General features: G+C 72.6%; 101 protein-coding genes, 3 rRNA genes and 3 pseudogenes (2 of these 107 only partly in view). 35 read left to right on the top strand and 72 right to left on the bottom strand.

The window, feature by feature from the left end:
• From GR130_RS11170 to GR130_RS41320, 3 genes and pseudogenes are all read right to left on the bottom strand, one after another.
• A protein-coding gene (locus GR130_RS11170) for a hypothetical protein (protein ID WP_236572972.1) crosses the window boundary here: on the bottom strand, positions 1 to 893 show its 5' portion. Its footprint begins 73 nt before the window's first position; the window shows 893 of its 966 coding nt (coding positions 1–893); it begins with the start codon at positions 891 to 893; its stop codon lies beyond the left edge, outside the window.
• Positions 890 to 2161, bottom strand: coding sequence for a glycosyltransferase (locus GR130_RS11165; RefSeq protein ID WP_159504577.1), 1272 nt, complete (start codon positions 2159 to 2161; stop codon positions 890 to 892). Before GR130_RS11165 ends, GR130_RS11170 begins: the two co-directional genes overlap by 4 nt.
• A 562-nt stretch (positions 2162 to 2723) precedes the next feature.
• Positions 2724 to 3299 (bottom strand): annotated as a pseudogene (locus GR130_RS41320) (transglycosylase family protein); the annotation flags it as partial.
• Between the two features lie 292 nt (positions 3300 to 3591).
• Here GR130_RS41320 and GR130_RS11155 point away from each other — a divergent pair.
• The gene (locus GR130_RS11155) at positions 3592 to 4392 is read left to right on the top strand and encodes a hypothetical protein (protein ID WP_236573947.1); all 801 of its coding nucleotides are present in this window, start codon (positions 3592 to 3594) and stop codon (positions 4390 to 4392) included.
• 171 nt (positions 4393 to 4563) lie between these two features.
• Positions 4564 to 4857: a hypothetical protein gene (locus GR130_RS11150; protein WP_328707549.1), complete on the top strand. Its 294-nt coding sequence runs from the start codon at positions 4564 to 4566 to the stop codon at positions 4855 to 4857.
• A gap of 67 nt (positions 4858 to 4924) precedes the next feature.
• Here GR130_RS11150 and der read toward each other — a convergent pair whose 3' ends face one another.
• The 5 genes from der to aroH all read right to left on the bottom strand — a co-directional run bounded on the left by der (position 4925) and on the right by aroH (position 9387).
• The gene (gene der / locus GR130_RS11145) at positions 4925 to 6388 is read right to left on the bottom strand and encodes a ribosome biogenesis GTPase Der (RefSeq protein ID WP_159504574.1); all 1464 of its coding nucleotides are present in this window, start codon (positions 6386 to 6388) and stop codon (positions 4925 to 4927) included.
• Between the two features lie 71 nt (positions 6389 to 6459).
• On the bottom strand, positions 6460 to 7116 hold the full coding sequence (locus GR130_RS11140) for a lysophospholipid acyltransferase family protein (RefSeq protein ID WP_159504573.1): 657 nt from the start codon (positions 7114 to 7116) through the stop codon (positions 6460 to 6462).
• Positions 7113 to 7856, bottom strand: coding sequence for a (d)CMP kinase (gene cmk / locus GR130_RS11135; protein WP_159504572.1), 744 nt, complete (start codon positions 7854 to 7856; stop codon positions 7113 to 7115). Before cmk ends, GR130_RS11140 begins: the two co-directional genes overlap by 4 nt.
• 86 nt (positions 7857 to 7942) lie before the next feature.
• A complete protein-coding gene (locus tag GR130_RS11130; protein WP_159504571.1) occupies positions 7943 to 9028 on the bottom strand; it encodes a prephenate dehydrogenase in 1086 nt (361 codons plus the stop codon).
• The gene (aroH, locus tag GR130_RS11125; protein ID WP_159504570.1) at positions 9025 to 9387 is read right to left on the bottom strand and encodes a chorismate mutase; all 363 of its coding nucleotides are present in this window, start codon (positions 9385 to 9387) and stop codon (positions 9025 to 9027) included. The genes GR130_RS11130 and aroH overlap by 4 nt, the downstream gene beginning before the upstream one ends.
• A gap of 197 nt (positions 9388 to 9584) precedes the next feature.
• On the opposite strand from aroH, the gene GR130_RS11120 reads away from it, so the two are divergent.
• Complete coding sequence (locus GR130_RS11120; protein WP_159504569.1) at positions 9585 to 10286, top strand: nucleotidyltransferase domain-containing protein; 702 nt, start codon at positions 9585 to 9587, stop codon at positions 10284 to 10286.
• A 4-nt stretch (positions 10287 to 10290) separates the two neighbouring features.
• Here GR130_RS11120 and GR130_RS11115 read toward each other — a convergent pair whose 3' ends face one another.
• From GR130_RS11115 to GR130_RS11065, 11 genes are all read right to left on the bottom strand, one after another.
• Positions 10291 to 11124, bottom strand: coding sequence for a nucleotidyltransferase domain-containing protein (locus tag GR130_RS11115; RefSeq protein WP_159504568.1), 834 nt, complete (start codon positions 11122 to 11124; stop codon positions 10291 to 10293).
• Positions 11117 to 12136: an ADP-ribosylglycohydrolase family protein gene (locus GR130_RS11110; RefSeq protein WP_159504567.1), complete on the bottom strand. Its 1020-nt coding sequence runs from the start codon at positions 12134 to 12136 to the stop codon at positions 11117 to 11119. Before GR130_RS11110 ends, GR130_RS11115 begins: the two co-directional genes overlap by 8 nt.
• A gap of 68 nt (positions 12137 to 12204) precedes the next feature.
• On the bottom strand, positions 12205 to 13335 hold the full coding sequence (locus GR130_RS11105) for a pseudouridine synthase (protein ID WP_159509892.1): 1131 nt from the start codon (positions 13333 to 13335) through the stop codon (positions 12205 to 12207).
• Positions 13298 to 14017 (bottom strand): SMC-Scp complex subunit ScpB, encoded by a 720-nt coding sequence (gene scpB, locus GR130_RS11100; RefSeq protein ID WP_201304858.1) that lies wholly within the window; start codon positions 14015 to 14017, stop codon positions 13298 to 13300. The genes GR130_RS11105 and scpB overlap by 38 nt, the downstream gene beginning before the upstream one ends.
• Positions 14018 to 14090: 73 nt before the next feature.
• Entirely contained in the window at positions 14091 to 15260 is a 1170-nt protein-coding gene (locus GR130_RS11095; RefSeq protein WP_159504566.1) for a segregation and condensation protein A, read from the bottom strand.
• Positions 15261 to 15352: 92 nt separating this feature from the next.
• Positions 15353 to 15991, bottom strand: coding sequence for a hypothetical protein (locus GR130_RS11090; RefSeq protein ID WP_159504565.1), 639 nt, complete (start codon positions 15989 to 15991; stop codon positions 15353 to 15355).
• Positions 15976 to 16992, bottom strand: a complete 1017-nt coding sequence (locus GR130_RS11085; protein ID WP_018087947.1) for a ParA family protein — start codon at positions 16990 to 16992, stop codon at positions 15976 to 15978. Before GR130_RS11085 ends, GR130_RS11090 begins: the two co-directional genes overlap by 16 nt.
• 488 nt (positions 16993 to 17480) lie before the next feature.
• Positions 17481 to 18596: an alanine dehydrogenase gene (ald, locus tag GR130_RS11080; protein WP_159509891.1), complete on the bottom strand. Its 1116-nt coding sequence runs from the start codon at positions 18594 to 18596 to the stop codon at positions 17481 to 17483.
• 167 nt (positions 18597 to 18763) lie between these two features.
• Positions 18764 to 20875 (bottom strand): tetratricopeptide repeat protein, encoded by a 2112-nt coding sequence (locus GR130_RS11075; protein WP_159504563.1) that lies wholly within the window; start codon positions 20873 to 20875, stop codon positions 18764 to 18766.
• A 174-nt stretch (positions 20876 to 21049) separates the two neighbouring features.
• Positions 21050 to 21676: an NUDIX domain-containing protein gene (locus tag GR130_RS11070; RefSeq protein WP_159504562.1), complete on the bottom strand. Its 627-nt coding sequence runs from the start codon at positions 21674 to 21676 to the stop codon at positions 21050 to 21052.
• A 96-nt stretch (positions 21677 to 21772) separates the two neighbouring features.
• Positions 21773 to 23443 (bottom strand): CTP synthase, encoded by a 1671-nt coding sequence (locus tag GR130_RS11065; RefSeq protein ID WP_159504561.1) that lies wholly within the window; start codon positions 23441 to 23443, stop codon positions 21773 to 21775.
• A gap of 415 nt (positions 23444 to 23858) precedes the next feature.
• On the opposite strand from GR130_RS11065, the gene GR130_RS11060 reads away from it, so the two are divergent.
• The gene (locus GR130_RS11060; RefSeq protein ID WP_159509890.1) at positions 23859 to 25661 is read left to right on the top strand and encodes a glycoside hydrolase family 15 protein; all 1803 of its coding nucleotides are present in this window, start codon (positions 23859 to 23861) and stop codon (positions 25659 to 25661) included.
• 99 nt (positions 25662 to 25760) lie between these two features.
• On the opposite strand, the gene GR130_RS11055 is transcribed toward GR130_RS11060, so the two are convergent.
• A complete protein-coding gene (locus GR130_RS11055) occupies positions 25761 to 26930 on the bottom strand; it encodes a beta-1,3-glucanase family protein (RefSeq protein WP_159504560.1) in 1170 nt (389 codons plus the stop codon).
• 229 nt (positions 26931 to 27159) lie between these two features.
• Between GR130_RS11055 and GR130_RS11050 the strand changes: the two genes are divergently transcribed.
• On the top strand, positions 27160 to 28788 hold the full coding sequence (locus GR130_RS11050) for a PucR family transcriptional regulator (protein WP_159504559.1): 1629 nt from the start codon (positions 27160 to 27162) through the stop codon (positions 28786 to 28788).
• 15 nt (positions 28789 to 28803) lie between these two features.
• Here GR130_RS11050 and GR130_RS11045 read toward each other — a convergent pair whose 3' ends face one another.
• From GR130_RS11045 to recN, 3 genes are all read right to left on the bottom strand, one after another.
• On the bottom strand, positions 28804 to 29973 hold the full coding sequence (locus GR130_RS11045; RefSeq protein WP_159504558.1) for a glycosyltransferase family 4 protein: 1170 nt from the start codon (positions 29971 to 29973) through the stop codon (positions 28804 to 28806).
• A 411-nt stretch (positions 29974 to 30384) separates the two neighbouring features.
• On the bottom strand, positions 30385 to 31176 hold the full coding sequence (locus tag GR130_RS11040) for a hypothetical protein (RefSeq protein ID WP_159504557.1): 792 nt from the start codon (positions 31174 to 31176) through the stop codon (positions 30385 to 30387).
• 75 nt (positions 31177 to 31251) lie between these two features.
• Complete coding sequence (gene recN / locus GR130_RS11035) at positions 31252 to 33006, bottom strand: DNA repair protein RecN (RefSeq protein WP_159509889.1); 1755 nt, start codon at positions 33004 to 33006, stop codon at positions 31252 to 31254.
• A gap of 256 nt (positions 33007 to 33262) precedes the next feature.
• On the opposite strand from recN, the gene GR130_RS11030 reads away from it, so the two are divergent.
• On the top strand, positions 33263 to 34612 hold the full coding sequence (locus GR130_RS11030) for an ABC transporter permease (protein WP_159504556.1): 1350 nt from the start codon (positions 33263 to 33265) through the stop codon (positions 34610 to 34612).
• A 93-nt stretch (positions 34613 to 34705) separates the two neighbouring features.
• Positions 34706 to 36202, top strand: a complete 1497-nt coding sequence (locus GR130_RS11025) for a S41 family peptidase (protein WP_159504555.1) — start codon at positions 34706 to 34708, stop codon at positions 36200 to 36202.
• A 32-nt stretch (positions 36203 to 36234) separates the two neighbouring features.
• Here the strand turns inward: GR130_RS11025 and GR130_RS11020 are convergent, their stop codons facing one another.
• The 3 genes from GR130_RS11020 to GR130_RS11010 are packed head-to-tail and all read right to left on the bottom strand — an operon-like array spanning position 36235 to position 38307.
• The gene (locus GR130_RS11020) at positions 36235 to 37176 is read right to left on the bottom strand and encodes an NAD kinase (protein WP_236572971.1); all 942 of its coding nucleotides are present in this window, start codon (positions 37174 to 37176) and stop codon (positions 36235 to 36237) included.
• Complete coding sequence (locus GR130_RS11015; protein WP_159504554.1) at positions 37173 to 37988, bottom strand: TlyA family RNA methyltransferase; 816 nt, start codon at positions 37986 to 37988, stop codon at positions 37173 to 37175. The genes GR130_RS11020 and GR130_RS11015 overlap by 4 nt, the downstream gene beginning before the upstream one ends.
• Positions 37989 to 37995: 7 nt before the next feature.
• A complete protein-coding gene (locus GR130_RS11010; RefSeq protein WP_159504553.1) occupies positions 37996 to 38307 on the bottom strand; it encodes a hypothetical protein in 312 nt (103 codons plus the stop codon).
• Positions 38308 to 38357: 50 nt separating this feature from the next.
• Between GR130_RS11010 and GR130_RS11005 the strand changes: the two genes are divergently transcribed.
• Positions 38358 to 38705 carry a sterol-binding protein gene (locus tag GR130_RS11005; protein WP_159504552.1) on the top strand — a complete coding sequence of 116 codons (348 nt, stop codon included), beginning with the start codon at positions 38358 to 38360 and terminating at the stop codon, positions 38703 to 38705.
• Here the strand turns inward: GR130_RS11005 and GR130_RS11000 are convergent.
• The 3 genes from GR130_RS11000 to GR130_RS10990 all read right to left on the bottom strand — a co-directional run bounded on the left by GR130_RS11000 (position 38689) and on the right by GR130_RS10990 (position 41746).
• Positions 38689 to 39513: an ABC transporter ATP-binding protein gene (locus GR130_RS11000; RefSeq protein ID WP_159504551.1), complete on the bottom strand. Its 825-nt coding sequence runs from the start codon at positions 39511 to 39513 to the stop codon at positions 38689 to 38691. The two genes, GR130_RS11005 and GR130_RS11000, sit on opposite strands and share 17 nt — an antisense overlap.
• A 101-nt stretch (positions 39514 to 39614) precedes the next feature.
• A complete protein-coding gene (locus GR130_RS10995; RefSeq protein ID WP_159504550.1) occupies positions 39615 to 40700 on the bottom strand; it encodes a FecCD family ABC transporter permease in 1086 nt (361 codons plus the stop codon).
• Positions 40697 to 41746, bottom strand: a complete 1050-nt coding sequence (locus tag GR130_RS10990) for a FecCD family ABC transporter permease (protein ID WP_159504549.1) — start codon at positions 41744 to 41746, stop codon at positions 40697 to 40699. The genes GR130_RS10995 and GR130_RS10990 overlap by 4 nt, the downstream gene beginning before the upstream one ends.
• Positions 41747 to 41855: 109 nt before the next feature.
• Between GR130_RS10990 and GR130_RS10985 the strand changes: the two genes are divergently transcribed.
• Together GR130_RS10985 and GR130_RS10980 are read left to right on the top strand one after the other, a co-directional pair.
• Entirely contained in the window at positions 41856 to 42884 is a 1029-nt protein-coding gene (locus GR130_RS10985; RefSeq protein ID WP_159504548.1) for an ABC transporter substrate-binding protein, read from the top strand.
• Positions 42885 to 42963: 79 nt separating this feature from the next.
• A complete protein-coding gene (locus tag GR130_RS10980; RefSeq protein ID WP_159504547.1) occupies positions 42964 to 43860 on the top strand; it encodes a siderophore-interacting protein in 897 nt (298 codons plus the stop codon).
• Between the two features lie 51 nt (positions 43861 to 43911).
• On the opposite strand, the gene GR130_RS10975 is transcribed toward GR130_RS10980, so the two are convergent.
• Positions 43912 to 44997, bottom strand: coding sequence for an HAD-IIA family hydrolase (locus GR130_RS10975; protein WP_159504546.1), 1086 nt, complete (start codon positions 44995 to 44997; stop codon positions 43912 to 43914).
• A 175-nt stretch (positions 44998 to 45172) separates the two neighbouring features.
• On the opposite strand from GR130_RS10975, the gene GR130_RS10970 reads away from it, so the two are divergent.
• From GR130_RS10970 to GR130_RS10950, 5 genes are all read left to right on the top strand, one after another.
• Positions 45173 to 46438, top strand: a complete 1266-nt coding sequence (locus GR130_RS10970; RefSeq protein ID WP_159504545.1) for a DUF1015 family protein — start codon at positions 45173 to 45175, stop codon at positions 46436 to 46438.
• Positions 46439 to 46594: 156 nt separating this feature from the next.
• Positions 46595 to 48127 (top strand): pyridoxal phosphate-dependent decarboxylase family protein, encoded by a 1533-nt coding sequence (locus tag GR130_RS10965; protein ID WP_159504544.1) that lies wholly within the window; start codon positions 46595 to 46597, stop codon positions 48125 to 48127.
• 41 nt (positions 48128 to 48168) lie between these two features.
• Positions 48169 to 49494 (top strand): lysine N(6)-hydroxylase/L-ornithine N(5)-oxygenase family protein, encoded by a 1326-nt coding sequence (locus GR130_RS10960; RefSeq protein WP_159504543.1) that lies wholly within the window; start codon positions 48169 to 48171, stop codon positions 49492 to 49494.
• Entirely contained in the window at positions 49491 to 50066 is a 576-nt protein-coding gene (locus GR130_RS10955; protein ID WP_159504542.1) for a GNAT family N-acetyltransferase, read from the top strand. Before GR130_RS10960 ends, GR130_RS10955 begins: the two co-directional genes overlap by 4 nt.
• Positions 50066 to 51901 carry an IucA/IucC family protein gene (locus GR130_RS10950; RefSeq protein ID WP_159504541.1) on the top strand — a complete coding sequence of 612 codons (1836 nt, stop codon included), beginning with the start codon at positions 50066 to 50068 and terminating at the stop codon, positions 51899 to 51901. The genes GR130_RS10955 and GR130_RS10950 overlap by 1 nt, the downstream gene beginning before the upstream one ends.
• Before the next feature lie 84 nt (positions 51902 to 51985).
• Here GR130_RS10950 and GR130_RS39760 read toward each other — a convergent pair whose 3' ends face one another.
• From GR130_RS39760 to GR130_RS10925, 6 genes and pseudogenes are all read right to left on the bottom strand, one after another.
• On the bottom strand, positions 51986 to 52717 hold the full coding sequence (locus tag GR130_RS39760; RefSeq protein WP_201305163.1) for a tetratricopeptide repeat protein: 732 nt from the start codon (positions 52715 to 52717) through the stop codon (positions 51986 to 51988).
• Between the two features lie 24 nt (positions 52718 to 52741).
• A pseudogene (locus GR130_RS41790) lies at positions 52742 to 53566 on the bottom strand (hypothetical protein); the annotation flags it as partial.
• Positions 53567 to 53895: 329 nt separating this feature from the next.
• Positions 53896 to 54012, bottom strand: a 5S ribosomal RNA gene (gene rrf, locus GR130_RS10940).
• Positions 54013 to 54125: 113 nt separating this feature from the next.
• Positions 54126 to 57248: ribosomal RNA gene (locus GR130_RS10935) — 23S ribosomal RNA — on the bottom strand.
• A 300-nt stretch (positions 57249 to 57548) separates the two neighbouring features.
• Positions 57549 to 59077, bottom strand: a 16S ribosomal RNA gene (locus GR130_RS10930).
• Together the 16S, 23S and 5S rRNA genes form the textbook arrangement of a ribosomal RNA operon.
• Before the next feature lie 611 nt (positions 59078 to 59688).
• Positions 59689 to 60339 (bottom strand): DNA-3-methyladenine glycosylase, encoded by a 651-nt coding sequence (locus GR130_RS10925; protein WP_159504539.1) that lies wholly within the window; start codon positions 60337 to 60339, stop codon positions 59689 to 59691.
• A gap of 366 nt (positions 60340 to 60705) precedes the next feature.
• Between GR130_RS10925 and GR130_RS10920 the strand changes: the two genes are divergently transcribed.
• Together GR130_RS10920 and GR130_RS10915 are read left to right on the top strand one after the other, a co-directional pair.
• Positions 60706 to 61239 (top strand): YbhB/YbcL family Raf kinase inhibitor-like protein, encoded by a 534-nt coding sequence (locus GR130_RS10920; protein ID WP_159504538.1) that lies wholly within the window; start codon positions 60706 to 60708, stop codon positions 61237 to 61239.
• A 445-nt stretch (positions 61240 to 61684) separates the two neighbouring features.
• Positions 61685 to 62191 (top strand): HNH endonuclease, encoded by a 507-nt coding sequence (locus tag GR130_RS10915; RefSeq protein WP_159504537.1) that lies wholly within the window; start codon positions 61685 to 61687, stop codon positions 62189 to 62191.
• 56 nt (positions 62192 to 62247) lie between these two features.
• Here GR130_RS10915 and GR130_RS10910 read toward each other — a convergent pair whose 3' ends face one another.
• The 4 genes from GR130_RS10910 to GR130_RS10895 form a co-directional block, all read right to left on the bottom strand.
• Positions 62248 to 63015 (bottom strand): sulfite exporter TauE/SafE family protein, encoded by a 768-nt coding sequence (locus GR130_RS10910; protein WP_159504536.1) that lies wholly within the window; start codon positions 63013 to 63015, stop codon positions 62248 to 62250.
• An 82-nt stretch (positions 63016 to 63097) separates the two neighbouring features.
• Positions 63098 to 64036, bottom strand: a complete 939-nt coding sequence (locus tag GR130_RS10905) for an SPFH domain-containing protein (RefSeq protein WP_159504535.1) — start codon at positions 64034 to 64036, stop codon at positions 63098 to 63100.
• Positions 64037 to 64137: 101 nt separating this feature from the next.
• Positions 64138 to 64551, bottom strand: coding sequence for an NfeD family protein (locus GR130_RS10900; protein WP_159509887.1), 414 nt, complete (start codon positions 64549 to 64551; stop codon positions 64138 to 64140).
• 104 nt (positions 64552 to 64655) lie between these two features.
• Entirely contained in the window at positions 64656 to 65468 is an 813-nt protein-coding gene (locus GR130_RS10895) for an ABC transporter ATP-binding protein (protein WP_159504534.1), read from the bottom strand.
• A 90-nt stretch (positions 65469 to 65558) separates the two neighbouring features.
• Here GR130_RS10895 and GR130_RS10890 point away from each other — a divergent pair, with 90 nt between their 5' ends.
• Complete coding sequence (locus GR130_RS10890) at positions 65559 to 66374, top strand: hypothetical protein (protein WP_159504533.1); 816 nt, start codon at positions 65559 to 65561, stop codon at positions 66372 to 66374.
• A 104-nt stretch (positions 66375 to 66478) separates the two neighbouring features.
• On the opposite strand, the gene GR130_RS10885 is transcribed toward GR130_RS10890, so the two are convergent.
• The 4 genes from GR130_RS10885 to GR130_RS10870 form a co-directional block, all read right to left on the bottom strand.
• Complete coding sequence (locus GR130_RS10885; RefSeq protein ID WP_159504532.1) at positions 66479 to 66721, bottom strand: chaplin; 243 nt, start codon at positions 66719 to 66721, stop codon at positions 66479 to 66481.
• A 158-nt stretch (positions 66722 to 66879) separates the two neighbouring features.
• Positions 66880 to 67122, bottom strand: a complete 243-nt coding sequence (locus GR130_RS10880) for a chaplin (protein ID WP_159504531.1) — start codon at positions 67120 to 67122, stop codon at positions 66880 to 66882.
• A 184-nt stretch (positions 67123 to 67306) separates the two neighbouring features.
• Positions 67307 to 67969, bottom strand: coding sequence for a response regulator (locus GR130_RS10875; RefSeq protein ID WP_159504530.1), 663 nt, complete (start codon positions 67967 to 67969; stop codon positions 67307 to 67309).
• Positions 67962 to 69119: a GAF domain-containing sensor histidine kinase gene (locus GR130_RS10870; RefSeq protein ID WP_159504529.1), complete on the bottom strand. Its 1158-nt coding sequence runs from the start codon at positions 69117 to 69119 to the stop codon at positions 67962 to 67964. Before GR130_RS10870 ends, GR130_RS10875 begins: the two co-directional genes overlap by 8 nt.
• Before the next feature lie 712 nt (positions 69120 to 69831).
• Here GR130_RS10870 and GR130_RS10865 point away from each other — a divergent pair.
• Positions 69832 to 70542 carry a nitroreductase family protein gene (locus GR130_RS10865; protein ID WP_201304857.1) on the top strand — a complete coding sequence of 237 codons (711 nt, stop codon included), beginning with the start codon at positions 69832 to 69834 and terminating at the stop codon, positions 70540 to 70542.
• Positions 70543 to 70868: 326 nt separating this feature from the next.
• Positions 70869 to 71621, top strand: a complete 753-nt coding sequence (locus GR130_RS10860; RefSeq protein WP_159504528.1) for a transglycosylase SLT domain-containing protein — start codon at positions 70869 to 70871, stop codon at positions 71619 to 71621.
• 101 nt (positions 71622 to 71722) lie between these two features.
• Here the strand turns inward: GR130_RS10860 and GR130_RS10855 are convergent, their stop codons facing one another.
• Positions 71723 to 74284 carry an ABC transporter ATP-binding protein/permease gene (locus GR130_RS10855; protein WP_159504527.1) on the bottom strand — a complete coding sequence of 854 codons (2562 nt, stop codon included), beginning with the start codon at positions 74282 to 74284 and terminating at the stop codon, positions 71723 to 71725.
• Between the two features lie 448 nt (positions 74285 to 74732).
• Between GR130_RS10855 and serB the strand changes: the two genes are divergently transcribed.
• A complete protein-coding gene (gene serB, locus GR130_RS10850) occupies positions 74733 to 75980 on the top strand; it encodes a phosphoserine phosphatase SerB (RefSeq protein WP_159504526.1) in 1248 nt (415 codons plus the stop codon).
• Between the two features lie 158 nt (positions 75981 to 76138).
• Here serB and GR130_RS10845 read toward each other — a convergent pair whose 3' ends face one another.
• The 4 genes from GR130_RS10845 to GR130_RS10835 all read right to left on the bottom strand — a co-directional run bounded on the left by GR130_RS10845 (position 76139) and on the right by GR130_RS10835 (position 78707).
• Entirely contained in the window at positions 76139 to 76657 is a 519-nt protein-coding gene (locus GR130_RS10845) for a SixA phosphatase family protein (protein WP_159504525.1), read from the bottom strand.
• 112 nt (positions 76658 to 76769) lie between these two features.
• Entirely contained in the window at positions 76770 to 76988 is a 219-nt protein-coding gene (locus GR130_RS10840) for a hypothetical protein (protein ID WP_159504524.1), read from the bottom strand.
• A 209-nt stretch (positions 76989 to 77197) separates the two neighbouring features.
• The gene (locus GR130_RS41315) at positions 77198 to 77314 is read right to left on the bottom strand and encodes an SGM_5486 family transporter-associated protein (RefSeq protein ID WP_258017738.1); all 117 of its coding nucleotides are present in this window, start codon (positions 77312 to 77314) and stop codon (positions 77198 to 77200) included.
• Positions 77315 to 77372: 58 nt separating this feature from the next.
• Positions 77373 to 78707 (bottom strand): CynX/NimT family MFS transporter, encoded by a 1335-nt coding sequence (locus GR130_RS10835; RefSeq protein WP_159504523.1) that lies wholly within the window; start codon positions 78705 to 78707, stop codon positions 77373 to 77375.
• A 148-nt stretch (positions 78708 to 78855) separates the two neighbouring features.
• Here GR130_RS10835 and GR130_RS10830 point away from each other — a divergent pair, with 148 nt between their 5' ends.
• Entirely contained in the window at positions 78856 to 79539 is a 684-nt protein-coding gene (locus GR130_RS10830; RefSeq protein WP_159504522.1) for a FadR/GntR family transcriptional regulator, read from the top strand.
• Positions 79540 to 79618: 79 nt separating this feature from the next.
• Here the strand turns inward: GR130_RS10830 and fabI are convergent, their stop codons facing one another.
• Complete coding sequence (gene fabI / locus GR130_RS10825) at positions 79619 to 80398, bottom strand: enoyl-ACP reductase FabI (RefSeq protein WP_159504521.1); 780 nt, start codon at positions 80396 to 80398, stop codon at positions 79619 to 79621.
• 5 nt (positions 80399 to 80403) lie between these two features.
• Positions 80404 to 81108, bottom strand: coding sequence for a 3-oxoacyl-[acyl-carrier-protein] reductase (gene fabG / locus GR130_RS10820; protein ID WP_159504520.1), 705 nt, complete (start codon positions 81106 to 81108; stop codon positions 80404 to 80406).
• 160 nt (positions 81109 to 81268) lie between these two features.
• On the opposite strand from fabG, the gene GR130_RS10815 reads away from it, so the two are divergent.
• From GR130_RS10815 to GR130_RS10795, 5 genes and pseudogenes are all read left to right on the top strand, one after another.
• On the top strand, positions 81269 to 82801 hold the full coding sequence (locus GR130_RS10815) for a TldD/PmbA family protein (RefSeq protein ID WP_159504519.1): 1533 nt from the start codon (positions 81269 to 81271) through the stop codon (positions 82799 to 82801).
• Positions 82802 to 82886: 85 nt separating this feature from the next.
• Positions 82887 to 84308 (top strand): annotated as a pseudogene (locus GR130_RS10810) (metallopeptidase TldD-related protein); the annotation flags it as partial.
• A gap of 121 nt (positions 84309 to 84429) precedes the next feature.
• The gene (tyrS, locus tag GR130_RS10805) at positions 84430 to 85833 is read left to right on the top strand and encodes a tyrosine--tRNA ligase (RefSeq protein WP_159504517.1); all 1404 of its coding nucleotides are present in this window, start codon (positions 84430 to 84432) and stop codon (positions 85831 to 85833) included.
• A 323-nt stretch (positions 85834 to 86156) separates the two neighbouring features.
• A complete protein-coding gene (locus GR130_RS10800) occupies positions 86157 to 86516 on the top strand; it encodes a DUF3099 domain-containing protein (protein ID WP_159504516.1) in 360 nt (119 codons plus the stop codon).
• Between the two features lie 209 nt (positions 86517 to 86725).
• Entirely contained in the window at positions 86726 to 86962 is a 237-nt protein-coding gene (locus tag GR130_RS10795) for a hypothetical protein (RefSeq protein WP_159504515.1), read from the top strand.
• On the opposite strand, the gene moaA is transcribed toward GR130_RS10795, so the two are convergent.
• From moaA to GR130_RS10780, 3 genes are all read right to left on the bottom strand, one after another.
• Positions 86945 to 87934: a GTP 3',8-cyclase MoaA gene (moaA, locus tag GR130_RS10790; protein WP_159504514.1), complete on the bottom strand. Its 990-nt coding sequence runs from the start codon at positions 87932 to 87934 to the stop codon at positions 86945 to 86947. The genes GR130_RS10795 and moaA overlap by 18 nt on opposite strands.
• A 159-nt stretch (positions 87935 to 88093) precedes the next feature.
• Complete coding sequence (locus GR130_RS10785; protein WP_159504513.1) at positions 88094 to 89725, bottom strand: solute symporter family protein; 1632 nt, start codon at positions 89723 to 89725, stop codon at positions 88094 to 88096.
• Positions 89722 to 90102, bottom strand: a complete 381-nt coding sequence (locus GR130_RS10780) for a DUF485 domain-containing protein (protein ID WP_159504512.1) — start codon at positions 90100 to 90102, stop codon at positions 89722 to 89724. The genes GR130_RS10785 and GR130_RS10780 overlap by 4 nt, the downstream gene beginning before the upstream one ends.
• A 187-nt stretch (positions 90103 to 90289) precedes the next feature.
• On the opposite strand from GR130_RS10780, the gene GR130_RS10775 reads away from it, so the two are divergent.
• Positions 90290 to 90481, top strand: a complete 192-nt coding sequence (locus GR130_RS10775) for a hypothetical protein (protein WP_159504511.1) — start codon at positions 90290 to 90292, stop codon at positions 90479 to 90481.
• A 331-nt stretch (positions 90482 to 90812) separates the two neighbouring features.
• Here GR130_RS10775 and GR130_RS10770 read toward each other — a convergent pair whose 3' ends face one another.
• From GR130_RS10770 to GR130_RS10740, 7 genes are all read right to left on the bottom strand, one after another.
• Complete coding sequence (locus GR130_RS10770; RefSeq protein WP_159509885.1) at positions 90813 to 92429, bottom strand: TIGR03086 family metal-binding protein; 1617 nt, start codon at positions 92427 to 92429, stop codon at positions 90813 to 90815.
• A gap of 61 nt (positions 92430 to 92490) precedes the next feature.
• Positions 92491 to 93246: a lysoplasmalogenase family protein gene (locus GR130_RS10765; protein WP_159504510.1), complete on the bottom strand. Its 756-nt coding sequence runs from the start codon at positions 93244 to 93246 to the stop codon at positions 92491 to 92493.
• Positions 93243 to 94190 carry a sterol desaturase family protein gene (locus GR130_RS10760; RefSeq protein WP_236572970.1) on the bottom strand — a complete coding sequence of 316 codons (948 nt, stop codon included), beginning with the start codon at positions 94188 to 94190 and terminating at the stop codon, positions 93243 to 93245. The genes GR130_RS10765 and GR130_RS10760 overlap by 4 nt, the downstream gene beginning before the upstream one ends.
• A gap of 126 nt (positions 94191 to 94316) precedes the next feature.
• Positions 94317 to 95606, bottom strand: a complete 1290-nt coding sequence (locus tag GR130_RS10755; protein WP_159504509.1) for an amidohydrolase family protein — start codon at positions 95604 to 95606, stop codon at positions 94317 to 94319.
• Positions 95603 to 96919, bottom strand: coding sequence for an amidohydrolase family protein (locus tag GR130_RS10750; protein ID WP_159504508.1), 1317 nt, complete (start codon positions 96917 to 96919; stop codon positions 95603 to 95605). Before GR130_RS10750 ends, GR130_RS10755 begins: the two co-directional genes overlap by 4 nt.
• A gap of 115 nt (positions 96920 to 97034) precedes the next feature.
• Positions 97035 to 97928, bottom strand: coding sequence for an SDR family NAD(P)-dependent oxidoreductase (locus GR130_RS10745; RefSeq protein WP_159504507.1), 894 nt, complete (start codon positions 97926 to 97928; stop codon positions 97035 to 97037).
• A gap of 13 nt (positions 97929 to 97941) precedes the next feature.
• Complete coding sequence (locus GR130_RS10740) at positions 97942 to 98742, bottom strand: acetoacetate decarboxylase family protein (protein WP_159504506.1); 801 nt, start codon at positions 98740 to 98742, stop codon at positions 97942 to 97944.
• Between the two features lie 126 nt (positions 98743 to 98868).
• Between GR130_RS10740 and GR130_RS10735 the strand changes: the two genes are divergently transcribed.
• The 6 genes from GR130_RS10735 (at position 98869) to GR130_RS10710 (ending at position 104505) form a co-directional block, all read left to right on the top strand.
• Positions 98869 to 99489 carry a TetR/AcrR family transcriptional regulator gene (locus tag GR130_RS10735; protein ID WP_159504505.1) on the top strand — a complete coding sequence of 207 codons (621 nt, stop codon included), beginning with the start codon at positions 98869 to 98871 and terminating at the stop codon, positions 99487 to 99489.
• An 83-nt stretch (positions 99490 to 99572) separates the two neighbouring features.
• Positions 99573 to 100610 carry a DEDDh family exonuclease gene (locus tag GR130_RS10730; protein ID WP_236572969.1) on the top strand — a complete coding sequence of 346 codons (1038 nt, stop codon included), beginning with the start codon at positions 99573 to 99575 and terminating at the stop codon, positions 100608 to 100610.
• 63 nt (positions 100611 to 100673) lie between these two features.
• Positions 100674 to 100907, top strand: coding sequence for a hypothetical protein (locus tag GR130_RS10725; protein WP_159504504.1), 234 nt, complete (start codon positions 100674 to 100676; stop codon positions 100905 to 100907).
• 84 nt (positions 100908 to 100991) lie between these two features.
• Positions 100992 to 101930, top strand: coding sequence for an SURF1 family cytochrome oxidase biogenesis protein (locus tag GR130_RS10720; protein WP_159504503.1), 939 nt, complete (start codon positions 100992 to 100994; stop codon positions 101928 to 101930).
• 30 nt (positions 101931 to 101960) lie between these two features.
• Positions 101961 to 103745, top strand: a complete 1785-nt coding sequence (locus tag GR130_RS10715; RefSeq protein WP_159504502.1) for a glycoside hydrolase family 15 protein — start codon at positions 101961 to 101963, stop codon at positions 103743 to 103745.
• 4 nt (positions 103746 to 103749) lie between these two features.
• Positions 103750 to 104505, top strand: coding sequence for an SDR family oxidoreductase (locus tag GR130_RS10710; protein ID WP_159504501.1), 756 nt, complete (start codon positions 103750 to 103752; stop codon positions 104503 to 104505).
• Between the two features lie 206 nt (positions 104506 to 104711).
• On the opposite strand, the gene amaP is transcribed toward GR130_RS10710, so the two are convergent.
• The 8 genes from amaP to abc-f form a co-directional block, all read right to left on the bottom strand.
• Entirely contained in the window at positions 104712 to 105317 is a 606-nt protein-coding gene (gene amaP, locus GR130_RS10705) for an alkaline shock response membrane anchor protein AmaP (protein WP_159504500.1), read from the bottom strand.
• A gap of 7 nt (positions 105318 to 105324) precedes the next feature.
• Positions 105325 to 106017: a DUF6286 domain-containing protein gene (locus tag GR130_RS10700; protein WP_159504499.1), complete on the bottom strand. Its 693-nt coding sequence runs from the start codon at positions 106015 to 106017 to the stop codon at positions 105325 to 105327.
• Complete coding sequence (locus GR130_RS10695; RefSeq protein ID WP_201304856.1) at positions 106014 to 106400, bottom strand: hypothetical protein; 387 nt, start codon at positions 106398 to 106400, stop codon at positions 106014 to 106016. The genes GR130_RS10700 and GR130_RS10695 overlap by 4 nt, the downstream gene beginning before the upstream one ends.
• Before the next feature lie 6 nt (positions 106401 to 106406).
• Complete coding sequence (locus GR130_RS10690) at positions 106407 to 106607, bottom strand: hypothetical protein (RefSeq protein ID WP_159504497.1); 201 nt, start codon at positions 106605 to 106607, stop codon at positions 106407 to 106409.
• A 36-nt stretch (positions 106608 to 106643) separates the two neighbouring features.
• A complete protein-coding gene (locus GR130_RS10685) occupies positions 106644 to 107123 on the bottom strand; it encodes an Asp23/Gls24 family envelope stress response protein (protein ID WP_159504496.1) in 480 nt (159 codons plus the stop codon).
• 241 nt (positions 107124 to 107364) lie between these two features.
• Complete coding sequence (locus GR130_RS10680) at positions 107365 to 108144, bottom strand: enoyl-CoA hydratase/isomerase family protein (protein ID WP_159504495.1); 780 nt, start codon at positions 108142 to 108144, stop codon at positions 107365 to 107367.
• A 115-nt stretch (positions 108145 to 108259) separates the two neighbouring features.
• Entirely contained in the window at positions 108260 to 108481 is a 222-nt protein-coding gene (locus tag GR130_RS10675) for a helix-turn-helix domain-containing protein (RefSeq protein WP_016573902.1), read from the bottom strand.
• A 350-nt stretch (positions 108482 to 108831) separates the two neighbouring features.
• On the bottom strand, positions 108832 to 110430 hold the full coding sequence (gene abc-f, locus GR130_RS10670; protein ID WP_159504494.1) for a ribosomal protection-like ABC-F family protein: 1599 nt from the start codon (positions 110428 to 110430) through the stop codon (positions 108832 to 108834).
• Between the two features lie 222 nt (positions 110431 to 110652).
• Here abc-f and GR130_RS10665 point away from each other — a divergent pair, with 222 nt between their 5' ends.
• Complete coding sequence (locus GR130_RS10665) at positions 110653 to 111057, top strand: VOC family protein (RefSeq protein WP_159504493.1); 405 nt, start codon at positions 110653 to 110655, stop codon at positions 111055 to 111057.
• 69 nt (positions 111058 to 111126) lie between these two features.
• Here GR130_RS10665 and GR130_RS10660 read toward each other — a convergent pair whose 3' ends face one another.
• From GR130_RS10660 to GR130_RS10650, 3 genes are all read right to left on the bottom strand, one after another.
• Positions 111127 to 112569, bottom strand: coding sequence for a hypothetical protein (locus GR130_RS10660; protein ID WP_159504492.1), 1443 nt, complete (start codon positions 112567 to 112569; stop codon positions 111127 to 111129).
• Between the two features lie 201 nt (positions 112570 to 112770).
• Entirely contained in the window at positions 112771 to 113898 is a 1128-nt protein-coding gene (locus tag GR130_RS10655) for an alpha/beta hydrolase (protein WP_159504491.1), read from the bottom strand.
• Positions 113899 to 113996: 98 nt separating this feature from the next.
• Positions 113997 to 114267, bottom strand: partial view of a class II aldolase/adducin family protein gene (locus GR130_RS10650; RefSeq protein ID WP_159504490.1) — the final stretch only. Its footprint extends 398 nt past the window's final position; only the last 271 of its 669 coding nucleotides appear in the window; the start codon falls outside the window, past its right edge — the gene reads right to left on this strand; it ends in the stop codon at positions 113997 to 113999.

Raw genomic sequence — 114267 nt, 5'->3', positions numbered from 1 at the left:
AGCTCCCCGGCCGCGGCCCGCACCGTGAGCGCCGGGTAGCTGAACACCTGCTTCTTGTCCGCGACATCGTCCAGGAGGCGGGCGATGCGGACCGGCCGGGCGCCCTCGGCGGGGCGCAGCCACAGGTCCCACGGCCCGCTGCCGCGCCGCCATCCGGCGGCCAGCTCGGCGTAGGGGACGGTGAAGGTGAAGTCCGGGCCGTCGACGGCCAACGGGACGGTGACGGCGGCCGGTTCCGCGTCGTCCGCGCCGCGCACCCGGGCCTCGGCGCGGGCGCCGTCCGCCGGACTCGCCCCGTAGAGGCGGCCGGTGACCGTCATGCCCTCGGGCGCCACGAGGATGTCGCCGGCCTCGGCGTGCGGTCCGCGCAGCCAGCTGCGCAGCGCGAGGTTGCCGAGCTTGGTCGCGTACGGGATCCGTACGCCGAGCCGGCCGATGCCCGCCAGCGGCCGGCGGTCCACCAGCGAGCGCAGGTCGTTGACGCCGGGCAGCAGCCGGCGCGGGTCGCGCCCGTCGCCGAGGTCGGCATAGGCGTTCCAGCGGCCCTCGGCGAGCGCGACGGTGCTGGGCAGTACGGCGCGCAGCCGCCCGGCGCCGTTCGGCCCGAGCGGGAGCCGCACCTCGTCGTCGGTGCCGTCGGTCCGCGCACCGCCGCGCAGCCGCAGCACCAGGGCCGCGCTCCAGGAAGTGCCGGTGCCCTGTGGGACGTTCAGATCGAAGGTGAGGCCGCCCGCGGAGTCCGCGATGCAGTCGGCCCTCAGGTCCACCGGCACCGGCGGTTCCCCTCCCGTTGCCGTGGTCCGCCGCTCCCCCGGCCGGCCGCTGTCGGGTCTGTGGGCCGGGCGCCCGGCCGCGCCGGATCCGGTGACGGTCGGCCGCGTCGAGGCGTTCATGCCGTGCGTACCCCTCTCACCGCGGCGCGGGCCGTGTGCTCGGCGGCGTACTTGGCGGCGTAGGCACCGCCCACCAGGGCCCCCCTGGCACGGTGCAGGGAGCCGCGCAGGCTGCTGCCGCGCCGCACCGCGAGCAGTTCGTCGAAGAGCGCGGCATGGCGCGCGGCGACCGCTGCCGGGTCGAAGCGGGCGGACGAGGCGAGCGCGGCGGCGCCCATCCGCCTGCGGGCGGCGTCGTCGCCGATCAGTGCGAGCAGCGCACCGGTCAGCGCCGCCGGGTTCCCGGCCGGCACCAGCCTCCCGTCCACCCCGTCCGCGACGATCTCGCCCGGCCCGCCGGGGCAGTCGGTGGCGACGACGGGCAGCCCGCAGCGCATCGCCTCGGCGGCGGTCGTCGCGGACGGCTCCCGGCCGGCGGTGACCGCGGCGATGGAGCCCTTGGCCCACTCGGACTCCAGCGGACCGGCCGGGCCCATCAGGAACACGTGGTTGTACAGACCGAGTTCGTCGATCAGGGCGCGCAGCGCGGCCTTCTCGGCGCCGCCGCCGTAGATCCGCAGCCGCCAGTCGGGGCGCGCGGCGACGACCCCGGCGAAGGCCCGGACCAGGATGTCGAAGCGGGTGGCCCGGGTGAGCCGGCCGGCCGCCACCACCCACTTGCCGCTGCCGTCGGCGGGCGCCAGGCGCGGCGCGGGCACCCCGCTGGGCAGCGCCTCGACGCGGACGCCGGGCAGCCGCAGCCCGCGGCGCCAGGCGCGGGCGTCGGCCTCGCCGGCGGTGAGGACGGCGTCCAGTCGCGGATAGGCCCCGCGCAGCGCCGACTTGAGCGCCCGGCCGTGGCCGTCCAGGCCGATCCACTCCTGGCCCACCCGGAGCGGGCCGCGGCGGGTCTGCCGGGCGACGTGCACGTTCAGTCCGGGCCGGGTGCCGACCACCACGTCCGCCGCGGTCCGGCGCAGGTACTGCGCGATCCGGCGGTCGGTGAGTTCGCTGTACTGGCCGGAGCTGCTGTCGGCGGCCGGGAAGACCCGGGCGGGGCGGGTGTGCGCCGGGTCGGCACGGTCGCGGGCGGGGCCGTGCGCCCGGAGGTCCACGAGATGCCGCAGCGCGACGCCGGGGGCGAGCGCCACGGCCGGGGCGTCGCGGTACCGCAGCGCGGAGACGATCTCGACGTCATGCCGCTCGGCGAGGGCGCCGGCCAGGCCGAACGTCGTACGAACCGCCTCCCCGGTGCCATAGGCATGGTGAATGAGGAATGAGATGTGCATCCGTCCCCGCGTCCCCTGGTCTCCGCTCGTCCCGGTCCCCCCGCGGACCACGTCGCCCGCCCCCGACGGCCTGCTGTGTCCGGCTGTTGGAGAGTAAGACGGCCGAACGGCCTTCACGGTTGGGGGTGTTCGCCAACTCGTGCCGCAAAGGTTAGGGCATCGGTACCGGGATCCGGGAACTCTGGCGAAAACGGTGCGCTCAGCCGGAGCTTCCGACGCGCGTCACCGGAAGCCCCGGCCGGGCCCCGACCGTCGACTGCTCCGGACGCTCCCCGACGGCCGCGTGGGCGGAGCTTGGGACATGTGTCACCGGAACCTTCGGCCGGGTCCCGACCGTCAACCGCTCCGGACGCTTCCCAACGGCCTCGCGGGCGGAGCTTGGGACATGTGTCACCGGAACCTTCGGCCGGGCCCCGACCGTCAACCGCTCCGGACGCTTCCCAACGGCCTCGCGGGCGGAGCTCGGCACATGTGTCACCGGAACCTTCGGCCGGGCCCCGACCGTCAACCGCTCCGGACGCTTCCCAACGGCCGCGTGGGCGGAGCTTGGGACGCGCGCCACCGGAAGCTCCAGCCGGGTCCCGACCGTCAACCGCTCCGGACGCTCCCCGACGGCCTCGCGGTTGGCCTTGTACAGCTCCCGCCAGCCGCCCTTGACGTGGTACCGGTGCGCGATCCGGGAGAGGGTGTCGCCGTGCCGTACGACATGGATGCGGTCCTTGATCAGCCCGTAGCGCCGGGCGCACACCGGCCAGGCGCCCCAACCCTGGACGGCCTGCACTCTCTTGGCCACTTCGATCTGCTGGTCCCGGGTCGCGAGATCGGCGCGCTCGGCGTACCGGAGACCGCCGAAATCCTCCCAGGTGGGCTGCCAGAACTGGAGGCCGCCGTAGAAGTCGTTGCCGGTGTTGACGTGCCAGTCGCCGCTGCTCTCGCACTCGGCGAGGCAGCCCCACGGCCACTCGTCGTCGGCGCAGGCGTACGGGGGCCGGCCGCCGCCCCCGCCCCCTCCCCGGCCGCCCGGCTCGCCGTCGGCGACGGCGCCGCTGGGGAAGCACAGGACCAGGGCAGCGGCTGCCGCGGTGAGCAGCCCGACGGATTCCGCGATGCGCCGCGGCGCCGAAGAATTGTCCGACATAGCCGGTGACGGTAAGCAGCGGGCCGCCGGGCGCCACCGCGCCGCGCCCTCCGCACCGCGAACCCACCCGGTCCGGTGTACGGATCGCCGCCACCTGGGCCACGTTCTGCACGGGAATTGGCGGTGTGTGACCGGTTCCCGAACCCCTTTCCGCCGATTCCCGCTGTGCGTCGATTGGTTCGATTCTGTTCCCGTCCGCGCGTGACTCTCCCGATGGTCGCCCGTTGTCCTTGTACGAGCCGGGAGACCGCCCGGCAGCCGCTCAGAGATCGAGGAGCCACCCGTGCCGCGCATGCTCGACGTCAGCGACGACGTTCGCGCCGAGATCGGCGACGAAGAAGCCGACCGCCTGCTGGCCGGTGACGATGCCCCCGGCAGCTACGACTGCACCTCCTGCCGGACCCCCGGCGACAGCGAGCAGGAGCGGACCAGCACCGTACTCTTCGTCGGCGAGGAGACCGCGGTCCTCGCGTTCGCCCACGCCACCTGCATCCCCTCGCAGGTCGTCCCGGTGTCCGAGGAGCAGCTCCGGGGGGCCGTGCGCTCGATCACCGGTGAGGACGCCGCGCCCCGCACCCCCGGCTCGGAGCCCGCGCCGCCCGCCCCGATCCCCACCAACGACCGCCAGGCGACCCTCGGCATCACCTGCGGCCTGGTCCTGGTCAAGGAGGAGCTGCACCCCGCCCTGGTGGTGGAGCCCAACGGCCCGATCGCCCGCCCCGGATCGGCCGGCCTGGAGGACGACTTCCTGCCGCTGCTCATCGAGCACGGCTTCGCCCCCGTGACGGACGTGAACGCGCTGCCCGACCCGATCGCCGGCTGGTCCGCGCTGCTGGCGATGGGCAAGCTGCACGCCGTCCTCCAGCCCGGCACCGCCGGCAGCCAGTCCGCCTGGTGGCAGGCCCATCAGCCACTGGCGGTCTCGGACGGCTGGCGCACCGCGGCCAACAAGGCGCAGACCGTGCTGATGTACGCCGCACCCTCCGGCACCATCGGCCACCAGCCGCGCGAGGACCTCATGCGCCAGGCGCTGGAGAAGGCCGCCCGGGAAGGCAAGCTGGTCGCCGCGTCGATGCCGCTGGCCGGGACCTGACCGCACGTTCCCCCGATCGCGGGAGTGTGACCGCCCGATGTGGCGGGATTGCTCCTGCGATCAGCCATTTCCGACCGAAAGCCGCATCCCGGGGCCATCGGGGTCGTTGGCACCTACGTGCACGCATACGACCCCTCCCCCCGCGCCCCGTACCCCCACTCGATCCCCGCGATGCGGCCGTCCCGCGAACACCGGACGCCGCACCCCACCGACCGCGGCTCCGCCACGCCGATCTACGACGCGTTGTACGCCGAGTACCGCCGCTCCTTCCGGGCGCTGCCCGGGGACCGTACGGACGAGGTGGAGGTTCCGGAATCGCTGCGCGGCAGTGCGAGTTGGCGCCGTACCACGGCGTCGACGGGCCACTGGGAGGCCGTCGGCCGGCAGCCGTTCCAGCCCGGGGGCCAGATGCAGGCGCTGCCGCCGGGGCAGCGGGACTCCTCCCGGCCCCCCGGCGGTCACTGACACCTGCCGAACCGCCGCGGGGGGGAGAGCCGCTTCCGCTCCTTCGCCTCCGCCGCTTCTTCTCCTTCTACTTCTTCTTGCTGTTGCGCTTCTCGCGCACCCGCACGGAGATGTGGATCGGCGTCCCCTCGAAGCCGAACTCCTCGCGGAGCCGCCGCTCGATGAACCGGCGGTAGCCGGCCTCCAGGAAGCCCGAAGCGAAGAGCACGAAGCGCGGCGGCTTGGTGCCGGCCTGGGTGCCGAAGAGGATGCGGGGCTGCTTGCCGCCACGGATCGGGTGCGGGTGGGAGGCCACGATCTCACCGAGGAAGGCGTTCAGCCGGCCGGTGGGGATCCGGGTCTCCCAGCCGGCCAGCGCGGTCTCGATCGCCGGGACCAGCTTCTCCATGTGGCGGCCGGTGCGCGCGGAGACGTTGACCCGCATCGCCCACGGGATCTGCACGAGGTCCCGCTCGATCTCGCGCTCCAGGTAGAAGCGGCGCTCCTCGTCGAGGGTGTCCCACTTGTTGTAGGCGATGACCAGGGCGCGGCCGGCCTCCACGGCCATGGTGATGATCCGCTGGTCCTGGACGCTGATGGAATCGCCGGCGTCGATCAGGACGACCGCGACCTCGGCCTTCTCCACGGCCGCCGCGGTGCGCAGCGAGGCGTAGTAGTCGGCGCCCTCCTGGAGGTGCACCCGGCGGCGGATACCGGCGGTGTCCACGAACTTCCAGGTCTTGCCGCCCAGTTCGATCATCTCGTCGACCGGGTCGCGGGTGGTGCCGGCCATCTCGTTGACCACCACCCGCTCCTCGCCGGCGACCTTGTTGAGCAGTGACGACTTGCCGACGTTCGGGCGGCCGATCAGCGCGATCCGGCGGGGGCCGCCGACGGTGGCGCCGAAGGTCTGCGCGGGCGCCTCGGGCAGCGCCTCCAGCGCGGCGTCGAGCATGTCGCCGGTGCCGCGGCCGTGCAGCGCGGAGACCGGGTGCGGCTCGCCCAGGCCCAGCGACCACAGCATGGCGGCGTCCGCTTCGCCGGACGGGCCGTCGACCTTGTTGGCGACCAGGACCACCGGCTTGCCGGCGCGGCGCAGCAGCTTGACGACGGCCTCGTCGGTGTCGGTCGCGCCGACCTTGGCATCCACGACGAAGACCACCGCGTCGGCGGCCTCGATGGCGAACTCGGCCTGCATCGCCACGGACGCGTCGATGCCGAGCACGTCCTGCTCCCAGCCGCCGGTGTCGACGACCTTGAAGCGGCGGCCGTTCCAGTCGGCCTCGTAGGTGACGCGGTCGCGGGTGACGCCCGGCCGGTCCTCGACGACCGCCTCGCGGCGGCCGATGATCCGGTTCACCAGTGTCGACTTGCCGACGTTCGGGCGGCCGATGACGGCGAGGACGGGCAGCGGGCCGTGCCCGGCCGCGGCGATGTCGCCCTCGACGTCTGCCAGGTCGAAGCCCTCTTCCGCGGCGAGCTCCATGAACTCCGCGTACTCGGCGTCGCCAAGCGCACCGTGCTCGTCGCCGGTGTGGATCTGCTCGTTCATGAAGTCCGTTCCTCGTTCATCCATGTGGTCGGTGGGCCGCGCTCGTGGCCGGCCCACTACTCAAGTGTCGGTCAGCGCCCGGTAAGGCGCCGGGCCTGTGCCAGGTGGGCGGTCAGCCGCTCCTGGATCCGTACGGTCGCCTCGTCCAGCGCCTTACGGGTGCGCCGCCCGCTGCCGTCGCCCGCGTCGAAGGCGTCCCCGAAGACGACGTCGATGCGACCGCGCAGCCGCGGCAGGGCCGGGTTGAGCCGGCTGGGGCGGTCGGTGCTGCCGAGCACCGCCACCGGGACGACCGGGGCGCCGGAGCGCACCGCGAAGTACGCGAGCCCGGCCCGCAGGGAGGCGAAGTCCCCCTCGCCGCGGGTGCCTTCCGGGAAGATCCCCAGCACCCCGCCGGCGGCCAGCACCCCGAGCGCGTCGGTGATCGCCTTGCGGTCGGCGGACTGGCGGTCCACCTTCAGCTGCCCGATGCCCCGCAGGAACGGGTCCAGCGGGCCGACGAAGGCTTCCTTCTTGATCAGGAAGTGCACCGGTCGCGGGGCGGTGCCCATCAGCATCGGGCCGTCGATGCCGTGGGAGTGGTTGACGGCGAGGATCACCGGCCCGCCGGCCGGCACCCGCCAGGCGCCCAGCACCCGCGGCTGCCACAGGCCGTACATCAGCCCGATGCCGATCCGCCTGCCGACCGCGGCGCCTCGCGGGCTCGGCGGCTTGCCGGAGTCGGTCACCGGGCGACCCGCCCCGCTTTTTCGGCGCTGACGCCCTCGACGAGGGTGACTACGCACTCGATGACCTGATCCAGCGTCAGGTCGGTGGTGTCGACCTCGACCGCGTCGTCCGCCTTGGCCAGCGGGGAGGTCTTCCGGGAGGAGTCGGCGGCGTCCCGCTTGACCAGCGCCTCGCGGGTGGCGGCCAGATCGGCGGCCAGCTCGGGGTTCTTGCCCCTGAGCTCACCGTTGCGCCGGGCCGCCCGCGCCTCCGGGGAGGCGGTGAGGAAGACCTTGAGGTCGGCGTCCGGCAGGACGGTTATGCCGATGTCCCGGCCCTCGACGACGATGCCGTGCGGCGCCCCGGCGGCGATGCTGCGCTGGAGGTCGGTGATCAGGGCCCGTACCTCGGGGACGGCGCTGACCGCGCTGACCGCGGCGGTGACCTCTTGGCTGCGGATCGGGCCCGCGGCGTCGAGGCCGTCGACGGTGATGGTCGGGGCGGCCGGGTCCGTACCGGAGACGATCACCGGCTTGGCGCTGGCGTCGGCCACCGCGACCGCGTCGTCGACGTCGATGCCGTTGGTCAGCATCCACCACGTGATCGCGCGGTACTGCGCGCCGGTGTCGAGGTAGCCGAGTCCCAGCTTGGCGGCGACGGCCTTGGACGTGCTGGACTTGCCCGTGCCTGCGGGGCCGTCGATGGCGACAATCACTGCAGCCGGGGCGGTCCGAGCGGCGGTTTCCACGGTGACGAACACCTTTCTTGTTGCACGGGGCGGCGGTCCAAGGCACTGAGGGCCTCGGACAAGGTTACTGGCTGAGCCGGAGAGCGCCGTCCACGGAGTCACTGCCGGATCGACCACCCCCGCTCCCGCAGCTCCGCGGTCAGCACCGGCACCGCCGACGGCTCGACCGTCAGCTGGATGAAGCCGGCCTGCTGGCCCGTGGCGTGCTCGATGCGGACGTCCTCGATGTTGACCCCGGCGCGGCCGGCGTCGGCGAAGATCCGGGCCAGCTCGCCCGGCTGGTCGCCGATGTAGACCGCGACGGTCTCGTACACGGCCGGGGCGGCGCCGTGCTTGCCGGGCACCCGCTCGCGGCCGGCGTTGCCGCGGCGGAGCACGTCGGCGATACCGGTGGCCCCGCCTCCGCGCTTCTCCTCGTCGGTGGACTCCAGGGCGCGCAGCGACCGTACGGTCTCGTCCAGATCGGCGGCGACCTCGGCCAGCACGTCGGCGACCGGGCCCGGGTTGGCGGACAGGATGTCGATCCACATCGCCGGATCCGAGGCCGCGATCCGGGTCACGTCGCGGATGCCCTGGCCGCAGAGCCGCACCGCGGTCTCGTCGGCGCCCTTGAGGCGGGCCGCGACGAGACTGGAGAGCAGCTGCGGGGTGTGCGACACCAGGGCGACGGCGCGGTCGTGCGCGTCCGCGTCCATCACCACCGGGACAGCCCGGCACAGCGCGACCAGCTCCAGCGCGAGATTGAGCACCTCGGTGTCGCCGCCGGGGACCGGGGTGAGCACCCAGGGGCGGCCCTCGAAGAGATCGGCGGTGGCGGCCAGCGGCCCGGAGCGCTCCCGGCCGGCCATCGGGTGCGTGCCCAGATAGCCGGACAGGTCGCAGCCCAGGGCCTCCAGCTCACGGCGCGGGCCGCCCTTGACGCTGGCGACGTCGATGTACGCCCGCGCCGCGCCGCGCCGTATCGCGCCGGCCAGCGCCGTCGCGACGCGGGCCGGCGGCACGGCGACGACGGCCAGGTCGACCGGGCCGGGCGGCGGCTCGGCCGTACCGGCGCCGAGCGCGGCGGCCGTCAGTGCCTGCGCCTGGTCGTGGTCCTCCAGGAACACCTGGACGCCCCGGGCGTTCAGCGCCAGCGCGGCGGAGGTGCCGATCAGGCCCGTTCCGATGACGAGTGCGGTCCTCACTGGGCGATGTCCTTCCGCAGCGCTCCGGCTGCCCCCAGGTAGACATGGGCGATCCCGGCCTTGGACAGCCCGGTCTCCACATGGGCCAGCACCCGCACCACACGCTCCATGGCACCGGTGACGTCCAGCTCCTGGGCGCAGATCAGCGGGACGTCCGTGATGCCCAGGCCGCGCGCGGCGGCGGCCGGGAAGTCGCTGCGCAGATCGGGGGTGGCGGTGAACCACACGCTGATCAGGTCGTCGGGCAGCAGGTCGTTACGCTCCAGGATGGCGGTGAGCAGCTCGCCGACCTGCTCCTTCATGTGCTCCGCGTCGTCCCGCTCCAGCTGGACCGCCCCGCGGACGGCTCGTACCGCCACGTCACTGCTCCCCTGCGTCGTGTGCCGTGTCGCGCACCCTCGGCGCGCCCCGTGCCGTGCGAAATGCACGCACGATCAGCGTAGACGGCCGCACCGACATCCGTCCGCGGCGGCCGGTCGGCGAGATGGCCGACCGGCCACCCCCACCGCCGTCAACCCGGTGACAGCGGCCCTCCCCACCAGCGACAATCGCCGCCATGCCGGAAGCCGCCACCGCTCATTCCCTGGTCACCGAGCACACCGTGTACGCGTGTGTGATGGGCTCGCGCGCCTTCGGGCTCGCCATCGAGACCAGCGACACCGACCGCCGCGGGGTCTACCTCGCACCCACCTCGCTCTTCTGGAGGTTCGAGAAGCCGCCGACGCATGTGGAAGGGCCGCGCGAGGAGGAGTTCTCCTGGGAGCTGGAACGGTTCTGCCAGCTCGCGCTGCGCGCCAACCCCAACATCCTGGAGTGCCTGCACTCGCCCTTCGTGGAGCACGCCGACGCCACCGGCCGGGAACTGCTCGCGCTGCGCGGGGCGTTCCTCTCCCGGCAGGCGCACCGCACCTTCGCCGGCTACGCCACGGGCCAGCTCAGGCAGCTGCGCGCCGACGTGCGGCGCTACGGCGCGCCCCGCTGGAAGCACGCCGTGCACCTGCTGCGGCTGCTGGCCTCCTCCCGCGACCTGCTGCGTACGGGCGTCCTGACGCTGGACGTCGGCCCGGCCCGCGAGGAGCTGCTGGCGGTCCGGCGCGGCGAGGTGGCCTGGGAGGCGGTGCAGCGCCGGATGGCGGCGCTGTCCGAGGAGGCCGACGCGGCGGTGTCCGGCTCGCCGCTGCCCGCCGAGCCGGACCGGGCCCGGGTGGCGGACTTCCTCTACCGGACCCGCCGCGACTCGGCGCTGGGCCGGGTCTGACCGGTCAGCCCCACCCCGCGCCGCCGAGCCGGGCCCGGACGACCAGATCGTGCAGCGCGTCCCGGGCACCCGGCACGTCCGGCAGCGCGGTGGCGGCCTGCGCGGCGTCCAGCCGGGCGTGCAGCGCCTCGATGTCGGCGCGCAGCCGGGCCGGGTCCACCACCGCGCCGGCCGGGCCGTGTTCCGCCGCCTCCTTGGCCGCGATCAGCTCGGGTACGTAGGCGGGCGCCGCCAACTCGCCCACCAGGGTGGGCAGATGGGGCTCCAGGCGGCCGCCGGCCATCAGGTGGATGCCGGTCAGCAGCACCCGCAGGGTGTACAGCAGCGGCTTCAGCTCGCCGGTCTTCTCGAACAGCCGCCACTGGGTGCCCGCGAAGCCGCGGTAGTGGTGCGCGTGACGGGCGGTGAGCAGCTCCGGCGCGAGGGCCGCCAGCTCCTCGTGGACCGGCGTGGTGTGCACGACCAGCGGGGACAGCAGCTGCTCCAGGACGTAGCCGTTGGGGCGCAACAGGAGGCGGGCGAACTTCCGCAGGTCGTGCGAGACCAGGTCCGTCTCGACGCCGTCCCGGTCCCCCATCCGCGTCCGGGTCTCCTCGGGCTCGCGCAGCCCCACGAGGTCGGCCACCGGCAGCAGATGGGCGCCGCGCAGGTCCACGTCGGAGTCGCGGGACGGGAAGCCGTAGAGGTGCGCGCCGGAGACCGTGGCGAAGACCAGCGGGTCGCGCTGCTCCCCGACGATCGCTTCCAGGTCGACGGCGGGCAGCCCGGCCGCCCGCAGTACCGTGTCCCGCCCGGCGGGCGCCGCGGTGCCGCCGGCGGCGGTCGGGTGCTCAGGCATCCCAGGCCGCCCCCAGCGCCAGCAGCTCCTCGCGGTACTCGATCCGCCCGGCCCACTCCTCGGGCCACGCCCCGGGCCCCAGCCAGGCGCCCGCGAAGGCGCCCGCGAGGCAGGCGATGGAGTCGGAGTCGCCGGACGTGCAGGCCGCCCGGCGCAGCGCGGTGAGCGGCTCCTCCGGGAAGAGCAGGAAGCACAGCAGCCCGGTGGCCAGCGCCTCCTCGGCGATCCAGCCGGCCCCGGTGGCCAGGCACGGATCGGCCTCCCGGTCCGGCGCGGCGAGCGCCGCGTCCAGCCGGTCCAGCACGCCCAGGCACTCGTCCCAGCCGCGCGCGATGAAGGACACCGCCGACGGGTCCTGGGACCGGCGCCAGAGGTCGCCGAGCCAGTCCTCCCGGTAGACGGTGCGCTGGGCGTGCGCGTACGCCCGCAGCAGGCCGGGCAGTTCGGCCGGGCGGGCGCCGTCGGCGAGCGCCCGTACGGCATACGCGGTCAGGTCGCTGGCGGCGAGCCCGGTGGGGTGCCCGTGGGTCAGCGCGGACTGCAGCTGCGCCGCGCCGGAGCGCTGCGCCGCGGTCAGGCCCGGCACCAGCCCGATGGGCGCCACCCGCATGTTGGCGCCGCAGCCCTTCGACCCGATCTGGCTGGCGTCGGCCCAGGCCCGCGCCGGGGTGCTGAGCAGTTCGCAGGCGCGCAGGCAGGTGCCGCCCGGGGCCCGGTTGTTGTCGGGCGAGCGCCACCAGGCCACGTACTCGTCCCGTACGGGCTTCTCCAGCCCGGCCGCGGTCAGTTCGCCGCGTGCCATGGCCGTCCGCAGGCCGCGCCCCAGCGCGAGCGTCATCTGCGTGTCGTCGGTGACGAACGCGGGCGTCGGCAGGTCCATCCCGCGCCACGGCCCGCACTTCGCCAGGATCCCCGGCACATCGCTGAACTCGGTCGGAAAGCCCAGTGCGTCGCCGAGCGCCAGCCCGATCAGCGACCCCGTGGCCGCACGCCCCCCGTGGAGCTGCCCCATGGAAAACCACCCCTTAATCGTCATGATGACATTAAGGGGTGGTCCGGCACTGCCGCAAGCGGCTCCGCCTACAGGTCGACCTCGCGCATCAGCATGCCGACCTCGGTGTTGGTCATCCGGCGCAGCCAGCCCGACTTCTGGTCGCCCAGGGCGATCGGGCCGAAGTGCGTCCGGACGAGCTTGTCCACGGGGAAGCCGGCCTCGGCCAGCATCCGGCGCACGATGTGCTTGCGGCCTTCGTGGAGGCTCACCTCGACGAGGTAGTTCTTGCCGGTGTTCTCCACGACCCGGAAGTGGTCGGCACGCGCGTAGCCGTCCTCCAGCTGGATGCCGTCCTTGAGCTGCTTGCCCAGGTCGCGCGGGAGGGGCCCCTGGATGGCGGCGAGGTAGGTCTTGCGGACGCCGTAGCGCGGGTGGGTCAGCCGGTGGGCCAGCTCACCGTGGTTGGTGAGCAGGATGATGCCCTCGGTCTCGGTGTCCAGACGGCCGACGTGGAAGAGCCGGGTCTCCCGGTTGGTGACGTAGTCGCCCAGGCACTGGCGCCCGTCCGGGTCCTCCATCGTGGAGACCACACCTGCCGGCTTGTTCAGCGCGAAGAAGAGGTACGACTGGGTGGCGACCGTCAGGCCGTCGACCTTGATCTCGTCCTTCTCCGGGTCTACCCGGAGGCCCTGTTCCATGACGACCTGGCCGTTGACCTCGACGCGCGCCTGCTCGATCAGCTCCTCGCAGGCCCGCCGGGAGCCCATACCGGCCCGGGCCAGCACCTTCTGGAGCCGCTCGCCCTCCTGCTCGCCGAAGGTCTTGGGGGTCTTGACCTGCGGCTTGTCGTAGCGGGCGCGGTTGCGCTCCTCGATCTTGGCGTCGTACTCACGGGACCGCGCGGGCGCCGGGCCGCGGCCGCGCTGCTGACCGTCCTTGCCGCCCGGCCGGCCGCCCTGGGACGCGCCCGTACGGGGACCGCCCTTGGCGCCGCCGCGGGCCGCCGCGCCGCGGGCGCCGCCCTTGCCGCCGCCCCGGCGCTCGTCGCTCCCGGAGGATCCGCCCACGTCGTAGCGGCGCTCCTCGGGACGGGGGCGGCCCGAGCGCTGCTGCTTGTCGTCCCGCTTTCCCCCAGCCTTCGGCCGGGAGGTGCCGCCATCCGCTCCGCGGTGGTTGCCCCTACCGCTGCCGCTGCTGTTCCTGCCGCTGCTTCGCATCATGATCCGTCTGAGAGTCGCCGCTGTCGTCTACGTCGAACGACGGCATACCTTCCGCGGAGTCGCCCTCGACCGCGTCCGCCTCCGGGAGGAACGGTGCCAGCTCAGGAAGCTCGTCCAGGCCGCGCAGGCCCGTCCGCTCCAGAAAGTAGTTCGTCGTCCTGTACAGGATCGCACCTGTTTCAGGTTCCGTCCCCGCCTCCTCCACCAGGCCGCGCTGGAGGAGCGTGCGCATCACGCCGTCACAGTTGACTCCGCGTACGGCCGAGACGCGGGAACGGCTGACCGGCTGACGGTACGCGACCACGGCCAGAGTCTCCAATGCGGCCTGCGTGAGCCGGGCCTGCTGGCCGTCCAGAACGAAGCTCTCCACCGCGTCCGCGTACGCGGCCCGGGAGTAGAACCGCCAGCCCCCGGCCACCACCCGCAGGTCGAAGCCGCGCCCCTCACGGGTGTAGTCGTCGGACAGCTCGCGCAGCGCCAGCGCGACCGCCCGGCGGGGCCGCTCCAGCACCCTGGCCAGGTGCTCCTCGGTCGCGGGCTCGTCGACGACCATGAGGACGGCCTCCAGCGCGGGCTTCAGCTCCAGTCCTTCGAGGCCCAGCGCCCCGGTGGGCGCGTCCGCGGTCTCCGGGAGCTCCCCGGGGCCCCGCTCCGTGATGTCGTACGCCGCGCCGCTCATGCCGGAACCTCGCTCCGCTCGGCCCCGCATTCGCGGGGCGCGCACCTCCCAATGGCTCGCTCGCAACGCTCGCTCACGCCCGCGCCTCCTCTTCCTCGTCCGCCGTGTCCGCCGTGTCCGTCGTTCCCGCCGGCCCCGCTGTGTCGGCTGTGTCCGCTGCTTCCGCCGCGTCGGGTGTGCCCGCCGGCTCGTCCGGCTCCCGCTCGCCCGGCTCCCGGTCGAACTCGTCGGTGACCACGGGCGCGGCCCCCTCCGCGCCCGTCCAGCGCACCGTCAGCGCCCCCAGGGCCTCCTCCTGGTCCAGGGCCACCACCCGCTCCCGGTAGAGCTCCAGCAGGGCCAGGAAGCGGGCCACGACGGTGAGGGTGTCCGGTGCGTCCGCGACCAGCTCCTGGAAGCCGGCCTCGCCCACCTCCCGCAGCCGCGCCATCACCACCCCGGCCTGCTCCCGCACGCTCACCAGGGGCGCGTGGATGTGATCGACGTAGACCTGCGGCCTGGCCTTGGGCTGCATCGCCTTCACGGCCAGCTTGGCGAACCCCTCCGCCCCGATACCGATGACGACCTCGGGCAGCAGCTCGGCGTACTGCGGCTCCAGCCCGACCGTACGGGGGTAGCGGCGGGCCTCGTCGGCCAGCCGGTCGCTGAAGATGTCCGCGATCCGCTTGTACGCGCGGTACTGGAGCAGCCTGGCGAAGAGCAGGTCCCGGGCCTCCAGGAGGGCCAGGTCCGCCTCGTCCTCCACCTCGGCGGCGGGCAGCAGCCGGGCCGCCTTGAGGTCCAGCAGCGTGGCCGCGACGACCAGGAACTCCGTGGTCTGGTCGAGGTCCCAGTCCGGCCCCATCGCCCGGATGTGCGCCATGAACTCGTCGGTCACCTTGGACAGCGCGACCTCGGTGACATCCAGCTTGTGCTTGGAGATCAGCTGGAGCAGCAGATCGAAGGGGCCCTCGAAGTTGTCCAGCCGGAGGGTGAAGCGGCCGTCGCCGCCCTCCCGAGGAGCCTCGCCGGCCGGAGCGGCGGCCTCACCAGCCACGGGCTCCCCGCCCGCCGCCTCCCGCGGCGCGGCCTCGCCCGGTACGGCCTCGGGTGGCACGGTGTCCGCCGGCGCGGCCTCGTGCCGCTCCCCGGGAGCCGGCGTTTCCCGGGCGGCTTCCGGTGCGGCCTGCGGGACCGCCCCCGGCCCCCGGCCCAGGGCTCGTCGGGCGCGGGGGGCGGGGGCGTCGTCGTCGGTCGTGGGCATCGCGGTCCAGGGTGCTGCGGTCCCGCGCCTCTGGGCGGCGGGCTGGTCACGGCGGGGTGTCCCGCCGAAGAAGGAGGCTATCCGGCGGACGGCTAGCGACCGCGCAGCCGCCGCACCAGAATGCTGGCGTCGCCGCGCGACTCCAGGTCGGCGAGGACCACGGCCACCGCCTCGCGGACGATCCGGCCGCGGTCGACGGCGAGGCCGTGCTCGCCGCGCAGGACCAGGCGGGCGTGTTCCAGGTCCATGAGCTCCTCGGCGGAGACATAGACGGTGATCTTCTCGTCGTGCCGTTCCCGGCCACTGGGGCGGCGGTTGGCGCCGCGCCCGCCCCGGCGGCGGCCCGGCCCGGCGCCCTGCGCGCTCTCCGCCTCGCCCCGGCCCGCCCGGCCCGCCGGCGTCCGGTGCCCCTTGGGACTCTCCGGCTCCGGCTCCCGGCCGCTGTGCTCGGCCGGCGCCCCGGCGGGCGCCGTACGCCCCGCTGAAGCGCCGTCAGCGGCCGGTGCTCCCTCGGCGTCCGTGCCGCTCTCCGGCCGCCGCTGCCGGGCGGCGGTGGCCGCCTCGGGCGCGTCCGCGGCGGAGTCCGACTCGCCCGCCGGCGCAGGCACGCGGGGTGCCTCGCCGGCCGGGGCGCCGTTCGTCGTGCGACGGGGAGCGGACGGCTGCAGGCCCACGCCCCCGGTGGTACGGAACAGTTCGTCGGCTCCGGGCAGACTCACTCGGCGTGACACCGGGCGAGCACCTCCCTGGCGAGCTGGCGATAGGCGGCGGCACCCACGGAGTTGGACGCGTACGTGGTGATCGGCTCGCCCGCGACGGTGGTCTCGGGGAAGCGGACCGTACGGCCGATGACGGTGTGGTAGACGTGGTCGTCGAACGCCTCGACGACGCGCGCCAGGACCTCGCGGCTGTGCACCGTACGGGAGTCGTACATGGTCGCCAGGATGCCGTCCAGCTCCAGTTCGGGGTTGAGCCGCTCCTGGACCTTCTCGATCGTCTCGGTCAGCAGCGCGACACCGCGCAGCGCGAAGAACTCGCACTCCAGCGGCACGATGACCTTGTGAGCGGCCGTCAGTGCGTTGACGGTCAGCAGGCCGAGCGAGGGCTGACAGTCGATGACGATGTAGTCGTAGTCGGCCAGCAGCGGCTTGAGCGCCCGCTGGAGGGTCGACTCGCGGGCGACCTCGCTGACCAACTGCACCTCCGCCGCTGACAAATCGATATTGCTGGGCAGCAGGTCCATGTTGGGGACCGCGGTCTTGAGCAGGACCTCGTCGGCCGACATGCCCCGCTCCATGAGCAGGTTGTAGACCGTCAGGTCGAGCTCCATCGGGTTGACGCCGAGTCCGACCGACAGGGCTCCCTGCGGGTCGAAGTCGACGAGCAGCACCCGTCGTCCGTATTCGGCGAGTGCGGCGCCCAGGTTGATGGTCGAGGTGGTCTTGCCGACCCCGCCCTTCTGGTTGCACATCGCGATGATTTTGGCGGGGCCGTGATCCGACAGCGGCCCCGGAATGGGGAAGTACGGGAGCGGTCGCCCGGTCGGGCCGACGCGCTCGCGGCGCTGGCGCGCGGCGTCTGGCGCGAGCGTCGCCGCGTATTCGGGGTCCGGTTCGTACTCCGCGTCCGGATCGTAGAAGTGCCCCTCGGGCAGGTCGTCGTAGTCGGCGAGACGGGCGGGTTCTCCACTGCCCCGGTCGCCGGCCATGGCGTTCACGTGATGGCCGTCCATGCTCTGGTGGGCTGTCGTGGAAATGCTCTGGTGGGCTGCGAAGGTGTGGACCGCTACGGAGCCGACAGCCTCGCGCCCCGAGGGACCCTGGCCCCATGCAACCGCTCCTGGCCGACCACCTCCGGGAGTAAATGTCGACTCATTCACAAGTCGTCTTACCTCCTTGGATGTGACCAGGAAACTTATCGATAGGTCAGCGTGGCACCATGCCGACGGTTGGCGACTCTATGGCGTGTCGGGCGTCCGCAGCAACACAATCCGCGTGACCCGGCCCGATGTGTCGGTAACGGAACCCCTCGATGTCAAGGGTGCACAGCGCACAACCGCGATGTTTCGGGGGTACGCGAATCGGTTAAAGGGTTACGTTCGCGGCGAGTTGAGAGCCGGCCGCCGAAAACCGCCTCCGGGGCGTGTCGCACATGCGACCGGCCGGACCCTGTCGACAAGGCCCGGCCGGTTGTGCGGCATTGACGCGTGCGGTTGACGCCTCAGCCCAGGAGCGTGCGCAGCTCGGTGCACTCGAGGCCGTGCGCCTCGGCGACCTCGGGGTAGACCACCTTGCCGTCGTGCGTGTTCAGGCCCTTGGCCAGCGCCGGGTCACGGCGCAGCGCCTCGACCCAGCCGCGGTTCGCCAGCTCCACGATGTAGGGCAGCGTGGCGTTGGTGAGGGCGTAGGTGGAGGTGTTGGGCACCGCGCCGGGCATGTTGGCGACGCAGTAGAAGACCGAGTTGTGGACCTGGAAGGTCGGCTCGGCGTGCGTGGTCGGCTTGGAGTCCTCGAAGCAACCGCCCTGGTCGATGGCGATGTCGACAAGAACACTTCCGGGCTTCATCTTGGCGACGAGCTCGTTGGTGACCAGCTTCGGGGCCTTGGCGCCGGGGATCAGGACCGCACCGACGACCAGGTCGGCCTCGACGACGGCCTTCTCCAGCTCGTAGGCGTTGGAGACGATCGTCTGCACCTTGGTGCCGAAGATCTTGTCGGCCTCGCGGAGCTTGTTGATGTCCCGGTCGAGCAGGGTGACGTGGAAGCCGAGGCCCACGGCGATCTGCACGGCGTTCCAGCCGGAGACGCCACCGCCGATGACGACGGCCTTGCCCGCCTGGACGCCGGGGACGCCGCCCGGCAGCACGCCGCGGCCACCGGCCTGACGCATCAGGTGGTACGCGCCGACCTGCGGGGCGATCCGGCCCGCGACCTCGGACATCGGGGCGAGCAGCGGCAGCTGGCGGCCGGCGGTCTCGACGGTCTCGTAGGCGATGGCGGTGGTGCCGGACGCCAGGAGGGCGTCGGTGCACTCCTTGGAGGCGGCCAGGTGCAGGTAGGTGAAGAGCGTCTGGTCCTTGCGGAGGCGGTGGTACTCCTCGGCGATCGGCTCCTTGACCTTCAGCAGCAGGTCGGCGGTGCCCCAGACCTCGTCGGCGGTGTCGAGGATGGTCGCGCCCGCGGAGACGTACTCCTCGTTCGTGATGGACGAGCCGAGGCCGGCGTCCTTCTCGATGAAGACCTGGTGGCCGTTGCGGACGAGCTCGTTGACTCCGGCGGGCGTGATAGCCACCCGGAACTCGTTGTTCTTGACTTCGCGGGGGATGCCGACCTTCACGTCGATCACGGTCCTTGAATGAGAGCTTGCAGAGGAATTATCCCCTCATGCGTTGCATGACGGAACTGACCGCGCCGTACGCGGCTCGCCCAGTCTATTGAAGGACCTCATGTTGTCTAGCCTTGCAAAGCATTAATTTTTTGGAATGCCACTACCGATTTCGTAGGTCAGTCGGGGTGCTCTTCCCGAAGGCGTTCCGCGGCGGCCCGGTGGAGCCGTGCCGCCGCCGGGTCACCGAGGCCGTCGAGGGTGTCCGCAATCCGCAGCTGGAACGCCGTTTCGGCCCGCACATCGGACGCCTCACGGGCGGTGCCGAGGGCTTCCAGAAGGCTCCGCAGCGCCTCCTCCGGCCGCCCGGCGTGCTCGTGGACCCGGGCCGTCTCCGCCGTCACCCGTGCCTGGCCCGCGAGATCACCGAGCCTGCGGTAGGCCCGGGCGGCGGCCCGGCACTCCTTCAGCGCCTGCTCGTACCGGCCGGTGAAGCCGAGTGCGGTGCCGATCCGGCCGTGCAGCCGCGCCGCGTCGGGCCGCTCGCCACGGGCGAGCCGCAGCTCCAGCGCCCGCCCGTACCAGTCGGCGGCCCGGGTCCAGTCGCCCAGCTCGGCGTAGCTGTCCCCCAGTGACTCCAGCGCCCGGCCGGTGGCCGCCGGGTCCCGCACCGCGCGCGCCGCCTCCAGCGCGCCCCGGTAGCGGGCCAGCGCCTGCTCGCCGCGGCCCGCCTGGGCGTCGAGGTCGCCGAGGTTCAGCAGCGCGGCGGCCTGCTCGCGCGGCAGCCCGCGCCGCGTGGCGGCCTCCAGGACGAGCCGGTGCAGGATGTAGAGGTCGGGCGCGGCGGCCTCGGGGCCGTGGTGGGCGAGCAGCGCCCGGGTCAGAGCGGCCAGCAACCGCCGGTCCAGGGTGTCGAGTTGGCCGTCCGCGACGGCGATCCGCGCGGCGTCCAGGAGCGCGCCGCGGCGGGTGCGCAGCCAGTGCGCGGCGGCTGCCCGGGAGGGGAAGCGCAGCGCGCGCGGCAGCCCCGCGGCCTTCCGGCGCGCGGGCGAGTCGGCCGGTTCGGCCGCCGCCCGGCAGGACTGGAGCAGCCGTACGGTCCGCTCCAGCATCCGGGCGCGGGCCAGCTGCACATCGGCCGGCCGCTCGTGCTGCCCGAGCAGCTCGCGGGCGAGCGGGGCGAGGCAGCCGGGAAGCCGGTAGCGGGGGTAGGGCCCGTCGTCGGCGGGCGGGGTCCCGGGGGCGTCCTCGGCGGGCACCGGCCGCAGCAGGCCGAGCGCGGCGAAGTCCTGCAGCACGGTGGCCGCCGCGTCCACCGCGCAGCCGCCCAGCGCGGCGGCGACATGGGCGTCGACCAGGCCGTCCGGAGCGAGGGTGGCCAGCCGCAGTATCCGGGCCGCGGGCTGCGGCAGCGCCGCGTAGGTGAGGTGGAAGGCGCGGTAGAGGGGGAGGTCGCCGGTGGGCAGGGCCGACGGCACCGGGACGGCCTGCAGTGCCTGGCGCAGGTCTGCGACGGAGGACTTGGGACGGGCGGCGAGCCAGGCGCCCGCCAGTATCAGCGCGGCGGGCTGGCCGCCGCACTCCTCCGCGACGGCGTCCGCGGTCCGCGGGTCGACGGTGATCCTGGTCGGTCCCGCGTAGCGGCACAGCACCTCCACGGCCGCGGCGGCGTCCAGCCCGCCGAGGGCGCACGGCCGGACGTCCGGGATGCCGGTCAGCGGCCCCTGGGAGACCACCACGACCAGGCAGTCCGGGGCGTCCGGGATCAGCGGCTCGACCTCTTCGGCGCCCGGTGCGTCGTCCAGCAGGAGCAGCGCCCGGCGCCCGGCGAGCGCGCCGCGCAGCGCCTCGGTCAGCTCGTCGTCGGGGGCGCCGGGCGGGGCGCCGGCGCCCAGCGCGCCGAGCAGGTCGCGGGCCGTGCGGTCGGTGGCCACGGGTTCGCCGCCGCGTCCGGTCAGTACGGCGCGCAGCACCCCGTCGGGATAGTCCTGCGCCAGCTCGCGCAGCAGCTCCTCGGCCAGGGCCGTACGGCCGGACCCGGGACGGCCGGCGATCAGCAGCACCCGGCTGCGGGCACCCCGGCGGCCGGAGAGGGTGTCCAGGCCGGCCCGCCGGATGTCGGCGCGCAGGGCCTTGATCTCACGGCGGCGGCCGGCGAACCCGGCGGTGACGGGGCGGGGTGCGGCACTGTCCTGGCGGGGCCCCGGCGTCCGCCGCTGCCGTGCCGCCGTGCCGGGCCCGCGCACCGCCTCCGGCGCGAGGTGCCCACCGCCCACCGCCTGGTCCGTCACCGGTCACGCTCCCGTCCACCTGCGCGTACGTGCCCGCCGCGAGCGCGTACGGGCACGCTGCCGAGCGTAGTTCACGAACCGTCACGTCCCGTGCGGAGCAGGGCGGTTGGGTCACTCGATCGGATCGGACGATCATCCGACCGGTGCGGGGAGGAGGCCCCGTGCGGCCCCTGGTCAGACCTCGAAGGGGCGGGCCGGCCAGGGCGCGTCGGCCGGCCGCAGCGCGTCCACGCCCGCGCCCGCGCGGGCCGCGCTGAGCGCCAGCGCACCGACGACCAGGCAGTTGTTGTGCAGCTCACCGGCGAGCACCCCGCGGACCAGGTCGGCCAGCGGCACCCGCGCCAGCTCCATGTCGGCCTCCTCCTCGGAGACCTCGAACCGCTCCCCCTCGGCCTCGGACAGATCGCGGGCGAGGAAGATCCGTACGGCCTCGTCGCAGCCGCCGGGTGTGGTGTAGACGTCGGTCAGCACCCGCCAGTCCCCGGCCTTGACGTGCGCCTCCTCGTACAGCTCGCGCTGCGCGGCGTGCAGCGGATTCTCGCCGGGGACGTCGAGCAGTCCGGCGGGGATCTCCCACAGCCGCTGGCGCACGGGATGGCGGTACTGGCGCAGCACGAGCACCCGGTCCGCGTCGTCGAGGGCGAGCACCGCCACCGAGCCGGGGTGGACCTGGTAGTCGCGCCGGGCGGTGGCGCCGTCCGGCATGACGACCTCGTCGGTGCGCACGCTGGTCTTGTTGCCGGTGAACGGCGTGGTGGTCGCGGTGACCGTCCACTCCTCCGGGGTGTCCTTGATCGCCATGCGCGTCCTCTCGTGCGACGGTGCCAACGCGGAAACCGGGGTACGGCCCCGGTGAAGGCGGCCGTACCCCGGCAACGGTATCCGTCGTGCCGCGGGCTACTTCGCGGCGCCCGGCTTCCGCGCGGACTGCTGCCGCTGCACGGCCGCCTTCACCAGGCCGGCGAAGAGCGGGTGCGGGCGGGTCGGGCGGGACCGCAGCTCCGGGTGCGCCTGGGTGGCGACCAGGTAGGGGTGGACCTCGCGCGGGTACTCGACGTACTCGACCAGCTTGTTGTCCGGGGAGGTGCCGGAGAAGACCAGGCCGGCCTTCTTCTCCAGCTCGCCGCGGTAGGCGTTGTTGACCTCGTAGCGGTGGCGGTGCCGCTCCTCGACGTAGGGCTGGTCGTCGTAGGTCTCGCGCACGATCGAACCCTCGGCGAGCTTGGCCGGGTACATGCCCAGCCGCATGGTGCCGCCCATGTCGCCCTCGCCCGCGACGATGTCCATCTGCTCGGCCATCGTGGAGATCACCGGGTGGGCCGCGGCCGGGTCGAACTCGGTGGAGTTGGCGCCCTCGATGCCGGCCAGGTTGCGGGCCGCCTCGATGACCACGCACTGCAGGCCCAGGCAGAGGCCGAGCAGCGGGAGCTTGTTCTCCCGGGCGTAGGTGATCGCGCCGACCTTGCCGTCCACACCGCGGTCGCCGAAGCCGCCGGGGATGCAGACCGCGTCGCAGTCGGCGAGCTGCTCGGCGGCGCCGGCCGGGGTCTTGCAGTCGTCGGAGGTGACCCACTTCACCTTCACGCGGGCACGGTTGGCGAAGCCGCCGGCGCGCAGCGCCTCGGTGACCGAGAGGTAGGCGTCCGGCAGGTCGATGTACTTGCCGACCAGCGCGACCCTGACCTCGTGGTCGGGGTTGTGGACGCGGTCGAGCAGGTCCGCCCACTGGGTCCAGTCCACGTCGCGGAACGGCAGGTCCAGCTTGCGGACCACGTACGCGTCCAGGCCCTCGGCGTGCACGACCTTGGGGATGTCGTAGATCGACGGGGCGTCCGGGCAGGCGATGACCGCGGCCTCGTCGACGTCGCACATCAGCGAGATCTTGCGCTTGATGGCGGTGGGGACCTCGCGGTCGGCGCGCAGCACGATCGCGTCGGGCTGGATGCCGATGTTGCGCAGCGCGGCGACCGAGTGCTGGGTCGGCTTGGTCTTCAGCTCGCCGGACGGGCCGATGTACGGGAGCAGCGAGATGTGCACGACGAAGACGTTGTCCCGGCCGACCTCGTGGCGGACCTGGCGGACGGTCTCCAGGAACGGCAGCGACTCGATGTCGCCGACCGTGCCACCGACCTCGGTGATCACGACGTCGACGTCGTCGGTCGCCATCCGCCGGATGCGGTGCTTGATCTCGTTGGTGATGTGCGGGATGACCTGCACGGTGTCGCCGAGGTACTCGCCGCGCCGCTCCTTGGCGATCACGGTGTTGTAGACCTGGCCGGTGGTGACGTTCGCGGAGCCGTCGAGGTCGACGTCCAGGAAGCGCTCGTAGTGGCCGATGTCCAGGTCGGTCTCGGCACCGTCGTTGGTGACGAAGACCTCGCCGTGCTGGAACGGGTTCATCGTCCCGGGGTCGACGTTCAGGTACGGGTCGAGCTTCTGCATCGTGACCCGCAGGCCGCGCGCCTTCAGGAGTGCACCCAGGCTGGAGGCCGTGAGCCCCTTGCCGAGCGAGGAGGCGACGCCCCCCGTGACGAAGAGGTGCTTGGTCGTCGTGGATTTGGGCGGCATGGCCAAGAGGGAACTCCCGTGGTCGCGAGGTGGAGAGGTGCGAGGTGGCGCCGGTCCTGGGATTCAGGGGTGCCGTCGCTGCGGTTCGGGGGTGCCGTACTTCTGCCGTGACATCTCAGGGCGTCCCACCGGTCCACGGGGTACCAGGCTATCAGCGACCGGGCATGGTCGCTCCCGGCGACTCCGGCGAGCGGCCACATCACCCGGGCCACTCGTTCGGAGCCCTTCGTGCCGTGAGCACCGCGCGCCGCACCCGACCGCGTCGTATCCTGCTCGGACACTCGCTACGAGCCGACCGGAACAGGCACCACCCCCGCCCCGAAATTTCCGGTCCAGCTGCTCGGCGACGTTGTTTCATGGGCAGGACGGACAGCACATAACGTCCCATGGGGGCGTGACTCCAGTTCGACGGGAGATGCACGTGGCCGGGCGCATCGAGGACTACGCACTTATCGGCGATATGCAGACCGCCGCTCTCGTGTGCCGGGACGGCACGGTCGACTGGCTGTGCCTGCCCCGCTTCGACTCGCCGGCGGTCTTCGCGGGGCTGCTGGGCACCGAGGAGCACGGCTTCTGGCGGATGGGCCCGGTCAACGGCAAGGGCCCGAAGCAGGCCGACCGTCGCCGCTACCGAGGGGATTCACTCGTTCTGGAATCCGAGTGGGACACCCCCCGCGGTACCGTCCGGGTGATCGACTTCATGCCGCCGCGGGACGGTGCGCCGCAGGTGATCCGCATCGTGGAGGGCGTCAGCGGCCGGGTCCCGATGCGCTCGGAGCTGCGGATGCGGTTCGCGTACGGCTGGGTGGTGCCGTGGGTGCACAAGGTCGAAGGCCGGACGGTGGCGGTCGCCGGACCCGACTCGGTGTGGCTGGACACGTCCGTGGACACGTACGGCAAGGATCTGACGACGTACTCCGACTTCACCGTGTCGCCCGGGGAGCGGATCGCGTTCACGCTCAGCTGGGAGCCCTCGCACAAGCAGCCGCCGGCCGTGGCGGATCCGGAGGGGTCGCTGGAGGCGACCGAGGATTTCTGGCGCGAATGGGTCGAGCACTGCACCTATCACGGGCCGTACCGGGACGCGGTGGTGCGCTCGCTGATCACGCTGAAGGCGCTCACGTACGCGCCGACCGGCGGGATCGTGGCGGCGCCGACCACGTCGCTGCCGGAGTGCATCGGCGGGATCCGCAACTGGGACTACCGCTTCACCTGGCTGCGGGACGCGGCGATCACCCTGTCGTCGCTGCTGCGCACCGGCTACCGCGAGGAGGCGCGGGCCTGGCGGGAGTGGCTGCTGCGCGCGGTGGCCGGCGACCCGGAGAACCTCCAGATCATGTACGGCATCGCCGGTGAGCGGGAGCTGGGCGAGAACGAGCTCAACTGGCTTCCCGGATACGAGAATTCGCGTCCCGTACGGGTCGGCAACGGCGCCGCGGGGCAGCTCCAGCTGGACGTCTACGGCGAGGTCACCGAGGCACTGCACCTGGCGCACATGACCGGCCTGTCCCGCAACGACTACGCCTCGCTGCTCCAGATCAAGCTGATCCAGTGGGTGGAGAAGCACTGGGACGAGCCGGACGAGGGCATCTGGGAGGTCCGCGGTCCGCGCCGGCACTTCGTGCACTCCAAGGTGATGACCTGGGTCGCGGTCGACCGCACGGTCAAGCTGATCGAGTCCGGGGACGTGGACGGGCCGCTGGAGCGGTGGAAGGACCTGCGCGAGACCATCCACCGGGACGTCTGCGAGAAGGGCTACGACAAGGAGCGCAACACCTTCACCCAGTCCTACGGCTCCCAGGAGCTGGACGCGTCGCTGCTGCTGATCCCGCAGATGGGCTTCCTGCCGCCGGACGACAAGCGCGTCATCGGCACCATCGAGGCCATCCAGCGGGAGCTGGGCACCGAGGACGGCTTCGTCCTGCGCTATCCGACGGCCGGTGAGGGGCTGGGCGTGGACGGCCTCGAAGGGGACGAAGGGGCCTTCCTGGCCTGCTCGTTCTGGCTGGCGGACGATCTGGCGATGATCGGCCGGGTGGAGGAGGCCCGCAAGCTCTTCGAGAAGCTGCTCTCGCTCCGCAACGACCTGGGGCTGCTGGCGGAGGAGTGGGACCCCCGGCTCAAGCGGCAGGTGGGGAACTTCCCGCAGGCGTTCAGCCACGTTCCGCTGATCGACACCGCGCTGCGGCTGACGGCGAGCGGGGCGTACGGGGGGTAGCGCGTACCCCGGTGCTCGTCCGGCGTTCCCGTGTTCCGGGGTGCCGCCCGGTGGTCCGGGCGGCACCTTTCGCATACCGGGGGCCGCGGGCGGCCGGGCTCAGAACGCGGTCAGGGTGAGGGTCAGCTCCTTCGGGGCGGGGTCCTCGATGTACGAGGCGAAGCCGGCGACGTCGTCGAAGGCGAAGCCGTACGCCTTGCCGTCCCGGGTCGCGGCGTGCATGGCGGCGGCGTAGTGGTTGGTGAGCCGCTCCCGGTAGAAGGCGGCCGGGTCGGTGGTGGGCTGGGCGGGGTGGGTCGTGAGGGTGGAGCGGTTGAGGGCGGCGCCGAGGACGGCGGCGACCGGGCCGAGGGTGCCGTCGTTGGGGGCGGCGAGGGTGCCGTCGCAGAAGAGCACGTCGCGGGTGGAGGGCTTGGCGAAGGAGACCGCCTTGGGGCCCGTGAAGCCGAGCCGGTCGCCGCTGACCCGGCCGGTGAAGGTGCCGGCGTCGGTGGTGACGGTCAGGTCCTTGGAGGCGTAGGCGGTCCACGCCTCGTCGATGGCGGGGGCGAGGTAGTCCTTGCCGAACAGGCCGCTGTCCAGGCCGTGACCGGGTGCGATGACGCGTTTGTCGCCGATGACCAGGCGGTCGAAGCCCTCGGCGCCCTTGACGTCGGAGAAGATCCGGGCGCGGGCGCCGTCCTTGAGCGTGCCGGTGGTCTGGTCCCTGGCGCCGGTGAGCCGCAGGGCCAGCGGCACGCTGAACATGTCGACCATGGTGGTGTTGCAGTACATCCCGCCGGCGGTGTGGGTGAACTCCGCGCAGTCGTGCAGGACGTCGTAGTTGGGGTCGCCGGCGACCCAGCCCGCGGGGTAGGCCAGCGCGGGCTTCCCGTTGCCGTCGGCGACCGCCTTGATCCTGAGCCTGCCGCCGAGGGCGGTGTAGATCCGGCCGGACATCAGGGGGAGTTGGAGGGTGGTGGTGCCGTTGGCGGCGAGGGGTATGGCGTAGTCGGTGAAGCCGTCCGGGCCGTTGTCGGCGAGGGCGACGGGCTTGAGCTGCCCGTCGGCGGTGACGCGGACCTGCTGGGTGCCGTCGTTGCCGAGGATGTAGATCCGGATCGAGGAGTTGGCGTAGGCGCCGGAGGCGTTGACGATGTGCAGCGGCAGGCCGGCGGCGGACGGGCCGGCCGGGGCGGGGGCACCGAGGGCGCGGGCGGCGGTGGCCAGGCCGGCGGTGGCGGCGGCGCCGGCGGCCAGGCCGCCGAGGAGGCTGCGACGGGTGATCACGGGCTGCTCCTAGTGGGGGGTGTGTGGCGGGAGTGCTCTCGCCACGGAGGTACCGGGAACCCTGCCGAGCCGGTGGGGCACCGTCAACGGGGCGGAGCCGAAAAGGAGTTGGAGCGGGCAGTGCGGTGCCCGTACGGGCGGGACGGGTGCCCCGGGGCCCGGGTGCCCGGCGGCGGCCATCCGGACCGCGGCCTTCCGGACGGCCGTACTGCGGGTAGCGTTCGTCGCCATGGGGCCGCAAGGGAAGATCGAAGCCGAGATCACGGTACGCAGGGCGCTGGAGCTGCCCGCGCTGCGGCGCGGTCTGCCGGAGGTGCTGGCCGGCGAGGACCGGCTGGACCGGGCGGTGCGCTGGGTGCACGCCGGCGAGGTCCCGCACATCGCCTCGCTGCTCAAGGGCGGCGAGCTGCTGCTGACCACCGGCCTCGGAGTGGGCGCCCGGCCGTCCGAGCAGCGCGCCTTCATCCGCCGGCTCGCCGAGCGCGACATCGCCGCGCTGGTGGTGGAGCTGGGCTCGCGGTTCGACGCGCTGCCCGCGGCGCTGGTCGACGCCGCGCGGGACTGCGGGCTGCCGCTGGTCCAGCTGCACCGCGAGGTCCCGTACGTCACGGTCACCGAGGAGATCCACACCGAGATCATCAACAGCCACTACTCCCTGCTGCGGCGGGCCGACGAGCTGCTGCGGCGCTGTACGGACGTACTGCTGCGCGGCGGCGGGGCCCCGGAGGTGCTGCGGCTGCTCGCCGTCTTCACCGGCAATCCGCTGTGCCTGGAGGCCCCCGACGGCAGCCCGCTGTACGCGGCGGGCCCGGAGGGCGACGACGGGCCCGCGGACGCCGATCCGCTGCTGGCCTGGGAGGGCCTGCGGGAGACCGGGGTGCGGATCGACGTGCCCGGCGGCGGGCACGGGCCCGAATCGGTCCGCGCCCGACTGGTGCTGCTGCCGGTCAACACCCCGCTCGCGCCGGTCCACCGGATCGCCGCGGAGCGGGCCGCCGACCTGCTCGCCGTCGTCATGCTCCAGTCCCGCCAGGAGGAGGTGCTCGCCGCGCGCGGGCGCGGGGACTTCCTCGCCGAGCTGGCGGAGGGCCGCATCTCCGCGGCCGAGGCCCCCGCCCAGGCCCGGCTCCTTGGGTTCCGCCCAGGTGCCGACCCGGTGCTCCCGGTGGTGATGCGGCTGCCCGCCGCGCTGCCCTCCCCCGGCAGCTGGGCGCTGCTCGCCCAGGCGCTGCGCGAGGAGCTGGCGGCGCCCGGCGTGCCCGTACTGCTCGGCGTCCGCCCCGTGGAGGGCCGGGTCCCGCTGCTGGTGGCGCTGCGGGCGGGCCAGGACCGGGCCGCGCTCGCCGGCCGGATCGCCGAGGCGCTGCGCGCCGGGGTCGTCCGCGCGGGCCTGGACCGGCCGTCCGCGCAGCGCCCGGTGGTCGTCGTCGGGACGGCGGGCGACTGGGCGGCCGCCGGCCCCGGGCTGCGGCACGCCGGGGAGGCCGCGGCAGCCGCCCAGGGGCTGCCGGAGCAACCCTGGTACGACGCCCGCCGCCTGGACATCGAGCTGCTGCTGTGGCGGATGCGGGAGCACGGCGAGCAGGGGGTGCTCACCGACTTCGTGGAGCGCGCCATCGGGCCGCTGCTCGCCCATGACCGCGGTGCCCGCCAGCCGCTGCTGCCGACCCTGGAGGCGTATCTGGCCAGCGCGGGCCGCAAGGCGGAGACCGCCCGCGATCTGAACGTGAACCGGCAGACGCTCTACGACCGGCTGGCGCGCATCGCCCAGCTGCTGGGCACGGACCTGGACGATCCGCAGACGGTGCTCGGGCTGCGGCTGGCGCTGCGGGCACGGCGGCACACGGACCGGCCGTAGGGTCCGTCCGACGGGTCAGACCGGCTGGACCGTCCCGACCGGCTGGGTCAACTCGTCGTAGACGCTGAGCACTTGGGCCACCGTGTCGTTCTCGCTGGGCCAGCCGGCGGCCTGGGCGCGACCCGCCTCGGCGAGGGCGTCGCGGCGCACCGGGTCGGCGAGCAGGTCGAGCACCGTACGGGCGAGGGCGGTGGCGTCCCCGTAGCGGACCAGTTCCGCGGCCCGGCCGACCAGTTCGCGGGTGCCGCCGGTGTCGGTCGCCACCAGCGGCACCCCGGCGCGCAGCGCCTCCTGGGCGATCAGCGAGCGGGCCTCCCACCGGCTGGGCAGCACCACCAGGTCGGCGGCGGCGAGGAGTTCGGGCACGTCGTCGCGGCGGCCGAGCAGCTGGACGGGCAGCCGCTCGCTGTCGATGCGCCGCTGGAGCGCGGCCCGCTGCTCGCCCTCGCCCGCGATGGCGAGCAGCGGCTGGGGGTCCAGCGCGCACCAGGCGTGCGCCGCGTCCAGCAGCAGGTCGTGGCCCTGGTAGGGGTCGAGGCGGCCGACGGCGAGCAGCAGCGGCCGGTCCACCGCGCCCAGTTCGGCCCGCTCCTTGTCGCGGGCCGGGTCGTCGTCCGCGGGTCCGCCGGGGGCGCCGCCGGGCCGCGGGCACGGGATGGCGACCGGGGCCAGCCGGGCGTCGCGGGCGCCCCGCTCGCGTGCCCGGTCGACGAGGTCGGAGCAGACGCCCAGGACGACGGCGGCGGCGCGGGCCACCCGCCGCTCCATCAGATGCACGACCCGGGCCCGCGCGCCCTCGGTGTGCGCCTTGGTGTGCCAGGTGATGACCAGGGGCACCCGTCCGCCCCGGGGGCCGCGCAGTCCACGCAGCGCGACGGAGGCGCGCAGCCCGGCCCGCAGGCCGTGGGCGTGCACCAGGTCGGCGTCCCAGCAGGCGCTGCGCAGGGCGGCCATGCCGGCCGGGTCCATCCGCGGGGTGACCTGCACGAACCGGGCGCCGGCCGCGCTGAAGCCGTACGCCTCCTCGGCCTCGGGGGTGGCGCAGACGGTGACCCGCACCCCGCGCGCGACCAGCCCTTCGGCCAGCGAACGGACGTGCGCCGCGCTGCCGCCGCTGCCGTGGCCGAGCACCTGGACCGTGCGCAGCGGCGACAGGCCGTGCGCCGGGGACGGGGTGCTGGTCACGTGGTCGGGCTCCTGGTTCGGCGCCGGCACGTACCGTACCGGCGGGGCGGTTTCCTGCTGCGAAGTGCTGCGATGCGCCGAGGCCCGCGGGCGGTGCCCGTCCTCGGGAAGGACGGGGCGGGCCGGCCGCGGCACTGCGCACCGCGCCCAGGATGCCAGCCCGGAGACGTCAATTCGGCACCGTGCGGACGCCGTTCCGGTGGGAAGTCTCACCCCCGGATCCCGGGATTCACCCACATGGGCGACAAGCCGACCACGCGGATTGCCTTCCGGGCGAGGTGAACCGCTCCGTCCGGTCCCCGTCCGCCGCTGTCCGGAACCCGTCCTTCACTGTCCGGATCCGCTCGCCATCGGTTCGGGCGCGACCGCGGACCGGGGCGGTCCGCCCGGACGAGGCGCCCGCGGCCCGGATCAGAGGGCGCCGGCAGCCCGGCTGACGCGGTCGCCGGCTACCGCGGCGGCGACCAGCCCGGCGGCGTGCGCGGCCAGCCCGGTGCGCCGGTTGCCGGCGGCGATGGCCAGTCCGAGGGCCGCGCCCAGGGCGTGTGCCCCGGCGTCGCCCAGCATGGTGCGCTCCCCGAGGTCGTCCGCGAGCACCGCCGCCGCGGCCCCCATGGGCGCGGCGGACAGCGGGCCCGCGGGCCCCCGGCGCAGCAGGCCCGGCGCGCCGACAGCCAGGACGGCGCAGGCCGCCCGGCCCGGCTTGACGTCGAGGAGGTTGACCAGATGGGCCGAGCCCGCGATCACCACGCCCGCCAGCAACTTGTCGGCCGGGCGCTCCTTGAGGAGGGCGCCCGCGGCGAGCCCGGCGGCGCCGATCCCGAAGAGCTTCACCGCCCCGCTGGTGACCTCGCCGTGCCGCAGCGCGGAGAGGTGCGCGCGGAACCCGCGCCGGGGGTCGCCGGCGCCGGCCACGTCGTCGTACCCGCCGCAGGCCCCGGCGGCCAGGACGGCGAGCGCGGTCGCGCCGCGGGTCCGCGCGGACAGGCCGGGGGCGCCGGCGGCGGCGAGCGCGGTGCCCAGGGCGGTCGCCGGTCCCGCGTGCAGGGTGACGGTCCGGCCCGCGTGGTTCTTCCGCTCCCACCGGGCCGCGCCGCCCGGCGGCCGCCGGCGCAGCGCCGCGTACCCGGCCCGGGTCGCACCGGCCGCCGCGATCAGCGCCGCCATCCGCGCCGGGGTCGGTCCGACTGCCCTCGCCACCATGCCACTCCCCTCAACCGGCCCCCGCCGGGCTCGACTCCCCGGCCCCGGGGCCCTCTCCGTACGTGTCCGGCTCGGCTATGTCCCCGTGCGCGCCGTCTCCAGCAGTTCCTCCGCGTGGGCGCGGGCCGTCTCGGAGTCCTCCTGGCCGGCGAGCATGCGGGACAGTTCGCGGACCCGCTCCTCACCCTCCAGGACCGTGACGCCGCTGCGGGTGACCGAGCCGTCGTTGGTCTTCTCCACCAGGAGCTGGCGGTCCGCGAAGGCCGCGACCTGCGGGAGGTGGGTGACCACCACGACCTGCGCCGACCGGGCGAGCCTGGCCAGCCGCCGGCCGACCTCGACGGCCGCCTTGCCGCCGACGCCCGCGTCGACCTCGTCGAAGAGGTAGGTGGGCACCGGGTCGGTGCCGGCGAAGACGACCTCCACGGCGAGCATCACCCGGGACAGCTCACCGCCGGACGCGCCCTTGGCGATCGGCCGGGGCGGGGCGCCCGGGTGCGGGGCGAGGAGGAGTTCGACCTCGTCGGCGCCGGCCGGCCCGTAGACCACGGTGCGGCCGTTCACCTCGATGCCGTCGGCGTCCTCGCCATCCCCGCTCACCTCGGTCTGGCGGACCGCGACGCTCACCCGGGCGTGCGGCATGGCGAGTTCGCCGAGCTCGGTGGTGACCGCGTCCGCGAAGCGCTTCGCCGACGCGGTCCGGGCGTCGGTCAACTCCTGTGCCAGCTCGCCCAGTTCGGTGCGGAGGGCGTCGCGTTCCGCGGTCAGCTCGCCGATCCGGTCGTCGTCGCCGTCCAGTTCGGCGAGCCGGGCGGCGCTCTGCTCGGACCAGGCCAGCACCGCCGCGATGTCCTTGCCGTACTCGCCGTACTCGCCGTACTTGCGGACCAGGTGGTTCAGGGCGGCGCGGCGCTCCTCGACGGCCGCCAGCCGCAGCGGGTCGGCGTCCAGGCCGTCCGCGTAACCCGCCAGTTCGCCCGCGACGTCCGCCATCAGGATGCCGATCTCGCCGAGCCGCTCGGCGAGCGCGGCGAGCGCCGGGTCGTGGCTGCGGACGGCCTCCAGCGCGCGGTGCGCGCCGGCGACCAGGGTGGTGGCGTCGACGCCCTCGGGGTCCTCGGGGTTGCCGGCCAGCGCGGCGTGCGCGGCGGACGCGGCGGAGGCCAGCGCCTCGGCGTGCCCGAGCCGCTCGGCCTCGGCGGCGAGTTCGGTGTCCTCGCCGGGCTGCGGCTCGGCGGCGGCGATCTCGTCGAGGCCGAAGCGCAGCAGGTCGGCTTCCTGGGAGCGTTCCCTGGCCCGGGTGGTCAGCTCGGCCAGCTCGGCGGCGACGGCGCGCAGCCGGCGGTGGGCGGCGGTGTACTTGGCGAGCGGGACGGCGACCGCGTCCCCGGCGTAGCGGTCCAGGGACTCGCGCTGGCGGGCCGGCCGCAGCAGACCCTGCTGGTCGGTCTGGCCGTGGACGGCGACCAGGTCGTCGGCCAGTTCGCCGAGCAGGCCGACCGGTACGGACCGGCCGCCCACATGCGCGCGCGAACGGCCCTCGGCGGAGACCGTGCGGCTGATCAGCAGCGCGCCGTCGTCCAGCTCCGCACCGGCCTCCTCGGCCCGTACGGCCGCGGGGGCCGTGGCGGCGAGGGTGATCCTGCCTTCCACCACCGCCGACTTGGCGCCGATCCGCACGAGGGCGGGGTCCGCGCGCCCGCCCAGCAGCAGGCCGAGGCTGGTGACGACCATGGTCTTGCCGGCGCCGGTCTCGCCGGTCACCGCCGTGAAGCCCGGGGACAGCTCGACAACGGCGTCGTCAATGACGCCCAGGGACCGGATCCGCATCTCCTCCAACACGGATACGACCTTACGAGGTCCGGGGGCCGCCCCGCGACGGCCTCCCCCTCACTCCCGCCCCGGCACCGCCCGGCCGCGACCCCCTCCCTGCGGTTCTCCGCCCCGCGGACCTGCGGAAAACCCCACCAGGGAAGGGGTGAGGGCCGCATGGTGGCGGACCGCTCCCGGCCGTCACGCTGGTCTGGAGACGGAACCGGGCGGTGCGCACGGTCAGAACCGTGCGAACGGTGGAAGAGGGGGACACATGTCCAGCGGATTGGCGCGGGCCGCGCTGCGCGGCCACCGGCCCGCGTTCGCGGGGACGGCGGTGGCGACGCTGTTCGCCGCGACCGTGGTCGGGGCGTCGACGACGATGCTCGCCGCCACCGGCGCCGACCGCGTCCCCGCGTCCGCACGGCGCGCCATGGCGGCCCACCACGTAGGGGACATGGCGGTCGTCCTGCTCCTCGGCTCGGTCTATCTGTCGGTGTTCGTGGTCGCCTCGACGATGGGCACCGCCGTCACCCAGCAGCACCGCGAGTTCGCGATGCTGCGCGCGATCGGCGCCCGCCCCTGGCAGATCCGGCGGGCGACCGCCGCGCAGGCCGTGGCGGCCTCGGTCCCCTCGGCGCTGGCCGGGTGCGTACTGGGGGCGGTGCTGGCCCGCGCGTGGTTCGGGGGCATGGTCGGCCACGGCCTCGTACCGCCCGGAGTGCCGTTCCGCTTCAGCTGGGTCGCGCTGCCGGTGTGCCTGGGGGTGGCGGTGGTCACCTCGGCGGTGGCGGGGCTGCTGGCGGCGAGCCGGTTCGCGGCGCTGCGCCCGGCGCGGGCACTGGACGAGGCGGCGGCCGGCCGCCGGGAACTGGGGCTGCTGCGGCTGCCGCTGGGGCTGGCCGCGCTGGCCGGCGGGGTGCTCGTCTCCCGGCTGCTCGCCGGGCAGGGCGCCGACCGGGCGAGCCAGGGCGCGTTCCTGGTCCTGCTGCTCTTCTGCGTCGGGACCGGGCTGCTGGGACCGCGGCTGGTCGGCCCGGCCGCCTGGCTGGTGTCCCGGCTGATCGGCCGGTTCGGCAGCGCGGCCGAGCTGGCGATGCGGAACGTCACGTCCCAGTCGCGCCGGTTCTCCGCCGCCGTCGTACCGCTGGTGCTGGTGGTCGCGTTCGGCACCACCAAGATCGCGCTGCACACCACCGCCGCCCACCGGACCGGGTCCGCGGGCCCGGCCGGCGCGGTCTGGCTGGACTACGTCGGCACCGGCCTGTACGCGGGCTTCGCCGCCATCGCCGCCGGCAACACCCTGGCCATGATCACCGCCGAGCGGCGCCGCGATCTGGCGCTGCTGCGGCTGGTCGGCTCACGGCCCCGCCAGGTACGGGCGATGGCCGCCTGGGAAGCGGCCGTGGTCGCCGGCACCGCGCTGGTCCTCGGTACCGCGATCGCGCTGTGCACCCTCGCCCCGATGCTGCGGCAGGCGTTCGGCGACCCGCTGCCCTACGTCCCGGGGCCGACGGCCGCCGCGATCGCCGGCGGCACCCTGCTGCTCGCGCTGCTCGCCACCGGCCTGCCCGTCCACCTCGGCCTGCGCCGCCGCGCCACGGAGACCCTGGCCGCGGCCTGACGGCCTCCGCCCCGCCCCCGTATTCCTCCGCCCTCCCACGAGGCACATCTCATGCCCCCACACACATCCCACGACCCCCACGAGGTACCCGCCATGAGCGCCCCGGCACCGCACCGCCCGGAACCCGGCCCCCACCGCCCCCAACGTCCCCGCACCACGGCCCTGTTGCACTCCGCACTGGCCGCCGTGGCCGCCCTCGCCGCGCTCACCGCCACCGGCTGCGCGCCCCCGGCCGCCGCCGCCCGCGCCGCCGCCCGTGCTCCGTCCCTGGACGGCGTCTGGCGGACGGAGGGCTACGGCACCCTCGTCGCCATCAAGGGCCGCACCCTGCGGACGTACGAGACCACCGCCGTCAGCTGCCTGCCCGGTTCCGTCACCGGCACCCGGTCCGGCGCCCCCGACGCGCACGGCGCGAGCCGCTTCACGGTCCCGGACCAGGCGCCGCTGACCGTCTCCCCGGCGGGCGCCGGCCGCGCCCGGCTGGCCTTCGACGACAACGTGGGCGGCCGCACCCTGCACCGCGTCGGCGCGCTGCCCGAGCGGTGCGGCCGGCGCCCGTCCCGGGACCCCCGGGCGGTCTTCGACGTCTTCTGGCGGACCTACGCGGAGAACTACCCCTTCTTCCGCGCGAAGGGGATCGACTGGACCGCGGTCCGCGACCGCTACCGGCCGCGGATCACCGCACACACCACCGACGCCCAACTCTTCGCGGTGCTGCGCGAGATGATCGAGCCGCTGCACGACGCGCACACCCGCGTCGTGGCCGGTCCCGACCGGCGGTTCGCCGGCAGACGCCCCGGCACCGAGCTGCCCACCCCGGAAACCGCCGCCCGTATCGACGGGGCGATCGCCACGAACCTCGGGGCCGGCACCGTGCAGCAGCACTGGGCCCAGGGCAAGCTCTCCTACGCCGATCTCCCGGGCCGGATCGGCTACTTCCGGGTCACCCAGTTCGCCGACTACACCGAGAAGGGCGACTACGCCGGCGATGTCGCCGAGCTGGACCGCGCGCTGGACGCGGTGTTCACCAGGGCCCGTACGCAGGGGCCCACCGCGCTGCGCGGCCTCGTCATCGACCTGCGGCTCAACGGCGGCGGCGCGGACCCCCTCGGCCTGCGGATCGCCTCGCGGCTCACCGGCCACCCGTACCTCGCGTACCGCAAGCGGGCCCGCAACGACCCCCGCGACCCGGGCGCGTTCACCACTCCCGAGCCGATCCGGGTCCGCCCGCACCGGGGCCCGGTCTACACGGGCCCGGTGGCCGTCCTCACCGGCCGGCTGACGATCAGCGCCGGGGAGACCTTCACCCAGTCCCTGATGGGCCGCTCCCCCGCCCCCACCCGGATCGGCGAGAACACCCAGGGCGTCTTCTCCGACGTCCTGGAGCGCAGCCTCCCCAACGGCTGGACCTTCGGTCTGCCCAACGAGGAGTTCCTGACCGCCGACGGGCGCACCTTCGACGGTCCGGGCATCCCCCCTGCACTCGCCGCCCCCGTCTTCACCGAGGCGGAACTCGCCGCCCGGCGGGACAGCGCCCTCACCCGCGCCCGGGAACTCCTGGCACGCGGGGCCCGGGTCGGCGGCCGGTAGCGCGGGGCCTGAGCGGCTGGTGGGGCGGGTGCCTAGTGCGGCGCCCCCCGCCACCCCGCCACCGGGAGGGCGAACTTGGCGACCAGGCGGTCCGTGAACGACGCGTGGTGCAGCCGCGCCAGACGTACCGGGACGGCGCCGCGGCGGACCTCGACGCGGGCGCCGGCGGGGAGTTCGACGGTCCGCCGGCCGTCGCACCACAGCACCCCGTGCGGGGTCTTGGGCTGCACCTCGACCGCGAGCACCGAGCGCGGCGAGGTGACCAGCGGCTTGGCGAACAGGGCATGGGCGCTGATCGGCACCATCAGCAGCGCCTCGACCTCGGGCCAGACCACCGGCCCGCCGGCGGAGAAGGCGTACGCGGTTGAGCCGGTCGGCGTCGCGCAGACCACTCCGTCGCCGCCGAAGCGGGACACCGGCCGGCCGTCGACCTCGGTGACCACCTCCAGCATCCGCTCGCGGGCGGCCTTCTCGACGGACGCCTCGTTGAGCGCCCAGTCGGTGTGGACGACGGTGCCGTTGTTGCGGACCAGGACGTCCAGCGTCATCCGCTCCTCGACCTCGTAGGCGCGGGTGACGACCCGGTCGACGACCTTGTCGAGGTCGTCGCGCTCGGCCTCGGCGAGGAAGCCGACCCGGCCGAGGTTGACGCCCAGCATCGGCACCCCGGACGTCCGGGCGAAGTCCGCGCCGCGCAGCAGCGTGCCGTCCCCGCCGAGGACGACCAGCAGTTCGCAGCCCTCGGCCGCGCACTGCTCGGACTCGACGCGCACGACCGACGGCGGGAGCGGCAGATCCGCGGCCTCCTCCGCCAGTACCCGCACCCCGATCCCGCTGCGCAGCAGTCCCTGGACGACGAGTTCGGCGCTGCGGATGGCCGCCGGGCGGCCGGTGTGCGCGAGCAGGAACACCGTCCGCCCGGCGCGGCTGTTCTCCTGTGCTGCGCTGCCTTCAACTGCCTGGGTTGTGGTCAACGGGGCCCCTCCGCCACTGCACGGTCGACATCCGCCGGGTCGAGTGCAGGCGCCCCGGCGCGCAGCCACAGAAAGTACTCGACATTGCCCGACGGTCCGGGCAACGGGCTCGCGGTCACGCCGAGGACGCCCAGCCCCAGTTCGGCCGCCCGGTCCGCGACCGCGCACACCGCCTCGGCCCGCAGCCGGGCGCTGCGCACCACGCCGCCGCTGCCCAGCCGCTCCTTGCCGACCTCGAACTGCGGCTTGACCATCAGCACCAGGTCCGCGTCCGGCGCGGCGCAGCCGACCAGCGCGGGCAGGACGAGGCCCAGCGGGATGAACGAGAGGTCGCCGACGACGAGGTCGACGGGCTGCGCGTCGATCTGCTCCAGCGTCAACTCGCGTACGTTGGTACGGTCCTTCACGGTGACCCGGTCGTCGCTCTGGAGCGACCAGGCGAGCTGCCCGTAGCCGACGTCGACGGCCACGACATGGCCGGCGCCGGCCCGCAGCAGGACGTCGGTGAAGCCGCCGGTCGAGGCGCCGGCGTCCAGGGCCCGCCTGCCCTCGATCCGCAGTCCGCGCGGGACGAAGGCGGCGAACGCGCCGGCGAGCTTGTGGCCGCCGCGCGAGACGTAGTCGGGGTCGTTCTCGTCGGCGCGGACGACCAGGGCCGCGCTGGTCTCCACCTGGGTGGCCGGTTTGGTCGCCCTCGCCCCGGCGACGGTCACCCGGCCCGCGGCGATCAGCTGGCTCGCGTGCTCCCGGGAGCGGGCCAGCTTGCGGCGCACCAGCTCCGCGTCGAGTCGGCGTCGTGCCACTCCTGCCACCTGTGGTTCAGCTCCTGTTGTCGTGCGTGGTCGGGAAAGGCGCGGGCGGCCCGGGCTGCTGGTCCAGGGAGGCCAGCACATCGCGCAGCCCACGGTGCACATCCTCGTACATGTCCAGGTGGCCGCCGGTCGGGAGGTGGTCGGCATCGGCGAGGCGCCGCAGCGCGGCGTCGACCGCGGGCTGGCCGGTGGGTGTCACCGGCACCCCGAGCGGCTGCTGCCCCGCGGGGCCGGACGGCTCGCCGGCCCCCTCCGCTGGCTCGGGCACGGACAGGGTCCCGGGTGCCTCCGGCTCCGGGCCGGACGTCGGCTCTTCCATGCCTCCGACGCTACCTCGACCGCCCCCGGCCTGGCGTATCGTCGGGCGCGATGGCAACCCACGACCAGTGCCGCGCCGCGCTCGACCGGCTGGCCCAGAACCTGTCCTCGGCGCAGGGCGACGTGCGCAGCGCCGCCGCGCTCGACCGTTCGCTCAGCTGCCGCATCACGGATCTCGACACGACCTTCCTCGGGCGGCTGGCCGACGGCACGATCCGGGACGTCACCAGCGTTCCCGGCCCACCCCCGCACAAGGCCGAGATCCGGCTCACGATGGCCGGGGACGACCTCGTCGCGCTGGTGGACGGCCGGCTCAACTTCGCCGTGGCGTGGGGCACCGGCCGGGTCAAGCTGGAGGCCGGGCTGCGCGATCTGCTGCGGCTCAGGACGCTGCTGTGACGGCCGCCGGGGAGGCGGCCCGGCGCGGCCGGCGGGCGGCCGGGACGACCAGCGGGGTGCCGGTCTCCGGGTCGTCGATGATCTGGCAGCCGATGCCGAAGACCCGCTCGACCAGGTCGGCGGTGACGATGTCGGCCGGCGCGCCCTCGGCGATCACCTCGCCGTTCTTCATGGCGATGAGGTGGGTGGCGTAGCGGGCCGCGTGGTTGAGGTCGTGCAGCACCGCGACGAGGGTGCGCCCCTGCTCCTCGTGCAGTTCGGCGCAGAGGTCCAGGACCTCGATCTGGTGCTGGATGTCCAGGTACGTCGTCGGCTCGTCGAGGAGGAACAGCGGGGTCTGCTGGGCCAGTGCCATGGCGATCCAGACGCGCTGCCGCTGGCCGCCGGAGAGTTCGTCGACGTAGCGGTCGGCGAGTTCGCCGACGCCGGTCGCCGCCATCGACTCCCGGACGATCCGCTCGTCCTCGGCCGACCACTGGCGGAGCAGGCCCTGGTGCGGGTAGCGCCCGCGGGCCACGAGGTCGGCGACGGTGATCCCGTCGGGGGCGATCGAGGACTGCGGCAGCAGCCCGAGCGTCCTGGCGACCTTCTTGGCCGGGAGCGAGGAGATCGCGGCGCCGTCGAGCAGCACCGAGCCGGCGGCCGGCCTGAGCATCCGGGAGAGCGCGCGCAACAGGGTGGACTTGCCGCAGGCGTTCGGGCCGACGATGACGGTGAAGGAGTGGTCGGGGATGGCGACCGAGAGGTTCTCGGCGATCACCCGCTGGTCGTAGGCGAGGGTGACGTTCTCGGCCGTGAGACGGGTCACTTCGGGGCTCCTGGGGGTGGTGGGGGGTGTCGCTGCAGGTGTCGGTGGTCGCGGTCACGGCTGCCGGGCGCGGCGGCCGGTGCGCTCCGGCGCGGGCCGGTTCACACCCGTCCGGCCTTCCGCTCGGTGAACAGCAGCCACACGAGGTAGCCGCCGCCGAGGATTCCGGTCAGCACGCCCACCGGCAGCTGGTCGGCGCCGAACAGCCCCTGCGAGGCGACGTCCGCGGCGACCAGCAGGGCGGCGCCCATCAGGGCGGCGGGCAGCAGGTTGGGGCCGGGTGACCGGGTGAGCCGCCGGGCGAGTTGGGGCGCGGTGAGCGCCACGAAGGAGATCGGTCCGGCCGCCGCGGTGCCGGCCGCGACCAGCACGACGGCCGCCAGCAGCGCGGTGATCCGGACCCGCTCGACCCGTACGCCCAGCGCGGACGCCGCGTCGTCGCCCATCTCCAGCATCCGCAGCGGACGTCCGAAGCGGAGCACCAGGGGGACGAGGACGGCGCAGACCGCGGCCAGCGGCCAGACCTGGTCCCAGTCCCGGCCGTTGAGTGATCCGGTCATCCAGGTGGTGGCCCGGGTCGCCTCGTGGATGGTCGCCTTGGTCAGCAGGTAGAGCACGACGGCGTAGAGCATCGCGGCGGCGCCGATGCCGACGAGGACGAAGCGGTAGCCGTGGATGCCGCGCTTCCAGGCGAGCAGGAAGATGGCGAGGCCGGTGGCCACACCGCCGACGACGGAGCCGGCGGCGACGCCGTAGGGGCCGCTGTGGAAGTAGACGATGGCGACCAGCGCGCCGGCCGAGGAGCCCTGGGCGAAGCCGAGCATGTCCGGGCTGCCGAGCGGGTTGCGGGAGACGGTCTGGAAGACCGCCCCGGCGATGCCGAAGGCGGCGCCGACCAGCAGCCCCACCAGCACCCGGGGCAACCGGAGTTCCTGCACGATGAACTGCTGGCCGGGGGTGCCGCCGCCGGTGAGGGTGCTCAGCACCTCGGAGGGCGTCATCGGGTAGTCGCCGGAGCCGACCAGCGCGACCGCGGCGGCCAGCGCGACGGCCAGCAGCGTCAGTCCGGCGAGGACGGCGCGCACGTCGAGCCGGACCGAGAGCCCGCTCCCGGTGCGGACCGCCCGGATGCGTCGGGTGGGCCGCGCCCCGGCCGTCACCTTGGTTCGCTCGCTACGCTCACTCACAGCTGGGCCATCCTCCGACGCCGTACGAGATAGATGAAGACCGGGCCGCCGATGACGGCCGTGACGATGCCCACCTGGAGTTCGCCGGGCCGGGCCACGACCCGGCCGAGCACGTCCGCGCCCAGCAGCAGCACCGGCGAGAGCACCGCCGAGTACGGCAGGATCCAGCGCATGTCCGGTCCGGTGACGGCCCGTACGGCATGCGGCACCATCAGGCCGACGTAGACGATCGGGCCGCAGGCGGCGGTCGCCCCGCCGCACAGCAGGGTGACCGCGAGCATCGCCAGCACCCGGGTGCGGGTCAGCCGCGCGCCCAGTGCCCGCGCCTGGTCGTCGCCGAGCGCGACGGCGTTCAGCGGCCGGGCGAGCAGCAGCGCCAGGAGCGCGCCGGCCGCGAGGAACGGCGCGACCTCGGTGACCGTGGGCATGGTCGCGGCGGCCAGCGAACCGACCGTCCAGAAGCGCATCTTGTCCAGCGCCGCGTTGTCCAGCAGGTTGACGGCGTTGAGGTAGCCGGTGAGGACGGCGGTGAGCGCGGTGCCGGCGAGGGCGAGCCGCACGGGGGTGGCGTTGCGGGTGCCGCCGAGGGCGTAGACCGCCACCGAGACCACCGCGGCGCCGGCGAACGCGAACCACACATAGCCGGTCAGCGAGGTGACGCCGAGGAAGCTGATGCCGGAGACGACGGCGGCCGAGGCGCCGGCGTTGATGCCGAGGACCCCGGGGTCGGCGAGGGGGTTGCGGGTCAGCGCCTGCATGACCGTGCCGGCGAGGCCGAGGGCGGCGCCGGCGAGCAGGCCGAGGAGGGTGCGGGGTACCCGCACGTCGCGGACGATGACGTCGGTGTCGGAGCCGGAGTAGTGGAACACCCCGTGCCACACCTGGTCGAGGGGTATCTGTTTGGCGCCGACGGCGATGCCGAGGACGGTGATCACGGCGAGCCCGGCCACGGAGGCGAGCAGCCCGGCCGACCGTATGACGGGGCGTCGGCGGGGGGCCGCGGGGGCCGGTGCCGCTGTTGCTGCGGGGGGACTGTCAACCAACACGCTAGTTAGGTTAGCCTACCCTCACAAGCACGTGATCAACCGGCCCTTCCGGTACGGCCGTACGCCCTGCCGATCCGGTCGCCCCCTTCGAGAGAGAAGTGCACACGCCATGAGAACCCCCCGAAGCGTATCCCCGTCCCGCCGCGGCATCCTGGCCGCGGGCGGCGCCGTCGGCATCGGCGCGCTGCTCGCCGCCTGCGGTGGGGGCAAGGGTTCGGGGGGCGGCAACGGCGGTGCCGAGGGCGGCCCGTGGTCCTTCACCGACGACCGCGGGCAGAAGGTCTCCCTCCCCCACACCCCGCAGCGCATCGTCGCGTTCACCGGCACCGCCGCCGCGCTGCACGACTTCGGCGCCGCCGACCGGATCGTCGGCGTCTTCGGCCCCACCAAGCTCCCGGACGGCAAGCCCGATCCACAGGCCGGCGACCTCGACGTCGACAAGGTCACCATCCTCGGCAACGCCTACAACCAGTTCAACGTCGAGAAGTACGCCGGCCTGAGCCCCGATCTGCTCGTCACCAACATGTACGAGCCGGGCGCCCTCTGGTTCGTCCCGGACGACAGCAAGGACAAGATCGCCAAGCTCGCCCCGAGCGTGGCCGTCACCTCCTCCCGGGTCCCGCTCGACCGGATCGTCGCGCGCTACGCGCAGCTCGCCACGGCACTCGGCGCGGACCTGAAGGCCAAGAAGGTCGCCGACGCCAAGGCCCGCTTCGAGAAGGCCGCCGAGGCGCTGCGCAAGGCCGCCAAGGCCCACCCGGTCAAGGTGCTCGCCTGCTCCGGCAGCGCCGACCTCTTCTACGCCTCCAACCCGGGCATCAACGCCGACCTCATGTACTTCACGTCCCTCGGCGTCGACCTGATCGTCCCGGACCACCTGGACAAGGGCGGCTACTTCGAGAGCCTCAGCTGGGAGAACGCCGACAAGTACCCGGCCGACGTGCTCCTGCTGGACAACCGCACCGCCACCCTCCAGCCCAAGGACCTGGCCGCCAAGCCCGCCTGGAACAAGCTCCCCGCCGTCAAGGCCGGCCAGATCACCCCCTGGTCCAGCGAGCCGCGCTTCTCCTACGCGGGCGCCGCACCGCTCCTCGAATCGCTCACCAAGGCCATCGAGGGCGCCAGGAAGGTCAACTGACGCACCGTCACACCCGCGCACCCACTCCTTCGACCCCCGTACGCACACCACGCCCCGTACCGTCCCGGGAGGTTCCCGTATGACCACGACCGCCGCCCCCGCCACCGCGCCGTACCGCTTCTTCGACGTCCATGTCGTCCGCGCCCGGCGGCTGAGTACGTCCATGGTCCGGATCACCTTCGGCGGCGAACGGCTCGACGAGCTGATCTCCGGCGGCCGGGACCAGCGCTTCAAGCTGTTCCTCCCGCAGCCCCACCAGGCGGTGCCGGTCTTCGACGACACGGGCGACGGCTGGTACACCGCCTGGCGGGCCCAGGACCCGGCCGAACGGCCCGTGATGCGCTCGTACACCATCCGCGAACAGCGCCCCGCGACCGGCGAGTTCGACGTGGACTTCGCGCTGCACGGCGCCGACGGCCCGGCCGCGGCGGTGGCCGGCGGCCCGGCCAGCCGGTGGGCCGCACGCGCCCGGCCCGGCGACCGGCTGACCGTCCTCGCCCCGGCCGTCGAGGACAACGGCGGGGTCGACTTCCGGCCGCCGCCCGGCACCGACTGGATCCTGCTCACCGGCGACGAGACGGCGCTGCCCGCCATCGCCGGGATCCTGTCCTGGCTCTCCCCCGGCACCCGGGCCAAGGTCTGGATCGAGATCGGGCACGAGGACGACCGGCAGCAGCTGCCGACCTTCGCCGACGCCGACGTCACCTGGCTCGTCCGGGACCCGGCCACGGCCGCCCACACCGAGCCCGTACGGGACGCGCTGCGCACCGCCGAACTGCCCGCGGGCACGCCCTACGCCTGGATCGCCGGCGAGGCCGGCACCGTGAAGGCGGTGCGCAGGCACCTCGTCGGGGAGCGCGGATTCGACCGCCGGGCCGTCAAGTTCACCGGCTACTGGCGGCGCGGCGCCACTGAGGAGGACCTGATCGCGGAGCTGACCGCCGCGGCGGCGCAGCGCACCGGGCAAGCTGCCTGACCGGTCCGGGCCCCGCCGCATCCGGTGGGGCCCGGCGCCCGGCACCCCCCGTCACATCCCGATCTGCCGCAGCGCCTTCTCGGCGTCCGCCGCGCAGCCGCCCTCGCCGGCGGCCGTCCACGCCGCCGCGCACAGCGCCCGCAGCCCGTCCAGCGGCGCCCCCGCGCCGTCCAGGACCAGGGTGTCCCCGGCCCCGGCGCCGGACGCGGTGGCCCGCCAGCCCCCGCACCGGAAGCCGTCGCCGTCCGCCGCCACCTCCGGCTGCGGCACCAGCACACCGCGCAGATCCGCGTCCACATACGTCGGCCGGTGCCGCGGCGGCGCCGCCAGCAGCTCCGCCGGGATCGTCACCCCGGTCAGCACCAGCAGCGAGTCGACCCCGCCGTTCCAGGCACCCTCGATGTCGGTGTCGAGCCGGTCCCCGATCACCAACGGCCGCTCGGCACCGGTCCGCAGCACCGTCTCCCGGTGCATCGGCGGCTGCGGCTTGCCCGCCACCTGCGGCGCACCGCCCGCGGCGATCCGCACCACCTCGACCAGCGCGCCGTTGCCCGGCGCGATACCGCGCTCCTTGGGAATCGTCAGATCGGTGTTGGACGCGAACCACGGCACCCCGCGCTGCACCGCGTACGCGGCCTCCGCCAGCTGCCCCCAGTCCAGCCCCGGGTCGTAGCCCTGGACCACCGCCGCCGGATCGTCGTCCGCGGACGCCACCGGCTCCAGCCCGCGCTCACGCAGCGCCACCCGCAGCCCCTCGCCCCCGATGGCCAGCACCTTGGCGCCGGGCGGCACCTGCTCGGCGATCAGCCGAGCCACCGCCTGCGCCGAGGTGATCACGTCGTCCGCGTCCGTCGGCAGGCCGAATCCGGTCAGCTGGTCGGCGACCGCCTGCGGCGTCCGGGCCGCGTTGTTCGTCACATACGCGAGGTGCATCCCGCCCTCCCGCGCCGCGGTCAGCGACTCCACGGCATGCGCGACGGCCTGCCCGCCGGCGTAGACCACCCCGTCCAGGTCCAGCAGCGCCGTGTCGTACGCCTCGCTCAGCGCGCGCCGGCTCCCCTCGGGCCGGCACCGCTCGCCCCCGCCCGCCCAGCGGCGCTCGTCCCCGCCCGCCCTCCCGCGAGTCTGCTCCTCCATGCCCTGCTGCTCCTCGCTCCTCCGTGCCGTACGAAGGACTCCGGCGCGCCGTGTGGAGAGCCGGCCCGGCTCCTGGGGCCCGCCGTCCGCCGCCGCGCGGCTACCGATGTCTTCCGGCCACTCGGGGCCGCTCCCCCGATCATCCCGCACCCGCCGAGCGGCATAGCATTCTTCAATGACCAGTACCGACGGCCTCCGCCTCCTCCCGTTCCGCGGACTGCGCTATGCCCCGGACCGGGTCAGCAGCCTCACCGCTGTCACCTCCCCGCCCTACGACGTCGTGGTCCGGCCGGACGGCGTCCGTGAGCTGGAAACCTCCGATCCGTACAACATCGTCCGGCTGATCCTCCCGCAGGCCGCGGACCCCACCACCCGCCACCGCCAGGCCGCCGACACCCTCCGCCGCTGGCGCGCCGAGGGCGTCCTGACCCGCGACCCCGAGCCCGCCCTCTACGTCTACGAGCAGCGCTGCGGCGACGTCCTCCAGCGCGGGCTGATCGGCGCGCTGCGCCTGGACGGCCCGGTGCTGCCGCACGAGGACGTGATCCCCGAAGTGGTCGAGGACCGGGCCGCGCTGATGCGCGCCGCGGCCGCCAACTTCGAGCCGCTGCTGCTCTCGTACCGCGGCCGGGGCACCGCGACCGGCGCCACCGCGGTCATCGAGCGCACGGTCCGGGGCGCCCCGCTGCTGGCCACCACCACCGAGGACGGCTTCGCCCACCGCCTCTGGGCGGTCACCGACCCCGCCGACCTGTCCGCCGTCGACGAGGACCTGTCCCACCAGGAGGCGCTGATCGCCGACGGCCACCACCGCTGGGCGACCTACCAGCGGCTCCACGAGCAGCAGCCCGGCGCCACCGCCGCGTCCCCCTGGGCGTCCGGCCTGGTGCTGCTCGTCGACACCGCCCGCCATCCGCTCCAGGTCCGCGCGATCCACCGCGTGCTGCCGCATCTGCCGCTCGCCAAGGCGCTCGCGGAGGTGGCCGGCGCGTTCCGGGTCCGCCGGCTGCCCGGCGAACTGCCCGCCGCCCTCAAAGCGCTGGAGGAGACGGCCGGCAGCGCCTTCGTCCTCTCGGGCGGCCCGGACGACTTCCATCTCCTCGACCGGCCCGACCCCGGGCTGCTCGACCGGGCGATCCGCACCGACCGGCCCGAGGCGTGGCGGCGGCTGGACGCGACCGTGCTGCACTCCGTCCTGCTCGACGAGATCTGGCGGATTCCCGACCACCCCTCGGACATCAGCTATCTGCACCGCACCGCGGACGCCGTCGAGCAGGCCGCCCGGCATGGCGGCACGGCCGTCCTGATGCGCGCCACGTCCGAGGAGACGGTCCGTCAACTCGCCCAGTGCGGCGTGACGATGCCGCGGAAGTCGACGTCCTTCGGCCCCAAGCCGGCCACCGGCCTCGTGCTGCGCACCCTGGACGACGCCACGAGCTGAACACCCCTGGTCGGGCCGCCCGGACACCCGACACCCACCCGATGACCTGGTTAGGTTAGGCTTACCTGACTACGTCATCGGGTGGGTCTCCCTGCCCCCGTGCACACCTCCGCCCTGCACGGGACGTGGCCAACTCCGCACCAGGGAGGGCACTTCATGAGCCTCCTCGCGCACCCCGCCGAGGACCCGGCCGACAGCCGGACGTATCTGCTCAACAACGGCACCGCCGACCGCTACCGCACCGCGGTCACCGACGGCGTCGCACGGATCAGCGGCCGGATCGCCGCCACCGACCGCCCGTTCACCGGCATCTCCGTCGACGGCCTCACCCCCGCGGTCGACGCCGTCGACCTCGACACACCCCTGCACGACCCGGCCGCCGCCCTCGACGAGCTCGAAGAGGTCTACCTCCGCGACGCCGTCTACTTCCACCACCCGCGCTACCTCGCGCACCTCAACTGCCCCGTGGTGATCCCCGCCCTCGTCGGCGAGGCGGTGCTCTCCGCCGTCAACTCCTCCCTGGACACCTGGGACCAGAGCGCCGGCGGCACCCTCATCGAACGCCGGCTGATCGACTGGACGGCCCGCCGCATCGGCCTCGGCGAAGCCGCCGACGGCATCTTCACCAGCGGCGGCAGCCAGTCCAACCTCCAGGCGATGCTGCTGGCCCGGGACGAGACCTGCCGCCGCGAACTGGCCCGCGCCACCACCCCGGACGGCACCCGCCTCACCGACCTCCTCCCCCGGCTGCGCATCCTCGCCTCCGCCGCCGGCCACTTCAGCATCAGCAAATCCGCCACCCTGCTGGGCCTCGGCGCGGAAGCCGTCATCACCGTACCGACCGACGAGCACCGGCGGATGCGCACCACCGCCCTCGCCGCCGAACTGGAGCGCTGCCGCCGCGACGGCCTGATACCCATGGCGGTCGTCGCCACCGCCGGCACCACCGACTTCGGTTCCATCGACCCGCTCCCCGAGATCGCCGAACTTGCCGCCCGCCACGGCGCCTGGATGCACGTCGACGCCGCGTACGGCTGCGGACTGCTGGTCTCCCGCCGCCGCGAGCTGCTCACCGGCATCGAGCGCGCCGACTCGGTCACCGTCGACTACCACAAGTCCTTCTTCCAGCCCGTCAGTTCGAGCGCCGTCCTGGTCCGCGACCGCGCCACCCTCCGGCACGTCACCTACCACGCGGACTACCTCAACCCGCGCCGGATGGCCGAGCAGCGCATCCCCAACCAGGTCGACAAGTCGCTCCAGACCACCCGCCGGTTCGACGCCCTCAAGCTCTGGCTCACCCTGCGCATCATGGGCGCCGACGCCGTCGGCGAACTCTTCGACGAGGTCATCGACCGCGCCGCGGACGCCTGGAAACTGCTGTACGACGACCCGCGCTTCGACGTCGTCGTCGAACCGCAGCTGAGCACGCTCGTCTTCCGCTACGTCCCCGCCGACGACCAGGACCCCGAACTGAGCGACCGGGTCAATCTGCACGCCCGGGAGGCCCTCTTCGCCTCCGGTGACGCGATCGTCGCCGGCACCAAGGTCGACGGCCGGCACCACCTCAAGTTCACCCTGCTCAACCCCGAGACCACGCTCGACGACATCGCCACCGTCCTCGACCTGATCGCCGAGCACGCCGGCCGCTACCTCGCCGCCCGGCCCCGACCCGCCCTCAGCGCCCGCTGACCCTCTTCCCCCCCGACCGACCACCCCTCACGGAGACCCTCGTGACCGCCCCTCACGATGCCCCTTACGACTTCGTCGGCATCGGCCTCGGCCCCTTCAACCTCGGCCTCGCCTGCCTGACCGAGCCGATCGACGGACTCGACGGCCTGTTCCTGGACAACAAGCCGGCCTTCGACTGGCACCCCGGCATGATGCTCGACAGCAGCCACCTCCAGGTGCCCTTCATGGCCGACCTGGTCACCCTCGCCGACCCCACCTCGCCCTTCTCCTTCCTCAACTACCTGAAGGAATCGGGCCGGATGTACTCCTTCTACATCCGCGAGAACTTCTATCCGCTGCGCGCCGAGTTCAACGACTACTGCCGCTGGGCCGCCGGCAAGCTCGACACCATCCGCTTCGCCCACGAGGTCACCACCGTCGAGTACGACGAGACCGCCGAGCTCTACGTCGTCCACGCCGACCACCAGGGCGAACGCCGCACCTTCCGCGCCCGCAGGCTCGTCCTGGGCACCGGCACCCCGCCGCACCTCCCCGACGCCTGCCGCGACCTGGGCGGCGACCTGCTGCACAACACCGACTACCTGGACGCCAAGCCCGCCCTCCAGGCCAAGAAGAGCATCACCCTCATCGGCAGCGGCCAGAGCGCCGCCGAGATCTACCTCGACCTCCTCCAGGACATCGACAGCCACGGCTACCACCTGACCTGGGCCACCCGCTCCCCCCGCTTCTTCCCCCTCGAATACACCAAGCTCACCCTGGAGATGACCTCACCGGAGTACGTGGACTACTTCCACGCCCTCCCCCCGGCCACCCGCGACCACCTCAACGCCACCCAGAAGCACCTCTACAAGGGCATCGACTCCGCGCTCGTCAACGACATCTTCGACCTCCTCTACCAGAAGAACCTGGCCGGACCGGTCCCCACCCGCCTGCTCACCAACACCGCGCTGGACACCGCGCGTTACGACGCCGCCACCGGCACCTACACCCTCGGCCTGCGCCAGGAGGAGCAGGGCCGGGACTTCACCCTCGACACCCAGGGCCTGATCCTCGCCACCGGCTACCGCTACCGCGTACCGGACTTCCTCACCCCCGTCCGCGACCGCATCTCCTGGGACGCCCAGGGCCGCTACGACGTCGCCCGCAACTACAGCATCGACACCACCGGCCACGGCATCTACGTGCAGAACGCCGAACTGCACACCCACGGCTTCGTCACCCCGGACCTCGGCATGGCCGCGTACCGCAACTCCTGCATCATCCGCGAACTGCTCGGCCGCGAGTACTACCCGGTCGAAAAGGCCATCGCCTTCCAGGAGTTCGCCGCCCCCGCCACCCCGCACCACCCCACGGAGATTCCCGCATGAACGAGCGCAGCGAGCCCGTCTTCACCCGCACCGACCCCGCGCTCGGGGAGTTCTCCGTCCGCCCCGTCGTCCCGGCCGCCGACACCCCGCTGCTGCACCGCTGGGTCACCGACCCCAAGGCCGTCTTCTGGATGATGCAGGACTGCGATCCGGCCGCCGTCGAGAAGGAGTTCCGGCGGATAGCGGCAGACCCCCACCACGACGCCTTCCTCGGCCTGCACAACGGCACCCCCGCATTCCTCATGGAGCGCTACGACCCCGCCCACCGGGAACTGGTCGGCATCCACGCCGCCCAACCCGGCGACGTCGGGATGCACTTCCTCACCGCCCCCACCGACACCCCCGTCCACGGCTTCACCCTCGCCGTCCTCACCACCGTCATGGAGATGCTCTTCGCCGACCCGGACACCCGGCGCGTCGTCGTCGAGCCCGACACCCGCAACACCGCCGTACACGCCCTCAACAAGGCCGTCGGCTTCGAGGTCGTCCGCACCCTCTCCCTCCCCTCCAAAGACGCCTACCTCAGCATCTGCACCCGCGACCAGTTCCTGGCCACCCGAGGAGCCTGCTAATGCCCACCACCCCGCAGACCACCGCCACCGCCCACGGCACCCCGCAGCCCCCCGCCCAGGACGCCGTCGCCCACCTCACCCCCGCCCTCTGGGCCCGCGCCAACCGCGCCCTGATCCGCAAGGCCCTCGCCGAGTTCGCCCACGAACGGCTGCTCACCCCCCAGCGCCTGCCGCAGGACGGCCACTACGCCGTACGCAGCGACGACGGACACACCGAATACCGCTTCACGGCCCGCAGACAGGCCCTCGACCACTGGCAGATCGACCCCGGCAGCATCACCCGCCACCGCTCCGGCACGGACGCCGAACTCCCCCTGGACGCCCTGGACTTCATCACCGAACTGCACGGCTCCCTGGGCCTGTCCCCCACCGTCCTCCCGGTCTACCTGGAAGAGATCAGCTCCACCCTCTCCGGCACCGCCTACAAGCTCGCCGGCGACGCCCCCACCGCCGCCGAACTCGCCGCATCCGGCTTCCAGGCCGTCGAGACCGGGATGACCGAGGGCCACCCCTGCTTCGTCGCCAACAACGGCCGCCTCGGCTTCGGCATCCACGAGTACCACTCCTACGCCCCCGAAGCCGCCGCCCCCCTCCAGCTCGTCTGGCTCGCCGCCCACCGCGACCACGCCACCTTCACCGCCGGCGCCGGCCTCGACTACGAGACCCTGCTCCGCGACGAACTGCCCGAGCCCACCCGCAACCGCTTCACGGCCACCCTCACCGGCCTCGGCCTCGACCCCGACGACTACTACCTCTTCCCCACCCACCCCTGGCAGTGGTGGAACAAGCTCTCCGTCACCTTCGCCGCCGAGGTCGCCACCCAGCGCCTCGTCTGCCTGGGCCCCGGCGACGACCAGTACCTGGCCCAGCAGTCCATCCGCACCTTCTTCAACACCACCAGCCCCGAGAAGCACTACGTCAAGACCGCCCTCTCGGTCCTCAACATGGGCTTCATGCGCGGCCTGTCCGCCTCCTACATGGAGGCCACCCCCGCCATCAACGACTGGCTGGCCCGCCTGATCGACGCCGACGACACCTTCAAGGCCGCCCGCTTCTCGATCATCCGCGAGCGCGCCGCCATCGGCTACCACCACCGCCAGTACGAGGCCGCCACCGACAAGGGCTCCCCCTACCGCAAGATGCTCGCCGCCCTCTGGCGCGAGAGCCCCGTCCCCACCCTCGAACCGCACCAGCGGCTGGCCACCATGGCGTCCCTCCTCCACCTGGACCGCGACGGCAACTCCTTCGCCGCCGCCCTCATCGAGGAGTCCGGCCTCGCCCCCGCCACCTGGCTCCGCCGCTACCTCGACGGCTACCTCACCCCCGTCCTGCACGCCTTCTACGCCTACGACCTGGTCTTCATGCCGCACGGCGAGAACGCCATCCTCGTCATCGAGGACGGCGCGGTGGCCCGCGTGATCTTCAAGGACATCGCCGAGGAGATCGCCGTGATGTCCGCCGACGCGGTCCTGCCGCCCGCCGTCGCCCGCATCCGCGCCGACGTCCCCGAGGACAAGAAGCTCCTCTCCGTCTTCACCGACGTCTTCGACTGCTTCTTCCGCTTCCTGTCCGGCACCCTCGCCGACCACGGCGTCCTCGACGAGGACACCTTCTGGCGCACCGTCGCCGAGTGCATCACCGACTACCGCTCGGCACACCCCCACCTCGCCGACAGGTTCGCCCAGTACGACATCTTCACCCCCGAGTTCGCCCTGTCCTGCCTCAACCGCCTCCAGCTGCGCGACAACCAGCAGATGGTCGACCTCCAGGACCCCGCCGGCGCCCTCCAGCTCATCGGCACCCTCCGCAACCCCATCGCCCCCTACGCCCCCTGACACCACCCCCACCCCAACGCAGAAGGGCGGGACCCCTACGGGTCCCGCCCTTCTCCTCATCCTTCACCAGGATCCAGCCGTCCGTCAGCCCTTCCCGGGCTCCTCAGGAGAGCCGGGCTCCCCCTCCTCCTCGGACTCCTCCAGCACGTCCGTGAACTGCACCCCGTCCAGCTCCGCGAGCCGGTCCGAGGCATCCGTCGTGCCGGCCTGATCGGCCTCCAGCGCCCTGGCGAACCAGTCCCGCGCCTCGTCCGCGCGCCCTACCTCCAGCAGCGCGTCCGCATACGCGTACCGCAGCCGGGCCGTCCACGGGTGCACGGCGCTCGACGCCAGCTCGGGGCTCTGCAGCGTCACCACCGCGGCGTCCGCCTGCCCCATGTCCCGGCGCGCTCCGGCCGCGACCAGCCGCATCTCCACCTGCCCGGCCCGGTCCAGCTTCTGCACCTCCGGCTCACCGGCCATCGCCAGCGCCTTCTCCGGCCGCCCGAGCCCGCGCTCGCAGTCCGCCATGACGGGCCACAGCTCCACGCTGCCGGTCATCCGCCGCGCCGCCCGGAACTCCGCCAGCGCCTCGCTGTACTTCCCGACCGCGTACGCCGCGAAGCCGGCGGCCTCACGCACCGCGGCAACCCGGGACGCCAGCCGCAGCGCCACCCGCGAGTACCCGTACGCCTTCTCCGGGTCCTCGTCCAGCAGCTTCGCGACCATCACCAGGTTCCTGGCGACATCCCCGGCCAGCGTCTTCGGCAGGCTCAGCAGCTCCTGCCGCACATCCTTGTCGATCTCCTCACCGGTGACGTCGTCCGGAATCGGCAGCCGCTTGATCGGCTCCCGGTCCCGCCGCTCGTCCCTGCGGTCGTCCCGGCGCCCGTCCCGGCGGTCATCACGCCCGCGCCCGCCGCCCCCATAAGGCCGACGCCCGGAACGCTCCTCATCCCGCCGGAACCCGCCCCGGTACCCACCGCGCTCGTCATCCCGTCGCGGACCCCGGTCATCCCGACGGTACCCACCACGGTCATCGTCGCGACGCGGCCCACGGTCGTCCCTACGGAACCCACCACGGTCATCATCACGCCTCGGCGCCCGATCGTCCCTACGGAACCCGCCCCGCTCATCGTCCCGACGCGGCCCACGATCGTCCCTGCGGAACCCACCCCGCTCGTCATCACGCCGCGGCCCACGGTCATCACGCCGGAATCCGCCGCGCTCACCGCCCCGCACGTCATCCCGACGCGGACCCCGGTCATCCCGACGGTACCCACCACGGTCATCGTCGCGACGCGGCCCACGGTCGTCCCTACGGAACCCACCACGGTCATCATCACGCCGCGGCGCCCGATCGTCCCTACGGAACCCGCCCCGCTCATCGTCCCGACGCGGCCCACGATCGTCCCTGCGGAACCCACCCCGCTCGTCATCACGCCGCGGCCCACGGTCATCACGCCGGAATCCGCCGCGCTCACCACCTCGCTCACCGCCGAACGACCGCTCGTCGCGCCGGAATCCACCCCGATATCCACCGCGCTCGTCATCACGCCGCGGCGCCCGGTCATCACGCCGGAACCCACCGCGCTCATCGTCGCGACGCGGTCCACGGTCGTCCCTACGGAACTCGCCGCGGTCGCCGCGGTCGTCCCGCCGGAAACCACCACGCTCACCGCCCCGCACGTCATCCCTCCGCGGACCCCGGTCATCGCGGCGGAACCCACCGCGCTCGCGGTCCCCGCCGCGGTAACCTCCGGGCTCCCCACCGCGGTTGTCCCGGCTGTCGCGCCGCGGACCGCGGTCATCACGCCGGAAACCACCACGGTCACCGTCGTCACGCCTCGGCCGGCGCTCCGAACGATCGTCGGAAGAGTTGGTGGACATCGACGTGACTCCTGTCTTCGGCACTACATTCATTCTCACGCACCGACCACTTCGGCGCGCTTCGGCAAAGCAAAAGGACCCTTGGTCCCAGCGTGAACGCTGGGACCAAGGGTCCTTGAAAGATTGTTCGGCGGCGTCCTACTCTCCCACAGGGTCCCCCCTGCAGTACCATCGGCGCTGAAAGGCTTAGCTTCCGGGTTCGAAATGTAACCGGGCGTTTCCCTAACGCAATAACCACCGAAACCCATTCGGGTTCTAGCGAACAAGCACACTTTTTAATTGAAGAAGTGAAACTGGTTCAACCGACATTGCGACTGTTCGCAACCCGGGAACCACACAGTGGACGCGAGCAACTGAGGACAAGCCCTCGGCCTATTAGTACCAGTCAACTCCACACCTTACGATGCTTCCATATCTGGCCTATCAACCCAGTCGTCTACTGGGAGCCTTACCCCATCAAGTGGGAGGGAGCCCTCATCTCGAAGCAGGCTTCCCGCTTAGATGCTTTCAGCGGTTATCCTTTCCGAACGTAGCCAACCAGCCATGCCCTTGGCAGGACAACTGGCACACCAGAGGTTCGTCCGTCCCGGTCCTCTCGTACTAGGGACAGCCCTTCTCAAGACTCCTACGCGCACAGCGGATAGGGACCGAACTGTCTCACGACGTTCTAAACCCAGCTCGCGTACCGCTTTAATGGGCGAACAGCCCAACCCTTGGGACCGACTCCAGCCCCAGGATGCGACGAGCCGACATCGAGGTGCCAAACCATCCCGTCGATATGGACTCTTGGGGAAGATCAGCCTGTTATCCCCGGGGTACCTTTTATCCGTTGAGCGACGGCGCTTCCACAAGCCACCGCCGGATCACTAGTCCCTACTTTCGTACCTGCTCGACCCGTCAGTCTCACAGTCAAGCTCCCTTGTGCACTTACACTCAACACCTGATTGCCAACCAGGCTGAGGGAACCTTTGGGCGCCTCCGTTACCCTTTAGGAGGCAACCGCCCCAGTTAAACTACCCACCAGACACTGTCCCTGATCCGGATCACGGACCCAGGTTAGACATCCAGCACGACCAGAGTGGTATTTCAACAACGACTCCACACCAACTGGCGTTGGCGCTTCAAAGTCTCCCACCTATCCTACACAAGCCGAACCGAACACCAATATCAAGCTATAGTAAAGGTCCCGGGGTCTTTCCGTCCTGCTGCGCGAAACGAGCATCTTTACTCGTAATGCAATTTCACCGGGCCTATGGTTGAGACAGTCGAGAAGTCGTTACGCCATTCGTGCAGGTCGGAACTTACCCGACAAGGAATTTCGCTACCTTAGGATGGTTATAGTTACCACCGCCGTTTACTGGCGCTTAAGTTCTCAGCTTCGCCAACCCGAAGATTGACTAACCGGTCCCCTTAACGTTCCAGCACCGGGCAGGCGTCAGTCCGTATACATCGCCTTACGGCTTCGCACGGACCTGTGTTTTTAGTAAACAGTCGCTTCTCGCTGGTCTCTGCGGCCACCCCCAGCTCAGGAAGCAAGTTCCCTCACCGGAAATGGCCCCCCTTCTCCCGAAGTTACGGGGGCATTTTGCCGAGTTCCTTAACCATAGTTCACCCGAACGCCTCGGTATTCTCTACCTGACCACCTGAGTCGGTTTAGGGTACGGGCCGCCATGAAGCTCGCTAGAGGCTTTTCTCGACAGCATAGGATCATCCACTTCACCACAATCGGCTCGGCATCAGGTCTCACCCTTATGCGAGAGACGGATTTGCCTATCTCTCGGGCTACACCCTTACCCCGGGACAACCACCGCCCGGGCTGGACTACCTTCCTGCGTCACCCCATCGCTTACCTACTACAAGTCTGGTCCGTCGGCTCCACCACTCCCCTTCACCCGAAGGATCCAGGGCGGCTTCACGGACTTAGCATCGCCTGATTCAGTATTGGGCGCTTCAAAGCGGGTACCGGAATATCAACCGGTTGTCCATCGACTACGCCTGTCGGCCTCGCCTTAGGTCCCGACTTACCCTGGGCAGATCAGCTTGACCCAGGAACCCTTAGTCAATCGGCGCAAGAGTTTCCCACTCTTGTATCGCTACTCATGCCTGCATTCTCACTCGTGAACCGTCCACAACTCGCTTCCGCGGCTGCTTCACCCGGCACACGACGCTCCCCTACCCATCACAGCAGGCGTTAGCCCTCATGCTGCAATGACATGACTTCGGCGGTGTGCTTGAGCCCCGCTACATTGTCGGCGCGGAATCACTTGACCAGTGAGCTATTACGCACTCTTTCAAGGATGGCTGCTTCTAAGCCAACCTCCTGGTTGTCTCTGCGACTCCACATCCTTTCCCACTTAGCACACGCTTAGGGGCCTTAGTCGATGCTCTGGGCTGTTTCCCTCTCGACCATGGAGCTTATCCCCCACAGTCTCACTGCCGCGCTCTCACTTACCGGCATTCGGAGTTTGGCTAAGGTCAGTAACCCGGTAGGGCCCATCGCCTATCCAGTGCTCTACCTCCGGCAAGAAACACACGACGCTGCACCTAAATGCATTTCGGGGAGAACCAGCTATCACGGAGTTTGATTGGCCTTTCACCCCTAACCACAGGTCATCCCCCAGGTTTTCAACCCTGGTGGGTTCGGTCCTCCACGAAGTCTTACCTCCGCTTCAACCTGCCCATGGCTAGATCACTCCGCTTCGGGTCTTGAGCATGCTACTCAACCGCCCTATTCGGACTCGCTTTCGCTACGGCTTCCCCACACGGGTTAACCTCGCAACATACCGCAAACTCGCAGGCTCATTCTTCAAAAGGCACGCAGTCACGACGCAAAGACAAAATCTCTGCGCGACGCTCCCACGGCTTGTAGGCACACGGTTTCAGGTACTATTTCACTCCGCTCCCGCGGTACTTTTCACCATTCCCTCACGGTACTATCCGCTATCGGTCACCAGGGAATATTTAGGCTTAACGGGTGGTCCCGCCAGATTCACACGGGATTTCTCGGGCCCCGTGCTACTTGGGTGATTCTCAAGCAAGCCGTCAATGTTTCAGCTACGGGGGTCTTACCCTCTACGCCGGGCCTTTCGCATGCCCTTCGCCTACATCAACGGTTTCTGACTCGCCGACCGGCCGGCAGACCGATCAAGAGAACTCCCACAACCCCAACCACGCAACCCCTGCCGGGTATCACACGTGACTGGTTTGGCCTCATCCAGTTTCGCTCGCCACTACTCCCGGAATCACGGTTGTTTTCTCTTCCTGCGGGTACTGAGATGTTTCACTTCCCCGCGTTCCCTCCACACTGCCTATGTGTTCAGCAGCGGGTGACAGCCCATGACGACTGCCGGGTTTCCCCATTCGGACACCCCCGGATCAAAGCTCGGTTGACAGCTCCCCGGGGCCTATCGCGGCCTCCCACGTCCTTCATCGGTTCCTGGTGCCAAGGCATCCACCGTGCGCCCTTAAAAACTTGGCCACAGATGCTCGCGTCCACTGTGCAGTTCTCAAGCAACGACCAGCCACCCACCACCCCAACCCGAAGGCTGAGTTCACTGGGGCCGGCATCGCGAAGGGCGAGCAACGCTCGCACCCTCAGACACCCAACAGCGCGCCCGACCCGACCAGTTAAGACCCACGTTCCACGCCGAAGCAGTACTAATGATCCCAACCGACCGTGCCGAATAGTCAACGTTCCACCCATGAGCAACCAGCATCAGACACTCGCTGATGTACTGGCCTCTGACCAAGCCGAAGCCCGGTAAGAAGTGCTCCTTAGAAAGGAGGTGATCCAGCCGCACCTTCCGGTACGGCTACCTTGTTACGACTTCGTCCCAATCGCCAGTCCCACCTTCGACGATTCCCTCCCACAAGGGGTTGGGCCACCGGCTTCGGGTGTTACCGACTTTCGTGACGTGACGGGCGGTGTGTACAAGGCCCGGGAACGTATTCACCGCAGCAATGCTGATCTGCGATTACTAGCAACTCCGACTTCATGGGGTCGAGTTGCAGACCCCAATCCGAACTGAGACCGGCTTTTTGAGATTCGCTCCACCTCGCGGTATCGCAGCTCATTGTACCGGCCATTGTAGCACGTGTGCAGCCCAAGACATAAGGGGCATGATGACTTGACGTCGTCCCCACCTTCCTCCGAGTTGACCCCGGCAGTCTCCTGTGAGTCCCCATCACCCCGAAAGGCATGCTGGCAACACAGAACAAGGGTTGCGCTCGTTGCGGGACTTAACCCAACATCTCACGACACGAGCTGACGACAGCCATGCACCACCTGTACACCGACCACAAGGGGGACCGTGTCTCCACGGTTTTCCGGCGTATGTCAAGCCTTGGTAAGGTTCTTCGCGTTGCGTCGAATTAAGCCACATGCTCCGCTGCTTGTGCGGGCCCCCGTCAATTCCTTTGAGTTTTAGCCTTGCGGCCGTACTCCCCAGGCGGGGAACTTAATGCGTTAGCTGCGGCACGGACGACGTGGAATGTCGCCCACACCTAGTTCCCAACGTTTACGGCGTGGACTACCAGGGTATCTAATCCTGTTCGCTCCCCACGCTTTCGCTCCTCAGCGTCAGTATCGGCCCAGAGATCCGCCTTCGCCACCGGTGTTCCTCCTGATATCTGCGCATTTCACCGCTACACCAGGAATTCCGATCTCCCCTACCGAACTCTAGCCTGCCCGTATCGAATGCAGACCCGGGGTTAAGCCCCGGGCTTTCACATCCGACGCGACAAGCCGCCTACGAGCTCTTTACGCCCAATAATTCCGGACAACGCTTGCGCCCTACGTATTACCGCGGCTGCTGGCACGTAGTTAGCCGGCGCTTCTTCTGCAGGTACCGTCACTCTCGCTTCTTCCCTGCTGAAAGAGGTTTACAACCCGAAGGCCGTCATCCCTCACGCGGCGTCGCTGCATCAGGCTTTCGCCCATTGTGCAATATTCCCCACTGCTGCCTCCCGTAGGAGTCTGGGCCGTGTCTCAGTCCCAGTGTGGCCGGTCGCCCTCTCAGGCCGGCTACCCGTCGTCGCCTTGGTAGGCCATCACCCCACCAACAAGCTGATAGGCCGCGGGCTCATCCTTCACCGCCGGAGCTTTCCACACACAGGAGATGCCTCCGTGTGTCATATCCGGTATTAGACCCCGTTTCCAGGGCTTGTCCCAGAGTGAAGGGCAGATTGCCCACGTGTTACTCACCCGTTCGCCACTAATCCCCGGCCGAAACCGGTTCATCGTTCGACTTGCATGTGTTAAGCACGCCGCCAGCGTTCGTCCTGAGCCAGGATCAAACTCTCCGTGAATGTTTACCGGTAATCCGGTGACACTCGCGTTGAGCGGAACAACCAGGAGGAATAGTCCCAGTCGTTCACAGCGTCCTCGCTGTGTGCGCCTCCCAAAAACTTGGAAGGACTTTCAAAGGAACCTCATCTCCATGATGGAGACGGGGTATCAACATATCTGGCGTTGACTTTTGGCACGCTGTTGAGTTCTCAAGGAACGGACGCTTCCTTTGCGCCTGTTTCACCAGGCTCTCCGGGCGCTTCCCTTCGGTCTTGCGTTTCCGACTCTATCAGACCCTCGCGGCCCCGATTTTCGCCGGTGCGATCCGGCCTTTCGGCCTTCTCGTGGTTCCGACTTTATCAGATCCTTTTCGTTCCGGCCGCTTGTCGCAGCCGTTTCGAATTCGGTTCCGATTTCCCGTCGGAGGGGGTTTGCCTTTCGGCGTGGTCACTACTTTAGCGGTTTTCCCTGGTGACACATAATCGAGTCGGCGGGGTCGAATTTCGGCAACGCGAAAGAAGACCCGTCAGGGAGTCGTTCAGAGTAGTGGTTGTGCCGCCTGTCGGTCTGCGCGGAAAGCGCTGCCCGTCTCCAGCGGCTCGGGCTACGTTAGGGGTTTGGCGGGACAGAGTCAAGTTGCCGAGGTGGTGCGGCGCCTGGGGGTGTGGGGGCGATAGCGGCTCACCGTGGGGTCGCCGTCGATCCAGTAGCGCCAGGGGTGGTCGGCGCCGTCGCCGCCGACGCCGGTGCGGGGGCCGTTGCGTACCCGGTCACGGGGGGCCGGGGTGCCGTGGAGGATCGAGAGCGGGGTGGCGGCGGTGGTGCAGACGTCGGTGCCGTCGAGGGAGCGGTCGATGTCGAGGGCGGTGGCCAGCCGGGCCGGGCCCTTGGCGAGTTCCTTGGTGTTGCGCGCCTTGGGGCGGCGGCCGGCGGCGAGGGTGGTGCCGGTGAGGATCTCGCCCGCGCGGAGGAGAACGGCACTGGCCTTGCCCTCGGGACCGCAGACCAGGTTGATGCTGAACCACATGCCGTAGATGAAGTAGACGTACGCGTGACCGGGCGGGCCGAACATCGTGGCGTTGCGGGCGGTGCGGCCCCGGTAGGCATGCGAGCCCGGGTCGGATTCGCCGTCGTATGCCTCGACCTCGGTGAGGCGCAGCTCGATGGGGCCGTCGGGGGTGTGGCGGACGAGCGTACGGCCGAGCAGGTCCGGGGCGACGTCCACGACGGGACGGTCGAAGAAGTCGCGTGGGAGCAGGGTGCGGGCCGCGTCGTCGGTCATGGGTTCCGAGCGTAGTGCAGGCGTCGGGGACGGCGGCCGGCCTTCGGGGCACGGGGGTTGGGGGTGATCGGCTTCGCGTTGGGACGGATCCGGCCATGATCGGCCGACGGTGGGGCGCATGGTCCGTGCGGCCTGGGGATGCCGTGGGAGATGCCGGTCACGGCCTGTGCGGCGCGGCAGCTGCGCGGAAGGGGCGTGGCGAGGGGCGTACGGGAGGGGGTGGGTCCACGGGGCGCGGCGGCTGCCGTTGTTGCGGGAGACCGGCCGGGCGGTTGTCCCGGCGGCCGGCCGGCCGAGGGGGGCGGGCGGCGGAACTGGCTCTAACCTGACCGGACAGAGTGTCAGCAAGCGACCAGGAGGTCCGAGGTGTCCGAGCTGAAGCGACGGCCGCTCCCGCACGAATTCCACCCGCCGGTGGCGGAGTTCACGGTGGTGAGCGAGGAGGTGGAGCCGGGCGGGAGGCTGGGTTCGGAGCAGGTCTACTCCGGCGGCAACCGCTCGCCGCAGCTGCGGTGGGAGGGTGCCCCCGCGGGCACCAAGAGCTACGCCGTCACCTGCTACGACCCGGACGCGCCGACCGGCAGCGGGTTCTGGCACTGGGTGCTGTTCGACGTCCCGGCGTCCGTGACGGAGCTGCCGGCGGGGGCCGGCAGCGGTGACATGAAGGGGCTTCCCGCGGGGGCCGTGCACGTCCGCAACGACTACGGGACGCGGGACTTCGGGGGCGCGGCGCCGCCGCCCGGCGACGGGTCGCACCGCTATGTGTTCACCGTCTACGCGGTGGACCAGGAGAAGCTGGGTCCGGACGAGGACGCCTCGCCCGCGGTGGTGGGCTTCAATCTGCGGTTCCACGCGATCGGGCGGGCCCAGTTGATCGGCGAGTACGAGGTGCCCGCGTAGGGCTCGTCGGACCGGCGGACGGCGGCCCGTAATTGCGTTGCGCCCCGGCGCTTCCGGCACGCACAGTGGTACGCGTACCGCCGCCTTTTCCAGGCGTCGGGCAGCTGGTACCGCAGTGGCGGGAGCGGCGGGGCGCAGGTGTGTCGCCCACCGTTCGCCGGAGTCCGCACTCGTGTCGGGCGTCCGCGCCGGCTGTCGTACGCTCCGGGTTCCGTGCACATCACGGGGGCGGGACCCGGAGCGCACCTTTTGTGCCGGATGCCGGTGTTGCGACCGGGGGGCCCGGCGCCGTCCCGGCCGGGCTGTGCAACACCTCTTCTTCATCGTGCGATCACCTCCCATTTCCCTTGTGGCATGCGGAAATTGCGTTGTCCGGGAAATACCTGCCACTGCACAGTGGAGCCACTTCGCCGCGGGGGCGAACCGGGTCCGGGAGGTGGACGGGATGCGCGAGACGCTGGTGCTGAATGCGAGCTTCGAGCCGCTGGCGACGGTGTCGCTGCGGCGTGCGGTGGTGCTGGTGATGCAGGACAAGGCGGTTGTCGAGCACGCCCACCCGGGGCTGCGGATCCGGGCCGCCTCGGTCGATGTGCCGGTGCCGCGGGTGATCAGGCTCAGTAGGTACGTACGGGTGCCGTTCCGAAGACGGGCGGCGTGGTCGCGGCGGGGGGTGCTGGTGCGGGACCAGCACCGGTGCGCGTACTGCGGGAAGCGGGCGACCACCGTGGACCATGTCGTACCGCGGGCGCACGGCGGTGGGGACACCTGGCTGAATACCGTCGCGTCGTGCGCGGAGGACAACCACCGCAAGGCGGACCGTACGCCCGAGCAGGCGGGGATGCAGCTGCTGCGCCGGCCCTTCGAGCCGACGCCGGCGGATGCGCTGGTGTCGGCTCTCGGGGTGTCCGTACGGGAGGAGCTGCCGGAGTGGCTGCGGGCCCTGCCCGCGTAGTCCCGGGCCGGGGCCGATCCGGCCGTCGCCCGGCTTCCCCTCCTTGAGAACTCCCCTTATCGGAGGAGGAGTTGGGCGATGGCCAGCAGGCCCACGACGACGATGGCGGCGCGCAGGGCGACCGGCGGCAGCCGTCGGCCGACCTTGGCGCCTATCTGGCCGCCGAGCGCGGAGCCGACCGCGATGAGGACGACGGCGGTCCAGTCGAAGTCGGCGACGAAGAGGAAGAAGACCGCCGCGACGCCGTTGACGACGGCGGCGAGGACGTTCTTGATGGCGTTGATCTGCTGGAGGTCGTCGCTGAGCAGCACGCCCATCAGGGAGAGGTATATGACGCCCTGGGCGGCGCCGAAGTAGCCGCCGTAGACGCTGGCCAGCAGCAGTCCGGCGAACAGCGCGAGTCCCCCGTCGCGCCGGGCGGTGGTGCCGTTGCGGGCGCGGCGGGCGCGCAGTGCGGCGGCGAGCCGGGGCTGGACGACGACCAGGACGAGGGCGACGGCGATCAGCGCGGGGACGATCATCTTGAACGCGCTGGAGGGCAGCGCGATCAGCAGGACCGCGCCGGCCAGGCCGCCGGTGAGGGCGCCGGCCGCGAAGCGCAGCAGCCGCCGGGACTGACCGGCCAGTTCGCGCCGGTAGCCGATGGCGCCGCTGATCGAACCGGGCACCAGGCCAAGGGTGTTGGAGACGTTGGCCGTCACGGGCGGCAGGCCGACGGCGAGGAGTACGGGGAAGGTGATCAGGGTGCCGGAGCCGACGATGGTGTTGATCGTGCCGGCCCCGAGGCCCGCGACGAACACTGCGACTGCTTCCCAGATGGACACGGCCGTCTCCTCACATGGTCAGGGTGCCTCCCCGCCATGAAGGTCGAGGGGCACCCTGATCATGCACGAGTGGGTGGTCGTGTCAGTCGATGGGGGGTGCCTGACGGTTCGGGTTGCCGGGCTTGGGGATGCTGCCGCCACCGCCCCCGGGCGCGAAGTTGCCGATGGCGCCGCCGAGGCCCTTGAGGGCGTCGCCGATCTCGCTGGGCACGATCCAGAGCTTGTTGGCGTCGCCCTCGGCGATCTTCGGGAGCATCTGGAGGTACTGGTACGACAGCAGCTTCTGGTCCGGGTCTCCGGCGTGGATGGACTCGAAGACGACCCGGATCGCCTGGGCCTCGCCTTCGGCGCGCAGCGCGGCGGCCTTGGCCTCACCTTCGGCGCGGAGGATCGCGGACTGCTTCTGGCCCTCGGCGGTGAGGATCTCGGACTGCCGGACACCTTCGGCCTGGAGGATGGCGGCGCGCTTGTCGCGGTCGGCGCGCATCTGCTTCTCCATCGAGTCCTGGATGGAGGTCGGCGGCTCGATGGCCTTCAGCTCGACGCGGTTGACGCGGATGCCCCACTTGCCGGTGGCCTCGTCGAGGACGCCGCGCAGCGCCGCGTTGATCTCCTCGCGGGAGGTCAGCGTCCGCTCCAGGTCCATACCGCCGATGATGTTGCGGAGGGTGGTGACGGTGAGCTGCTCGATCGCCTGGATGTAGCTGGCGACTTCGTAGGTGGCGGCGCGGGCGTCGGTGACCTGGTAATAGATCACGGTGTCGATGTTGACGACGAGGTTGTCCTGGGTGATCACCGGCTGCGGCGGGAACGGCACGACCTGCTCGCGGAGGTCGATGCGGTTGCGGATGGAGTCGATGAACGGGACGACGATGTTCAGGCCGGCGTTGAGCGTGCGGGTGTAGCGGCCGAAGCGCTCGACGATGGCGGCGCTGGCCTGCGGGATGACCTGGATCGTCTTGATGAGTGCGATGAACACGAGCACCACCAGGATGATCAGGACGATGATGATCGGTTCCACAGCGGCTCCCGTGCCCTTCGTTGCTGGACCGTACCGGCCGGCGGCCGGCTTGACGTTGATCAGTCTTCCAGAGTCCCGGCGTGTCGCGCACCGGGTTCGGGTCAGATGACGACGGCGGTGGCGCCTTCGATCTCCACCACGTCGACCTGCTGGCCGGGTTCGTAGACCCGGTCGCTGTCGAGGGCACGTGCGGACCAGATTTCCCCGGCGAGCTTGATGCGGCCGCCGTCGCCGGAGTCGACCCGCTCCAGGACCGTGGCGCTCTTGCCCTTGAGTGCGTCGATCCCGGAGGCGAGCAGGGGGCTCTGGCCGCGGTGGCGGTTGGCGATGGGGCGCACGACGGCGATCAGCGCGACCGATACGGCGACGAACACGAGGAATTGCGGAACGGTGCCGCCACCGAGCGCTGCGGTGACGGCACCGGCGACGGCACCGACCGCGAACATCCCGAATTCGGGCAGCGCGGTCACGACGAGGGGAATGCCCAGTCCTACGGCGGCGAGAAGCCACCACACCCATGGATCCACGGCTTCATGGTAGGTCCGGGGCGCGGTCGGGGACAGGGCGCGATCGGTCAGGGCCCCATCGGTACAGAGCCCGATCGGCCGGGCGCCGGCGGCTACTTGAGGGGCAGGCCCTGCGCCGTCCAGCGGTCGTTGCCGTTGCGGTCGACGATCAGCGGGAGGCCGAAGCAGTGCGAGAGGTTGCTGGAGGTCAGTTCGAGGTCGAGCGGGCCGGCGGCCAGCACCTTGCCCTGACGGATCATCAGGACGTGGGTGAAGCCCGGCGGGATCTCCTCGACGTGGTGGGTGACCATGATCATCGATGGGGCGTACGGGTCGCGGGCGAGCCGGCCGAGGCGGCGCACCAGGTCCTCGCGACCGCCGAGGTCGAGGCCCGCGGCGGGCTCGTCCAGGAGCAGCAGCTCGGGGTCGGTCATCATCGCGCGGGCGATGAGGGTGCGCTTGCGCTCGCCCTCGGAGAGGGTGCCGAACTTCCGGTCCAGGTACTCGTTCATCCCGAGCCGGTCGAGGAAGGCGCGGGCGCGCTGCTCGTCGATGTCGTCGTAGTCCTCGCGCCAGCTCGCGGTCATGCCGTACGCGGCGGTGAGCACGGTCTGCAGGACGGTCTGGCTGCGCGGCAGCTTGTCGGCGAGCGCGACGCCGGCGATACCGATGCGCGGGCGCAGGTCGAAGACGTCGACCCGGCCGAGGCGCTCGCCGAGGATGCTGGCGGTGCCCGTGCTCGGGAAGAGGTAGCTGGAGGCGACGTTCAGCAGGGTGGTCTTGCCGGCGCCGTTGGGACCGAGGATCACCCAGCGCTCCCCCTCCTTGACCGACCAGGAGACCTGGTCCACCAGAGCCCGTCCTTCGCGGACCACGGATACGTCCACCAGCTCCAGCACATCGCTCATGAGCGCACTGTCTCCCATTGCTTCTCGGTCGTCGTGTGCGCCTGTAGGCGCAGCCCCCCTGCAAACCTACGCCACTCACTGTCAGTGCTGTTCCCTAGGCTGGGGGCCATGCTCGATGAACCTCGTTCGGGACGGCTGGCGGCGTGGGGAAATGCCCTGTTGGCCGGACTTGTCTCACCTGATGACGCCGCGCACCGGATCGCGGACGACGACGCGGTGCACCGCGTGACGGACCTGCCCGGGGAGGACGCCCCGGTCGGGCTGACCCTCGCGCTCGGGCGGCTGCGGACGCTGGGCGCCGCCGGCCTGCGGGTGGCGCTGCCGGTGCCGGGGCATCCGCTGGGCCTGAGCGGTCCGCCGGAATTCAACGCACGGGCGCTGGAGGCCGGGGAGGCGGTGCTCGCCCCCGGGACGGGACTGGGCCTGGTCCCGGAGGTGTACGAGGCCGGTCCCGAAGGCGGTTCCGGGCCCGATGTGCATGTGGAGGTGGTCTGGCACTGCCTTCCGGCGCGGGAGGCCCCGCCGGCCGACGTGCCGTCGCTGGGCGAGGCCGAGCGGGAGCTGGCGGAGGCGCTGCGGGACGCGACGGAGGTGCTCTCGACGCTGGACGTGGCCGGGGCCGGTCCGGTCGCCGAGGCGGCGCTGGAGGCGTACCGGGCGCGGGCGGAGGCCGGCCGGCAGGTGCTGGCGCCGGGCTATCCGCCGCGGGCCGTACGGGTGCTGGAGCTGGCGCAGCGGGTCGGTGCGCTGATCGACATCGCCCAGCAGGCGGGCGGGGACGGCCGCGAGCACGGCGCGGCGGTCAGCTCGTCGGAGATCGCGGCCCGCGCCGCGGCACTGCGTCCGGTGGAGCGGACGGCCCGGCGGGCGCAGGTGGCGGCGTACAACTCCGCGGTCGAGGAGCGGGAGCGGCGCCGGGGGTGAACAGGGAAGGCCCCGCCGGTCGTCGAGTGACCGGCGGGGCCTCGGGAGGGCCGGGCGGAACTGCCCAGAGCAGCCCGGGGGATGCAGGCCCCGGGCCGGCGGCCTCAGTTGCTGGAGCTGTTGCCGATGGCGGGGTTGAGCAGGCCGACGACGGAGGCGGTGTTGCCGGTGATGTTCAGCGGGACCTTCACCGGGGTCTGGGCGACGTTGCCCGAGCCGACACCCGGGGAGCAGGCGGCCTTGCCGTCGGCCTGCGCGCCGTCGTGGGCGAACGCCGAACCGGCGGCGGCGCCGAGGGCGAGACCGGTGCTGGCAAGGACAAGGGCGGCCTTTTTGGCGGTGTTCATGGTGGAGTGTTCCTCACGTGGTGGCACAGGGCCGGAATGACGGTGACGGTGGAGTGCGGACCGGCCGCTCGGCCAGGGCTTGGCGGGGCCGGTCCGGCGTGACCCGCACGCGCCGGGGTGTGGCACGGCTCATGCGGTGGGAGCGGGCGCTCCTGCGGTCAGTCGTTGTGGCAGGTGTTGCCGGAGGCCGGGTTGAACAGGCCGACGACGGAGGCGGTGTTGCCGCAGGTGTTCACCGGGGTGTCCGCCGGGGACTGGATGAGGTTGCCCGAGACAACGCCCGGGGACCCCGCCGTGACACCCTGGCTCTGCGGGGCGTCCGCCGAGGCGACACCGGCGCCCGCCAGGGCGAGACCGGCGCTCGCCATCGTGATGGCCGCTACCCGCTTGATGTTCTTCACTTCTCTTGCTCCTCGTTGCCGATGTCGTGGCCAATCCGCCGCGACTGCACTGGGAAACGGCCCGGCCCGGAGCAGGGATACGCCAAACGGGCTACGTATACACGACAGTATGAATCTCGGATCTGCGAGGCGACGTTCGGTTAATAGGTTTGACGCCCCGTCCGATGCCCGACTCCCCTGTGTTTCAGGCCCCGATGCCGTGCCGGACGGCCCACAGCGCGGCCTGCGTGCGGTCGGCGAGGTCGAGTTTCATGAGGATGTTGGAGACGTGCGTCTTGACGGTCTTCTCGGACAGCACCAGCGCGCGGGCGATCTCGCGGTTGGAGCGGCCGTCGGCGATCAGGCCGAGCACCTCGCGCTCCCGGTCGGTGAGTGAAGTGCCGCGCCCCTGGCCGCCGTTGTTGTCCTCCTGGGAGAGCAGCGCGCCGGCCACCTCGGGCTGCAGCAGTACGTGCCCGGCGTGGATGGAGCGGATGGCGCCGGCCAGCGCGTCCGGGTCGATGTCCTTGTAGACGTAGCCGGCCGCGCCGGCGCGCAACGCCGGGACGACGGTGCGCTGTTCGGTGAAGCTGGTGACGACCAGCACCCTGGCCGGGTTGTCGAGTTCGCGCAGCCGGCGGAGCGCCTCGATGCCGTCCGTGCCGGGCATCTTGATGTCCATCAGGACGACGTCCGGGCGCAGTTGCTCGGTGGCGGCGACGCCCTCGGCGCCGTCGGACGCCTCCCCCACCACCTCGATGTCGTCCTGGACCTCCAGGAACGTGCGCAGACCGCGGCGTACGACCTGGTGGTCGTCGACGAGCAGGACGCGGATCGGGCGGCGTTCGCCCTTGTCGCTCTCAGCCACCGGGCACCTCCATCTCGACAGCGGTGCCCTTGCCGGGCGCCGAATCCACGGTGAGCCTGCCCCCGACGCCGCCGGCCCGATCACGCATCGAGACCAGGCCGAGGTGTCGGCCGGCCCGGCGGACCACGCGGGTGTCGAAGCCGCGGCCGTCGTCGGCGACGCGCAGCAGGGCGCCCTGGCCGGACCGGGTCAGGGTCACCTCGACGCGCCCGGCCCCCGAGTGCCGCAGGGCGTTGTGCAGCGCCTCCTGGGCGACCCGCAGCATGGCCTCCTCCTGGGCGGAGGGCAGCGCCCGTACGCCGTGGGCGGCGAAGGTGACGCGTGCGGAGTGGGCGCGGTCGAGGACCTGGACCTGGGAGCGCAGGGTGGCGACCAGGCCGTCCTCGTCCAGGGCCGCGGGGCGCAACTCGACCACGGCGGCGCGGAGTTCGTCGGCGGCCTCCGCGGCCAGCGCGGCGACCTGGTGGAGCTCGTCCTTGGCGCGGGCCGGGTCGCGGTCGACCAGGGCGGTCGCGGCCTGGGCGGTGAGCCGGAGCGAGAACAGCTTCTGGGAGACCGCGTCGTGCAGCTCGTGTGCGAGCCGGGCGCGCTCGCCGGCGATGGTCAGCTCGCGGCTGCGCTCGTAGAGGCGGGCGTTCGTCAGGGCGATGGCGGCGTGCTGGGCGAGTATGCCGAGCAGTCGCTCGTCCTCCTCGGTGAAGCCGCAGCCGTCCCTGCGGGAAGAAGGTGCCTTGGGGCAGCGCTTGTTGGCCAGGAAGAGGGCGCCGAGGATCTCGTCGCCGTCGGCGACCGGGAGGCCGAGGAAGTCGGACATGTCCGGGTGGGCCGAGGGCCAGCCCCCGAAGCGGGGGTCCTCGCGGACGTCGGCGAGCCGCTCCGGGGTGGCGTTGTGCAGCATCGCGGCGAGGATGCCGTGCTGGCGGGGCAGCGGGCCGATGGCCTTCCACTGCTCGGCGCTGACGCCGTCCACCACGAACTGGGCGAAGCCTCCGTGATCGTCGGGCACCCCGAGGGCGGCGTACTCGGCGTCCAGCAGCTCACGGGCCGAGGCGACGATCGTCTTGAGGACGTCGCGTACCTCCAGATGCCTGCTCATCGCCAGGATCGCGGTGCTCACCGCGGGGATCCCGGCTCCCGGTCCGTTGGTCATGGCCTCAACCGTACCGGCGGGCTGACCGGCCCGTATCGGTCCACCGGCACCCCGCCTCTCCGACCGCGGGCCTAGGCCGAAGGCCCCCGGGCGGCCCGTCCGGCGGCCGACGCCCCGGGGCGGCCCGATCCCTACGGTGCGGACGCGGGCGCGGGGCAGCGGGCCCGGCCCGGCCCGGCCCGGACGAGGGGACGCGGACATGCCGGGGCGGTCATGGCGGCACCGCTGAGGCTCGCGCGGGAGGCGCTGCCGTCGTCGCGGGTCGCCGGTCCTTCCCGATCTACCGATTCTCCCTTGTCTACCGATTATTCCCTTTAGTCCGGTTCTGGGGTTCATGAGTCGTTGTCCCCCTATATAGGGGAATGACAGATTGAGGTGCCAGACGGGCGGGGCGGCAGCGGGCGGGGCCCGGCCGATGAGTACGGGGTGCGGTTCGCGCCGATCTCGCGCCGGGCGGGCGGATCACGGCGGAGGGCACCACGGCCGTACGGGCGCTGGAGTCGGTGGCCGGGGCGGGCGGGCGCGGGCGGGCGGCGAACGGCCTCCCCGCCGGGCTGCACGGGCCCACCGCCCCGCATCTCCTGATGCCGGCCGCGGTGGGACCGGAGGGCGCCGCGGCGCGCGTACGCGGCGGCGGTGGCGCGACGCCGTCCGTGGCAGGAATTCGGCGATCCACCCCTGGTGCCGCCGGGCCGGGTTCCAGACTCGGCACATGTCGCCTTCAACGGATTCCCCCCAGAACTGGACGCCGACCCACGGAGAGCCCTACCGGCCGGTGCCGTACCGGCCCGCGCGGATGCCGGCCGCCGAGTCGCTGGCCCGGGCCGCCGAACTGCGGGAGCGGATGGACCGGCGTCGGACGGTGCGGCAGTTCGCCGCCGACCCGGTGCCGGAGCAGGTGGTGCGGGACGCGATCGCCTGTGCTGCCACCGCGCCGTCCGGGGCGCATCAGCAGCCATGGACGTTCGTACTGGTCAAGGACCCCGAGGTGCGCCGCCGGATCCGGGCGGCGGCGGAGGCCGAGGAGCGCCGCTCGTACGAGGGGCGGCTGGGCGAGGAGTGGCTGGCGGCGCTGCGGCCACTGGGTACCGACGAGGTGAAGCCGCACCTGACGGACGCGCCGCAGCTGATCGTGGTCTTCCAGCAGCGGCACTGGCTGGGCTCGGACGGCAGCAGGCGCAAGCACTACTACGTGGACGAGTCGGTGGGCATCGCGGTCGGCATGCTGCTGTCCGCCCTGCACCTGTCGGGGCTGGCGGCGCTGGTGCACACGCCGAGCCCGATGCGGTTCCTCCAGGAGGTCCTGGGGCGGCCCGGGAACGAGAAGGCGTTCGCGGTGATCCCCGTGGGGTACCCGGCGACGGACTGCCAAGTGCCCGATTTGGTACGAAAGTCCCTTGACCAGGTGATGGTCGAGGTCTGACGCCCACAGAATGCGCACAGGATGTGCGTGTGCAATTACCGCTGGCGAGATAATCCTCCGCCCGGTGTGACCCCGCGCATAGGACGCACATCACTTACGGCCCCGGTTAGTGGACACATAAAGACCGCGTGAGCTGCGGAAATGACGTACTGGACGCATTTCGGGCACCCCCGGTTCCACTAACCCGGGTCGTACGTCACACCGTTGCCCGGCGAATTTCCGGCCGCTAAGAATGGCTCCCGTCGCTCGGCGCCGTGATCAGAACTCGGCGTTCTGCGCCGCTCAAGGCCCGTGCGATGTCCCCCATTAGAAGAGGTCGTCCCGCCATGCCCAAGCACTCTCTTTCCGGTCTGAACCTGACCCGCACCCACAAGCTCTCCGCCGCCGGTGTCGCCGCCGCCGGTGCCGCCGCGCTGGTCTTCGCCGTCGTCCCGGGTGCAGATGCCGGCCAGGGCAAGAGCGAGGCCGCCGCCCAGAACGTGAACGTGAAGCCGGTCGCCTTCAGCGCGGTCGACATCGCCGCCCAGGCGCAGCAGGCCACGATCGCCAAGCAGGCCGACGAGTCCGCCGCGCAGGGCAAGGCCGAGGCCGCGGCGGCGAAGGCGAAGGCCGAGGCGGCCGCCAAGGCGAAGGCCGAGCAGGACCACAAGGCCACGGTGACCGCGAGCCGTTCCGAGACCCGCACCGCCCTTCCCGCCGCCCTTCCCGCCGCCGTCCCCGCGGCCGCCCCCGCCGCCCCGAAGACGATCAAGACCTACGGCCACACCGTGGACAGCTGGATCCGGCAGTCGCTGAACGTCATGGCCGCGCACGGCATACCGGGCAGCTACAACGGCATCTACCGCAACCTGATGCGGGAGTCGTCCGGCAACCCGATGGCGATCAACCTCTGGGACTCCAACGCGCAGAAGGGCATCCCGTCCAAGGGACTGCTCCAGGTCATCGACCCGACCTTCCGCCGGTACCACGTGCCCGGCACCTCCTGGAACATCTACGACCCGGTCGCCAACATCACCGCCGCCTGCAAGTACGCGGCCGCGATGTACGGCTCCATGGACAACGTCAACTCGGCCTACTGAGCCGGACGTTCCACGAGCCGCGGCCACCGCGCACACCGCCGAGGGGCGGCACCCACGATCGGGTGCCGCCCCTCGGCGCTGCCATGCGGTGACCGCGCGCGCTACTTGCGCATGACCTCCGGCTCGTGGCGGCGCAGCAGCCGCGCGACGACGAAGGCGAGCCCGACGCCCAGCGCGAGCAGGATGATCACGTCCATCACGTAGACGCCGGTCTGGTGCTTCCACAGCGGGTCGGGGTGGCCCAGCTCCCACGGCAGCAGGGTGTTCATGTCGGCGGTCGCGCCCAGCGCGGCGACGGCCCAGCGGGACGGCATCAACCAGGAGAACTGGGAGACGCCGGCGGTGTCGAACAGCTGGAAGAGCACGCCGGTGAAGACGACCTGCACGATGGCGAACATGACCAGCAGCGGCATGGTCTTCTCGGCGGTCTTGACCAGCGAGGAGATGATCAGGCCGACCATCATCGAGGTGAAGCCGAGGGCGATGATCGCCAGCGCCATCTCGATCGCCGGGTTCTTGGCGATGATCAGGCCCTCGGCCGGCATCTTGCGGGTGGAGAAGCCGATGGCCGAGATGATCACGCCCTGGATGGCGGTGACCACCCCGAGCACGATGACCTTGGACATCAGATACGCCGACCGCGACAGGCCGGTGGCCCGTTCGCGCTCGTAGATGACCCGCTCCTTGATCAGCTCACGGACCGAGTTGGCTGCGCCGGAGAAGCACATGCCGACCGCGAGGATCAGCGCGATGGTGCTCGCGTCGCGGTTGGTCTGGTGCCTGTTCGCCGGGCCGTATCCGAGGCCGTAGTCGCTGGGGATCAGCAGCGAGACCACACCGAGCACCGCCGGCAGGATCACCATCAGGGCCAGGAAGCCGCGGTCGGAGGCGAGTACCGAGACATAGCGCCGCATCAGCGTCCACAGCTGCGAGCCCCAGCTCTGCGACTTCTGGATGCGGGCCGGCGGCGCCTGGACGCCGACCGACTGCGGGGCGACCGAGTCGACGTCCGCGGCGTACAGCTGGAAGTGCGGGGATCCGCGCCAGCGGCCCGCCCAGTCGTAGTCGCGGTAGTTCTCGAACGCCGAGAAGACGTCCGCCCAGGTCTCGTACTGGAAGAAGTTCAGCGCCTCCTCGGGCGGGCCGAAGTAGGCCACCGAACCGCCCGGTGCCATCACCAGCAGCCGGTCGCACAGGGCGAGTTCGGCCACCGAGTGCGTGACGACCAGGACCGTGCGGCCGTCGTCGGCCAGGCCGCGCAGCAGCTGCATGACGTCGCGGTCCATGCCCGGGTCCAGGCCCGAGGTCGGCTCGTCCAGGAAGATCAGCGAGGGCTTGGTCAGCAGCTCCAGGGCGACCGAGACGCGCTTGCGCTGGCCGCCGGAGAGCGAGGTGACCTTCTTGTCCTTGTGTACGTCGAGCTTGAGCTCGCGCAGCACCTCCCCGATGCGGGCCTCGCGCTCGGACTCCGCGGTGTCGCCGGGGAAGCGGAGCTTGGCGGCGTAGCGCAGCGCCTTCTGGACGGTCAGCTCCTTGTGGAGGATGTCGTCCTGCGGGACCAGGCCGATGCGCTGGCGCAGCTCGGCGAAGTGCTTGTAGAGGTTCCGGTGGTCGTAGAGGACGTCGCCCTGGTTGGCGGGACGGTAGCCGGTCAGCGCCTTGAGGAGTGTCGACTTGCCGGAGCCGGAGGGGCCGATGACGGCGATCAGCGACTTCTCGGGGACGCCGAAGGAGACGTCCTTGAGGATCTGCTTGCCGCCGTCGACGGTGACGGTCAGGTGGCGGGCCGAGAAGGAGACCTCGCCGGTGTCGACGAACTCCTCCAGGCGGTCGCCGACCAGCCGGAAGGTGGAGTGGCCGACGCCGACGGTGTCGTTCGGGCCGATCAGCGCGGTGCCGGACTTGGGGACCGGCTGGCCGTTGACGTAGGTGCCGTTGTGGCTGCCCAGGTCGCGGATCTCGAACCGGCCGTCGGGGGTGGCCCGGAACTCGGCGTGGTGGCGGGAGACCTGGAGGTCGGAGACGACCAGCTCGTTCTCCAGCGCACGGCCGATCCGCATCACGCGGCCCGTGTCCAGGCGGTGGAAGGTGGTCGGGCTGCGGTCGCCCTGGGCCTGCGGGGCCGGGCGCCCCTGGGCGCCGTCGGGCCGCTGCGGGGGAACGGCCTGCCGGGGCCCGCCCTGCGGCGGCTGCTGCGCCTGCTGCTGCGGGACGTACGGCGGCTGCTGGCCCTGCGGCGGGGCCTGCCAGCCCTGCTGGGCGGGCGGCTGCGGAGCCTGCTGCTGCGCGGGCGGCGCCTGCCAGCCCTGCTGCTGCGGCGCCGTCGCGGGCTGCGCGCTGTAGGCGTCGGCGGGCGCCGCGGCGGCGGACAGGCTCATCCGGGGGCCGTCGGTGGCGTTGCCCAGATGCACCGCGGTGCCGGGTCCGATCTCCAGCTGCTGGATCCGGCGGCCCTGGACGTAGGTGCCGTTGGTGCTGCCGTGGTCTTCGACGATCCAGCTCTGTCCGGACCAGCGGACGGTGGCGTGCCGCCAGGAGACCCTGGCGTCGTCGAGCACCATGTCGCCCTGCGGATCGCGGCCCACGCTGTAGGACCTGGACGGATCGAGCGTCCAGGTCCTTCCGTTCAATTCGAGTACGAGTTCAGGCACTCCACGCCCCATTACATAGTCCCCCGAGTGACGCCCTGTATGGGAAGTCTAGGGATGGCGAACATCGTGAGGAACTATTTCAGGCTCGGCCCGCGGACCGGAAACCGGGACGCGACCGGGGTGCGTGGGGCTCCAGTTGGGGCCCGGCGAACCCTCCCGGAGGGCCGGAAGAGCCCGAAATGCCCGGCAATCACGGGAATACCGGTGGTGCATCCCGCTCCATATGGCCCCGCGCGGCCGAAAACGCCCTACCAAAAGGCGAGTTGGGGCGCCGGCCCACTCCCCCGGGCCGGTACAACAGAACGGCCCGGACACGAGTCCATAACGATCAACGACGACCCCCCGCGGCCGGCCGCCCCGGGGGCGCTCCGGCGGCGGGCGCGGCAGTCGGGCGGACCCGCGGTCCGAACCCCGGACACCCGTACGGGCGCGGCCACCCGCCGGTTACCGTAAGGGCACCATGAGCGCATCGCAGACCCCGCCTGCCACCGCCGCACCAGGCGACGACGTACCGACCCTCCTCGTGAAGATCTTCGGTAAGGACCGGCCCGGCATCACCGCGGGCCTCTTCGACACCCTCGCCGCCTACTCCGTCGATGTCGTGGACATCGAGCAGGTGGTGACCCGGGGGCGCATCACGCTGTGCGCACTGGTCACCGCCCCCTCCCCCGCCGAGGGCTCCTACGGTTCGACAGAGGGCGACCTCCGGGCGACCGTGCACAGCTGGGCCGAGTCGCTGAACCTCCAGGCGGAGATCATCTCCGGCCGCGGCGACAACCGTCCGCGCGGCACCGGACGGTCCCACGTCACCGTGCTGGGGCATCCGCTCACCGCCGAGTCGACGGCCGCGATCGCCGCCGCCATAACGGCCACCGGCGGCAACATCGACCGGATCTTCCGGCTTGCCAAGTATCCGGTGACGGCGGTCGAGTTCGCGGTCTCCGGTGCGGAGACCGCGGCACTGCGCAGCGTGCTGGCCCCCGAGGCCGCGGTGCTCGGGGTGGATGTCGCGGTGGTCGCGGCCGGGCTCCAGCGCCGGGCGCAGCGGCTGGTCGTCATGGACGTCGACTCCACCCTCATCCAGGACGAGGTCATCGAGCTGTTCGCGGCGCACGCCGGGTGCGAGGCGGAGGTCGCCGCGGTGACCGCCGCAGCGATGCGCGGCGAGCTGGACTTCGAGCAGTCGCTGCACGCCCGGGTCGAGCTGCTCCGCGGGCTGGACGCGTCCGTGGTCGACGCCGTGCGCAAGGAGGTGCGGCTCACCCCCGGTGCCCGCACCCTCGTGCGGACACTCAAGCGGCTCGGCTACCAAGTCGGCGTCGTCTCGGGCGGTTTCACCCAGGTCACCGACGCGCTCAAGGAGGAGCTGGGGCTGGACTTCGCCTCCGCCAACACCCTGGAGATCGTCGACGGCAAGTTCACCGGACGGGTCACCGGCGAGATCGTGGACCGGGCCGGCAAGGCCCGGCTGCTGCGGCGGTTCGCCCACGAGGCGGGGGTGCCGCTGGCGCAGACCGTCGCGATCGGCGACGGCGCCAATGACCTGGACATGCTCAACACGGCCGGCCTGGGGGTGGCCTTCAACGCCAAGCCCGTGGTGCGCGAGGCCGCGCACACCGCGGTCAACGTGCCGTTCCTGGACGCCGTGCTCTATCTGCTGGGCGTCACCCGCGAAGAGGTCGAGGCGGCCGACACCCACGTGGAGTGACCTGCGGAGACACTCCGCCGGCCGTGGCACCCCGGCACCGGCCGACCGGCTGGACATCAACAACGGCATGAGGCCCCGGCGCATCCCGCGCCGGGGCCTCATGCCCGGTCTTCCACCGTCCCGGCCGCTCGCCGTCCCGCCGACAGCGGCCGGCGGTCTCAGTCCTGCGGCGTCCAGTACGCGACGAGGCGCCCCACGCCGTGCTCGACCGCCTTCCACGAACCGTTGAAGGTGAGCACGGCCATCGCGGCCGTCGGAAAGCCGCTGCGGTGCATCTGCGGCAGCAGATCGCCGTCGGCCTCACCGGCCAGGGCGTCGGCGAGGGCGTGCATCCCCGGGTTGTGCCCGACCACCAGCAGATCGCTGACGTCGTCCGAGGTCTCGTTCAGCAGCGCGAGCAGCTCGCCGAGGGAGGCTTCGTAGAGCCGCTCCTCATAGACGGTCTTGGGGCGCTGCGGGAGCTCGTGGACGGCGAGCTTCCAGGTCTCACGGGTGCGGGCGGCGGTCGAGCACAGGGTCAGGTCGGGGGTGACCCCCGCCCTGGCCAGCCAGCGGCCGGCGACCGGGGCATCCTTGCGGCCACGATCGGTAAGCGGACGGTCGTGGTCGTCCACCTCCGACCATTCGGCCTTCGCGTGTCGGAGCAGGACAATCCGGCGGGGTGTATCGACGCTCATGTGTCCCAGCTTCGCATGAATCCCCGCGCCCGGCTCGGGGTGTTGAAGCGCTCCCCCCTGCCGGGTGACCCCCCGGGCGGCGCCGCCGTGCGCACCCGGGCGCGCACGGCGCTCACCTGCCGATCCCGACCACGCGGGCGAGGAAATCCAGCAGCGGCGCCAGGCCCTGCGGAACACTCCCCGCACCGGCCGCGCTCGCCTCGCCGGGATTCGCCACCAGCACCAGCAGGGCTATGAAGGAGACCACCGGCAGCGCCAGCGCCCACCACGGCAGCGCCTCCCACAGGCCGGGGGCCTTCGCTGCGGACGGGCGGTGGAACGCGGCGGACATGGCGGTCTCCAGAGCGGTTCGAAGGACGGCGCACCACCGCTGCGGTGCGCCCACCGCGCTGTGCGGTGCACTTCGAAACTACGGATCTCCGGCGGCCGTTCCCATCCGGGAAGCCACCCACTTGTCCCTGACACCGGCCCCCTAGGGGACGGGGGGATATCCCCACCGCCGGCCCGGTTCCGGTGTCCCCGGGCCGGGCCGCCGCTCGCTCAGGGCGCCGCGATACTCGCGACGATCGCGACGACGACGGTCACCCCGAGCATGAGGCCCAGGACGAGCAGCAGCTTCTTCTGGCTGCCCTGCGGATTCGGTTCGAGCACTGGCATGCGCCCAGTGTCGCACCCGCCGTCCGCGCCCGTCCGGCCAGGGCTCACCCCAGGGCGCTCACCGCTCGTCCTCGATACGACGGTCCCGGCCGGCCAGCACGCCCACCGCGATCTGCGGCACCATCAGCCCGGCCATCAGCGCGATCGGCAGCCCCCAGCCGCCGCTGTGCTGGTAGAGCGTGCCGACCAGGAGCGGCCCGGGGATGGAGATCAGATAGCCGACGCTCTGCGCGAAGGCGGAGAGCTTGACGACCCCGGCGGGGCTCGACGCACGCATCCCGATCATCGTCAGGGCAAGCGGGAACGCGCAGTTGGCGACGCCCATCAGCAGCGCCCAGGCCCAGGAGCCGGTGGCCGGGGCCAGCCACAGCCCGGTGTAACCGGCCAGCCCGCAGAGCCCGAGGACCGCCACCAACGGACCCTGGTGCCGCATCCGGGACGCCAGCGAGGGCAGCACGAAGGAGAGCGGGACACCGACCGCCATCGTGACGGCGAGGAGCACGCCCGCGGTGCCCGCCGAGACCCCGGCGTCGCGGAAGATCTGCGGCATCCACCCCATCGTGATGTACGCGGCGGTCGCCTGGAGGCCGAAGAAGACGCCCAGCGCCCAGGCGGTCGGCGACGAGGTGATCCGCAGGGGCGCCGCCCCGGGAGCCCGCGCACCGCTCCGGGGCGCCTCCGGGGCGGTCCGCCGCTGCCGTACGACGACGAGCCAGGGCAGCACGGCGAGCGCGGCGAGCAGCGCCCAGACGGTCAGGCCGGTGCGCCAACTGCCGCCCAGCGCACCGGTCATGGGAACGGTGAGCGCCGCGGCGAGCGAGGTGCCCAGGGCCAGCGCCATCGAGTACAGCCCGGTCATCGGGCCGACCCGCCGGGGGAACCAGGTCTTGATGACCACCGGCAGCAGGACATTGCTGACCGCGATTCCGGCCAGCGCCAGGGCGCTGCCGGCGAGGAAGCCGGCGGTGCCGCCGGCGTACGGCCGTACCGCGACACCCACCGCGATCGCCGCCATACCGGCGCACACGATCGCGCCTGGCCCCCAGCGCCTGGCCAGCCGGGGCGCGGCGATGCCGAACACCGCGAAGCACAGGGCCGGTACGGAGGTCAGCAGGCCGGCGACGGTGCCGCTCATGCCGAGCCCGTCGCGGACCTCCTTCATGAGCGCGCCGAGGCTGGTGATGGCGGGGCGGAGGTTGAGTGCGGCCAGGACGAGACCGGCGATCACGATCCGCGGCAGCCAGCGGGCGGCGGGTCCGGCTTCCCGGGAGTGCTTCGGTACAGCCTCTTCGGCGGCGGGCCGCGACGGGCCGGCACCGTCGGGGAGCTGGGGCGGGGAGGTCGTCGAGGGCTCGGCGGCCGCGCCGAGGGTCGCGAGGTCGTGATGTGCCATGCGAGCCATCATAGAATCATGGGATGAATGGTTGTCCAGTCTTTGTCGGTAGCCTCATCAGGCCCCCACGGCGGCCCGGCCCCCGGCAGCCCGCCCGCGCCGCCACCGTCCTTCCGGCCCACAGGCCCCCGCACCCCGGAGCCCCGCCATGCCCCTGACCTCGCCCCGCCGGTCCGCCCTGGCCGACCAGGTGATCGCGCAGCTGCGCGCCCAGATCACGTCCGGCGACTGGCCGGTGGGGTCCCGCATCCCGACCGAGCCGGAGCTCGTGGAGCAGCTCGGGGTGGCCCGCAACACCGTCCGCGAGGCCGTCCGGGCTCTGGCGCACAACGGACTGCTCGACATCCGGCAGGGGTCCGGCACCTACGTGGTCGCGACCAGCGAGCTCGCCGGGGTCATGAACCGCCGGTTCGCGGAGGCCGACCCCGTGCACGTCGCCGAGCTGCGCAGCGCCCTGGAGGCGGCAGCCGCCCGGCTGGCCGCCGACCGCCGCACGGAAGCGGACCTGCGGCAGCTCGACGCGCTGCTGGAACGGCGCGAGCACGCCTGGCGGTCCGGTGCCGCCGAGGCGTTCGTCGAGGCGGACGCGACCCTGCACATGGCGGTGGTGGCGGCCTCGCACAACGACGTACTGGCCGAGATCTACGCCGACCTCGGGGGCGTGCTGCGCGAGTTCCTGCGGGCCGACGTCGGCGAGGTGCTGCGGCCCGAGGCGCACATGGACCATGCCCGCCTGGTGGCGGCGATCCGCGCGGGCGACGGCGACCTGGCCGCCTCCGAGGCGAGCACCCATTCCTTCGGGTGCCGGGGCACCCTCGTGGAGCGCGACTGATCCGCGGGCTCCGGGCCCCGAAACGCGTACCGCCCGCCCCGGCAGGACCGGGACGGGCGGTACGGAAGCGCGACGGGTATCAGGCGCCCATCATGTGCACGCCGCCGTCGACGTGGATGATCTCGCCGGTGGTCTTCGGGAAGAAGTCCGACAGCAGGGCGACGATGCCGCGGCCCGCGGGCTCCGGGTCGGCCATGTCCCACTGCAGCGGGGAGCGGGTGTCCCACACCTTGGCCAGGTCCGAGAAGCCCGGGATGGACTTGGCGGCCATCGAGCCGATCGGGCCCGCCGAGATGAGGTTGCAGCGGATGTTCCGCTTGCCGAGGTCACGCGCCATGTAGCGGTTGGTGGCCTCAAGGGCGGCCTTGGCCGGGCCCATCCAGTCGTACTGCGGCCAGGCGAACTGGGCGTCGAAGGTCAGGCCGACCACCGAGCCGCCCTCGTCCGGCATCAGCGGCAGGCAGGCCATGGTCAGCGACTTCAGGGAGAACGCCGAGACGTGCATGGCCGTGGCGACCGACTCGTAGGGCGTGTTGAGGAAGTTGCCGCCCAGGGCGTCCTGCGGGGCGAAGCCGATGGAGTGGACGATGCCGTCCAGGCCGCCCAGTTCCTCGCGGACCACGCCCTCCAGCCGGTCCAGGTGCTCCTGGTTGGTCACGTCCAGCTCGACGACCTTGGCCGGCCTGGGCAGCTTCTTGGCGATGCGCTCGGTGAGCGTCGGCCGCGGGAACGCGGTCAGGATGACCTCGGCGCCCTGCTCCTGCGCGACCTTGGCCGCGTGGAAGGCGATCGAGGACTCCATCAGCACACCCGTGATCAGGATGCGCTTGCCGGCGAGAATTCCGCTCGTGTTCGTCATCGTGCTCAGTGCCCCATGCCCAATCCGCCGTCGACGGGAATGACGGCTCCAGTGATGTACGCGGCCTCGTCGGAAGCCAGGAAACGGACCGAGGCGGCGACTTCCTCGGGCTGCGCGTAACGCGCCAGCGGCACCTGCTTCACGATGCTCTCCCGCTGCTCGTCGCTGAGCACCCGGGTCATGTCCGTGTCCACGAAACCGGGCGCGACGACGTTGACGGTGATGTTGCGGCTGCCCAGCTCACGCGCGAGCGAACGGGCGAAGCCGACCAGACCGGCCTTCGAGGCGGCGTAGTTCGCCTGGCCGGCGGCGCCCATCAGGCCGACCACCGACGAGATCAGGACGATCCGCCCCTTGCGGGCCCGCAGCATCGCGCGGTTGGCGCGCTTGACCACCCGGAACGTGCCGGTGAGGTTGGTCTCCAGGACCGAGCTGAAGTCCTCCTCGGACATCCGCATGAGCAGCTGGTCGCGGGTGACGCCGGCGTTGGCCACCAGCACCTCGACCGCGCCCTGCTTCTCCTCGATCTCCTTGTACGCCTGCTCGACCTGCTCGGGGTCCGTGATGTCGCACTTCACGGCCAAAAAACCGGCGGGCGGCTCGCCCGAGCGGTAGGTGATGGCGACCTTGTCGCCTGCCTCGGCGAAGGCACGGGCAATGGCCAGGCCGATGCCGCGGTTGCCTCCGGTGACCAGAACCGAGCGGCTCAAGAGATCACCCTTTCCGTGTCCTGTCGTCTTGCGTTCGGTACGAAACTAGCGGTCACGGCACCGATACGGGGAATCGGGCCCGAACAGGGGCGCGCCCCGGTCACTGTCGGGTCTCCACAGATCCGGGGCATGATGCATCCGCCGACTACGGGAGGACGCCGTGCCCGCTGCACCCCACGACCTTGACGAGACCTTCCTCGCGCTGCCGCTGCGCGCGCTGGCCGACGCCGCGCTGGCCCGCGCCCGCGCGCTGGGCGCCGAGCACGCCGACTTCCGCCTGGAACGGGTGCGCAGCGCCTCCTGGCGGCTGCGGGACGCCCGGACGTCGGGCACCTCGGACACCACCGACCTCGGGTACGCGGTCCGCGTGGTGCACGGCGGCGCCTGGGGGTTCGCGTCCGGGGTCGACCTGACGATGGACGCCGCGGCGCGGGTGGCCGGCCAGGCGGTGGCGATGGCCAGGCTGTCGGCGAAGGTGATCGAGGCCGCGGGGTCCGGCGAGCAGGTCGAACTGGCGGCGGAGCCCGCGTACCCCGACCGCACCTGGGTCTCCGCGTACGAGATCAACCCCTTCGCGGTGCCGGACGCGGAGAAGTCCGGGCTGCTGGCGGAGTGGAGCGCGCGGCTGCTGGCGGCGCCGGGCGTGGCGCACGCCGACGCCTCCCTGCTGGCCGTACAGGAGAACAAGTTCTACGCGGACACCGCGGGCACCAGCACCACCCAGCAGCGGGTCCGGCTGCATCCGCAGCTGACCGCCGTCGCGGTGGACCCGGCCGGCGGCGACTTCGAGTCGATGCGCACCCTCGCACCGCCCGTCGGGCGCGGCTGGGAGTACCTGACCGACGGCAGCTACGACTGGGACGGCGAACTGGCCCGCATCCCCGAGCACCTCGCCGAGAAGATGCGCGCACCCGGTGTCGAGCCCGGCACGTACGACCTGGTCGTGGACCCGTCCAACCTCTGGCTCACGATCCACGAGTCGATCGGCCACGCCACCGAACTCGACCGGGCGCTGGGCTACGAGGCGGCGTACGCGGGGACCTCGTTCGCCACCTTCGACCAGCTGGGGAAGCTGGCATACGGCTCGCCGATCATGCACGTGACCGGCGACCGGACCGCCGAGCACGGGCTCGCCACGATCGGCTACGACGACGAGGGCGTGGCCGCCCAGTCCTGGGACCTGGTCCGGAACGGCACCCTGGTCGGCTACCAACTCGACCGCAGAATGGCCAAGTTGACGGGCTTTCCACGCTCCAACGGCTGCGCGTACGCGGACTCCCCCAGCCATGTTCCGGTCCAGCGGATGGCGAACGTCTCACTCCGGCCGGCGCCCGACGGGCCCTCCACGGAGGAGCTGATCGCTGGCGTGGAGCGCGGCATCTACGTGGTCGGCGACCGCTCGTGGTCCATCGACATGCAGCGCTACAACTTCCAGTTCACCGGCCAGCGTTTCTTCCGGATCGAGAACGGCCGGCTGGCCGGCCAGCTGCGCGACGTCGCCTACCAGGCCACCACCACCGACTTCTGGAGGTCGATGACCGCTCTCGGGGGCCCGCAGACCTACGTCCTGGGCGGTGCGTTCAACTGCGGCAAGGCGCAGCCGGGCCAGGTCGCGGCGGTCTCGCACGGCTGCCCTTCCGCGGTATTCGAGGGCGTCAACATCCTCAACACGACGCGGGAGGCCGGCCGATGAACAGCCGCCACCACCGAATCGGCCGGGGGTCCGGGGGTCGCCCCCCGGGCAGGCACAGTCTCAACACGAGCCAGGAGGCGGGGCGATGAGTCCGCGCAGCATCCGCAGCAACCGGCCGCACGAGATCGTCGAGCGGGCGCTGGAGCTGTCCCGCGCCGACGGCTGCGTGGTCATCGCCGACGAGCACTCCAGCGCCAACCTGCGCTGGGCGGGCAACGCCCTCACCACCAACGGCGTCACCCGCGGCCGGACGCTGACCGTCGTGGCGACCGTGGACGGCGCCCGGGGCACCGCGGCCGGGGTGGTCTCGCGGTCCGCGGTGACCGCGGACGACCTGGAACCGCTGGTACGGGCCGCGGAGGCGGCGGCCCGCGACGCCGGGCCCGCCGAGGACGCGCAGCCGCTGGTCGCCGGCGAGAAGGTGTCCCACGACTTCACCGCCGCACCCGCCGAGACCTCCCCGGACGTCTTCGCGGCCTTCGCACCGGCCCTCGGGGAGTCCTTCCGGCAGGCCGGCGCCGGCGGCCGGGAGCTGTACGGCTTCGCCCAACATGGGGTCGTTTCCTCATATCTGGGCACCTCCGCCGGGCTGCGGCTGCGGCACGACCAGCCCACCGGGGTGCTGGAGCTGAACGCCAAGTCGCCGGACCGCAGCCGCTCCGCGTGGACCGGCCGGGCCACCCGCGACTTCACCGACGTCGACCCCAGGGAGCTGGACGCCGAGCTGGCCCGCCGGCTGGGCTGGGCCGAGCGGCGGATCGAGCTGCCCGCCGGCCGCTACGAGACGCTGCTGCCGCCGACCGCCGTCGCCGACCTGCTGATCTACCAGCTGTGGTCGTCCGGGGCCCGGGACGCCGCGGAGGGCCGTACGGTCTTCTCCAAGGCGGGCGAGGGGGAAGGCGCCGCGCGCACCCGGGTCGGCGAGCGGCTCTCCGCGCTGCCGCTGACGCTGCGCAGCGACCCGCGGGCCCCCGGGCTGGAGTGCGCACCGTTCGTCCTGGCGCACGCCTCCGGCGACGACGCCTCGGTCTTCGACAACGGGCTGCCGCTGACCGCCACCGACTGGATGCGCGACGGGGTCCTGGACCGGCTGCCGACCACCCGGCACAGCGCCGCGCTCACCGGACTGCCGGTGGCGCCGGCCGTCGACAACCTCCTTCTGGAGGGCGGCGGTTCGCGCTCGCTGGACGAGATGGTCGCCGCCGCGGGCCACGAAGGGCCGGCGCTGCTGCTGACCTGCCTCTGGTACATCCGCGAGGTCGACCCGGCCACGCTGCTGCTGACCGGGCTGACCCGGGACGGCGTCTACCTCGTCGAGAACGGCGAGGTCGTCGGCGAGGTCAACAACTTCCGGTTCAACGAGTCGCCGGTCGACCTGCTGTCCCGGGCGGTGGAGGCGGGACGTACCGAGCGGACGCTGTCGCGCGAATGGAGCGACTACTTCCCGCGGGCGGCGATGCCGGCGCTGCGGGTGCCGGACTTCAACATGAGCTCGGTCAGCCGGGGCGACGGCACCGGCGTCCCGGCCGGCCCACCCGGGGGCGGGTGTACGGCCGGGTGTACGGGACCGGCCTAATAGACTGTCGGCCTGTCCTCCCCTCGGGGAACCACGATCGATCAGGGACGCCATGACACGCCTCGGCGAATCCGTCGCCCGCGCCAGCACACTGCTCTCCACCGACCTCTCCTCCGACGACACCGTCAAGGAGCTGCTCAAGGAGACCGGCGCGCGGCGCTATCTCGACCTGACGGACCTGCCCGCCAAGGAGCAGGCCGAGCTGATCGCGGCCCGTACGGTCGAGGTGCTGCCGGGCGTGGAGAGGCTGGCCGAGCGCATCGAGGAGCGCCGGGCGGCCGGCAAGGGCCTGCACATCAAGCTGGGCATCGACCCGACGGCGACCGATGTGCACCTGGGGCACGCCGTACCGCTGATCATCCTGAGCCGCTTCCAGCGCCTCGGCCACGACGTCACGCTGATCATCGGCGACTTCACCGCGAAGATCGGCGACCCGTCGGGCCGTACGGCCGAACGGCCGCCGCTGACCGACGCGGACATCGCGCACAACCTCGCCACGTACCGCGAACAGGTCCGCCCCTTCTTCGACTTCGAGAAGGTCAGCTTCCGGCAGAACAGCGAGTGGCTGGCGCCGTACACCTTCCCGGAGCTGCTCGCGCTGCTCGCACAGGTGCCGGCCTCGCAGCTGCTGCAGCGCGAGGACTTCCGCAACCGCCTCGCGGCCGGCTCCGGACTGACCATGACCGAGCTGCTCTACCCCATCGCCCAGGGCCTGGACTCGGTGGCGCTGGAGTGCGACGTGGAGCTGGGCGGCTCCGACCAGCTGCTCAACCTCCAGATGGGCCGCAAGCTGATGGAGCTGCGCGGGCAGCGACCGCAGCTCGTGGTGACCATGCCGCTGATCGAGGGCACGGACGGCACCGGCGCCAAGATGTCCAAGTCCAAGGGGAATTACGTCGGTCTGAGCGCACCGGCCGACGACGTGTTCGGCAAGATCATGTCGGTGCCGGACCGGCTGATGGAGCCGTACCTCAAGGCGTGGACGGAGTGGACCGACGCGGAGATCGCGCTCGTCCTGGGCCGCGTCTCGGAGCGGTCGCTGCACCCGATGGACCTCAAGAAGATCCTCGCCGGCGAGGTCGTGACGGCGCTGTACGGGCTGGACGCGGCGATGGCGGCGCGGGCCGGGTTCGTGGCGCAGTTCTCCAAGAAGTCGTTCGCGGATGTGGAGTCGCTGCCGGTCGTGGATGCCGCCGAGCACGGTGCGTCGACGGTGGCCGCGGTGCTGACGACCGTCCTGGAGTTCACGGCCAGCGCCTCGGCGGCGCGCCGGCTGGCGAAGCAGAACGCGCTGCGGCTGGTGGTCGAGGGCGCGGACGGCCAGTCGACGGTGGTCCTCGCCGAGGCGGACGCGGTGCGCCCGCTGTCCGAGGTCCTGACGGAGAAGCTGTCCGACGTGGAGGGCACCGCGTACCTCAAGGCCGGCCGCAAGCTGGCCCAGATCGCCGGCCGCTAGGGCTCTGCGCGGTACGCCGTCGGCTCTCCCGCCATGCGGGCCGGGACAACGCTCCACCTCTCTCCGCGGGTGGGGGCGGAGCGCCACTTCGCCGCCTGCCCGTGGGTGGGGGGCGGAGGGGCCGCACCGGAATGCTCCCCAGCCCCCACCGCTCGGAAGCCGGCGACACGGGAGGGGGGACGGAGAGCGCTACGGCATCCGCGGGACACCCCCGTACGCCAACGACGCGACCCGGTCTCGTAGCGCGGGAGGCGGCGGCGTACCGTGGGAACTGACCGGAAAGTGGGGAGAATCCGGCGCGACCGAGCAGGTGGTGGAACGTGATGCGGAAGCACAGCAACGTCGAAGCCTTCCGGATCACGGGGGCTCGCCAGGGGCTGTCCGAGGACGTGCGGGGACGGCAGCGGCGGTATGTGATCTCGATGGCCGTACGGACGGTGGCCGTCGTGCTCACCGCCGTGCTGTGGAACGTCGAGCGGCCCGTTGCCATTGCGACGCTCGTGCTCGGCATAGGACTTCCGTACATCGCGGTCGTGATCGCCAACGCCGGGCGGGAGAACGTCCCTTCGCTGCCGTCGACGTTCGTGAAGCCGGCCCGGCGGATGCTGACCTCGGGGCCGGCGGAACCGGTTGCGGAACGGCCGGCGCACGAGCCCTCGGAGCCCGATGAGGAGCGCGGCTGAGAACCCCCGCGTCTGCAAAGCTCAAGAAAAGCTCAGATCAATCATGCGGTTCCAGTGCACCGCATGCCATCCCCCGTGACATACTGCGTACGCGCTCCGCATCCCCCGTCGGAGCGACGGACCGACGCCGGGCGGCTCCCCCCGTGGCTGCCCGGCGTCGTCATGTCCGAAGGATCATGAGCGCGGGTGCGGGACGTAGGGTTGAGGGCGTGAACTCCCCGAACGTTTCCGAGAATGTCACCATCTGCTCCGCCAAGGGCTGCCGCGCGGACGCGGTGTGGGTGCTGGCGTGGAACAACCCGAAGCTGCACACGCCGGACCGGCGCAAGACCTGGCTGGCCTGTGACGAGCACCGGGAGCATCTGTCGCAGTTCCTGGCCGTCCGCGGGTTCTTGAAGGACGTGGTGGCGCTGGAGGAGTGGGAGCGGTCAGCCGCCGATGGCTGACATGGGGCGTTCGGGCTGGAGGAAGGCGGGGTCGTCGAGGCCGGAGCCGGCCTTCTTCCCCCACATCGCCAGCTTCCAGATGCGGGCGATCTCCGCGTCGGGGGCGCCGGAGCGCAGGGCCGCGCGCAGGTCCGTCTCCTCGGTGGCGAAGAGGCAGGTGCGGACCTGACCGTCGGCGGTCAGCCGGGTGCGGTCACAGGCGCGGCAGAACGGGCGGGTCACCGAGGCGATGACGCCGACGCGGTGCGCACCGCCGTCGACGATCCAGCGCTCGGCGGGGGCGGAGCCGCGCGCGTCCTGCTCCTCGGGGGTGAGCGTGAAGCGGGTACGCAGCGAGGCGAGGATGTCACCGGCGGTGATCATGCCGTCGCGCTTCCAGCCGTGCTGGGCGTCCAGCGGCATCTGCTCGATGAAGCGGAGCTCGTAGTCATGGGCGATGGCCCAGGCCAGGAGGTCGGGGGCCTCGTCGTCGTTGAGGCCGGGCATCAGGACGGTGTTGACCTTCACCGGGGCGAGGCCGGCGGCGCGGGCCGCCTCCAGGCCGCCCAGCACGTCGGCGTGGCGCTTGCGGCGGGTCATGGTCTGGAAGATGTCGGGCCGGAGGGTGTCCAGGGAGACGTTGACGCGGTCCAGGCCGGCGTCGCGCAGGGCGGTGGCGGTGCGCTGGAGACCTATGCCGTTGGTGGTCAGCGACATCCGGGGCCGGGGGGCGAGCGCGGCGACCCGCTCGACGATGCCGACCAGGCCGGGGCGGAGCAGCGGCTCGCCGCCGGTGAAGCGGACCTCCTCGACGCCGAGGTCGCGCACCGCGATGCCGATGAGGCGGACGATCTCGTCGTCGGTCAGCAGGTCGGGCTTGGCGAGCCACTGCAGGCCCTCTTCGGGCATGCAGTAGGTGCACCGCAGATTGCACCGGTCGGTGAGCGAGACGCGCAGGTCGGTGGCCACGCGGCCGTACGTGTCGATGAGCACTGGGCCCCCTCCCCGAGAGTGTGGATCGGTGTGTGGATCAGAACGTCTTCGAGACTACGCGATGGGTCCGACACTGAGGAGGCGTGAGAAGCACGAGGTGGGCGGGGTGGCGTCGTAGATCTCTACGATGCCACCCCGCCCGGGTGCTGTAGGGACGGCTCAGTGGGCTCCGGTGCCGGTCAGCGAGCGGACCTCCAGTTCGGCGTACTTGGCGGCATCCGGCTCCTCCCGGGAGAGGAGGGAGCCCAGCCAGCCGAGGGCGAAGCCCAGCGGGATGGAGATCAGGCCGGGGTTCTCCAGGGGGAAGAACGCGAAGTGGGCGGTGGGGAACATCGACGCCTCCTTGCCGGAGACGACGGGTGAGAAGAGGACGAGGAGGACGGACGAGAGCAGCCCCCCGTAGATGGACCAGAGCGCGCCCTGGGTGGTGAAGCGCTTCCAGAAGAGGCTGTAGAGGAGGGTGGGGAGGTTGGCGGAGGCGGCGACCGCGAAGGCGAGCGCCACCAGGCCGGCGACGTTCAGGCTGCGGGCGAAGACGCCGAGGACGATGGCGACGGCGCCGATGCCGACGGTCGCCCAGCGGGCCGCGGCGACCTCTTCCTTCTCGGTGGCCTGCCCTTTGCGCAGGACGTTGGCGTAGAGGTCGTGGGCGAAGGAGGAGGACGAGGCGAGGGTGAGGCCTGCGACCACCGCGAGGATGGTGGCGAAGGCGACGGCGGAGATGACGGCGAGCAGGATCGCGCCGCCGGTGGAGCCCGCGCCGCCGCCGATCTCCTGGGCGAGCAGCGGGGCCGCGGTGTTGCCCGCCTTGTTGGAGGCGGTGATGGTGGCGGGCTTGATGAGGGCGGCGGCGCCGAAGCCGAGCGCGATGGTCATCAGGTAGAAGACGCCGATGATGCCGATCGCCCAGTTCACCGACGTACGGGCGGCCTTGGCGGTGGGGACCGTGTAGAAGCGGATGAGGATGTGCGGCAGGCCGGCGGTGCCCAGGACGAGGGCGAGGCCGAGCGAGATGAAGTCGATCTTGGAGGTGGCGGTGGCGCCGTACTTGAGGCCGGGCTCCAGGAAGGCGGAGCCCTTGCCGCTGTTCTCGGCGGCGGCGCCGAGCAGGGCGGAGAGGTTGAAGTGGAACTTCAGCGCCACCAGGAAGGTGATCAGCAGGGTGCCGGCGATCAGCAGGACGGCCTTGACCATCTGGACCCAGGTGGTGCCCTTCATGCCGCCGATGCCGACGTAGAGGATCATCACGATGCCGACGAGGACGACGACCAGGATCTTGCCGGCTTCGCTGGTGATGCCCAGGAGCAGGGTGACCAGGGCGCCGGCGCCGGCCATCTGGGCGAGCAGGTAGAAGATCGAGACGACGATGGTGGAGGTGCCGGCGGCGGTCCGGACCGGGCGTTGGCGCATCCGGTAGGCGAGGACGTCGCCCATGGTGAACCGGCCGGAGTTGCGCAGCGGTTCGGCGACCAGGAGGAGCGCGACGAGCCAGGCGACGAGGAAGCCGATGGAGTAGAGGAAGCCGTCGTAGCCGAAGAGGGCGATGGCGCCGGCGATGCCGAGGAAGGACGCGGCGGACATGTAGTCGCCGGAGATGGCCAGGCCGTTCTGGAATCCGCTGAACTGGCGCCCGCCGGCGTAGAAGTCCTCCGCCCCCTTGGTCTGCCGGCCCGCCCAGACGGTGATGCCGAGGGTCGCGGCGACGAAGACGGCGAAGAGGGTGACGATCAGGGTGCGGTGCTCGCCGGCGCCGCCGCCGGCGGCGAGCGGGAGCTGCTGGGCGAGGATCATGCGCCGGCCTCCTGCACCTCGGCGTCCCGGTGGGGCGCGGTGTCTTCCAGGCCGGACCTGATGGCCTCGGCCCGGGGGTCGAGGTGGGCGGCGGCGTGCCGGGAGTACCACCAGGCGATCAGGAAGGTGGTGGCGAACTGGGCGATGCCGAGGACGAAGGCGACGTTGAGGTGGCCCAGGACCTTGGTGGCCATGAGGCCGCCCGCGTAGCTCGACAGCAGCACGTAGGCCAGGTACCAGAGGACGAAGGCGAGGGTGAGCGGGAAGGCGAACGAGCGGTGCGCGCGCCGGAGTTCGGTGAACTCGGGGCTCGACTGCACCTGGCGGTAGTCGGGCGGGTCGTGCTGCCCGGGGTCGGCGGACGGGGTGGTGATCACGCGGTCTCCTGACGCTCGGCGAGCTGGTGCCACGGGCAGCGATAAGGCCCGCATAAGTGACGTAGATCACGCATCGTAGAGGTGGCGACTACGGAGCGACAGAGGATGGATGGTTGAATTCCCGAAGAAATCGGGGGAATGGGCGCACCGACCGCCACCGCACGGGTGGCGCTTCGTTGAGCCGGGCATGACTCCGCCGCCTCCGCAGGACCCGCCGCGACCCGGTCCCCGTCGGCGCCCGTACGGCAGCGTCCGGCTGCCTGGGCCGATCGCCCTCGCGCCGTCGCTGCCGCGTCCGGTGGCGGACGCCCGGCGCTGGTACGGCCGGCGGATCGCCCTGCCGCCGCTGAGCCTGAGCACCCTGCGCCGCCCCGAATGACCTTCCCCGGCAGCACGCCTGACGGTATGTCAATTCTGTTGGACTGATGCGCTTCCCCGCGTTCCCTTGCCGGTGGCCGGTGAGGGGCGAGGGCGTCGCCCGTCCCGCTTCCGCCGGTGCGCGGCGCCGCGTACGGGCGGTTTCGCGGAGGGGTGGAGCACCCGGCAAGGGCGTGGTCGATGTCCACTGCGAGGACGACGCCGGTCAGGTCGCCGTCGTTGACGCGGTCGGCCGCACCATCGGTCCGGGGACCTGCCGGGAAGTGGGGGGGCGGCCTCCCGGCCCGCGTGGCGTGCCAGGAGGGCCGACCCCGCGTCGCGTGGCGGCGCGGTCAGTCCGGGAGCCGGCCCAGGTACGCGGCCAGGCGGTCCGCGGCGGTGGCGCCGGGCGGGGCGGGGCGCTCCGGGGCGAACGAGCTGCCCTCGGTGCGCGGTGCCGCCCCGTAGATCAGGCGGGCCGCCTCCAGGACCTCGGCGGCGACCTCCGGCGCCAGATCGGTCGGGGCGCCGACCGCCCGCGCCAAGTCCCAGCCATGGGCGAGGAGTTCGACGGTGACCTGCTGCACGAGCAGCCCGCCCGGCGCCTCGTACGGGCCGAAGGTGCGGTGCAGCATCCCGCTGCCGGTGAAGACGGCGAGGGCGGTGCGCGCGGACTCCTCGAAGGCGACGATGTGACCGTCGGGGCCGTCGCCGAGATGGTCGGCGGTGTGGTCGCCGCGCGGCGCCCCGGCGGCGATCGAGGTGGCCATCAGGTTTTCCCACACCATGTGGTTCAGCAGTTCGCGTACCGTCCAGCCCGCGCACGGGGTCGACAGCCGGAGGTCGTCCGGCCGGACCGCGGCGACCAGGGCACCGACGTCGCGGGCCACCTGCGCGTAGCCGGCGAGCACCCGTTCCGGGTCGGTGTCCGCGAGGCGCTCGAACGCGGAGCGGTCCGGCTCACTCGGGGTGCGGTGGGCGCGCAGCGCGGCGGCGGTCCAGGTGCCGGCGGCCCCCCAACGGGGCGGTGCGGGGCGGCCGGTGGCCGTGCAGAGCAGCTGCCAGTAGCGCTCGACGAGGGGTTCGGCGACGGTCTCCAGCTGCTCCAGCAGGCGGGTGCGGGCGGCCGGGCCGTCCTCGGCCGGCGGGTCGTGGGTGGTGGCCTGGGTGGGGATCCAGGCGGCGATCAGCTCGGCGAGGACGGGCTCGGCGACCGGGGAGTCCGGGGCGATGCCGGCGGCGACGGCGGCATCGGCGCGGGTGCGCATCAGCTCGGCGACGCGGACGGCGGCCTCGGTCGCGGCGGCCGGATCCGCCGCGTCGGGATCCCCCGCGTCCGCCGCACCGGTCGGCTGCGCGGGGGCGGTACGAGCGCTGAACTCGGCCAGCCGGCGCAGCGCGGCACCCAGTTCCGGGTCGCGGACCAGGGCGGCCAACTCCACCCAGGCGTCGAGCTGTTCGGGCGTGGGGTCCTCGGGCGGGTCGGGGGTGGCGGCCAGCAGGCCGCTGCGGTAGGCGGGGGCGGCCACCCCGTCCAGGGCGTCCTCGACGACGTCGGCGACGATCCGGCGGCGCTCCTCGGCCGACAGGCGGGCGAGTCGGGTCATCTGCGGCAGCTCCTCTGCTGCGGTGCCCCGCGCGGCCACCGTGCGCAGGACGGAGCGCTGCAGCCGCAGGGTGCGGATCTGCGCGTCCAGTGCGTCCGCCCAGCGCTCCGCCGTGTCGCCGAGCGACCTCTCGCGGTGCAGGACGGCGCGGATCGCCGCCGTGCCGATGCCCAGTTCGCGCAGGCTGCGCACGATCTCCAGGCGGGCCGGGGCGTCCGGTCCGTACAGCCGGTAGCCCGCGGGGGTGCGGGCGGCGGGCGGCAGCAGGTCCTGGTCCGACCAGTTCCGGATGGTCTTGACCGAGACGCCGGTCAGGCGCGACAGCGCGCCGATGGAGAGCAGGCCGGTGCCGTCCTCGTACATGCCCTCCACTTTCGGGTCTCCCACGGGGGGAGACGCAAACGGCGCCGCCGGCCGGGGCGGTTCACGCCTCCCGGACGGCCTCACGGTACGCCGGGGACGGGTGTGCGTCCGCGGCCGGGTGGTCCGGTCCGCCGGCCGCCGCCAGCACGCCGGCGGCCAGGGCGAACTGGGCCGCCGTATAGGAGACCATGATCCAGAACTGTGGGGCGGGCAGCTGCGGCCAGTGCGCGATACCGCTCGCGATCAGGGTGTCGGAGAGCAGGAAGAGCAGTCCGCCGGCCGCGGCCCGCGGGCCCGCCCGCAGCGCGCCGCAGGCCATCGCGGTCAGCAGCAGGCTGTATCCGGCGACCGGGACGCGGAGTGCGGCCGGCAGGTCCGGCCACAGCAGCGCGACGGTGGCGACCAGGGCGACCGCGTAGGCCGCCGCTGCCGCCACCGGCAGGGAGCGGCGGCCTGCCGGGCGCCTGCCGGGCCGGGCGAACAGCAGCAGGTAGCAGACGTGTCCGGCGGCGAACGAGCCCATCCCGACCAGGAAGGCGGTGCCGCCGCCGATCTGGAGGAAGGTGTCGCCGCCGCAGCCGAGCAGCAGCGCGCCGGCCAGCAGCGGCGGCCCGCCGCGGAGCAGGACGTGGGCGGCGAGCAGCGGCATCAGGGCGGGCTTGGTGAGGTGGACGGCGGTGCCGGCGAGGGCGGCGGCGGTGCTGCCGGGCGCGGCGGCGGCCTGCGCCACGAGGGCGAGGAGGTGGGCGGCGGCCAGGACGGCGAAGACGGCCAGCACGATCCGCGCGGCCCGCGGCCGGGGCGCGGGTGCCCTCACGCGGCGGGCTCCCCGACGGTGGGCTCCGCCACGGCGGCCCTCTCGCCGGCGTCCGGCGCGCCGGACTGCCGCTCGCCCTGCGAACTCCGGCCTTCCTTGAGGGCGTTGAGGACCGCGGCCGGCTGCCAGCCCGGCCCCCGGAACACCCGTCCGGCGCGCTCGCTCCAGCTGTCCGCGGCCCGGATGTCGCGGGCGATGGCGGCGTACTCGTGGGTGGCCACCCGCAGCGGGTTGAAGGTGTTGATGTTCTTGGTGAGGCCGTAGACCGGCCGCTCGGTTTCGGCGACGAACGAGCCGAACATCCGGTCCCACACGATCAGGATCCCGCCGAAGTTGCGGTCCAGATAGCCGCCTTGCGAGGCGTGGTGGACGCGGTGGTGCGAGGGCGTGTTGAACAGGAACTCGACAGGCCGGGGCAGCGTGCCGATGCGCTCGGTGTGCACCCAGAACTGGTAGACGAGGTTGGCGCCGGAGGTGAAGGCGATCGCGGCGGGGTGCACGCCGAGCGCGACCAGCGGCACGTAGAACGGCCAGACGGTCCAGGTCGTCCAGGGCTGCCGCAGGGCGGTGGTGAGGTTGAACTTCTTGCTGGAGTGGTGCACCACGTGGCAGGCCCACAGGATGCGGATGACGTGATGGCCGCGGTGCGACCAGTAGTAGAAGAAGTCCTGGGCGAGCAGCATCAGGGGCAGCGTCCACCACAGGACGGGTATCCGCAGCGGCGTGAGTTCGTAGACCGCGGAGTAGATCGCCACGATCGGGATCTTCCACAGCGCGTCGAAGACCAGGCTGCCCAGCCCCATGCCGACGCTGGTGGCGGCGTCCTTCGCCCCGTACCCCTCGGCGTCGTCGTCGGGATGCAGGCGGTAGCTCACCATCTCGACGACGGTGAGCAGGACGAAGGCGGGCACGGACCACAACACGACATCGGGCAGGTGCGGCATGCCCCGCACCATAAGTGCGGTGACGGGGCTACCGCTAGGGGTTGTTACCGAGAAGTATGTAAGACGCGCTGTCAGCTTCCCGGCGGGGACGTACCGCCGGTAGCCCCCGCCGGGCGGCGGGGGCGCTCACCACACCCGCAGTGCGGCCCCCTCGGCAAAGGCCGGGCTGGTCGCGTCGGCCGGCGGCTCCTTCAGAGGCTCGGCGATCTCCTCGACGGTGGGTCCGACGCGGGCCGCCACGGGGGCCAGGGCGGCGAGGTCGAAGCCGTAGACGCGGGCCGCGTTGGCGCCGGTCATGGCGGCGACCTCGGCGGGCGGCAGACCGGCGTAGGCGGCACGCAGGGCCTGCCGGGAGTACGGGTGGGTGCCCTCGTCGTGGGGGAAGTCGCTGCCCCACATGATCTTGTCCAGGCCGATGCGGTCGCGCAGCGGGACTTCGTGAGGGCGCATGAAGCTGGCGCCCACGTAGCAGTTGGCCCGCCAGACCTCGCCGGGGCTCGCGCCCATCGCGTCGGCCAGCCCTGCCCCGAACCGGGACTCCGCGGTGGTGGCGCGGGCCGCGGAGGCGACCAGCCGGCCGTGGTAGTAGTCCAGCATGTCCAGGACGCCCGGGATCCAGCCGGAGCCCTGCTCCGTGAGGACGAGCGTGAGGTCCGGGTGGCGCCGGAAGGCACCGCCGAAGACGAGGTGCCACAGGGCGCGGTGGGAGAACCAGGTGGTCTCCACCATGAAGACCGCGCGGGCGGCGGGCTCGTCGCCCAGGGGCGGGGAGGCCGAGCCGCCGTGGTGGTTGACCGGGACGCCGAGTTCCGCGCAGACGGCCCAGAGGGGGTCGTAGACCGGGGAGTGGAGCTCGGGGAGGCCGGAGCCGGGTGGCGTGCCGGGCAGCAGGATGCCGCCGGTGAGGCCGGCCTCCCTGGCCCGGCGGACCTCCCGCACCGCCTCGTCGACGTCGTTGAGCAGGATCTGGGCGACGCCCGCCCGGCGCCCGGGGGCCTGTGCGCAGAAGTCCGCGAGCCAGCGGTTGTGGGCGCCCAGGCCGGCCCAGCGCAGCGCGAGTTCCTCGCCGGTGGGCGCCGGTGCCATCAGGGAGGCGCTGGGGAAGAACGGCGGGATGGTGTTGGGGAAGACGACCTCGCCGACGATGCCGTCGGCCTCCAGGTCGGCCAGCCGCCGGGCGGAGTTCCAGTTGCGGTCGGCGGTGTCGGCGAGCAGGTCCTCGTGCGGGTTGACGTACGTGGCGGCCCAGGCGTCGAACTCCTCGTGGTACCGGGACGGGAGGTACGGCCGGTAGTCGAGGAGGTCGGCGCCCGCGTGGCAGTCGGCGGAGATGACGGTGTAGCGGGCGCCGGGCGCCGCGAGGGGGTCGCTCGTGGGGGATGCCGTGGTGCGGTCGCCGCGGTGTGCTGCCGTCATGAGGTCACTCCTGTGTACGGGAAGTCGTGGCCGGTCAGCCAGTGGCGGCCGGTGTCGCGGGCGCGCCGCCAGGACGCCGCCACCGGTCCCTGGTCGGCGGGCTGGCCCAGGTCCGCCGGGGTGGGGCCGATCCGCCGCGCCAGGGGGGCGAGCGCGGCGCGGTCGAAGCCGAAGACGTCGGCGGCGGACTCGCCGAGCATCCGGCGGGTCTCGGCGACCGGGATGTCGTGGAAGGTGTCGGCCAGCCACTCCCGGGTCCGCGGCCAGGTGCCTTCGGGGTGCGGGTAGTCGCTGCCCCAGAGGATGTTGTCGACGCCGATCTCGTAGCGCTGGGCCAGTTCGCGACGCTTGGTGTTGGTGGCGCAGACGAAGACGTTGCGGTCCAGGTACTCGTGCGGCGGGCGCTTCAGTTCGGCGAAGGGGGAGAGCTTCTTGCCGCCGTGCGCGCCCAGGTAGAGCCGGTCCATGAACCACAGGAGGTTCGGCAGCCACCAGCAGCCGGACTCGGCGATGCCGAAGCGGAGCCCGGGATGGCGTTCGAAGACGCCCGACCAGAGCAGGAACCACAGCGGGCGGGCCGGCCACCAGGTGACCTCGCTGACGAAGATGCCCAGGTGGTCGCCGTACTCCTCGCGCGGCGCGGCGCCGGAGTGGGTGAGGACCGGCATCCCGGTCTCGGCCGCGGCGGCCCACACCGGGTCGTAACGCCGGTCGTGGTACGGGGCGTTGCCGCCCCACATGGCGGGGATCATCAGCGCGCCGAGGCCGGCGTTCCGGGCCCGGTGGATCTCGTCGACCGCCGCGTCGATGTCGCCGGTGACGGGCAGCAGGGCGACGCCGCAGTGCCGTTCCGGGTCGGTGGCGCAGAACTCCGCGAGCCAGCGGTTGTGGGCCCGGGCACCGGCCATGCCCAGCTCCGGGTCCTGGTCGCCGGAGAGGCCGAGGCCGACGCCGAAGGGGGCGGCGGTCGAGCTGTCCACGGCGTCGGCGTCCGGGAAGACGACCTCGGCCGCGACCCCGTCGCCGTCCAGTTCCTTGGCCCGCTGCGCCGGGTCCCAACCGCCGCGCAACCCTTCCTCGTTGTCCTCGAACCACTTGGCGGCGAAGGTCTCGTTGCGGACGCCGAGCCGGGTCATCGCGGCGCGCCGGGCGTCCCGGCCGGCCAGGAACTCGTCGAAGGGGCGGTGGAAGCGGGGGTCCAGATAGGGGCGGTACTCCTCGGTGGGCAGTCCTGCGTGGCAGTCGGAGGAGATGACCAGGTACGGGTCCTGGTGGTGTGGGTGCGGGTCGGTGTCGTGGGTCAGGTCGGTCATGCCGTTCCCTCACTCGTCGGTCGAGTCGGTCGCGCCACTCATGTCACTCGCGTCACTCGCGTCGTTCGCGTCGTTCGCGTCGATCACGACGCGCGTGTCCATCGCGTCGTTCGTGTCAGTCGCGTCGGTCGAGGATGAAGCGTTCGAGATACGACGGGTCGGCGCGGTCGAGCATCGACCGCGACCGCGCCCGGATCTGCGCGTCGGTGTGCTCGGCGGCCGGCAGCATCCAGAAGCGGCCGGCCCGGATGCCGTCCACGACCTGCTCGGCGACGTCCTCGACTGGCGTGAACGCCACCTCCTGCCCGGCCTCCTTCATGGCCGCCTCCCACTCCGCGAGGCTGCGGTAAGGCGTCCTGCGCGGGCGGGACTTGGCGTAGCGCGCGGGCCGGTTGCGGTGCGACTCCCACAGCCCGGTGCGGAGCATGTGCGGCCCGGGGAACAGCACCGAGGCGCCGATGGGGGCACCCTCGGCCTTCAGGTGCGCGTACAGCGACTCGGTGAGCGTCACCACGGCCGCCTTGGTGACGGCGTAGACGGAGGCGGTGGGCAGCGGGGCGACACCGCCGTCCGTGGAGGAGGTGTTGACGACGTGGCCGGGTTCGCCGGACGCCAGCATCCGCGGCAGGAAGCACTGGACGCCGTGGAAGACGCCCCAGACGTTCACCGCGAACGCCCACTGCCAGTCGGCGGGGTCGTGCTGCCACATCCGGCCCTCGGCGCCGGAGCCCACCCCCGCGTTGTTGCACAGCACATGGACGGCGCCGAAGGTCTCGTACGCGGCGGCGGCCAGCGCCTCGACGTCCTCCCGTACACCGACGTCCGCGGTGCGCGCCAGGAGTTCGGCGCCGTCCGCGAGCAGCTCGTCGGCGGTGGCGCGCAGCGGGGCCTCCTCGACGTCGGCGAGGACGACCTTGAGGCCCTCGGCGGCGAAGCGGCGCGCCATGGCCCGGCCGATGCCGCTCGCGGCGCCGGTGACCACCGCGACCTGTCCGGTCCGCAGCTCCATCAGGCACCGCCCTTCACCGGACACTGCCTTCCGGCGGCCCGTCGAGGGTCTGCATCGGGTCGTCGTAGCGCTGGTGGATGTACGGCAACAGGGCCCGGCCGTCGACCCGTTCGGCGACGGTGCCGCTCTGGTCGGTGGTCTTCTCGCCGAGGGTGATCCCGACGAGGGTGTGCACCGGCAGGTCGGCGACCGGGTCGTACATCGACTCCCGCAGGACCACGTCGCCGGTGACGCGCTCCAGCCTGCGGACCTTCTCGTGGCGCCGGCAGTGCACCAGTACGGGGTCGGCGTCGAATCCCGAACCGTCCACGGCCGGCAGGAACTTGAAGTAGAAGTCGGTCCGGTACTCCGGCTCGGGGAGGGGCAGCGGGCCGCCGACCGCGCCGCGCACCTCGACGAAGGCGATGCCGTGCCGGGCCAGGGCGGCGCGGACGACCAGGCCGGCGCGCTCCACGGTGACCTCGCCGAGCTTCTTGGGTTCGCCGAAGACCTCACGGCCGCCGGTCAGGGCCCGTTCGTGGGTCATCGGCATGACCAGCGGATACCAGCCCTCGGTGCCGTTGTGGACGGCCGCGACGGCGACCGAGCCGGCGCCCAGCGGATAGCCGGGCAGGTCGACGGTGCTGATGGTGGCCCGGACCAGTGGGCGGGCGGTGGGCTTGAGCGGGGGCGGCAGCACCGCCGCGACCGCGTCCGGGTCGGTCTCCCAGAGGGCCACCACTCCGGTGGACCAGATGTCGGGGAGCTTGGTGCCGGCGGCGCGGGTCGCGGCGATCTCCGCCTCGGTGCGCGCTCCGTAGCGTATGCGTGCCATGTCGTACCACCCTTCGTCATCCGGGACTCGCGGGGGTCGTTCGAGGCTCCTGTAACACAGTTACACCGTGCACGATGAAGGGTAAAGAGCCGTGCGGCAGCCGGAGTTGGGAGATAGTGGGGTGCTATGACACGTACCGCGCTGACCGGTGAGGAAGTCCTCCGGACCGCCGCCCGGCTGATCCGGGCACACGGTCCCGAGGCCCTGACGATGCGCCGGCTCGCCGCGGAACTGGGCACCGCCGTCACCTCCATCTACTGGCACGTCGGCAACCGCGAGTCCCTGCTGGACGCCCTGGTGGAGCGCACCGTCCAGGAGATGGGCGAGATCCGGCCGACCGGGAGCACTCCCCAGGCGCGCGTCGTCTCGGTCGCCCGCGCGCTGCACACCGCGCTGCGCGAGCGCCCCCAACTGATCGCGATGGTGCACGAACGCGGCCTGACGGAGCGGATGTTCCTGCCCGCGCAGCAGGCGCTGGTCCACGAGATGCACGCCGCCGGGCTGCGCGGCGAACGGGCCGCCGAGGCGGTACGCGCCGTCCAGTTCCAGGTGGTGGGCTTCGTCCTGGTCGAGCGCAACCGCGAGCGGTCGCCCGCACAGCACCCGAGCGAGGGCGAGCTGTGGGACGCCCCCACCGCCGGGCACGATCCGGCGCTGGCCCGCGCGCTGGCCGCGCCGGCCGACGCCGGACATCTCTTCCGGGTGTCCCTGGAGGCGCTGGTGGCGTCGCTGCTCGGCCCGGCGTAGCGGCGCACACCGGCCGCGCGCGGCCGGTGTGCGCCGCACGGCGGTTCGGTGGCTGTCAGCGGCGGCCCGTATCCTCAGTGACCATGCTCGAAGACCGCATGGCAGCAGCTCCCCCGATCGCGCCGAAGATCGGGCAGCAGCCGGGCCCGCAGACGCCGCCGGCCGACTGGCCGTCCGGGTATCCCCAGGGATACGCGGTGGTCGACGTGGAGACCACCGGCCTGGCCCGCGACGACCGCATCATCTCCGCCGCCGTGTACCAACTCGACGCACAGGGCGCGTTCCAGGACTCCTGGTACACCCTCGTCAACCCGCAGCGCGACCCCGGCCCGGTCTGGATCCACGGTCTGACGAGCGAGGTGCTGGACGGCGCGCCGCTGTTCCCGGACATCGTCCCCGAGCTGTCCCGCCGCCTCGCCGACCGGGTGCTGGTCGCGCACAACGCCATGTTCGACTGGTCGATGATCGCCCGGGAGTACGCCCGCGCCGCGGCGACCGCCCCGGTGCGCCAGCGGCTGTGCACCATCGCCCTGTCCAAGGAGCTGGGCCTGCCGCTGCCCAACCACAAACTGGAGTCCCTCGCCGCCCATTACGGCGTCGTGCAGGAGCGCGCCCACCACGCCCTGGACGACGCCCGGGTGCTGGCCGAGGCGTTCCGCCCCAGCCTGCGCCGGGCCGCCCGGCAGAACCTGCGGCTCCCGCTGCTGACCTGCCAGCCGCTGACGGAGTGGTCGGACTCCGCCGCGCCCCGGCAGCGGGCCGCCGGGTCCGCGTACCGCCCCACCTCCTGGCGGCCCTCCCGCAAGCGGCCGGCCTGCCCTTATCCCAACCCGGGGCGCTACGAGGCGGGCGGCCGGCTCGTCCAGGGCATGCGGGTCGCGTTCTCCGGCGACACGTCCGTGGACCGCGAGCTGCTGGAGGACCGCGCCATCGAGGCCGGGCTGCACGTGGCGACGAGCGTGTCCCGGCTGACCAGTCTGCTGGTGACCAACGACCCGGAAGCCCGGACGTCCAAGACCGCCAAGGCCGCCGCGTTCGGCACGGCCGTCGTCGACGAGGCGGCCTTCATGCAGCTGCTCCAGGACGTCGAGCCGGCGGGCGGGGCGCCTGCGTCCGGGTGAAGCCCGGCCAACACACCCGCCGGCACCTCGCCCCATGCGGGCCCCCACCGCACGCTGTGGCGCATGGCACGTTGTGAGGTCTGCGGAAACGACTACGGCATGACGTTCGAGGTGCACGCGCAGGGCGCGGTGCACGTCTTCGACTGCTTCTCCTGCGCGATCCACCGCATGGCGCCGATCTGCGAGCACTGCCGGGTGCAGATCATCGGGCAGGGCGTGGAGGCCGAGGGGCAGTGGTACTGCGGTGCGCACTGCGCCCGCTCGGCGGGACGGGTGGGCATCGTCGACCGGGTCTGACCGGGGCCCGGCGGCCCCTCGCCCCGCCGCGGTGGGGGACCCCCGGCCCCGGCGTCCCGAGGCCCGCGAGGTACCGTCGCAGCCGTGTACCGCTTCCTGTTGACCCGGCAGTGGGTGATCCTCACCCTCGTGGGCCTCGTCCTGATCCCGGTCATGATCAAGCTGGGCTTCTGGCAGTTCCATCGCCATCAGCACAAGGTGGCGCAGAACACCCTGATCGCCGACAACCTGGCCGCCACGCCGGTGCCGGTCACCGGCCTGGCCGCCGTCGGCCGGGACCTGCCGCACGGCGACATGTGGCGCCGGGTCACCGCCACCGGCAGCTACGACACCGCGCACGAGGTCGTCGTGCGCCAGCGCACCGCCGCCGACGAGCAGACCATCGGCTACTACGTCCTGACCCCGCTGGTCCTCGGCAACGGCGACGCCGTCCTGGTCAACCGCGGCTGGATCCCGGCGGGCAACGACCTCACCAAGTTCCCCGACGTCCCGGCCGTACCGAAGGGCACGGTCACCGTCACCGGCCGGTTGATGGCCGACGAGACCACCGCCGTCAGCGGCATCAAGGACACCAAGGGCCTGCCGCCCCGCCAGGTCATGCTGATCAACAGCAGGCAGCAGGCGCAGCGGGTGGGCCGCCCCATGCTCGGCGGTTACATCGAGCAGACCGCGCCCAGGTCGCCGGGGAACACCCCCGAGCTGGTGCCCGAACCGGACCATGACTCCATCGGCCCGCACATGGCGTACGCGATCCAGTGGTGGCTGTTCGCGGCGGCGGTACCGGTCGGCTGGATCGTCCTGGTGCGCCGGGAGCGCCGCGACCGGCGGGAAACCGCGGCCAAGGCGGCACAGGGCGCCGCGGAGCCCGCGGAGGGTGGGGCGGCGGCCGGCGACGCGGCGCCGCCGGCGGACCCCGGGCGGTCTGCGCGATCCGCCGGATCCGGAGAGACTGAGGCAGCCGGCGACGCTGCGCCGCCGGCCCCGGCAGAACCCGTAGCCCGGACGGCCGCCACCCCCGAGTAGCGCTCCCGCCGGGCGGGAAAGAGGCGCGGAGTGCACCCACGCATCGAGGACTACGCACTCATCGGCGATCTCCAGACCGCCGCGCTCGTCGGCCGCGACGGCTCCATCGACTGGCTGTGCCTGCCCCGTTTCGACTCCCCCGCCTGCTTCGCCGCGCTCCTCGGCGATACGGACAACGGCCACTGGCGGCTCGCCCCGCACTCCCCCGAGGCCCGCGCGCGGCGCTCGTACCGCGGTGACTCGCTCCTCCTCGACACCGTCTGGGAGACCCCCACCGGCAGCGTCCGGGTCACCGACTTCATGCCGCAGCGCGACCGGATGCCCGACGTCGTGCGGATCGTCGAGGGGCTGCACGGCAGTGTCGCGATGCGCGGGGTGCTGCGGCTGCGGTTCGACTACGGGCGGGTGGTGCCCTGGATGCGCGCCGCCGAGGGCTCCCGGGTCGCGATCGCCGGGCCGGACTCCGTGTGGCTGCGCACCCCGGCGGGCGGCCGGACCTACGGCAAGGACTTCAGCACCTGCTCGGACTTCACCGTCGCGGCGGGCGAGCGCGCCGCGTTCGTCCTCACCTGGCACCCCTCGCACGAGCCCCGCCCGAACCTGATCGACCCCTTCCAGGCGCTGGAGGACACCCTGGAGGACTGGGGCGACTGGTCCGCGCGCTGCCGCTACACCGGTCCGTACCGCGCCGCCGTGATCCGCTCCCTGATCACCCTCAAGGCGCTCACCTACGCGCCCACCGGCGGCATCGTCGCGGCCCCCACCACCTCGCTCCCCGAAGAGCCGGGCGGGGTACGCAACTGGGACTACCGCTTCTGCTGGCTGCGCGACGCCAGCCTGACCCTGAACTCCCTGATTTCCGCCGGGTATCTGGACGAGGCGGGCGCCTGGCGGGACTGGCTGCTGCGCGCGGTGGCCGGCGCCCCCGCCGACCTCCAGATCATGTACGGGCTGGGCGGGGAGCGGCGGCTGCCGGAGGCCGAGGTGCCCTGGCTGTCCGGGTACGCCGACTCGCGTCCGGTGCGGATCGGCAACGCCGCCGTCGAGCAGCGACAGCTCGACGTCTACGGCGAGGTGATCGACTCGTTCCACGTGGCCCGGACAGCGGGGCTGCCGGCCGAGGCGCACGCCTGGAGCATCCAGCGGACGCTGGTCGACTACCTGGCGGCCACCTGGCGCGACCCCGACGAGGGGATCTGGGAGATCCGGGGCCCGCGCCGGCACTTCGTGTACTCCAAGGTCATGGCCTGGGTCGCGGCCGACCGCGCGGTGCGGGCGATCGAGGCCGACCCGAAGCTCAGCGGGGACGTCGACCGCTGGCGGGCGATGCGCGACGAGGTGCACCGGGAGGTCTGTGAACGGGGCTACGACGCCGAGCGCGGCGCCTTCACCCAGTTCTACGGCTCGGCGGAACTGGACGCCGCGACGCTGCTGATCCCCCGCGTCGGCTTCCTCCCGGGCGACGACCCCCGGGTACGCTCCACCGTCGACACGGTGCGCCGCGAGCTGACGACCGGCGGTCTGGTACGCCGTTACAGCACCGCGGACGGCTCCGTCGACGGGCTGCCGGGCGGCGAGGGGACGTTCGTGGTCTGCTCGTTCTGGCTCGCCGACGCGCTCCGGCTGACCGGCCGCCACAAGGAGGCGCGCGAGCTGTTCGAACGGCTGCTGGCGCTGCGCAACGACGTGGGGCTGCTCTCCGAGGAGTACGACCCGGTCGCCGGGCGCCAACTGGGCAACTTTCCCCAGGCGTTCAGCCATATCGGCCTGGTGGGAACCGCGTTCGAGCTGCTCGGCGCGACGGGTGCAGACTAGGGCCATGGATCTTGGACTGACCGACCGGACATATCTCGTCACCGGAGCGACCCGCGGCCTCGGTTTCGCCACCGCCCGCGCTCTGGTCGCCGACGGCGCCAACGTCGTCGTCACCGGACGCACCGAGGAGAGCGCCGGCAAGGCCGCCGCCGCCCTGGGCGACCGGGCCCTCGGCGTCGCCGCCGACAACGCCGACCCGGAATCCGCCGCCCGCCTGGTGTCGGCCGCCCGCGAACGCTTCGGCCGACTGGACGGCGTGCTCATCAGCGTGGGCGGCCCGGCCCCCGGAACGACCGCCGACAACACCGACGACCAGTGGCGGACGGCCTTCGAATCGGTCTTCCTCGGCGCGGTACGGCTCGCCCGCGAGGCCGCCGCGGTGCTCGACGAGGGCGGCGTCATCGGCTTCGTCCTCTCCGGCTCCGTCCACGAGCCGATCCCCGGGCTCACCATCTCCAACGGCCTGCGCCCCGGCCTCGCCGGCTTCGCCAAGTCCCTCGCCGACGAGCTGGGCCCGCGCGGCATCCGGGTCCTCGGTGTCCTCCCCGGGCGGATCGCCACCGACCGCATGACCCAGCTCGACTCCCTCTCCGGCGATCCCGAGGGCACCCGCGCCCGCAACTCCGCCACCATCCCCCTGGGCCGCTACGGCCGCCCCGAGGAGTTCGGCCGCGCCGCCGCGTTCCTGCTGTCGCCGGCCGCCTCGTACATCACCGGGGTGATGGTCCCGGTGGACGGGGGCGCGCGCCACGGCTTCTGAGCAGGGCGCCGCGGACGGACCCGGGGCCGGTCCGATGGGCCGGGGCCGGACGGGCCGCGGCGGCCGGGCGGGTGCGGCTCGGCCGCGGAGCCGTGGGGCGGTGGGGCAACGCGCCGTGGGACCACCGCCCGGCAGGGCCTGCGGATACCGCCCGGCAGTGGCGAAGGGAGCGCTGCGGGCCCGGCAACGACCCGACGGACCCGGCCCTAGCTCACCCGCTCCGGCCGGTGCCGCACCGCCCGCAGCCGGACCTCGGCGGGCAGCCGGGCCAGGCCCGCCGAGGTCCGCGCGTGGGCCACCGCCTCGTCGGACAGCCGCAGCACCACGGTGCCGGGATCGGCGTGCGGGGCGAGGGCCAGGAGAGCGCGCAGCCGCGGCTCCGTGCGGCGCCCGGTCAGCAGGACGACGGCCCGCTCGACGCCGTCCAGGGACTCCGCGTCGGCCGTCAGGACCGTCTCCAGGGACCGGCCGCGGACCAGCGCGCCCTCGCCGTCACCGCTGTCGACCAGGACCTCGCCGAGCCGGTACCGCCGGAGCTGGGCCAGCAGCCACCACAGGAACAGCAGGACCAGGACCACCAGGGCGGCGATGACGGCCGGCCACCACCAGCCGCGGTCCGTCCAGCGGGTGCGGTCGCGGGCGGAGAGGAGGACGGCGCCGGGGCGGGCCCAGGGCTCTCCGCCGGGCAGGCCGAGGTGCAGCCGCGCGGGCAGGTCGAGGCCGCCCAGCAGCACCAGCCCGCCGGCCGCCAGCAGCACGGCGCCGGTCAGGCCGAGCAGCAGCCGGTTGACCGTCGCGCGGGCCCGGGGCACGGCGCGGTCACCCCTTCCTCGGGCGCCGGACGTAGACGGTGAGCGCCGGCCGGTGCGCCAGGCCCAGGTGCCGCAGCCCGTCGCCGAGCGCGGTGTCCAGATCGCGGCGGACCGCGCCCAGTTCCCGGAAGTGCGCGACGGCCCGGGCGTACACCCGGCGGCGGCCGACCGTCATCCGCACGGATCGCACCCCGGCGACCTCCATGGCCCGGTCGCGCAGCACCAGCGCGGCGGCCGGCCGGTCGAGCCCGGCCCGGACCCCGGGCGCGGTGCGCCGCATCGGCAGCACCGCCCGCAGACCGGGGGTGACGGCCAGCACGATCAGCCAGATTCCGAGCAGCACCGCGGCTGCCGCGCCGGCCTGCACCCAGGGGTCGTCCAGGTGGCGGGTGGCCAGTTCGTCCGCCAGCCCGCGGCGCCAGGCCGCCGCGGGGCGGTGGGCGCGTACCGCGGCCACGTCGTACAGCAGCAGGCCCGCGGCGGCCAGCAGCACCAGGGCGACCAGCGCCGACGGCACCCGGCGGGCCGACCAGAAGCGGCCGGCGCGCCCGCCGAAGGCCGGCCCGGTGTCCGGGAGCGCGCCGCCCGAGGCGGGCCGCGCATTCCCTGCCGGCCCGGTCAACCCGCCCGCGGCACCGGGCCGTTCACCGGGTGCGGGCATCCGCCGGGCGCCCGGCCGCGCGTCGCCGGCCCCGCTCATCGCACCCACTCCCGGTCCGCGAGCAGCGGGGAGTGCAGCCGCTCGACCCGCACCGCCACCTCGGACACCGCCATGCCCGCCAACTCCCGTACACGCTCGGTGACATGACGGCGCACCAGCCGGGCGTGCACACCGATGTCGACGGGATAGCCGAGCTCCACGGCGAGGTGGAGCCGGGCCTCGCCGAAGGGCGGCCGGACATCGCGGCGCCGCACGGTCACCGTCGCGTGCGCGTCGGTGGGGTCGCCGGGGCACGCGGCGCGCAACGCCTCGCGGGCCGCCCGTGCGGCGATCTTCGCCACCACCCGGTCGGCGACCACCGTCGCGCCCCGCTCACCCGCCGGTACGCCGGCGGCACCGGCCGGCGCGGACACCGCCGCCACCCGACCTCACCGCCGCCGGCCGTCGCGGTCCCCGGTGCGGGGGGCGCGGAAGAAGTCCCCGGCCGCCAGGTCCCCTTCGAAGAGTCTGCCGGCCATGAACCCGACGGCGCCCAGCGCCGCCACCAGGACGAACGCGCCGAACCCCCCGAAGTATCCGGCGAAGCCCAGCGCCATCCCGGCCACCAGACCGACCACGGCCATGCTCATCGTGCGCTCCTTCGCTACCGCTGCGGCCGGGCGAGGTCACTGGAGCCGCGGCTCGGGTGCACCGGCCCCGTCCGCCTCGTCCGCCTCGTCCTCCTCTTCGGGCAGCTGCACATCGCTCACCGCGATGTTGACCTCGACGACCTCCAGACCGGTCATCCGCTCCACGGCGGAGATGACGTTCTCCCGTACCGCCCGCGCCACGTCCGCGATGGCGACGCCGTAGTCGACCACAATCTCCAGGTCCAGCGCGGTCTGCACCTCGCCGACCTCGGCCTTCACCCCGCGCATCGCGGGGGCCGACCGGCTGCCGCCGGACACCCGGTCGCGGACCGCGCCGAACGTGCGGGCCAGACCGCTGCCCATCGCGTGGACGCCCAGCACATCGCGGGCCGCCAGCCCGGCGATCTTCTCCACGACACCGTCGGCGATGGTGGTGCGGCCCCGCGCCCCGGGGTCGCCGCCACCCCGCTTCACCGGCGGTTTCGCCGCGGCCGCGCGGTGCTGGCTCTCGGTCATCGCGGTGCGTCCCTTCCGAGCCGCCCGAGGGGGAGCGGGCCACCCGCTCCGCTCCCCACAGTAGGTGCGGTTCCCCGGGCCCGCTCCGGGGACGCGGCAGCGGAGTGCCGCATCCGGCCGCGGCACGCGGTACGGGCCCGCCCCGGGACACCGCCGCACACGACGGCCGACAGACGCGGCACGCATGCGTCCGATCCAGGGTCCGTCCGATGGGTCGGGGTCGGAAGGGCCCTGGTCCCCTCTACTCCCCGACGCCCGCCAGGTCCCGCAGCCGGCGGGCCTGGGCGGCCCGTTCGGCGCGGCGCTGCTCCTCGTACGTGCGGCCGGCGGCGCCGGCCAGGAGGGCCTTGGTCTCGATGACGGCGTCCCGGGGCGCGGCGGTGAGCGCGGCGGCCAGGTCGGACACCGCGGCGTCGAGTGCGTCACCGGGGACGACGAGGTTGGCGAGGCCGATCCGCTCGGCCTCTTCGGCGTACACGAAGCGCCCGGTGGCGCAGATCTCCAGCGCCCGGGCGTAGCCGACCAGCCCGACCAGCGGGTGGGTACCGGTCAGATCCGGTACGAGCCCCAGGCTGGTCTCGCGCATGGCGAACTGGACGTCCTGCGCCACGACCCGCAGATCGCAGGCGAGCGCGAGCTGGAAGCCCGCGCCGATGGCGTGCCCCTGGACGGCGGCGATGGACACCAGGTCGTTGCGCCGCCACCAGGTGAACGCCTCCTGGTATTCGGCGATGGTGGCGTCCAGTTCACCGTCCGTACCGCGCGCCAGGTCGAGGAACGACGGCTCGCCGTCGAAGCCCTCGGGCGTGAACGCCTGCCGGTCCAGGCCCGCGGAGAAGGACTTGCCCTCGCCGCGCAGCACCACGATCCGTACGTTTCCCGGCAGCAGCGAGCCCGCCTCGGCCAGCGCCCGCCACATGGCGGGCGACTGTGCGTTGCGCTTGGCCGCGTTGGCGAGGGTCACCGTGGCGATCGCCTCGTCCACGGCCAGTCGGACACCGTGCTTGTCGAGCAGAGTCATGAGGGCGCCTCCGAGTCAGCCAGCCGCACCTGCGTGCGTAAGTGACTGAACGGTAACCTCCCGGCCGACTGCTCGGACGGCCGGGGGGCACCGCCTGCACCCGGAGTCGCGGCCGTCAGACCGAGGCGGCCTTCTTGCCCCTCGTGGCTCCGCCGCGACCGCGGAGGACCACACCGGATTCGCTGAGCATCCGGTGCACGAATCCGTAGGAGCGGCCGGTTTCCTCGGCCAGCGCCCGGATGCTCGCTCCGGAGTCGTACTTTTTCTTCAGGTCTGCCGCGAGCTTCTCGCGCGCGGCGCCGGTTACCCGGCTGCCCTTCTTCAGAGTCTCGGCCACCCGTGCCTCCTCGTGGGAAGTGCGCTCTGGACTCTCATGATCACCCCTCCCCGGCTTCCTGGCCACCCATTCCGCAAGGTCTGTGAGACATCCTTTGCCGTCCGGCGCGCGCCCGGGGAGCCCGGAATTCCCCGTTCCGCGCGCCGCTCGGGGCGTCCCGGCCCCTCCGTCCGCGAGAACGGGCAGGTCAGACGGTATGCGGCCGAAAAGGTGACGGCCGGGCCCCGAGGGCACGGGAGGGTGTCGCAGGCTCGCCGGGGTACGAGCCGTTCTCACTCAGATGATGGATCAGGGCTGAGCCGAATGATCCAGCCGGCATGATCCATCCGCCGGGACCGGCACGGTCCGGGTCAGGCCAGCGCGACCAGGTCCGCGTAGTCCTGGCCCCACAGGTCCTCGACGCCGTCGGGCAGCAGGATGATCCGCTCCGGTGCGAGCGCGTCGACCGCGCCCTCGTCGTGCGTCACCAGGACCACCGCGCCCGTGAAGGTGTGCAGCGCGCCGAGGATCTCCTCGCGGCTGGCCGGGTCGAGGTTGTTGGTGGGCTCGTCGAGCAGCAGCACGTTGGCGGAGGAGACCACCAGCGTGGCCAGGGCGAGGCGGGTCTTCTCGCCGCCGGAGAGGACCCCGGCGGGCTTGTCGACGTCGTCCCCGGAGAAGAGGAACGAGCCCAGCGTCTTGCGGATGTCGACCAGGTCCATGTCCGGGGCGGCGGAGCGCATGTTCTCCAGGACCGTGCGGTCCGGGTCCAGGGTCTCGTGCTCCTGGGCGTAGTAGCCGAGCTTGAGGCCGTGGCCGGGGCGCACCTCGCCGGTGTCCGGCGTCTCGACGCCCGCCAGCAGCCGCAGCAGGGTCGTCTTGCCGGCGCCGTTGAGGCCCAGGATGACGACCCGGGAGCCCTTGTCGATGGCCAGGTCGACGTCGGTGAAGATCTCCAGGGAGCCGTACGACTTGGACAGGCCCTCGGCGGTCAGCGGGGTCTTGCCGCACGGCGCCGGGTCCGGGAAGCGCAGCTTGGCGACCTTGTCGGAGGCACGCACCGCCTCCAGGCCGGCGAGCAGCTTGTCGGCGCGCTTGGCCATGTTCTGGGCGGCGACGGTCTTGGTGGCCTTGGCCCGCATCTTGTCGGCCTGGGAGTTGAGCGCCGCGGCCTTCTTCTCGGCGTTGGCGCGCTCGCGCTTGCGGCGCTTCTCGTCGGCCTCGCGCTGCTGCTGGTAGAGCTTCCAGCCCATGTTGTAGACGTCGATCTGCGAGCGGTTGGCGTCCAGGTAGAACACCTTGTTCACGACGGTCTCGACCAGGTCGACGTCGTGCGAGATGACGATGAAGCCGCCGCGGTAGGTCTTCAGGTAGTCGCGCAGCCAGGCGATGGAGTCCGCGTCGAGGTGGTTGGTCGGCTCGTCGAGGAGCAGGACGTCGGAGTCCGAGAAGAGGATCCGGGCCAGTTCGACGCGGCGCCGCTGACCGCCGGAGAGGGTGTGCAGCGGCTGGCCCAGGATGCGGTCGGGCAGCCCGAGGCTGGCGGCGATGGTGGCGGCCTCGGCCTCGGCGGCGTAACCGCCCTTGGTGAGGAACTCGGTCTCCAGGCGCTCGTACTTCTTCATCGCCTTCTCGCGGGTGGCGCCCTTGCCGTTCGCCATCCGGTCCTCGTTCTCCCGCATCTTGCGGAGCACGGCGTCCAGTCCGCGGGCGGAGAGGATCCGGTCGCGGGCGAGTACGTCCAGGTCGCCGGTGCGCGGGTCCTGGGGCAGATAGCCGACCTCGCCGGAGCGGGTGACCGAGCCGCCGGCCGGGATGCCCTCGCCGGCGAGGACCTTGGTGAGGGTGGTCTTGCCGGCGCCGTTGCGGCCGACCAGGCCGATGCGGTCGCCCTTGGCGACGCGGAAGGAGGCGGACTCGATGAGGATTCGGGCGCCGGCACGCAGCTCAAGGCCGGAAGCGGTGATCACGGAAAAACTCCAGGGCAGGAAGACGGCGGGTTGGACGGACGGTCCGAGAGCGGTCTACGCCGTCTAATGAACCCAGAGGAGAACTGCCATGCAGGCAGTCTAACGGGCCGGTGCAAGTTGTTTTCCCGGCGTTGTCAGACCCCGGTGCAAGACTGTGAGCCAAGACACAGAAGCCCGGTCGCCGGGCTTCGTCGCGACCACGCGAGAGGTGCGGTGATCAGCATGGCAGGTACGCCGACGATGTACCCGACGGTGCTCTACGGGGACGCACCGGCCGCCATCAAACAGCTGACGGAGGCGTTCGGCTTCACCGTCGGCGCGAAGTACGAGACCGACGACGGCACGGTGCTGCACGCCGAACTGTCCTACGGGAACGGCACGGTGATGCTCGGCTCGAAGGGCCGCGGCGGCCTCTTCGACGAGGCGATGGGCGAGGCCGGGCCGGCCGGCGTCTATGTCGTCGTCGAGGACGCCGACGCCCACTTCCGTCGGGCCGAGCAGGCCGGGGTGGAGATCCTGATGCCGCCCACGGACCAGGACTACGGCTCCCGCGACTACATGGCCCGGGACCTGGAGGGCAACATCTGGAGCTTCGGGACGTACACACCGGGCGGTTCGGGGGACTGACCCGCCACCGCCCGGCCGCGGCGGGGCGGTGGCGTAGGGCCTGTCCGAGCCAGGCGCCTCCGACAGGCCCTACGCCCCGCCCGTATGGACCTGGAAGGCCGCGCGGCGGACGGCCTTGGCGAGCGCCGGGTCGGGGTGCGCCGCGGCCAGCGCCACCAGCACCTGCACGGTGCGCGGGTGGCCGACGGCGCGTACCTCCTCCAGCAGGCGCGGCACCGAGCCCTGGACCGCCGAGTCCAGGTGCCGGACCAGGAGTTGGGTCTCCCCGTGGTCGGCGACGGCCGCCGCGGTGTCCACCCACAGCCAGGTCGACTCCTCGCGGGTGAGGACGTCGGGAGCGGTCTCCGGGTCGCCGCCCTCGTGCTCGACGAGCCACAGCAGGGCGTAGGGCCGCAGGCCCGGTTCGTCGGCGACGGCCCGGACGGCGGGCTCGGCGGGGGCGCCGACCGCGCGCAGCGCCTCGAAGGCCAGCCCCCGCAGCAGCGCGTCCTCGCCGCGGGCCACGGTCAGCAGCTCCTCGACGGCGGCGCCCACGGAGCGGGCGGCGAGCCAGGCGCGGTATTCGGCGCGGGCCGGTCCCGGGGTCAGCCGGGCGCAGCCGCGCAGCATCGCTTCCGCGGACTGCTCGATATGGCCCGCGGGGCTCTGCGCGGCGACGCAGATCTGCTCCAGCTTGACCCACACCGACCAGTTGCCGAGCGGCGTCATCCGGGCCTCGGGCCCGCGGTGGCCGCCCTCGGGGGAGCCTTCGGGCGCACCGTCCGGCGGCACCAGCGCACCGACGGCGAGCAGCGCGTCCAGCGCCCAGCCCAGGAGTTCGGCCAGCGACGCCCCCGCGGCGTCGCTCGCCGTCCCCGTGGCACCGGCACCGTCCGGGGCGGGGTCGTGACCGTAGGGGACCTCGCAGCGTTCGGTGCGCAGTTCGGCGACGCGCTGGTCGAGCATGTCGAGCAGCACCGGCAGCCGTACGGGCCCGGCCGACAGGTGCAGCAGGGACAGCAGTTGCGGTACCGCCTCGACGACCTCGGCGACGATCGTGGGCCCGGCCCCGGCCGGGGTGGGCAGGGCCAGCGACCAGGCGTCGAAGAGCGCGACCCAGCCGCGCAGCACCGCGGTGTCGTCGCGGTCCCAGGCGCGCAGCCGCCAGCCGGGGCGGGCGATGCCGTCGTGGAGTTCGACGAGTCCGGCGAGCCGGGCCCGGTCCCAGTCGGCACGGACCTGCCCCGGGGTCAGCCCCAGGGCCGCGGCCGCGCGGGAGACGGCCTCCTGCGGCAGCGCACCGTCCGGGCCGGCCCGCAGGGTGCCGGCGGCGCCGTCGGCCCAGCGGGCGAGCCGGGCCGCGCCGGCCAGTACGGCACGGGCCTGGCGGGCCAGTTCCGCGGGCGGCGGCGTGCCCTCGGGCGGGCGGGGCGCCGGGCGGGCGGCCCGGGTGCTCACCGCCCGCCGGGCGGCGGCGATCGGTTGGCGTGGGACGAGTCGGAGCCGGGAGTCGCGCGGAGTACGGGACGTCACGGGAGCAGTCTTGCCGCTGACGGCCCGAAAGCCCAATCGGAACCCGTCCTGCGGTCTGCCGGACCCGCGCCATCCGGCCGACCCACCCCCGATATGGGGAGTTGTCCCCGCGTACGCCCCGGCGTCACCGTCCGGTGGCCGGCGCGGGCGCGGCGGGTCCGGGAGGGGCCCCGCAGGCCGCCGCCCGCCTCCCCCGGCCGGCTACATCAGCGGTGTCAGGAAGCGGCGCAGGATCTCCTCGTAGTGGTCCGGGTCGGCGTTCCACATCGCGGCGTGCGGGGCGTGCGGCACGGGCTGAAGGGTGATCAGGTCGGGGCGGCGGGCGGCGAAGTCGCGGGAGGCCGCCCAGGGGGCGAGGGTGTCGCCGGGGCCGTGGAAGAGCAGGGTGGGGACCTGGAGCGCCTCGGGGTCGGGGGCGTCGGCCGGGCGGTCCACGGGGAGTCCGGTGGTGCCCTCCGCGGCGCGGACGACCAGCGGCAGCAGGGCGCGCGGGACGTGCCGGGCGGCGGCCAGCGCGCGGACGGTGGCGTGCCGGTCGAGGACCGGGGAGTCCAGGACGAGCCCGGAGATCCGGTCGCGCAGCGCGGAGTTGGCGGCGGCGCGCAGCGCCATGGTGGCGCCGGTGGACCAGCCGTGCACGATCACCGTGCGGGCGCCGTAGCGGACGGCGTAGCGGATCGCGGCGTCCAGGTCGCGCCATTCGGCGTCGCCGAAGTGGTGGATGCCGTCGGCGGAGCGCGGGGCGCCGAGGTCGTTGCGGTAGGCGAGGTCGAGGACCGGCAGGCGGTGGCGGGCCAGGAACGGCATGACCACCATGGGGTGTTCGCGAGTGGTGCCGATGCCGTGGACGGTGATGACCCAGGTGTCGCGGACGCCCGGCACGAACCACGCGGGCAGCGGCCCGAGTTCACCGGGGACGTCGACGTCGGCGCAGGCGATGCCGAGGGCGTCGTGGGGGTTGCCGATGTGCACCTGCGGGGTCATCCGCATCCGGGTGCCGGGCCGCAGGGTGCCGTGGGTGACCCGCTCCAGGCGGCGGACGACGGCGTCCGGGGGGTGCGGGACGCCGTGCACGACGGGGCCGGCGACGGCGTGGCAGCCGGCGCCGGCGAGGCCGTAGATGCCGGGCCGCAGGGACGCGAGGCTGCGGGTGAGGATGACGTGGCCGCCGTCGGCGGAGTGCACGGTGAGGCGGGAGTCGCCGGGGAGCGGACGGCCGGGCGACGGTTTCAGGGCAACGTCGCTGGCGTACCGCCCGACCGCCACGGCGGCGGCACCGGCACCGATCGCGGTGATGGCGGTCGCCGCCGCCACGGTTCCCAGTCGCACCTTCCCAGTGTGCGCAGCGCCGCCGGACCCGGCCACCGGGCGCCGCGCCGGCCCGCCGGACCAGCGGCGATGCGCTCCGCGCGGGCCCGGGCCGGGGGCTAGGCGGGGTGCCCGGCGCGCTGGCCGTAGCCGCGCAGCCGGTCCCCCGCGGCGTCGAGCTGGGCGGCCGACAGCAGGCTGGGGGTGCGGCCGGGCACGGAGCTGGCGGTGAGCCAGACCCGGCACATCCACTCCAGTTGGGCGGTGCGCTCCAGCGCCTGGTCGAGGCTTGCGCCGTAGGCGACGGTGCCGTGGTTCTGGAGGAGGGCGGCGGTGCGGTCGCGGAGGGCGTCGAGCATGTGGGCGGCCAGTTCGTCGCTGCCGTAGAGG

Source organism: Streptomyces sp. GS7 (assembly GCF_009834125.1).
GTDB lineage: Bacteria > Actinomycetota > Actinomycetes > Streptomycetales > Streptomycetaceae > Streptomyces.
Note: the sequence above shows the minus strand (reverse complement) of the source record. Positions and strands in the feature narration are given on the sequence as shown.

Coding starts and splice junctions, on each gene's coding strand:
- GR130_RS10755 (WP_159504509.1), bottom strand. CDS start 95,606: ATGACGGCAGCACACCGCGGCGACCGCACCACGGCATCCCCCACGAGC.
- GR130_RS10835 (WP_159504523.1), bottom strand. CDS start 78,707: ATGGCACATCACGACCTCGCGACCCTCGGCGCGGCCGCCGAGCCCTCG.
- GR130_RS11040 (WP_159504557.1), bottom strand. CDS start 31,176: ATGGTGGCGAGGGCAGTCGGACCGACCCCGGCGCGGATGGCGGCGCTG.
- GR130_RS10710 (WP_159504501.1), top strand. CDS start 103,750: ATGGATCTTGGACTGACCGACCGGACATATCTCGTCACCGGAGCGACC.
- GR130_RS10965 (WP_159504544.1), top strand. CDS start 46,595: ATGAGCCTCCTCGCGCACCCCGCCGAGGACCCGGCCGACAGCCGGACG.
- GR130_RS10800 (WP_159504516.1), top strand. CDS start 86,157: ATGCGGAAGCACAGCAACGTCGAAGCCTTCCGGATCACGGGGGCTCGC.
- GR130_RS11120 (WP_159504569.1), top strand. CDS start 9,585: ATGCCGGAAGCCGCCACCGCTCATTCCCTGGTCACCGAGCACACCGTG.
- GR130_RS10740 (WP_159504506.1), bottom strand. CDS start 98,742: ATGGCACGCATACGCTACGGAGCGCGCACCGAGGCGGAGATCGCCGCG.
- GR130_RS10840 (WP_159504524.1), bottom strand. CDS start 76,988: ATGTCCGCCGCGTTCCACCGCCCGTCCGCAGCGAAGGCCCCCGGCCTG.
- GR130_RS10845 (WP_159504525.1), bottom strand. CDS start 76,657: ATGAGCGTCGATACACCCCGCCGGATTGTCCTGCTCCGACACGCGAAG.
- recN (WP_159509889.1), bottom strand. CDS start 33,006: ATGCGGATCCGGTCCCTGGGCGTCATTGACGACGCCGTTGTCGAGCTG.
- GR130_RS10970 (WP_159504545.1), top strand. CDS start 45,173: ATGACCAGTACCGACGGCCTCCGCCTCCTCCCGTTCCGCGGACTGCGC.
- GR130_RS10980 (WP_159504547.1), top strand. CDS start 42,964: ATGACCACGACCGCCGCCCCCGCCACCGCGCCGTACCGCTTCTTCGAC.
- GR130_RS11010 (WP_159504553.1), bottom strand. CDS start 38,307: ATGGAAGAGCCGACGTCCGGCCCGGAGCCGGAGGCACCCGGGACCCTG.
- GR130_RS11110 (WP_159504567.1), bottom strand. CDS start 12,136: ATGGGGCAGCTCCACGGGGGGCGTGCGGCCACGGGGTCGCTGATCGGG.
- GR130_RS11105 (WP_159509892.1), bottom strand. CDS start 13,335: ATGCGAAGCAGCGGCAGGAACAGCAGCGGCAGCGGTAGGGGCAACCAC.
- GR130_RS10730 (WP_236572969.1), top strand. CDS start 99,573: ATGCTCGAAGACCGCATGGCAGCAGCTCCCCCGATCGCGCCGAAGATC.
- GR130_RS10860 (WP_159504528.1), top strand. CDS start 70,869: ATGCCCAAGCACTCTCTTTCCGGTCTGAACCTGACCCGCACCCACAAG.
- der (WP_159504574.1), bottom strand. CDS start 6,388: ATGAACGAGCAGATCCACACCGGCGACGAGCACGGTGCGCTTGGCGAC.
- GR130_RS10895 (WP_159504534.1), bottom strand. CDS start 65,468: ATGGGAGACAGTGCGCTCATGAGCGATGTGCTGGAGCTGGTGGACGTA.
- GR130_RS10925 (WP_159504539.1), bottom strand. CDS start 60,339: ATGACCGACGACGCGGCCCGCACCCTGCTCCCACGCGACTTCTTCGAC.
- GR130_RS11150 (WP_328707549.1), top strand. CDS start 4,564: ATGCGGCCGTCCCGCGAACACCGGACGCCGCACCCCACCGACCGCGGC.
- serB (WP_159504526.1), top strand. CDS start 74,733: ATGAGCGCATCGCAGACCCCGCCTGCCACCGCCGCACCAGGCGACGAC.
- GR130_RS11095 (WP_159504566.1), bottom strand. CDS start 15,260: ATGCCCACGACCGACGACGACGCCCCCGCCCCCCGCGCCCGACGAGCC.
- GR130_RS10885 (WP_159504532.1), bottom strand. CDS start 66,721: ATGAACACCGCCAAAAAGGCCGCCCTTGTCCTTGCCAGCACCGGTCTC.
- GR130_RS10700 (WP_159504499.1), bottom strand. CDS start 106,017: ATGAGCGGGGCCGGCGACGCGCGGCCGGGCGCCCGGCGGATGCCCGCA.
- GR130_RS11165 (WP_159504577.1), bottom strand. CDS start 2,161: ATGCACATCTCATTCCTCATTCACCATGCCTATGGCACCGGGGAGGCG.
- GR130_RS11065 (WP_159504561.1), bottom strand. CDS start 23,443: ATGCCGCCCAAATCCACGACGACCAAGCACCTCTTCGTCACGGGGGGC.
- GR130_RS10775 (WP_159504511.1), top strand. CDS start 90,290: ATGACTCCGCCGCCTCCGCAGGACCCGCCGCGACCCGGTCCCCGTCGG.
- GR130_RS10760 (WP_236572970.1), bottom strand. CDS start 94,190: ATGCCGCACCTGCCCGATGTCGTGTTGTGGTCCGTGCCCGCCTTCGTC.
- GR130_RS11005 (WP_159504552.1), top strand. CDS start 38,358: ATGGCAACCCACGACCAGTGCCGCGCCGCGCTCGACCGGCTGGCCCAG.
- GR130_RS11050 (WP_159504559.1), top strand. CDS start 27,160: ATGGGGCCGCAAGGGAAGATCGAAGCCGAGATCACGGTACGCAGGGCG.
- GR130_RS10750 (WP_159504508.1), bottom strand. CDS start 96,919: ATGACCGACCTGACCCACGACACCGACCCGCACCCACACCACCAGGAC.
- GR130_RS10785 (WP_159504513.1), bottom strand. CDS start 89,725: ATGATCCTCGCCCAGCAGCTCCCGCTCGCCGCCGGCGGCGGCGCCGGC.
- GR130_RS10685 (WP_159504496.1), bottom strand. CDS start 107,123: ATGACCGAGAGCCAGCACCGCGCGGCCGCGGCGAAACCGCCGGTGAAG.
- GR130_RS10890 (WP_159504533.1), top strand. CDS start 65,559: ATGCTCGATGAACCTCGTTCGGGACGGCTGGCGGCGTGGGGAAATGCC.
- GR130_RS10950 (WP_159504541.1), top strand. CDS start 50,066: ATGCCCACCACCCCGCAGACCACCGCCACCGCCCACGGCACCCCGCAG.
- scpB (WP_201304858.1), bottom strand. CDS start 14,017: ATGAGCGGCGCGGCGTACGACATCACGGAGCGGGGCCCCGGGGAGCTC.
- GR130_RS11085 (WP_018087947.1), bottom strand. CDS start 16,992: ATGGACGGCCATCACGTGAACGCCATGGCCGGCGACCGGGGCAGTGGA.
- GR130_RS41315 (WP_258017738.1), bottom strand. CDS start 77,314: ATGCCAGTGCTCGAACCGAATCCGCAGGGCAGCCAGAAGAAGCTGCTG.
- GR130_RS10830 (WP_159504522.1), top strand. CDS start 78,856: ATGCCCCTGACCTCGCCCCGCCGGTCCGCCCTGGCCGACCAGGTGATC.
- GR130_RS11060 (WP_159509890.1), top strand. CDS start 23,859: ATGCACGTGGCCGGGCGCATCGAGGACTACGCACTTATCGGCGATATG.
- GR130_RS11155 (WP_236573947.1), top strand. CDS start 3,592: ATGCTCGACGTCAGCGACGACGTTCGCGCCGAGATCGGCGACGAAGAA.
- GR130_RS10680 (WP_159504495.1), bottom strand. CDS start 108,144: ATGACTCTGCTCGACAAGCACGGTGTCCGACTGGCCGTGGACGAGGCG.
- tyrS (WP_159504517.1), top strand. CDS start 84,430: ATGACACGCCTCGGCGAATCCGTCGCCCGCGCCAGCACACTGCTCTCC.
- GR130_RS10855 (WP_159504527.1), bottom strand. CDS start 74,284: ATGGGGCGTGGAGTGCCTGAACTCGTACTCGAATTGAACGGAAGGACC.
- fabI (WP_159504521.1), bottom strand. CDS start 80,398: ATGACGAACACGAGCGGAATTCTCGCCGGCAAGCGCATCCTGATCACG.
- GR130_RS11030 (WP_159504556.1), top strand. CDS start 33,263: ATGTCCAGCGGATTGGCGCGGGCCGCGCTGCGCGGCCACCGGCCCGCG.
- GR130_RS10735 (WP_159504505.1), top strand. CDS start 98,869: ATGACACGTACCGCGCTGACCGGTGAGGAAGTCCTCCGGACCGCCGCC.
- GR130_RS10985 (WP_159504548.1), top strand. CDS start 41,856: ATGAGAACCCCCCGAAGCGTATCCCCGTCCCGCCGCGGCATCCTGGCC.
- GR130_RS11070 (WP_159504562.1), bottom strand. CDS start 21,676: ATGGCGATCAAGGACACCCCGGAGGAGTGGACGGTCACCGCGACCACC.
- GR130_RS10975 (WP_159504546.1), bottom strand. CDS start 44,997: ATGGAGGAGCAGACTCGCGGGAGGGCGGGCGGGGACGAGCGCCGCTGG.
- GR130_RS11115 (WP_159504568.1), bottom strand. CDS start 11,124: ATGCCTGAGCACCCGACCGCCGCCGGCGGCACCGCGGCGCCCGCCGGG.
- GR130_RS11025 (WP_159504555.1), top strand. CDS start 34,706: ATGAGCGCCCCGGCACCGCACCGCCCGGAACCCGGCCCCCACCGCCCC.
- GR130_RS10870 (WP_159504529.1), bottom strand. CDS start 69,119: ATGACCAACGGACCGGGAGCCGGGATCCCCGCGGTGAGCACCGCGATC.
- GR130_RS10770 (WP_159509885.1), bottom strand. CDS start 92,429: ATGTACGAGGACGGCACCGGCCTGCTCTCCATCGGCGCGCTGTCGCGC.
- GR130_RS10665 (WP_159504493.1), top strand. CDS start 110,653: ATGGCAGGTACGCCGACGATGTACCCGACGGTGCTCTACGGGGACGCA.
- GR130_RS10915 (WP_159504537.1), top strand. CDS start 61,685: ATGCGCGAGACGCTGGTGCTGAATGCGAGCTTCGAGCCGCTGGCGACG.
- GR130_RS10725 (WP_159504504.1), top strand. CDS start 100,674: ATGGCACGTTGTGAGGTCTGCGGAAACGACTACGGCATGACGTTCGAG.
- GR130_RS10745 (WP_159504507.1), bottom strand. CDS start 97,928: ATGGAGCTGCGGACCGGACAGGTCGCGGTGGTCACCGGCGCCGCGAGC.
- GR130_RS10865 (WP_201304857.1), top strand. CDS start 69,832: ATGTCGCCTTCAACGGATTCCCCCCAGAACTGGACGCCGACCCACGGA.
- GR130_RS10955 (WP_159504542.1), top strand. CDS start 49,491: ATGAACGAGCGCAGCGAGCCCGTCTTCACCCGCACCGACCCCGCGCTC.
- GR130_RS10690 (WP_159504497.1), bottom strand. CDS start 106,607: ATGAGCATGGCCGTGGTCGGTCTGGTGGCCGGGATGGCGCTGGGCTTC.